Here is a 115,343-nt window from a genome sequence, read left to right as displayed (position 1 = left end):
CGAGGCGGATCTTCATGAGTTTTTCTCTGCTGGCTGGGCAACGAGGACGGGACGCGCGGCGGGCTTGGCACTGCTGGAGCGACGGCCGGCCCCCTGGCGCTCGAGCGCCACCTTGGCGATAATGGTGAAGATGGCGATGACCGCCAGGATCGAGGCGGCTGCGAAGGCGCCGGTTGCCTGATAATCGTGATAAAGCAGCTCGATGTGTAGCGGCAGCGTATTCGTCTGGCCGCGAATATTGCCCGAGACCACAGACACGGCGCCGAATTCGCCCATCACGCGCGCATTGCAAAGCACGACACCATAGAGCATCGCCCACTTGATGTTCGGCAGTGTGACCGAGAAGAACGTGCGCCAGCCGGAAGCGCCGAGCGACGTCGCCGCTTCTTCGAGATCGCGCCCTTGCGCCTGCATCAGCGGGATGAGTTCGCGCGCGACGAAGGGTGCGGTCACGAACATTGAGGCAAGCACGATGCCTGGAATGGCGAACAGGATCTTGATGTCGTAGGCCTCGAGCGTCGGCCCGAAGATGCCTTGCAGCCCATAGACGAAGAGATAGGCAACGCCGGCGACGATGGGCGATACGGAGAACGGCACCTCGATCAGCACGAGCAGGAAGCGCTTGCCCCAGAAGTCGAACTTGGTGATCGACCATGCGGCCGCGACGCCGAAGGCGGTGTTGATGGGTACCGCGACCAGCGCGGTCAGCACCGTCAGCATGATCGCATGCAGCGTATCAGGATGACTGATTGTGGCGCTGTAGACCTGCCAACCCTTGGCGAAGGCTTCAACCCCGATGATGACGAGCGGCGCCAGGATGAGGAAAGCGCCGATGATCAGCACAAGGCTGATCAAGGTGCACCGGACGATCGGCTGGTCGCCGACGCGCGGCGGTTTTCGGCGGGTGGGAATGCTGCTCATGATCAGTTCCTCACCGTGTATCGCAGCGCCCGCGCCTGCATCCAGTTGGTCAGCGCCAGCATGAGGAAGGCTGTGAGCAGCAGGACAGAGGCGATCGCGGCGGCCGCCTGGTAGTCGTACTCCTCAAGCCGGATGAAGACGAGAAGTGCGGTGATCTCCGTCGACATCGGCTGATTGCCGGCGATGAAGATGATGGCGCCGAACTCGCCAAGCGAGCGGGCGAAGGACAGCGACACGCCGGCAAGCAGCGCTGGCGTCAGCAACGGCAGCATGACCTTTCGGAAAATCGTCCAGTCCGAACCACCCAGCGACTGCGCGGCCTCTTCGTAAGCGGGATCGAGATCCTCGAGAACCGGCTGAACGGTGCGGACGATGAAAGGAAGGCTGGTGAAGCACATGGCGACCATGATGCCGATCGGCGTATAGGCGACCTTGATGCCAATACCTTCAAGCACCGAGCCGAACCAGCCATTCGCCGCAAACAGCGTCGTCAGCGCGATACCGGCCACCGCTGTCGGCAACGCGAATGGCAGATCGACCATCGCATCCACGAGCCGCCAGCCGGGAAAACGATAGCGCGTCAGCACCCAGGCGAGCGCGAAGCCGAAAAACAGGTTGAAGATCGTGGCGCCGAGCGCCGAGAGCACCGTGACCCGATAGCTGGCGAGCGCGCGCGCGGATGACACGATACGCCAGTAGTCCTCTGGCCCAAGGCTTGCGGCCTTGAACACCAGGGCAGCCAGAGGAAGGACGACGATAAGGCCGACATAGAGAAGGGTCACACCCAGCGACAGGCGTAATCCGGGCAGGACATTGCGTCTCAAGCGGTCATTCCCTGTTTCATAAGTCCTGCTCTACAAGCACGATGACGAAAGCAGCCCGGGGGGCAAACGCCAGCCGAGCCAAGCGATATAATATCCGGTTAGGGCTTACCGGCTGCCATAAAGCTTGTCGAGAATGCCGTCGGAGGCGAAATGCTCCTTCTGGATCTTTTCCCAGCCGCCGAACGTATCGTCGACATTGACGAGGCGGATCGCCGGAAAATGGTCCTTGAACTCGCCGATCACGTTCTCATCGCGAACGCGATGGCCGAACTGCGCGGCAATCCGCTGACCTTCCTCGGTGTAGAGGAAGTCGAGATAGGACTTGGCGAGCGCTTCTGAGCCATGCTTGGCGGCGACCTTGTCGACCACAGCGACGGGGAATTCGGCAAGCAGGCTGACCGACGGGATCACGCCTTGAACCTTGTCGGAACCGTACTGCTTCTCGATGCCGCGCGTCTCGGCTTCGAAGGTGATCAGCACATCGCCGGTCTCGCGCTCGACGAAGGTCGTCGTGGAGGCGCGGCCGCCGGTGTCGAAGACCGGCACGTTGTCGAAGATCTTGGTGATGTAGGCTTCGATCTTACCCTCGTCGCCCTTGTAGGCTTCCTTGGCCCAAGCATAGGCGGCGAGATAGGTGTAGCGCGCATTGCCCGATGTTTTCGGGTTGGGGAAGACCGCATGCACGTCGTCACGCGCGAGATCACCCCAGTCCTTGATGTTCTTCGGGTTGCCGGCGCGCACCAGGAAGGATGGGAAGGAGTAGAACGGCGACGCGTTGTTCGGGAAGGCCTTGGCCCAATCCTTGGAGACGAAGCCGTTCTTCGCGAGGAAATCGATATCCGTCGACTGGTTGAACGTCACGACGTCTGCCTCGAGACCTTCGATGATCGAGCGTGCCTGCTTGGAGGTGCCGGCGTGCGACTGGTCGATCGTGACGCCCGGATGCTGCTTGATGAAGGCTTCGTTCTCCGAGGCGAAAAGCTCGCGCGAAACGTCATAGGACGCATTGAGAAGCTTTGTCGGCTCTGCGGCATGGGCCTGAACGGAGAAGAGGGCGGCAAGTGCTGTGCCGAGAATCAGAAGGCGGTTCATCTATCGCTCCGGTGTTTCACTGTGCGGTGAAACTAATCGGACCGCCTCCAGATCGCGAGGAACCACCGCCCCCGGTTGCGGACAGGCTTAGAAATTCTGTCCCTTTTTCGCCATATTTCGCGGCGGTTTTGCTTCATGCGGCGCGGGAGCATACTTACCGAGCGTTCCTAAGCCTCTGCTAACAAAATGCTTTCTTCACATCGCAAAATTGAGAGGGCCGAATAGAAATTACTGCGAAGTCTCGGCTCCTCAGTCCACGACATGGCCCTTGCGCTCGTCCAGGCTTTGGCGTATCACCCCGACATCACAGGGGTGCTCCGTAATGCCGGGGCTGAGATACGGTCGCATGATCGTGGACCCTCAAGCTGATCTGGATAATGCCAGCGGAGCGAGGTAGAGCGATGTTTTCCGGCGCGCAGATTTCACTGTATCCCATGACCGACAATTTCGTCGGTGTCATCACCCAGGCGCTTTCCGCGCTCGATCCCCATCGTGACAGGTTGCGGATCGAGACGGACGATATTTCGACGCTGATCATCGGCACGCCCGACGTGGTCTTCGCCGCCATGCGCGACCTGTTCGCGGCGGCCGCCAGCAGCGGCAAGCATTGCGTGCTGCACGCGACCATCTCGCGCGGCTGCCCCGGCGAGCCTGACGACCCGATCTGCCAGACGCCCGAACTGACCGGCCCCATGGCGCCGCTCGACGAGCGCAAGGCCCGCGCGCACCAGGCGGTCAAGGACGCGCCTGTCATCGGCCAGGAAACGGCCGCGCAGTTCTCGCTTTATACGCTCGGGATCGACGGCCACATGGACGAGATCTACGGCTGCATCGACTTCCTGAAGAATTCGGGCGTCTTTGAGAAATCGAAGAATTTCTGCACGAAGCTGCGCGGCGACACCGGTGCGGTGTTCTCGACCGTGCACGAGGCGCTGGTGCGCTTCGGCCCGCCGGCAGGCCATGTGACGATCGACCTTACCGTCTCGGCAAACAGCCCGTCCAAGCGCTAAGCGCCGATCCACGCTCGCGTTCAAAACGGTTCTATCATGTCGACATCACGCCCGCCTTCCCGGCAGGTCGTTTCCGGCCTGCACCATCACATCCGCACCGGTCTAAGCCGGGCTCTGCCGGCAATCGCGGCCGTCTGCCTTCTGGTGGCGACTTGGGAGGCCTATGTCCGCCTGTCCGGCATCTCGCCCACGACCTTGCCCTCGCCGTCCCGCGTTCTCGCGCAGACCTTTCAGGCCCGGCAGGCGCTGTTCGACAACACGCTTCCGACATTGCGGGCGACGCTTGCCGGTTTCGGCTGCTCGCTTGCGGCCGCATTCACCCTGTCGGTCCTGATCGATTTCTGCCAGCCGCTCCGTCGGGCGCTGTTTCCGCTCTTCATCATCAGCCAGACGCTGCCGCTGGTCGCCATCGCGCCGCTGATCGTTCTGTGGTTCGGCTTCGGCCTGATGCCCAAGATCCTGCTGGTCGCACTCGTCACCTTCTTCCCGATGCTGGTGGCGCTTTGCCAGGGCTATCAATCGACCGAAGACGAACTGCAGCAACTCGTGGCTTCGATGGGAGCGCCACGCTGGAAGCAGTTTCTGCTCGCCCGCCTGCCATCCGCCCTGCCCTTCTTCTTCGCCGGGCTGCGTATATCCATCACCTATGCCGTCGTCGGCGCGATCTTCGCGGAATATGCGGGTGCTGCCAAAGGGCTCGGCATCTACATGCTGAACGCCAAGAACAATTTTCGGCCTGATCTGGTGCTGGCCGCCGTGTTCGTCAGCGCCGTGCTGACCCTCACTCTGTTCGGCCTCACCGTCATCGCCGAACATCTGGCCATGCCATGGGCGAGACGCGGAAAGGGGAGCGCCCGATGACCGCGCCACGCCTGGAACTCAACCACATCACCTGCCGCTATGGCGAAACCCCTGTTTTGTCAGACATCTCGCTGACAGTGAAGCCCGGCGAATTCGTCTCCATCCTCGGGCCGTCAGGCTCGGGCAAGTCCACGCTCTTCAAGCTGCTGACCGGCGCGCGCAGGCCTGAGGGCGGCAACATGCGCTTCGACGGCCAACCGCTTGACGGAACGATCCACCCCTTCGCCTTCATGCCGCAGCGCGATGCGCTGATGCCGTGGCGGCGCATAATCGACAACACCACGCTTGGCCTCGAGGTTCAGGGCATGCGCCGCGCCGAGGCCCGCCGGCGGGTGCTGCCGCTGTTTTCCGAGTTCGGTCTCGACGGCTTCGAACAGCATTATCCGGCGGAATTGTCTGGCGGCATGCGGCAACGCGCGGCACTGCTGCGCACCGTGGTGCAGTACAAGCCGATGCTCTTGCTCGACGAACCCTTCGGCGCGCTCGACGCCCTGACGCGCGCGGGCATGCAGCGCTGGCTGGAGGAGATGTGGTCGCAGCACGACTGGACCGCGATGCTCGTCACCCATGACGTGCGCGAGGCGGTCTATCTATCCGACCGCATCTATATCTTCTCGCCCCGCCCTGCCCGCGTCATCCGCGAGATCACCGTCGATCTTCCACGCCCGCGCATATTGGACGGATCGGCGCGTGCGCGCGTAGCCGAGATCGAGGCCGACATTCTCGACACGCTTTTCAATGCCCCGAACGACGCCACAACGACCAACCTGGAGGAACCACGATGAAAACCCCGATGCTGACCCGCCGCGCAGCCCTGGCTTCGGCCGCAGGACTTACCCTGACGCTGCCGATGTCGCCGCTTCTGTCGAAGCCGGCCCGCAGCCAGGAGAAGCGCCCCGTCAAGGTCGCGCTGGACTGGACGCCCAATACCAACCACATCGGCCTCTTCGTGGCACGCGACAAGGGATTTTACCGCGATGCGGGCCTCGACGTGGAGATCCTGCCCTATACGGACACCTCGGCCGGCACGCTCGTCGCCAATCATGTCGCTGATTTCGGCATTGACGGCGCCATCGGCCTCATGACCCAGCGGACAGCCGGCGCCGATCTCGTGGCGACCTACGCCATCGTCCAGACCGAGACCGGCCGTCTCGTCTTCAATGCCGATCGCGATGACATCCGCAGCCCGAGGGATCTCGACGGCAAGACCTATGGCGGCTTCGGCAGTGCCTGGGAAAACGCGCTGATCGGCTCGCTGATCCGCCATGATGGCGGCAAGGGCGAATTCGAGACCGTGACGCTCGGCACCTCCGCCTATCAGGCGCTGGCCAACGGCAGCGTCGATTTCACGCTCGAAGTCTACACCTGGGAAGGCGTGCAGGCGGAACTCGAGGGCGTGAAGCAACGCGCCTTCCGCTACGCCGATTATGGCGTTCCGGACGAGCACACGACGCTGCTCGCCTCCAGCCAGGCATTTCTGGATGAGAAGCCGGATCTCGCGCGCGCCTTCCTGCAGGCAACCCGCAAGGGCTACGACTTCGCCGTCGATCACCCTGGCGACGCGGTCGATCTGATGATCGCGGCCAATAGCGACGCACTGACCAATCGCGCGCTTGTAGAGGCATCACTGAAGGCGCTGATCGCGGGGCACTACTTCCGCACGCAGGATGGCATTACCGGTCGCATCGACCCGGCCAAGATGACAGCGATCGGCGACTATCTGTTCCAGGCGAAAATCCTGAAGGATGCCGACGGCAAGACACTGACAGCCGCGCCTGACTTTTCGCGCTACTTCAGCAATACGCCGCTCAATGCCGCCTGACGGGCGTGCATGCCAGCCTCTGCCATCCAATACGTTTCCTCCAGCCGATATTCGGTTGGAGGAAGTGCTATCAATACCGATAGCCGACCGGCTGATGACACTACCGCGCGGTTCCGAACCAGTAACCTAGCGTGCAGTTTGAATAAAGTTTTACTGAAAATTCATGGTGTAACGCTGATTATTAGCAAGCGAATATTTTTCACCATTCTGGCGTTCTAGCCAAATTAATTTTCGGAGCTTAGATCTTGGCAAACCTAAGGATTTCGCGGCAACTCTTCTTGCTTGTCGGCCTGCTGCTCGTGATATTCTCGGGCATTGTCTACATGCAAATCCGCACGTTGCGGGAGGCCATCTACACCGAGCGTTTCGAAATGATGCGCTCACAGGTCGAAAGCGCCATCAGCGTGCTCGACACGTTTTACCAGCAGGAAAAAGCCGGAGCGCTGACGCACGAAGCCGCGCAAACGGCCGCCTTCAAGGTTGTCGAGAAAATGAAATACGAGCCTTCGGGCTATTTCGTCGGTTTCGACTACAATGTCGTCCAGATATTCAAGGACGGTTCCAAGAGTATTGGCCAGAACCAATCCGGCACACAGGACAAGACCGGAAAATATATCTCGAAGGAGCAGGTTGATCGCGGCATCGCGGGCGGCGGCCGCACGATCTTCTACTGGCAGAAGCCCGGCCAGCCGGCTGATCAGCTCTTCCTCAAGGGCAATTATTCGAAAGCCTTCGAGCCTTGGAAAGTCGTCGTTGCCACTGGCGTCTACATGGATGATGTCGAGACGCAGATCTGGGATGCCACGATGGCAGTCATCGGTCTCTGTCTCGTCGCACTGGCGATCGCCGTCGCCATGGCCTTCTACATCATTCGCGGCATCTCGCGTCCGCTGTCCGCGATCCATGATGCATTGGGCGCGGTTGCCAATGAAGACGTGAGCAAAGCCATTCCGCATACGGACCTGCGCAACGAGGTCGGCATGATGGCGAAGGCCACCAAGTCGCTCCAGGAAAAGGTGCGCGATCGTCAGCAAATGACCGTCCGGCAGGAAGAGCAGCAGCGTGAGCTCAATGCCGAGCGCCAGCGCAGCGTCGATGCACAGCTGCTCGACGCCGAACAGCAGGCGCATGTGGTTTCGACCATCGGAAACTCGCTTGAGCGACTGGCGAACGGTGATCTCACGGTCCGCTGCGATGATCTTGGCACCAAGTATGCCGGCCTGCGCGACAACTTCAACGATGCGCTCGCACGGCTTGAGCAGGCGATGTCGCGTGTCAGCCTTAAGGGCAACGATATCGCCGTCAGTAAGGAAGAAATTCGCCGCGCCTCCAACGAGCTCGCGCAGCGCACGGAACGCCAGGCCGCCAACCTCGAAGAAACCTCGGCGGCGCTCGACGAACTGACGGTTGCCGTCCGGCAGACCGCCGATGGCGCCCGCGAAGCGGCGCGGCGCGTCTCCAGCGTCAGCAGCGAAGCGCAGCAAAGCGACGCCGTCGTCAGCGAAGCGATCAACGCCATGAACGGGATCGAACAGTCCTCCGCCGAGATCACCAAGATCATTGGTGTCATCGACGAAATCGCCTTCCAGACGAACCTTCTGGCTCTCAACGCGGGCGTTGAAGCGGCGCGTGCTGGCGAAAGCGGCAAGGGTTTTGCGGTTGTCGCGCAAGAGGTTCGCGAACTTGCGCAGCGGTCCGCCGCGGCGGCGAAGGAAATCAAGAGCCAGATCTCCAGCTCCTCGACGCAAGTCGAGCAGGGTGTGGACCTGGTCGGACGTGCCGGCGAGGCGCTGAAGAGGATTTCAAGCCAGATCGAAAGCGCCAACGAGATCGTGTCGAAGATCTCCCACAGCGCTCAAGAGCAGGACACGACCTTGCGTTCGATCTCGCAGTCGATGAACCAGCTGGATACGGCAACGCAGCAGAATGCCGCCATGGCGGAAGAGACGACCGCGTCCGCCGAGGTGCTCGCCAACGACACCGGCGATCTGCTCGATTTGATCCGAGGCTTCCGCATCGGCCAATCGGGTGGCGCGACGTCGCTTCACGACATGGGCCAGAAGATGCGGCTCGCGAGCTAGGTCTCAGACAACACGATCGAGTCGGCTCGATTTTCGGAACAGATGTGGCGGCGCCTCCCGAGGCGTCGCCACATTTCGTTGTGCTCATAACCTTTGCCGGGCAGGATGTCTGCAAGCAGGCCGTGAGGAAAATCGCGCACACCCTCGAGTCAAACTTGACTCCAATGATCAAGATAAGTAAGCAATGCTGACGTAATCAAAGGTCAGCCATCAGCGGCCGTTACGCGGGTCTATTTCGACGATGACAGCACGCGCCCACAGCAAAGTGACGGTTTTCACGGCAGCGATTGCGCAGCCGGCCGCCACGCGTGCGTCCACGCATACCGCCAATAAAAAACGCCTTTAAATCGCCAGCGGAGGAGCGTGCCAGGTCACCTGCGGCTCCGCCTGCGGGACTGAAACGACACGCGCCAAGGCGCGACCAAGGAGACGGGCAGATGAGCGCACAAGATCGGGTCACGGGCCTCTACGACATCAGCGAAGACAAGAGCAGCTGTGGTGTCGGCTTCATCACCCGCAAGGACGGCGTTCAGACCCACGACGTGCTGAAGAGGGGCCATGAGGCGCTCTGCGCCGTCCCGCATCGCGGCGGCATGTCGGCGGAAGGCGTCGGCGATGGCGCCGGCATCTCTGTTGATCTCTCCCTGTCCTTCTTCCGCGGCCTCACCGGCAAGCCGGATCTCGCGGCAGGTCGTTTCGGCGTCGGCAATTTCTTCCTGCCGAACAACCCGAATGAGCACCAGCGCGCGGCTGATATCATCGAGGCGACGCTGGCCGATGAGGGCTTGCCCGTGCTTCTCGTGCGAGACGTGCCTGTCGACAATGACGCGATCCGCCCGATCGCCGTGCGTTACCAACTGCCGATCCGCCAGTGGGTGTTTGCCGCTCCCGAGGCCGCGAAGACGCCGGCCGAATTCGACTGGCGCATCCACAAGGCGCTGCTTACGATCGAAGCCGTTGCCTATACCGATCGCGCCTTGGCCGGCTTCTATCCGCTGTCGCTCAGCGCCCGCACGCAGGTCTTCAAGGGTCGGCTGAACTCCAACGAAGTCCTGCCCTACTTCCGCGACCTCGTGGACCCCGCGCACGAAATCCACACCATGTATTTCCACACGCGCTTTTCCACCAACACCGACCCGCACCCCTCCATGGCCCAGCCCTTCCGGCTGATGGCGCACAATGGCGAACTGAACACCGACAAGAAGAACCGCCTCTCCGAAGCCGCGATCGCGCTTGCCCGCAATTCCGCGATCATCCGTCCGAAGGGCCAGTCCGACAGCTGCCGTCTCGACCAGACCCTACAGAGCCGGGTGATGGAAGATGGCCTCGATCTCGTCACCGCCGTCGTCTCGATGATGCCGCCGGCCTGGGAGAACGACGAGACGCTGTCCGACGACGTCAGGGCGATGTTCGAATATTTCTCGCTCTACGAGGAGAAGAACGACGGCCCGGCCGCGTTGATCTTCGGCAACGGCACCATCGTCGGCGCGAGACTCGATCGGCTCGGCCTGCGGCCGCTGCGCACGGTTGAGACCTCCGATTATCTCTGCGTCATGTCGGAAGCAGGCCAGATCGCCTTCCCGCCCGAGAGCGTTCTCCGGCGCGGCCGGATCGAGGCCGGCGGCATGCTCTACTTCGACCATGCGGCCGGCCGATCCTTCTCGACATCGGAAGCGCTCGATATGCTGGCGGCACAGCGCGACTACCAGACGCTGCTCGCCGACGCCCGCATCCGCCTTGAGGACCTGCCCGACGTGCCGGCCGACCAGCAGGGCTCCCCGCTCCGCTACAATGGCGATCTCGAGCGTCATCAACGCTACGTCGCCTATTCGCACAATCAAGAAAGCTTCAAGTTCCTGATGGATCCGATGCTGGCGACGGGCGCCGAGAAGATCTCGGCAATGGGCTACGGCAATGCGATCAACGCCCTGTCCGACCAGGAAGGCGGCGTCGCCAAGTATTTCTCGCAGCGCTTCGCTCAGGTGACCAACCCGCCGCTCGACAGCATCCGTGAAGCCGACGGCATGACCCTTCGCGTCGCGCTTGGCGCCAAGCCGAACATCGGCGCGAAGGCCGCCCGACAGATCGTCGTGCGCTCGCCGATCCTCACCCATCTCGACATGCTGAAGATCCGTGAGCAGTCCGAGACGCCGCTGCGCCGCTTCGAGATGCTATACACGCCCGCTGCCGGCGATCCCAAGGCCAACGAGCAGGCGCTGGAAGCCGCGATCTCCAGGCTTTGCGACGCGGTGGAAGCCTTCGCCGCCGAAGAAGGCGGGATCGCTGTCGTCACCGATCGCCATGTGGCGCGCAACCGCGCGGCCCTGCCGATGATCATCGTCATCTCCGCCCTCAACCAGCGCCTGATCGAGACCGGCCTGCGTCTGCGCGTCTCCATCATCGCCGAGAGCGGCCAGATTTCCTCGTCGCATCACATCGCTGCAGCCCTCGGCTTCGGCGCCTCGGCGGTCTATCCCCTCGGCGTCCAGTTCCGGGCCGAGGAGAAGTTCGGCGCCGATGCCGACAAGGCGTTCAAGCGCTTCGCCAAGGCGGCGGAGAAATCGCTGATGAAGACCATGGGCAAGGTCGGTCTCTGCACCGCCGAAAGCTATATCGCCGGCGAGTTCTTCGAGCCCAACTTCCTCGACACCAACGATCCCGTGCTGCGCCGCTATTTCCCGAATGTGAAGACGCCTGTTGGCGGCGTGAACTTCGCCGTCATCGCCCAGGCGGTGTGCGACTGGCACATGCGGGCGCTGACCGTTGCCGGTGAAAATGAGATTCCGCTGCTTGGCCTTTTCAAGGAGCGCGCCGAAGGCGCCGGTCACTCCTACGGCACCACTGCTGTGCGTGGCTTCGTCGACATGACCGAGGAGAAGATCGATTTCGAGCGGATGGCCGGCGACACCGACCAGTCCGAATTCTTCCGGCTCTTGCCGCTCAACCGGCTGGAAGATGCCTTCGGCCTCAACGATGCCGCCTATTACAGCACCAGCTTCGAAAAGCTGACGCCCGAGGCGATCGACCGCTTCGAGATCACGCCCGGCTACCGCGCCTTCGCGCGCATGATGATGGAAGAGCGCATGCGGCGTCCCGCGGCCTTGCGCGATGTGCTGGATCTGCCCGCCGATGTCAGCTTCTGCGGCAATGCCGAGGATTTCAGGCGCGAGATGGGACGGTTTTCCCGCAAGGGAAACAACGCCTTCATGGTGCGCGGCCTTGCCTGCGAGCGCGTTGGCGACGATGAGTTCCGGCTGCGGCTGACGACCTCCGGTGGCAGCCAGCTGACGCTGCTTTCGGCACTTGCGCAGTCGCTGGTGATGCGCTTCGACACCGACATCGTCGGCCACTGGCTGGAAGCAGGCAGCCTCGCCGTGCAGGGGAAGGGCGAGGCGCGCGACTATCTCTCGCTGCTGCGCACGGCACCTGCGAGCATTCCGCTTTCCGAGGTTCAAAACGCGAGCGAAATTACGCCTCTGCTTGCCTCCGGCGCCATGAGCCACGGCGCGCTTGTGGCCGCCGCCCATGAAGCGGTCGCCCATGGCACCAACATGGCGGGCGGCATGTCGAACTCCGGCGAGGGCGGTGAGCATCTGTCGCGCTACGGCACCATCCGCGCGTCCAAAATCAAGCAGTTCGCCTCAGGGCGCTTCGGCATCTGGGCGGGTTATCTCGCCGATCCGATGCTGGAGGAGATCGAGATCAAGATCGGCCAGGGCGCCAAGCCCGGCGAAGGTGGCCAGCTCCCCTCCCCCAAGGTGACCGTCGAGATCGCGGCTGCCCGTGGCGGCACGCCCGGCGTCGAGCTCGTCTCACCGCCCCCTCATCACGACACCTATTCTATCGAGGATCTGGCGCAGCTCATCCACGACGCCAAGGCGGCACGCGTGCGTGTTGTCGTCAAGCTCGTCTCATCCGAAGGGATCGGAACGATCGCCGTCGGCGTCGCCAAGGCAGGCGCCGACGTGATCAATGTCGCCGGCAATACCGGCGGCACGGGTGCGGCCGCCGTCACCAGCCTGAAATACACCGGGCGCGCCGCCGAGATCGGCATCGCCGAGGTTCACCAGGCGCTTTGCGCCAACGGCTTGCGCGAAAAGGTCACGCTCCGTTGCTCGGGCGCACACCAGACGGCAAGCGACGTCATCAAGTCGGCTCTGCTCGGCGGCGACAGTTTCGAATTCGGCACCACCGCGCTGATGATGCTGAAGTGCGTCATGGCGAAGAACTGCAACATCAAGTGCCCGGCCGGGCTGACCACCAACCAGGAGGTCTTCAACGGCGATCCGAGGGCGCTTGCGCAATATCTGCTCAACATCGCCCACGAGACCCGCGAGCTCCTGGCACAGCTCGGCCTGCCCTCGTTGCGCAAGGCGCGCGGGCGCTCCGACCTCCTTCATCTCCTCGATCACCCCTCAAGCGTCGGGCAGCTTGACCTCCGCGCAATGCTTGCGGTGGTCGAGGAGGTGAAGATTACCGACCCCGTCTACATGGAGAAGGACTACGCCGTCGATGACGGCTTCCTCGATCTCGTGCAGTCGGCGCTGATCGAGAATGGCAAGGAAACCGTCGAACTCGGCGGCAATCGCTTCCTCAACAATTGCAACAAGAGTGTCGGCGGACAGCTGGCGGTCGATATCGAGCGTATGCTGAACTACGAGATCGACGCCGCCGCGGCCGCCACCCTGCCGGCTGTTCGCCAGGACGAGCGCGGCCGCCGCTTCCTCGAGCCCGGATCGGTCAATATCGCGACCTCGGGTTCGGCCGGGCAATCCTACGGCGCGTTCTGCAATGATGGCATGGTGCTCACCCATACCGGCACCTGCAATGACGGCGTCGGCAAGAGCGCCTGCGGTGGCACCGTCGTCGTCAAGTCGCCGGGCGGGGGCTCCGACGAGGCGGGCGGCAACGTGCTGATCGGCAACTTCGCGCTCTTCGGCGCCACCGGTGGCCGCACTTTCGTGGAAGGCCAGGCCGGCGACCGCTTCGCTGTCCGCAATTCCGGCGCGACATCAGTTGTCGAGGGGGTCGGTGACTTCTGCTGCGAGTACATGACGAATGGCGCGGTTCTCAATCTCGGCAGCTTCGGCAAGGGCTTCGGCAACGGCATGAGCGGCGGCTTCGTCTATCAATACGACCCCTATGGCGATCTGCCGAAGAAGGTCAGTCACGACTCGATCCTGCTCGGCTCGATCTCCGACGACGGCGACGGAGCAACGATCCACGGCCAAGCCGTGCACATGCTGCTCACCTGGCATCTCGCCGCGACCGGCTCGGCCAAGGCGCGCTGGCTTCTGGAGAACTGGGAAAGCGAACGGCACAATTTCGTCTACGGCATGCCCCGAGCGCTGCTGTTGTACCAGGATAGCGATGCGATCCTGAAGGCGAAGGCACGCAAGGAGCTGATCGAGGAACTGGCCTCGGCGCTCGCAGCCCATCAGGTCCGCAAGTTCAAGCTTGCCTATCGCGACCGCAAGCCGGTGCTGAACGGTCGTGTGCCCGGCTACGGCGAGACCGATACGGACGAGATGTTCGCGCTGCTCAACAATTACACCGTGCTTTCCATGGCGCAGGGGCTGGCGATGGCACGGGTGCCCAACGCACTCGGCCCATCGGAGCCAGCCATCGAAAAGGCTGTGCGCAACCTCATCCTGACGGAGGATTTCGCGCTGATGAGCAAGCTAATGCGGCACGCGCGCGACGCCGTCGACGGTCACAGCGACGAGCAACTGGCGGTGATGATCGCCGCAAAGCGGCTCGCCGACTACAAGGAAGCGCTGGCGCGCCGCAACATCCTGTCGATGGATAGCCCCGGCACCTATGGCTGGATCATCCACCAGCACGCCCGCAACATCGACAGGATCGGCCGTCTGCCGAGCTTCGAGGAGCTGTTCGCCAAGCGCGCCGTCTCCGACCTGACGACATCTGCCAGAACCAGCCGAGTGTAACGATGAAAGTGCCCTATATCCCCGCAGACGCCCCCTTCAATGGCGACCAGCGCGCCTGGCTTTCCGGCTTCCTGGCTGGCCTCCACTCCCGCCTGGCAATGGATGATGACGGCAGCAACGCCGTAGCGACAGCGCCGCAGCAGCAGGCTTCAAGCCCGCTGCATATCCTCTATGGCACGCAGACCGGCAATGCCGAGGGTGTCGCCATGGATGCGGCAGCGGCCGCCCGCGCTGCCGGGATGCAGCCGGTGGTCGAGGCGCTCGACGATATCGACATGGCTCGCTTCGCTACGATGAAGCGGGTGATCGTTGTTGTTTCCACCTATGGCGAAGGCGAGATGCCTGATAATGCGCAACTCTTCTGGGAGGCGCTTTCGGCGGACAGCGCGCCAAGGCTGGAGGCCATGAACTTCGGCGTGCTGGCACTCGGTGACACAGGCTATGATGGCTTCTGCCAAGCAGGAAAGCTGATCGATACGCGGCTGGAACAGCTCGGCGCCCAGCGGATGGCGAACCGCCTCGATTGCGACGTGGACTATGAGGACGCCGCATCGGCCTGGGTGGGTGAGACCCTGCCGGTCGCTGCGGCGGTCGAAGGCGGAGCCGCAGAGCCGGCCGCACCGACGGCCCTGCCTGCCCGCGAGAAATCGCAATGGAACCGCAAGTCGCCTTATCCCTCTACGCTTGCCGTCAACCGGCTGCTCTCGGGCGCCCGATCCGCCAAGGAAATCCGGCATTTCGAGTTCGATCTCGGCAATAGCGGACTGACCTATGAAGCGGGTGATGCCTTGGGTGTCATGCCAGTAAACAATCCGGCCCTGGTTTCGGCCATTCTGGAGCGACTGGGCGCCGACGCGGAAGCGGCCGTTTCCGGCCTCGCCCGGCCCCTGAGCCAGGAATTGACAACCGGCTTCGAGATTTCCACCCCGTCGCGCGAATTCATCGCGGAGATCGAACGGCGCGCCGGCCACGAAGAGCTCAGCCATATCCTGCGCCATGGCGACAAGGAAGCGCTGGAGAGCTGGCTGTGGGGCAAGGACAGTCTCGACCTCCTGCAATTGCTGCCGGAACGCGCCATGAGCGCCGCCGATTTCGTCGGCCTGCTGAAGCCGCTGCAGCACCGCGCCTATTCGATTTCCTCGAGCCCGCTTGCGGCCGACGGGCGCGTGCACCTGACCATCGCCAGCGTGCGCTACACCACCAACGGGCGCGAGCATGGCGGCGTTTGCTCGACCTATCTGGCGGATCGGGCGGAGGGTGACATAGCCGGCATCTTCGTGTCGCAGAACAAGGCATTCCGCGTGCCCTCGGATGATGCGACCCCTGTCATCATGGTCGGCCCGGGCACCGGCATCGCGCCTTTCCGCGCCTTTCTGCAGGAGCGGCGTGCGCGCGGCGCGACGGGTCGGAACTGGCTGTTCTTCGGCGACCAGCACCGGGCCGACGATTTCATCTATGAAGAGGAGTTGGCTGCGATGAGCAACGCCGGGCTGCTGACGCGGCTCGATCTGGCATTTTCCCGCGACCAGCAAGAAAAGATCTACGTGCAGACCCGCATGCGCGAGAACGGCAAGGCGCTTTACGCCTGGCTGGAAGAAGGCGGGCATTTCTATGTTTGCGGCGACGCGACACGAATGGCGCGCGACGTGGATCAGGCGCTGCACGACATCATCGCTGTCCACGGCGGCCATTCCGCTGATGCCGCGAGCGCCTACGTCAACGAACTGAAGCGCCAGAAGCGCTACGTTCGCGACGTCTACTAGGGCCGGGTCCAGCCTCGGCCCTCCACGATCAAACAGCTGCGTCGAGCGGTCGAGACATTCGGCCGCACGAACGCGTTTATCAACCCGGACCATGTGCCGGGTAGGAAAGCGCGCGCGTTCGTGCTCTCTTGGCGCTATCAGGTGTCATTTCGGGACGCTAACGGCTATAGTTTATTGGATATTAAGAACGTTGAACGAGACTCGCCTAGCCGTGACAGCGAAGCATGTAAATCGATGCAAGCAAGAATCGCTTGCATGAATGGCATGGCGGAAAACATGGAACATGAAGGTTTCGATTTACCGTTCCTCCTCAAGGAGATTGATATCCTTGCGGATGAGCTCAGCAAGCTGCCCCCGTCGATGGACAGGACAGCGCTGGAACTTAGGCTGGCACAGATGCGCCAGATCGTTGAACTGCGGCATACGCGCCGCGGCATGAAGAACCTCGATCCAAACTAACGGTTCGACTGTTATCATGTGGCACACTCGCCTGCCGCGGCTGCGGCAAGCGTAGGCCCAGCCACCCACTCATGCATTGAGCGAGTTGTGGCCGCGTCGAGGATTGTGCTTCGATATTCCCGGTAAAGGGGCTAATAAGCGCGCAAGCGAATGAGAGGAATTGGCCATGGAACCGGAAACCGTAACGATCGACAACCGCAACGACTTCTCGCTTTGGGCGATCGAACGCGCCAAGCTGATCGTCAGCGAACAGGGCACGGCGCTTGCGCTTGCTGCGCGTGACATGGACGACACGGAGATCGGCCAGGCCGGCAACGCGCTTGGCCAGGCGATCGCCGACGCCATGCTCGAAGTGTTCGACGGACTGATGAACGGCGTGGCCGAGGAATAACGGGCCTGCCGTTGCTTCGTTGACCTGGTGATCAGCAAGAATTGCGCTCGAAATTCTTTGGGAACCTTTTCGCAGCGGAAGGGTTTTATCTGCGCAACGTATTGAAATCCGCGTTGCTGGATCAGCAAGCCCAATGCAGTCCAACCAAAAGCCCGGTGCAGCCCCTCGCACCGGGTTTTTTCATGCGCGTTGCAGCGAGCACCCACGCTTGATGCATAAAGAACATACTATATGTTAAGGGCGCGGTGGCAGCTTTGCACGGCTGCCGCCAATCAAATGCGCTTCGAGGGGGTATAAAGCGTTGGACACGAGACCATGGATGATCCCTGTTCTGATCGCCTGCCGGCGCAGTGGCGCCGTTTATACGGTCACGAGTACCCGTGAAGCGCTCAAACTGCTTTTCACCGCATGGCCGGTCGCTGAAGGCAAGGCCTACTTTTCCGCCCTGGAAGTGTGCGACGGCGTGGCAATCGGCAAGGCTTCGCCGGAAGACGCGCGCATCGCCTTTATCGCCGCGGCAGATGAAGCCAAGGTGCCGTATGACGTGGTGCCCGCCGCACCGGTTCCGCTTTAGGCAGCGTCGCCGCGCTCACTCCTCGACGCCTTCCTCGAACGTGTAGGACGCGCACATTTCGTCGGAGCTTTTCGGCGCATGCCGACCGTTGAATACCGCAATCGCGGACAAGCCATCGCCGGCGGACCAATTTGCGACATAGGTGACGGGCCCTGATCCGCAGAGACGATTGCCGTTCAGCAGTTCGGGGTCCGAAGGATCGTCCACGCGATAGACGGAAGCCGGTACGCGCTCGCCATCGACCATGAAGTGATCGGCGACCAGATTGGAAAACGAAAGCTCGTCACCCGTTTCAAAGGTGATGCTGAAGTCGTCCATCGAAATGTCGCCGGTGACCGACATGGCGGTGTTGCTGACGGCCTTGTACGCGTCGGCCCATGAGGGGCTCGCGGCCGAGAGCACGGAAAGCGATAGTAGAATACAGGATTTGAAGAAGCGCACGGTGACCTCGGGGGGCAAAGGCAGGCACGGCAGAGCCGTGCCCGCGCGATATTATTCGGCTGCAGGTTTCAGGGAGCTGATGATCGCCTGGAGTTCAGGCCCATGCGCCTCCTGTGTTCCCTGCGATCCCCAATAGGTGATGACCAGCAGCTTGCCTGGTTTCGGCGAGAGCAGCGAGAGGCCGATGTTGACGGCGCCGTCATTGTCAGTGCCGGTCCAGTCGAAGTTGGTCATGTCCATGCCGTTGATCGGCTCATCGGACTTCTTCTGCGTCGAGCCGTCGACCTTCACGCCGTTCTTTTGAAGAAAGGCGATGGCGTCGTCGATGACCTTGTCCGTGCTCTTCTCGTCGGCGACGTCGATCGAGAGATAGATGGCCGAGTCATCGGACGTCGCCTGGATGCCGGTTTCGGTTTCCTCGGGTTCCCAGCTGTCGGGAATGGCGATCTGCGCGATGGGCGCGTCACTCGGGAATGCAAGCGTCTTGGCCTGGCTGATGCCGGGTATGAGGGCGGCGAGGAGCGCCCCGACGATAATCGTCTTCATGTAAGGTCCCTGGGGGTTAGAGAACATGTGTGCGGGCGCATATTAGCGTTGCGACGTTAAAAAGATCCGCACACCCCAGTCGCATGTTCGCTCCACCCCAGAAATGGTTCAGGCCCAGAAACAATTCGGGCCGGCGTGGACATCATGTCCGCGCTGGCCCGTTGTTCGAAAGACCGATTTTACTCGCCAGGAACGATCGCCGGGTTGTTGCCGTGAGCCGCCTGTGGGCTATCCGCAGGCTTCGGCGCCTTCCAGGCGATCAGGCGGTAGAACATCGGGATGAAGAAGGTCGCGATGAACGTCGCCGCGAGCATGCCGCCGATAACACCCGTACCGATGGCGTGGCGGCTGGCCGAGCCCGCACCCGTGCTGATGGCCAGCGGCACTACACCCAGGATGAATGCCAGCGACGTCATGACGATCGGACGGAAACGCAGTCGGGCGGCTTCGATCGCAGCCTCGCCGGCCGTCAGTCCCTCTTGGCGCTTCAGAACGGCAAACTCGACGATGAGAATGGCGTTCTTGGCGGCCAGACCGATCAGCGTGACCATGCCGATCTGGAAGTAGACGTCGTTTGTCAGCCCACGCAGCATCGTTGCGAGCAACGCACCGAACAGCGCGAACGGGATGGCGGTGATGACCGCCAACGGCAGCGTCCACTTCTCGTACTGCGCAGCAAGGATCAGGAACACCATGATGATGCCGAAGAGCATCGCCTGCGTTCCCGCGCCACCCGTTGCCAGTTCCTGGTAGGCCGAGCCTGTCCAGGCGATCTGGTAGCTTGCCGGCAAGGTCTCGTTGGCAACCTCCTGCAAGGCGCGGATGGCATCGCCCGACGTGTAGCCAGGAGCCGGGTTACCGGTGACCTTGGCCGAGTTGAACGCGTTGAAGCGCTCGACCTGGTCGGGGCCGATGATGCGGGTGACCTTCACCAGCGCATCCAGCGGGATCATGCTGCCGTTGTTCGAGCGGACGAACACCTGGCGGAGATCGTCGGGCGATTGGCGGAAAGCCGATTCCGACTGCAGATTGACCTGGTAGTTGCGGCCGTAGAGCGTGAAGTCGTTGACATAGAGGCTACCGAACGTGGCCTGCATGGCATCGAACACGGTGTCGATCGGCACGTCGAGCGCCTTTGCCTTCTCGCGATCGAGATCCGCGTGGTATTGCGGAACGCTGGCATCGAAGGTGGTGCGCACGGCGGTCAGCTCGGGGCGCTTGGAAGCCGCGGCCACGAGAGCATTCGCCTGTTCGGCGAGATTCGCGATGCCGTTGCCGCCACGGTCCTGAACGTAGGCTTCGAAGCCACCCGTGGTGCTCAAGCCCTGGATCGGCGGCGGGTTAAAGGCCAGAACCATCCCGTCCTTGATTCCGCTGTTGGCGCCGATGATCGGTCCCGACATGTTGCGTGCATCAAGGGCCTCGGTCGTGCGTTCCTTCCAATCATCGAGAACGATGAAAGATACACCGGCGCTGCTCTTGATGCCGCCGGCGAGGATATCGTAGCCGGAGACCGCGAAGATGTCGTGGACGCCGTCGAGCTTGGACGTGTTTTCAACCACCTGGCTCATCACCGCTTCCGTACGCGGAAGCGATGCCGCAGGCGGAAGAACGGCGACCTGCAGCACCCAGCCCTGGTCTTCGTTGGGAACGAGCGATCCCGGAATGGTATAGAAGAGGTAGCCTGTCGCACCAAGCAGGGCACCAACCAGCACGAGGCCGATGGCAAAGCGCTTGACGAAGAAGCGTACGCCTGCCGTGTAACCCGACGTCAGACGCTCGAAGGCGCGGTTGAAGACACGGAACGGCAGTGCCGGTTCGTGGTGTCCAGGCTTCAGGATGAGGCCACAGAGCGCTGGCGTCAGCGTGAGGGCCACGATACCCGACAGGATCACGGAGATCGCGATCGTGACGGCGAACTGCTTGTACATCTGGCCCGCAAGCCCGCCCATGAAGGAGACAGGGATAAAGACCGAGCAGAGCACGAGCACGATCGCAACGACCGGTCCAGTGACTTCGCCCATTGCCTTGATGGCCGCGTCCTTGGGCGACAGCTTGTCCACCGTCATCAGGCGTTCAACGTTCTCAAGGACCACGATCGCATCGTCCACGACGATACCGATCGCCAGCACCAGACCGAACAATGTCAGCAGGTTGATGGAGAAGCCCAGCAGATACATACCGGCGAAGGTGCCGATGATCGAGATCGGAACCGCGATTACAGGGATAAGCGTTGCTCTCCAGTTCTGTAGGAACAGGAACACCACGATGACGACGAGGGCGATCGCCTCGAAGAAGGTGTGAATGACTTCCTCGATCGAGACCTGGATGAACTTCGTCGTATCGTAGGGGATACGATAGTCGATACCATCAGGGAACGACTTCTTCAGTTCCGCCAGGCGCGTCGAGAGCTCGTGCATGGTGTTAAGCGCGTTGGCGCCCGGCTGCAGATAGATCGCGATCGGAACCGCCGGCGTGCCATTGAGGCTGCTCTGCACCGCGTAGCTCTTGGTGCCGAGCTCGATGCGCGCGACATCCTTCAGCCGCAGCGTCGCCGCGTTGCTGGTCGAACGCAGGATAATGTTTCCAAAGGCTTCCGGATCCGTCAGACGGCCCTGCGTCGAGACGCTGTAGGTGAAGGGCTGCCCGGTTGCGCTTGGCTGATCGCCGAAGCGGCCGGCCGCGAACTGCGAGTTCTGCTCTTGGATGGCCGTCGACACATCGCTCGGTGTCAGGCCGTACTGGGCCATCTTGTCCGGCCGGAGCCAGACACGCATCGAATAGTCGATATCGCCGAGCACGTTGACGTCGCCGATACCGGGAAGGCGCTTGAGATCGTCGATGACGTTCAAGAGCGCGTAGTTGCCGACATAGGCGCGGTCGTACTGGGTGTTGTTGGAGAACATCGCCACGAACGCCAGAATGGAGTTCGATCGCTTCGCGACAACGACGCCCTGGCGGGTGACTTCCTGCGGCAGGGTGGAGGTCGCACGCTGGACACGGTTGTTGACGTTGATCGCGGCCTGGTCCGGGTCGGTGCCAAGCGCGAACGTCACCGTGATCTGCATGGTGCCGCTGTTGGAGTTCGTCGATTGCATGTAGAGCATGTTCTCGACGCCGTTGATCTGCTGCTCCAGCGGAGCGGCGACGGTCTGCGCGACCGTCTCGGCGCTGGCGCCGGGATAATTCGCGGTCACGACGACCTGCGGCGGCACAAGCTCGGGATACTGCGCGATCGGCAGCGCCCGCAGGGCCAAAAGACCCGCCAGAACGATGACAATGGAAATGACCGCCGCGAAGACCGGGCGGTCGATAAAGAACCTGTTACCCATCAGTTTGAAGCCGTCTCTTTCGTATCCTTGCCGGCATCGGCCGCAGCCGCTTCAGCCGTTGCGTTGACGGCCGAGCCCGGGCGCACCTTGATGACGCCCTCGGTGATCAGCTGGTCACCCGCCTCAAGGCCCGAATTGACGATCCAGTTGCTGCCGACCTTCTGGCCAAGCGTGACCGCATTGATCTTCGCCTTCCCATCCTTGCCGACGGTGTAAACGAACTGCCCCTGCGGCCCCTGCAACAGGGCCACCTCAGGGATGACGATCGCGTCATCGGCAGTCACACCGCTTACCGTCGCGCGCACGAACTGACCGGGGATGAGCTGGCGATCCGGATTATCGATGATCGCACGCGCCTGAATGGTGCCCGTGTTGACGTCGACAGTCGCCGAGGTGAAATCGACGACGCCTTCATGATCGTAGGTGGAACCGTCGCCGAATGTCAGCTTGACGCGCAGCTTCTGCTCCTGGCCCTTCGCCTTCATCAAATCGATGAGATGGCGGACTTCTCGCGCCTCGGAATCCGAAAAGGAGAAGTTGACGTAAACAGGGTCCAGCTGGGTAATGTTGGTCAGCAGGCTTGAATCGGTGCTGATCAGGCTGCCTTCGGAAACCTGCTCAAGGCTCGTGATGCCGCTGATCGGCGCGGTCACCTTGGTATAGCCAAGATTGAGCTCCGCGGTCTTGACCTGAGCTTCTGCGGAAGCGACGGCCGCTTCGGCGAGTTCGCGCGCCGAAATCGCATCGTCGCGGCTTTTCTGGCTGCCGACATTCTGGTCGAAGAGGCTGATGTTGCGCTTCTCTTCGCGGATGCCCTGGCTGAGTTGCGCTTGCGCCTGCTTCAAGCCGGCCTGCGCCTGCATCAGCGTTGCTTCATATGGTGCTGGATCGAGGAGAAACAGGACATCGCCAGCCTTGACCTGAGCGCCTTCCACGAAATTGCGCTTCAACAGGATGCCGCTGACGCGGGCGCGTACTTCGGTCTGGCGAAACGCCGAGATACGAGCGGCGTATTCATAGCTCAGAGGAACCGAACTCGCGGCAACATTGACGGTTGTGACGGATGGAGGCGGTGGGGCTGCGGCTTGCTGAGCCATTGCCACGGAGGACATGAATATCGAAACAGCCGCTACAAGCACGCCGCTGCGAACAGTGGAAAAATGCCGCTGGTTTTTATTTTGCACTATATTCGCCTTTACTTGGGCTCGATTCAACCGAGCAACCCTGGTTCCCTCCTCCCCCTGGCCCTCCGCCAGACTGTATTCCATTGTGAAAAGTGGCCTTAGAGACCCCACCCGCAAGCGGCCAAAGCGATGTTCGCTTGCCGCTCGCCTGTCTCGAAGAACCTGCGCACGTCCATGAGGAAACAGCCGCGCATTTCGCCTCTGCTTCCAGTTTTTTGTTTTATATCCCGTATTTAACACCAGACCGGAGCCTGCGCCCCGTCTTGGCATTTAGGTAACAGTTCGACCGAACCATGTTAAGATGCCGAAATCCGCATAAGGCAATGAAGGACGTTCATGAATGACCGTCGTTTGACTATCACGACGCCTCTGTCGGCTGCTTTCTCACAGACCGGAAGACGCATTTTGGGCACCGAACTCTCCATCTAAAGCATTTCTTCAACTTTCTTATTAGCCCCATCTAATTCCTCACCGCGAAGACTTAGAACGCCTGAACATCATCACCGAGATGGCGACGTATCGACGCAAGCAACTTTTTGTGTTCACGAACCCAACCGCCACCACTTCAATGACCCGCAAATTAACGATTGGTTAACCATATCCGTCGTTTAGAATGATTAACGGCCGTCAGGTCGTTGATTCGAAGTCCAGGCGCCAAAATTGCGCCGGATACGGGGAAATACGATTGCGGCGATCGGAAACATGGGTTTGCTAAGATTGATGGCCCTTGCTGGGTTGGCTGGTCTTGCTGCCAGCTGCACATCGACCGGAAATATCAGACAGCCGAGCGCCGCTGAAACAATCGCGAGCGAGAAAGCGCTTGTCCTGCCGCCACCCGGTGGCCCCTCCATCGTGAGCGTCGTCGAGCAGAAGCGCGGCAATGGCGTCGATCAGTCGATTTCGCTGTTCACCTCGTCCTCGGTCCCCGGCCAGAACTTCCTCAAGGTGCAGTTTCTCGGGGGTCGCGGCGAAAACCCGGGCGCCGGCAATTCCACCTACAAGATGGTCAATGAAAGCACCATTTCGCGGGAGATGGCTGTGTCTGTCCCCGGCGTGCGGATGGCGCGCTCCGCGACATTCCTGCAAAACAGCTATGGCCCCTTCGGCTATGCCTCTGGCACGAGCCGCAGCGGCGATACCTGCGTCTACGGATGGCAACAGATCCGTTCCAGCCGCTCGGACCAGACGCACGCCCGCAATTTCGGCATGATTCAGGTTCGCCTGCGCCTGTGTGATGCGCGCGCAACCGAGCGCCAATTGCTGGGCGTGATGTACGGCTACACCGTGATCGGCACCTTCAACGGCGAAATCTGGAATCCCTACGGCACGATGCAGGGCGGGGACCCGACCGTTGGACGTCCCGGAAACCCGATCTATCCCGACGAAGGCGGCTACCGCTCGACGCCGATGCCGATCGGCTACGAACCGGCCCCGACGCAGACATTTTCGCGTCCCACGCCGGTGCGCCGCGCAGCTATTCGTCCGGCCGCCACGGCACCGGTAGCCCCGGCGCTGCCGCAAGCGATAGGCCCTCGCGTGCCGGGCCCCGACCTTTCCGAAAACCTGCCGCAGGCGCCGATGAACGCACCCGCGATACCGGGCACGTCGGCGCGCCAACAAACCCCACAGCAGACGATGACAGCGAGCGGCGTGAACGTGCCGTCGCCCGACTGCATCGGCAACACGGTGGCAAGTGCCGCCTGCCAGAGATGACGATAAGCTAGGCCGGCACCGGTGACGGTGACCGGCACAATGCCTTTGAAGGAACGCCGATGCATAAGGCCCGCAGCATCTTGATCTGGGCAGTGGTTGCGATCTGTGTGGTCGCGCTGGTGACCCTGCCGGTGAATTTGCAGGCGCAGCTGATCGCCAGCATCACCGTGGTTGCCGTCATGGCGATCATCAAGGGCTTGAAGGGTGAAGGCACATGGCGCCTGATCGCACTTGCCTTCGGTACCGCGATCGTCATGCGCTATGTCTATTGGCGAACGACCAACACCTTGCCACCGGTCAATCAGCCGGAAAATTTCATTCCCGGCCTGCTGCTATATCTCGCTGAAATGTACAGCGTGGCGATGCTGGCGCTCAGCCTCTTCATCGTCGCAACGCCTCTTCCGCCACGCCCGTCGCGCGTAGGCAAACTCCAGCGGTTCCCGCATGTCGACGTCTTCGTGCCGACCTATAACGAGGACTCCCACCTTCTCGCCAACACGCTCTCGGCCGCCAAGGCGATGGACTATCCAGCGGACAAGCTGACCGTCTGGCTGCTTGACGACGGCGGGACGGTGCAGAAGCGCAACTCGAACAAGCTGCTCGAGGCGCAGGCAGCCGTCGCGCGCCACAACGAGCTCAGGCAGCTCTGCGAGGAGATCGGCGTCCGCTACCTCACGCGCGAACGCAACGAGCATGCGAAGGCCGGCAACCTCAACAACGGCATGCAGCATTCGACCGGCGAGCTGATCGCGGTTTTCGATGCCGATCACGCGCCGGCGCGCGACTTCCTGCTCGAGACCGTCGGCTATTTCGACGACGATCCGAAGCTTTTCCTGGTGCAGACGCCGCACTTCTTCATCAATCCCGATCCGCTGGAGCGCAATCTGCGCACCTTCGACAACATGCCGAGCGAGAACGAGATGTTCTACGGTATCATTCAGCGCGGGCTCGACAAGTGGAACGCGGCCTTCTTCTGCGGCTCGGCGGCGGTTCTGAGCCGCAAGGCGCTGGAATCGCAGAACGGTTTCAGTGGTATCAGCATCACCGAGGACTGCGAGACGGCGCTGGCACTTCACGGAAGCGGCTGGAACAGCATCTATGTCGACAAGCCGCTGATCGCCGGCCTGCAGCCGGCAACGTTCGCGAGCTTCATCGGCCAGCGCAGCCGTTGGGCGCAGGGCATGATGCAGATCCTCAGGTTCCGCTTCCCGCTCCTCAAGCGCGGCCTGACGATCCCGCAGCGCTTCTGCTACATGTCGTCGACGCTCTTCTGGCTGTTCCCCTTCCCGCGCACGGTCTTCCTGTTCGCGCCGCTATGCTACCTGTTCTTCGACCTCGAGATCTTCACCGCCTCCGGCGGCGAGTTCCTGGCCTATACGCTCGCCTACATGCTCGTGAACCTGATCATGCAGAACTACCTCTATGGTTCGTTCCGCTGGCCATGGATTTCCGAGCTCTACGAGTATGTGCAGACTGTGCATCTGCTGCCGGCGGTAATCTCCGTCATGCTGAACCCGAGGAAGCCGACCTTCAAGGTGACCGCCAAGGACGAGTCGATCGCCGTCAGCCGCCTGTCGGAAATCAGCCGTCCCTTCTTCGTCATCTTCGCCGTGCAAATCATCGCGCTGATCGTCACCATCTATCGCATCTATACCGAGCCCTATAAGGCCGACGTCACGCTCGTCGTCGGCGGCTGGAACCTGATCAACCTGATCATGGCAGGCTGCGCGCTGGGCGTCGTGTCTGAACGCGGCGAACGCGCCTCCTCTCGCCGCGTGCGCGTCAACCGCCGGGCGGAGTTCGGCATCAATGGCAAGTGGTACACGGCGTCCATCGAGGACGTGTCGGTGCATGGCGCTCGCCTGCACGTGTTCGACAAGCAGCTGGAGCAGTCGCTGGTCGGCGTGGAAGGCGAAGTTCGCTTCCGTCCGTTCAGCGGTGCCGATCTCGAAACGCTGCCGCTCGTGGTGCGCAACATTCAGCCGACGGACGGGCTGCTTGCAGTGGGCTGCCAGTATGTTCCGAAGAGCGCGCTGGATCACCGCCTGATCGCCGACCTGATGTTTGCGAATTCGGCGCAGTGGACGCAATTCCAGGAGGGCCGCCGCCGTAACCCCGGCCTGATCCGCGGAACGATCTGGTTCGTCGGCCTTGCGTTTTACCAAACGAGCCGCGGCCTAGTCTATTTCTTCCGCAGCATGCGGCCGGAGCGTGAAGAGCAGCGGCAAGTCTCGAAGGTGAATGGCTGATGCGGAAGATCGCCACATCCCTCGGCTTCCTGCTTGCCGCCACGGCGTTGGCCTACGCGCAGACGTCGCCATTCGACATGTCGGGTGAACGTCCCCCGGAGGCAATTCCCGCCGTGCCGCGCTTGACGCTTCCGGCGACGCCCCCTGCTTCCGCTCCGACAACAACGCCGGCGCCGACGATCGCAACACAGCCGCCCGCGACACCCGCACCCGCCGTCCCGCCGGCAGCCGTGACACCTCTGCAGCCTTTCGCCGTCACTCCCGCGACACCAACCGCGCAACAGCCGGCATCTCCGCCAGCGCAGGCGGATGCACCCGCCATGCAGACAGGGCCAGCATCGCCGCCAGCACCAGTAGCGCAGACTGCAACGCCAGCAGCACAGCCGCCACAGAAACCGGCAACCGCAACGGCGTCCGCTCCACTGCCTCCCGGCACATCGCGCCGCTACGTCGTTCCTTTCGCAAAGCTTGGGCTGGACGGCGAATATGACCGCAAGTCGTGGTCTGTCTACCTGACGCCCGAGCAGGCGGCGGCACAGGCAACCTTCAACTTCACCTACCAGAACGCCATCGTCGTCGCGCCGGAGAGCTCGCAATTCACGATCCTGATCAACAACAGGGTCATTGGAGAGCAGCCCGTCGGCTCGTCGGATGGAGCGTCGACCGTTTCCCTCAGCATCCCGCCGCGCCTGCTGCAGCCGGGGGCTAACCTGCTCACAATCGAAGCAAAGCAACGCCACCGCACCGATTGCACCGTGCAATCGACGTACGAGCTCTGGTCGGATATCGACCCCTCGCAGACCTATCTCACTTTTGTTGGCGAAGAGGCCGCGAAGTTTTCCAGCACGGATGCCATCCGCGCGATCGGCGTCGACGGCGCCGGCCAGACCGCGTTCAACTTCGTCGTGCCCGCGCTCGAGCAGCCGGGAACCACGAAGCCGCTCCTGAGGCTGGTGCAGGGTCTCTCGATCCTGAGCGGCATGCCAAACCAGACCATGTCGTTTACGAGCGGCTCCCTGCCCGCTTCGTCTCCGGGGCGGATGACGGTCGTGGTTGGCACGCCTAGCGAATTGCAGCCGCTGTTTGCCGTACCGGTCGCCGCGCAGACGGCGCCGCTTGCAACCTTCGCAACCGATCCCCGCTCCGGCCAGACCGTGCTTCTGATCACCGGACCATCCTGGCCGGCGATCGCGACAGCCATCGAGACGATCGTCTCGACCACCGACCGCGCCGTCACAGTGCGTCGCGACGCACTTGCAACGCAGCGGTGGACCGCGCCCGATGCGCCGTTGATATTCTCGGACAGGACGATCGCCTTCTCGCAATTGGGTGTCAAATCGACCGAGTTCTCGGGACGGCGCTTCCGCACGACCTTCAACATCGCCGTACCGGCCGACTTCTACGCCAACGCCTACGGCGAGGCGACGGTCTTGCTCGATGCCGCCTATACGCAGAATGTGCTGCCAGGCAGCCATATCGATGTCTACGTCAACGGCAACATCGCCTCGACGCTGCCGATCACCACGAAAGGCGGCGGCATCTATCGCCATCTGCCGATCCGCGTGACAATGCGACACTTCAAGCCCGGCTTGAACTCGGTATCGATCGAAACGATCCTGCAGACGGATGAGGACAATGTGTGCGTGCCGGGAACGGCGGCCGGCGCGGGACCGCGCTTCGCGCTGTTCGACACCAGCGAGTTTCACATGCCCGACTTCGCACGGGTCGGCCAACGCCCCAATCTGGCAGCACTCGCTGGTACCGGCTACCCCTACAGCCGCGCTGCATCTCCGACTCCGCTCTTCATTGACCGCGTAGACCCCGACACGCTCTCCGCCACGGCAACCGTACTCGGACAGATGGCCTTGATGGCAGGTCGGCCGATCGACGTCGAACCCGCTGCCTCGCCGGGCGCGATCGGCGACCGCGACGCCATGTTCGTCGGCTCCATCTCGCAGATGCCGCAGGCGGTTCTCTCGCAGCTCAACATCGCGACGACCAGCCAGGCAACATGGCGGCCGCTCGCCGCGACACAGACGACGCCGAGCGAGACCAACGTCATGTTCGACGAATGGCGTTCCAAGGTGAGCGGCGGCGTCTGGCAGGGCCAGATCACCTCGTTTCAGGAATGGCTGCGTCGCAACTTCGATATTTCGCTGAGCACGCTGCAGTTCATACCCGGCGCCGAGCAGGTGTTTACGCCCTCCAACACGAACAGCTTCCTGATCGCGCAAGGCGCGAATACGGCCGGCAACGGCACCTGGACGATCGTGACCGCGCCATCCGCCAAAGATCTCAGGGAAGGTGCTGATGCCATGACGTCACAGCTGAACTGGCCCGAGATCGAGGGCCACGTGACGACCTATTCGGCCGCGACCGGCAAGATCGATACGGTGCCGGTCAGCCGTTTCGATTTCATCGCGACGGAGACCTGGACCTTCGCCAACTATCGTCTGATCGCGGCGAACTGGCTCTCGACCAACGTCTTGTCCTACGCGGTGCTGCTCGTCGTCTTGTCGCTGCTGATCGGCGTTGCGACGGCTGGCATGCTTGGAAGACTGGGCCGCCGCCAATGAGGGGGTGGCTGACGATAATGGTGGCGGTGGCGCTCGCATCGCTGCTTGGCTTGCAGCAGCCCTTGTTCGCTCAGACGGCGAAGATCGATGCCGCGTCGTGGAGTGCCTACAAGGCGAAGTTCCTCGACCCCACCGGTCGCATCATCGACAATGCCAACGGCAATATCAGCCATAGCGAGGGCCAGGGCTACGGCATGTGGCTCGCCTATCTTGCAAACGACCAGGCCGATTTCGAGCAGATCTGGTACTTTACCCGGACCGAATTGCTGCTGCGCGACGACGGACTTGCCGTCTGGAAATGGGATCCATCGGCCAAGCCGCATGTCACCGACGCCAACAATGCATCCGATGGCGACATGCTGATCGCCTATGCGCTGGCGCTGGCAGGCTCTGCCTGGAAAAACAACGATTACCTCGAAGCTGCCGCCAAGATCGCCAACGCGCTTCTGGCCAACGCCGTCGTCAAATCGGGCGGGCGGACAATTCTGCTACCCGGTGTCGAGGGCTTCAACGCTCCCGGCCGCAAGGACGGCCCGGTCATCAACCCGTCCTACTGGATTTATGAGGCCATTCCCGTCATGGCACTGCTCGCCCCGTCCGACGCATGGGGTGCGCTGACCGAGGACGGTTTGGCATTGCTGCGCACCATGCAATTCGGACCACGCAAGCTGCCAGCCGACTGGGTGAGCCTTCACCGTCAGCCGCAACCGGCCGAGGGTTTCGATGCGGAGTTCGGCTACAACGCCATCCGCATCCCGCTTTACCTCGCCCGGGCGGGAGTTTCGGACAAGGAACTGCTCTTACGATTATCGTCGGGAATGACCGCCGGCAATGGTGCGCCGGCAACGATCAACTTGAAAGACGGCCAGCCGAAACAATCACTTGATGATGCTGGTTATCGAATTGTTAACGATGTTGTGGCCTGTGTAGCAAAAGGAACGAAGCTGCCCGCGTCGTCCCGGCAGTTCGCGCCATCGCTCTACTATCCATCGACCCTTCAACTCCTGGGGTTGGCCTTCGTCGCGGAGAAACATCCAGAGTGCCTTTGAAATCCTCGCTTGTTGCAGTGTCGGTCGCAGTGGTGGTGGCAGGTCTTGTCACCGCGCTGAAGGATCGCGCCGCCATTCAGGATATGCTAGGCCTCAACCAGCCCGCCGCAGCGCCTCAGCTGATGCTGATGGGGCGGATCAGTGGCCCCGACGGCGCACCCAAGCAGCCGGCGGATATGCAGTCGATCGCCGAGCAGATACAGGCAACAGCAGGCGCACAGGCCCCGATCAACGCACAGCCGCAAGGCGAACCCGCCGCCCCACAACCAGACGCCGTCGCCCAAGCACAGCCGCAGCCGCAGTCACAACAACCAGCAGCGCAGAGACCAGCCTCCGCGCCTACGAACGCCCAGCCTGCGGCGCCAAAGGTCGACGAAAGCGCGCTTCGCTATTTCGCGAGCCGCGGCGACAAGGCGAGACTACAGGCCGAGATATCGCGACTTCAGGCGCTCTATCCGAACTGGGTGCCCCCGGCGGATCCGCTCGCCGTTCCCCAGAGCGGGGACAAACAGCTTGAGGCCATGTGGCAGCTCTATTCCGAGGGCCGCTACGCCGAACTTCGCAAGTCGATCGCCGACCGGCAGGCCGCCGAAGCCGGCTGGCAGCCGCCGGCCGACCTGCTTGACCGCCTGGACGTCGCGGAAGCGCGTGCACGCCTGGTGAACGCCTCTGACCTGAAACAATATGCGACCGTCGTGCAGATTGGCGCGGCGACGCCGAGCCTGCTCACCTGCGCCGATATCGACGTGCTGTGGCGTGTGGCGGAAGCCTTCGCCCGCACCGACCGCACGCAGCGGGCGCAGGATGCCTATACCTATATTCTAAAGGCCTGCACCAATCCGCAGGAGCGTCTGGCGACCATGCAAAAGGCGTCCGGCCTGTTGCCATATGCGCCGATGCAGGTTCTCCTCGGGCTTGAGCGACCGGATGGAAACGGCGGTCGTGAATTCGACAGCATTCGCAACGACCTCGCGCGCAATTTCGTCGCCGCCGGCAATGCCAATCCCGACCTCGCCGTATCGCCCGACTACCTGACGCTGGTGCAGCGACTGGCCGAAACACAGGGGCTCGCTTCCGACAATCTCCTGCTCGGCTGGTATCATCTGCGCCGCGAGAATTACGCTGACGCGGAAAAGTGGTTCCGTGCAGCGCGCGCGAAGGAAGATTCCGCCAGCGCTTCGCAAGGCCTCGCCTTGGCGCTGATCGCTGAGAAGAAGGAGCAGGAAGCCGAAGACGTCATGTACAAGTGGCGCGGCGATTCCAAGGACGCGACCGCGACCTATCTCGCCGCCACAGCCAACCTCATGGCACTACAGCCGCCGGCGAATATTCCTGAGGAGGTGCTGAGCCGCATCGCCACCGAGATCATCGCGCAGAAATACGTGCCGACAGCGCAGCAATTCGGCTGGTACGCACGCTCGCTCAATCAGCCCCAGACGGCTGCGCGCTGGTTTGAAACGGCGCTGCGCTGGAAACCGGATGACGAACCGTCTGCCTACGGCCTGGTGATCACGCGCGAGCAACTGAACGACCACCGAGGCGTCGCGGAAGTGCAGCGCCTGTGGGCGGGGCGCTCGGCGCGCATCGCGCAACTCGGCGAGACCTCGGCCCTGACGCCGCAAGTGCGCGCGCCCCTTCCCGGACCCGGTCAGGCTCCGCAGCTTCGGCAAGTTCAGCCGCAACAGGTCCAGGCGCCGCAGACGCAGACCTACCAGCCGCAGGTGATCGCCGAGCCCGCTCCCGTCGTGGCCGCGGCTGCGCCCGCCGAACGCCCGATGCCGCGACAGGCGGAGCCGATACAGCAGGCATCGCGACCCGCCCCTGCCACGCGTGGCGCGCGCCAGATCCGTGGATGCTCGACGACGGTCGATGCGCGGCTGCTCGATCCCCAAAGCGCGCTGAACCGCGGCTGGTGCCTGATGGACCTGAACCGTCCGATGGAGGCCGTTGAGGCTTTCGAGGCGGCGCTCGCCAGCCCCACCCGCAAGGTCCGCGAGGACGCGGCCTATGGACAGAGCCTCGCCTATCTGCGCGCCGGGCTCTCCAACAATGCCGCCGTCGCGGCAACCAAAGCGCCGCAGACCCGCCAGCGGGCCGCAGAACTCCAGGTCTCCATCCTCGCCGATCGTGCCCTTGCCGCTTTCACGGCGAAACGCTACCGCGAAGCGCTTGTCTATCTCGACCAGCGCGCACAACTGCAGCAGGAACGCATCGATCTGATGGTCCTCAGGGGCTACAGCTACCTGAACCTGCAGATGTATGGAGACGCCGAGCGCATCTTCAATGCCGCCGCATCCGTCGGCAGCAAGGATGGATATCGTGGGCTGGCGGACCTGAAGGCCGCAACGCACCCGGACGCCAAGGAATAATTCGACTTCATTTCAACGACGCGCCTGCGCGATCAGTCCCTCGCAAAACGGGCTTGAGCTGACCGCTCTTGACGTTCTTCTAAAAACAGAACATAACAAGAACAAATAGCGAGGTAAGCGTATGACAAGAACTGAGGAAGTCATAGCAAACGCATTGGCGGTCGTGGCCGCGTCGCGGGCGGAGCGAGAGCGCGATGCCGAACGACGCCGCCGCGTTTTCGGTAAGATCGAAATCGGACTGCCGCTGCCCAAGATCAAGGGCCAGCAGCTCAGCCTGGATCTACACTGATCCGGGCCTGGAGCTCGGGTTTTCTCCTTCTGGGCGGTTTCAATGTCGGGGCGGATCAGGTATCCCCGCTGGCGAGAAAACGAAGACGGGCGAGCACGTTTGTCCGTCACAGATGAGAAAGCTCGTCCATTGTCGGATACCACGCCTTCCTGCTTCGACCGCCCCTACTCCGCCTTCCTTTTCGACATGGACGGCACGATCCTGAGCTCCCTTCTCGCCGCCGAGCGCGTCTGGGGCGCATGGGCCGCACGGCAGGGGCTTGATGTCGAGGCGTTTCTTCCGACCATGCACGGCGCGCGCGGCGTCGATACGATCGCCAAGCTGAACCTGCCGGGTGTTGATCCGGTTGCGGAAGCCGCCGCCATCACGGAAGCCGAGATCAATGACGTCGAAGGCGTTTTCGCGCTACCTGGCGCTGCCGCATTCCTAGCTGCGCTGCCGACAGACCGCTGGGCGATCGTCACCTCGTCGCCGCTTCGGCTTGCGCACAAGCGCCTGGAAGCCGCCGGCCTGCCGATCCCGAAATTCATCGTGACCGCCGAGGATGTCGAGATCGGCAAGCCCAATCCACAATGCTACATCCTGGGCGCCGAGCGTCTGGGCTTCAGCCCGAGCGAATGCCTGGTGTTCGAAGACGTGCAGGCGGGTATCCTGGCAGGCGAAGCCGCCGGCTCCGATGTCCTGGTCATCACGGCGACCCAGCACCACGACCTCGAAACCTCGCACCCGACGCTCCACTCCTACGAGGACGTCAAGGTTCGGATTTACGAGGACGGCAAAGTCGGCCTCGGCAAGTAAGCAAAATGAAAATGCCCGCCGCGAGACCTGCGGCGGGCATCTGCTCTTCGGCTCGGGAGAGAGTGAGCCTTAGATGTTGGCAAGCAACTCGTTGATGCGCGACTCCATGTCGGTAAGGGCGGCATCGACGTCCTTCTGACCGGTGATCGCGGCGCTCATTTCCTGGCCGATGATGTCCTGGATCGCGAACTGGCGCTGGACGGTCGAGGGCAAGGCGGTGCCGAGCGTCGCGATCGAGGCGATCGTGTCGCGATGCGGCAGCGCCTTGAACTCCTTGGAGTCGAGCACAGCCTTGACCGCCGGCAGGTGTCCGGTACGCGACCAGTCGAAATCATTGTCGTGGAAGAACTTCAGGAACTTGCCGATCGCGGCATTTTCCTCGTCGGAACGATCCTTGGTCGACACGGCCCAGCTGTGGCCATCCGCATACTGCGCCTTCTTGCCGGCGAAGAGCTGCGGATACGGGTAGACGGCGTAACCGCCCTTGTTGAGCGCGGTGCCTGCCGTCTCGGACGAGGCATTGTAATCGCCGATCACCCAGGTTCCGTTCAGATGCACGCCGCCTTCTCCGGCGAGAAAGGCATTGATGCTGGCGGCGTAGTCGAGATCCTTGACCGTATCGCCATTGTCATAGATCGCCTTGTACATCTCGAGGACCTTCTTGGCCTCGGGCGTGTTGATCTTCCCCTGCTTCGGATCGGCGAAGAAGGCGGAATCCTGCTGGAAGAGATAGGTGTAGAGGTTGCGCGTATAGAGCGCGACTTCGTTGGCGAGGTTCTGCACGAAATAGGGCTTGCCCGTCTTCTCCTTGAACTGCTTGGCCTGAGCGAGCAGCTCTTCCGGGCTGGTCGGCAGCTTCGGCGTGCCATCGGCGTTGACCAGTTCCGCCTTTTTGAAGAGGTCCATGTTGATGTGGTAGAGCATGGTCCAGTTGTCGATCGGCAGGCCGTAGATTTTGCCGTCCTTGGTCACGCCGCCGAGGCTGGCGTCGGTGAAATCGGTCGGGGCGACGCCGACGGACTTCAGCACGTCGTCGAGTGGCATGATCAGGCCCTTGCTCTGGTAGTCCGCGAGAACCGACTGATGGATGGTGACGATATCGGGCGGATCGCCGGCGGCGAACTGCGCGGTCAGCTGGTCATAGCCCGGCCATTCGACGGTGGTCACGGTGACGTGCACATCGGGGTTGTCGGCGTTGAACTTGTTGATCAGCGAGGTGATGATGCCGCACTCGCCGACGGCCTTGCTGACATCGGTGTTCTTGCCCCAATCGGCATCGCAGGCGCCGAAAAAGCGCTGCACTGTGAGCTCGGTTGCGGCGAATGCCGGCGACGCGCCGACGAGCGCGATCACAGACGCCGCCGCCAGCATGTATTTCCTCAAATGATGTGTCATGCCCTTCTCCTCCTCTTTGGGGCTTTGCCCCTTTGGCTGGCCTCCTCCCCGGAAGCCGGTTGCGACGTCATCGCGTAAAGCCTCAGCGCACGGCGGCGCCGGAGACTGCCGTCACGATGTATTTCTGGAAAAACAGGTAGAGAACGAGGATCGGCGCGCTGGCAAAGACCGCCTGCGACATCAGGAAGCCGAGGCCTTCCGACTGCGCGAAGTTGGTCTGTGTCGAGGCGATGCCGACCGTCAGCGTATACATTTCCTTCTTTGTGCCCGAGATCAGCGGCCAGAAGTAATCGTTCCAGGCGCCCAGGAAGGTGAAGATGCCGAGCGTCGCCTGCGCCGGAACCGTCAGCGGCAAAAGCACCTTCCAGAAGATCTTGAAGCGGCTGGCGTTGTCGAGTAGTGCGGCTTCGTCGAGTTCCTTGGGGATGGCGCGGAAATACTGCGTCATCAGGAACACGCCGAAGGGTGCCGACAGGCCGGGCAGGATCAGCCCGTGATAGGTGTTGTGGAACTTCAGCCAGCTGAACAGCTGGTGGCGGGCGATCAGCACCGCCTGTTCCGGAACAGCCAACCCCAGGAGCACGATGATGAACAGCGTGTTGCGATAGGGGAAGTTCAGCCGCGCGAAGCCGTACCCGGCAAGCGATGACAGCACCAGCGTGCCGATAGTGAGCCCGCCAGCGACGATCACGCTGTTCAGCACCCAGCGGAATACCGATGAGGTCGCCAGGATGTTGATATAGTTGTTGATCGTATAGGGCGCGTTGAAGACGGAGTTCATGTCCGCCATCAGTTCCTTGTTGTCCTTCAACGACAGGCCGATCACCCACAGCACCGGCGCAAGCATCACCAGCGCGCAGAGGATGGCGAGGAAGAGGATCACGCGGTCGCCCAGCGAACGGCCGACCATATTGCCACCTGTTGCGACACTCATCCTTCTTCTCCCTTCCGGCGCGAAATGACGTACTGCGCCATGGCAGCGATGAGGATCAGCATGAAGAGGATTTCGGAAGCCGCAGCACCCAGCCCTAGATCCCATTTGGTGAAGGCCGCTTCGTAGATGTAGAAAACGATCGGCTTGGAGACGTTGTTCGGGCCGCCCATGGTCATCAGCTTGGCCTGGCCGAACAGCTGGAACTGCAGGACGATCTGGATGATCACGACCAGCGCGAAGGTGCGGCGGATCGAGGGCAGCGTGATGTACCAGAGCGTGCGCCAGCGGCTGGCATTGTCGAGCGCCGCGGCCTCGTAGACATCGCCCGGAATCTGCTGCAACGCGGAGAGAAACAGCATCATCGGCAGGCCGATGCACCACCAGATGGTCGCGATCGCGATACCGATCATCGCCAGCTTCGGATCGGAGAGAAACGCCGGCGGCGTGGCGCCGAACCAGCCGTAGATGGTGGCGAGCAAGCCGAAATTGCCGATGAAGACGATGCGCCAGATAAGCGTGACGATAGTGACCGACAGGACCGATGAGGAGAAATAGATCGTGCGCAGTGCTGCTGCCGTCCGCGTCTTGCGATTCAAGGCGAGTGCCAGCATCAAGCCGATGATGGCGAGCGCCGGAACCGTGAGCAGCACGAAGTAGAAGGTGTTGCCGATCGCCTGGATGAAGATCTTGTCGCGAAACAGCCGGAAGTAATTGTCGATGCCGACGAAGCGGCCGACGCCGAAGGCATCCGCCTTGTGCAGGCTGAGCCAGATGCCCCAGAACAGCGGCACGACCAGCAATGTGACGAAGAAGAAGAGATAGGGCAGAACGAAGACCGCATTGCGCCAGAGCGGCGCATTGATGTTCTGCACCTTCAGGCGCGTGGCAGCCTTGGCGAGCGTGGCGGTGCCCGAGAGGGTGGTCTCAGCCATGGCCCGGCTCCTCATTGTGCCAGGCGCGGCCCTCGGCGTCGAAGAGATGCGTTCTGCTGCCATCGAGCGTCAGCCCCACCTCGTCGCCGATCGCGACGCGGCTGTTGCCGATATCCTCGGCGACAATGACACTTCCGTCCGTGAGCCTGGTATAGAGCAGTGTGCGGTCGCCCAGGCGCTCAAGCACATCGACCTTGCCCGTCGTCGTGGCCGGAACGCCGTTGGCGAGCTTCACCGCCTCGGCACGGATGCCAAGCGCATGGCTGCCGCCATTCAGGCCGGCGGCGCGGATGGCGGTCTTGAGCTGCGTGCCGTCAGGCAGCTTGGCGCTGACGAAGCCGTTTTCTTCGGAGATAGCAACATCAAGGAAGTTCATCGTCGGTGAGCCAACGAAGGTGGCGACGAAGCGGCTGGCCGGGCGGGAGTAGATCTCCATCGGTGAGCCGATCTGCTCGATCTTGCGGTTGTTCATGACGACGATGCGATCGGCGAGCGTCATCGCCTCGATCTGGTCGTGGGTGACGAAGATCATCGTCGACTTCACGCGGTTGCGGAGCTGTGCGAGCTCGACGCGGGTGCGCACGCGCAGCGCCGCATCAAGGTTCGACAGTGGCTCGTCGAAGAGGAATGCCTTCGGCTCCTTGACAATGGCGCGGCCGATGGCGACACGCTGGCGCTGGCCGCCGGAGAGCTGGCCGGGCTTGCGCTCCAAGAGATGGCCGATCTCCAGCATGCGGGCGGCTTCCGCCACACGTGCCGAAATCACGTCGGCCGGCACGGCGATGTTGCGCAGGCCGAAGGCCATGTTGTCGGCGACCGTCATGTGCGGATAGAGCGCGTAGCTCTGGAACACCATGGCGATGTCGCGCTGGCCGGGTGGCAGCGTATCGATACGCTCGCCGTTGATCGAGATCGTGCCTTCATCGACACTTTCGAGCCCTGCGATCATCCTCAGAAGCGTGGATTTCCCGCAGCCGGAGGGGCCGAGGAAAACCATAAACTCGTTGGCCTTGATCGATAGCGACAGGCCGTCGAGCACGGTCATCGAGCCGTAGCGCTTGCTGACATTGCTGATTTCGATATTCGCCGTCATCCGGCTGCTCCCACACTGCAGTCAGAATCCGAAAATCCGATATGAACACATGGCTGGCACGAAACGGCGCGAATGGCGCCTGCTTCGACAAGCAGGCCGCCTTCCGTCCATGATGGTGCCAAAACAGAAGCTGTTGCTCCCATCTTCTCCTCCCAGTGGCACGTCAAATCTGGTGCGCTGACGTTAAATCATACAATTACGATGTCAACATATCTTCGATATGTATCAGCTATCGTGATTTGATGGATCAGGCCTGCAGCCGGATCACGCGGTAGGACAATGGCGCGATCTTCGCCGTCAGCTTTCCATCGGCGAAGACGGAGCCGCTGGCCTTCACCGGCACCACATTGTCGGGCTTTTCGGCCGTGTTGGTGATCGTGAGATCCGAATGGGCGACGACCTGGTCGTCGATGACCTTGAGGTTGCCGAATTCAAGCAGGCTGGCGTCGAGATCGAGCGCTTCCGTGCCGTGGCGGTTGACGATGAAGAAGGTGACGGTCTTGGCGTCCTTATCGTGGACGGCCGAGACGTCGAGATAGGGGACGCTGCCGACATCCTCGACCTCGTAGGCCGGGCTGTCGACCATCAGCTTCAGCGCCGTGCCGCGGCCATAGACCGAAGCGAAATAGTAGGGATAGAAGATCGTCTGGCGCCATGCGGCACCACCAGGCGTCGTCATGATCGGAGCGATGACGTTGACCAGTTGCGCCAGGCAGGCGATCTTCACGACATCGGCGCGGTTGATGAAGGTGTTCAGGATGCAGCCGACCTGCAGCACATCCTCGAAATTGTAGTCGTCCTCGAGCAGCGCCGGGGCATGCGGCCAGCCATTGGCGCCGGCGAGCGTCGCCTTATCCCGCTCCTTGGAATGGTACCAGACGTTCCACTCGTCGAAGGAGATGTAGACGTCCTTGGTCGAGCGCTTTTTCGCCTTGATGTAGTCGATGACGCCGGCAACCGTACCGATGTAGTTGTCGAGCTCGATGCTGCGGGCTAGATAGTTGGCCGTGTTCTTGGCGCGGTTCTCGAAATACATGTGCAGCGAGATGTAATCGACCTCGTTGTAGGTGTGGTCGAGAACGGTCGCTTCCCATTCGGGATAGGTCGGCATGTGGGCGTTGGACGAGCCGCAGACGACCAGCTCCAGCGTGCTGTCGAAGGCGCGCATGGCCTTGGCGGTCTCATGCGCCAGGCGGCCATATTCGTCGGCCGTCTTGTGGCCGATCTGCCAGGGGCCGTCCATCTCGTTGCCCAGGCACCAGAGCTTCACATCCCAAGGCTCGGAGCGGCCATTGGCGATGCGCTTGTCGCTCCACTCGCTGCCGCCGGGATGGTTGACGTATTCGAGGAAGTTGCGGGCTTCATCGAGCCCGCGCGAGCCGAGGTTGACGGCCAGCATCATCTCGGTCTTGGCCGAGACGCACCATTCGGCGAATTCGTGCATGCCGACCTGGTTGCTCTCGGAGGTGTGCCAGGCGAGGTCGAGGCGCGTCGGGCGGCTTTCCTTGGGGCCGACGCCGTCTTCCCAGTTATAGGCTGAGACGAAGTTGCCACCGGGATAGCGCACGATCGGAACGTTGAGTTCCTTGACGAGATCGATCACGTCCTTGCGCATGCCGTTTTCGTCGGCGGTCGCATGGTCAGGTTCGTAGATGCCGGTATAGACAGCGCGGCCCAGATGCTCGATGAACGAGCCGTACAGGCGCGGGTCGATGTCCGAGATCGTGTATTTGCTGTGCGCGGTGACCGCAGCCTTCATGATATCCTCCACTATATCATTCTTTGTGATCTATATCACAATTTAAGGTGAATAAAGCGGAAGCCTCGGACGGGGTCAAGGGCAAAATTCAGAAAATCGGGTACAGTCTAGCGTGTTCTGATACGCAGCAGGATGTCCTGGTCGTAATTGCCGAAGCCGCGGCCGAAAATATTGATGCCGCCAGGATGCTTGGCGTCGTCGCGCACGCCGATCCGCAGGCGAATCGAGTGATGCTCGTCGAGCTTCAGGTCCGAAAGCGCCACGTCGGAAATGCGCAATCCATCGACGAAGGCGCCCTCGTCGTTGATGCGAAAGCTCTTCAGCTTGCCGTATTGCGAACCCTTCAGTTTCCACCAATCCGGCGTAAAAACCCCGCGTTTGTCGCCGAAATCGCCGGGAGACGTCCAGGTACCGATGTCGATGCCATTGACCGTGAGCGTGATATCGGAGGGCCAGTCGGCACTGGTGCCGGGCACTTCCGAGCTCAGCTCCATGACGAACTCGATCTCGCGGATGCGGGTGTTGGTCAGTCTGGCGTTGTTGGGAAACTGGTATTCGACATGCCCGCGCGTGAACCAGATCAGCGCCGTCTTCATGCGATCCGGATCAAGGAAAGTGTTGGGCACGTCGAGCAGGCCGATGATGCCATCCACCGAACAGAGACCGCAGGGCGCGGTCACATCGTAGCTGGTGTAGAGACCAAGCGGCATCGCCACCTCGATCGCATCTGGTTCGGTTTCCTTGATTTCATTCTTGAAGACGACGAGGATCTCGTCATAGACGCTGTGACAGACCTTCTGGTTGCCCTTGCGCGCCTTCTGGGTCTCGGTGCGGATCAACCCCGCCTCCTCCAGCATCTGCACGTTGGTCGAGACGCTGGACTGCGGCAGCTCAAGGATATCAGCGATTTCGTTGACGTTGAGCGGCCCCTTTTCATGCAGGAGCTTCAAAACGGAAACCCTTGCCGGCGATGCCAGTCCCTTCAGAATGGGCATGCCCTCTGCGGGATCGACGACAAGAAAGTTGCGGCTCATTTGGATCCCGTTCGTGGAAGATGAAATGCGTATTGCTGTTGTATATCGAATATTTTGATTTATTCAATTGCCCGAATTGAAATCGCCTGCTTGTTCATGCGTTTCCATTCCCGGCTAATTTTACCGGCTGCGTTTCCGTCGTGGTCATGATCCCATGCTAAGAGTGGATCATCGCAACATGGGGTCGCCGATCTTGAGAGCCACGTTCCGCACGACATTCCTGCTTCTGACCGCGCTGGCGCCGACGCTGGTGGCAGCCCAAGGCTGGCAGAACGACGGCCGGGGAACCTCCATCTGGAGCGTGGCGCCGTCCGAGGGGCAGTGCAATGTCAGCCAGGCGAAGAACCTCGCGCGGCGCGCCGGTATCATCCGCACCAATGTCGTCTATCAGGACAACGACACGCTAACGCTCCGAGGGCTGACGGAATGGGGCGAACGGCGCGACATCATCTTCGCCAATGTTCGCGGCTGCCCCGAGATCGGTTTCCAGGATGTGCTGCCGTTGAACCAACGTCAGCAACAGCCCCAGCCACAATCGCCGCCAGTTCAGAGACGCTGAAAAAGCCCCGCGGCTGAGCCGCGGGACTTCTTGAGGCCGTGACCGGGAGAGAGTTGGTCAGGCGGCCTGAACCTTGCGGGCGGTGCGCGCCCATGCCGGCAGCCAATCGCCATGCGCGGCCAGCAGTTCGTCCGTCATCGCCCAGATCTGGTCGAGGTCGAGTTCGGCCGCCGTATGCGGGTCCATCATCGCGGCGTGGTAGATATGCTCGCGATTTTCCGTCATCAGCGCCTGAACCGTCAGTTCCTGGACGTTGATGTTCGTGCGCATCAGCGCGGTGAGCTGCGGCGGCAGATCGCCCACGAAGGTCGGCTGGATGCCGGATGCATCGACCAGGCACGGCACTTCAGCGGCGCAATTCTCCGGCAGCGAGGTGATGCAGCCGTTGTTGCGGACGTTGCCGTAGATCACGGAGGGTTCGCCGGTCCAGACCGAGTTGATGATCGAGGAGGCATATTCCTTCGACTGCTTGACCTCGATCTTGTCGGCCGAGCGATAGGCTTCCGCCTGGCCCTTCCAACGCTCGATCTGCTCGATGCAGCGCTTCGGATATTCGTCGAGCGGGATGCCGAACTTCTCGATCAGGTCCTCGCGGCCTTCCTTGATGAAGTAGGGCGTGTACTCGGCGAAATGCTCGGAGCTTTCGGTGACGAAATAGCCGAGGCGGGTCAGCATCTCGTAGCGCACTTTGTTCGGGCAACGCGGGTTCCAGCCCGGCTTCGGCGCACGTCCCTCGCGATAGGCGCGGACGAGATCCGGATAGAGATCCTTGTAGGAGCCGTCTGGCTGGCGATGCTCGAACTTCAGGTAGAAGGCCATGTGGTTGATGCCGGCCGAGCGGTAGCGGATGTCCTCGTAGGGGATATCCAGATCGTGGGCGAGTTCCATTGCCGTGCCCTGCACCGAGTGGCAGAGGCCGACCTGCTTGATCGTCGGATACTTCTCGGCGATCGCCCAGGTGTTGATCGCCATCGGGTTGACGTACTGCAGCATGATCGCTTCCGGGCAGACGGCGAGCATGTCCTCGCAGATCTTCCACAGGTGCGGTACCGTGCGCAGGCCGCGCATGATGCCGCCGACGCCGAGCGTATCGGCGATCGTCTGGCGCAGGCCGAACTTCTTCGGGATGTCGAAGTCGGTCACCGTGCAGGGCTCATAGCCACCGATCTGGAAGGCGACGACGACGAAGTCGGCACCTGTCAACGCCTTGCGCTGGTCGGAATAGGTCTCGGCCTTAGCCTTGACGCCCAGCGTCGAGATCAGCTTGTTGACGACGATGGCGCTTTCTTCCAAGCGCTGCGGATTGATGTCCATCAGGGCGATGGTTGCTCCCGACAGCGCGGGTCGCTGCAGCACGTCGCCGATGATGTTCTTCATGAAGACGGTGGAACCAGCTCCGATGAAGGTGATCTTGGGGTTTCTTGCCATAATATCCTCCGGCATTGGCAATCAGGCTACCTCGAAAGCGGCTTTGACGAGCCGTTCGGTGTAGGCGGTCTTGGGATTGGTGAGAACTTCGTTGACGTGTCCCTCTTCCATGATCTTGCCATGCTGCATGACAATCACCCGGTGGCAGAGGGCACGCACGACTTTGAGATCGTGCGAAATGAAGAGGTAGCTCAGGCCGCGCTCGTCTTGCAGCTTGCGCAGCAATTCGATGATCTGCGCCTGAACCGAGAGGTCGAGCGCCGAGGTGGGCTCGTCGAGCAGGATGAACTCCGGCTCGAGCGCGATGGCTCGGGCAATGGCGATACGCTGGCGCTGGCCGCCCGAGAACTCATGCGGAAAGCGCGACAGGATATTGCCCGGCATGCCCGCCGCGATCAGCGCCTCGCGTACGCGGTCCAGCCGCTCGGCCTTGGTCGCGCCGAGCTTGTTGACCACAAGCCCTTCCTCGATGATCTGGCCGATCGTCATGCGCGGATTGAGCGATGAGAACGGGTCCTGGAAGACGATCTGCATCCGTGAGCGCAGCGGCCGCATCTCGGTACGAGACTTGCCGTGGATCGGCTGGCGGTCGAAATAAATCTCGCCATTATCGGCGTCATTCAACCGCAGCAGCGCCTGTCCGAAGGTCGTCTTGCCGGAGCCGGACTCGCCGACGAGGCCGAGCGTTTCGTGTTTGCGCAGCGTCAGCCCTAGGCTGTCGACCGCCACGAGTTCCTTCAGCTCCGGCTTGAAGAAGCTACCGTGGCGCATCATGAAGGAAACGCGCACGCCCTTGGCGTCGAGGATGACCTCGGAGCCCTCCGGCAGCGGGTTCGCCTGCCCGCGCGGCTCGGAACTCAGCAGATGCTTGGTGTAGCTGTGCTGCGGATTGGCGAAGAGCTTTTCCGTCGTGTTGTGCTCGCGCATCTCGCCGTGCTGCATCACGTAGACGTAGTCGGAGAACTGCCGGACGACGGTCAGGTCGTGGGTGATCAGGATCACCGCCATCCGCATTTCCTTCTGCAGCTTGCGGATGAGGTTGAGGATCTGCGCCTGCACCGTCACGTCGAGCGCGGTCGTCGGCTCGTCGGCGATCAGAACGTCGGGTTCGTTGGAGAGCGCCATGGCGATCATCACGCGCTGACGCTGGCCGCCGGACAGCTGGTGCGGATACTGCTTCAGGCGCGCTTCGGGATCGGGGATCTGCACCTGCTTCAGCAGTTCGAGCGCACGCGCTTCCGCCTGCTTCTTGCTCACCTTGCGGTGCACGCGGATCGCTTCGACGATCTGGCTGCCGATCGTGTAGATCGGGTTCAGCGAGCTCATCGGCTCCTGGAAGATCATCGAGATCCGGTCGCCGCGCAGCTTGCGGCGCTCGCGTTCGGGATATTTCAGGATGTTGGCGCCGTCATAGTCTACGGTGGATTTCGGCGCGACGACGGCGCGCTTCGACAAGAGCCCCATGACGGTGCGGGCCGTCACGGACTTGCCGGAGCCGGATTCGCCGACGATGGCGATGGTTTCCCCGCGGTAGAGCTGGAAGGAAATGTCCTTCACCGCTTCCACGGTACCGTGCTCGACCTTGAAGTTGACGCCGATGTTGCGGGCGTCGATGACGGGGCTTTCCTTGTGCGCATCGTGATCGAAACGGACGGGCGGGGCAAACGAGTTGACGAGTGCGAGAGCCATGTTCTTCACCTCAATCAATAGGGATCGACCGCGTCGCGCAGACCGTCGCCGAGCGCGTTGAACGCGAAGACGGTGACGAGCACGAAGCCGACGGGGGCGAGAATCCAGGGATAGGTGCCGATCACCGAATAGTTCGCGGTGTCCTGCAGCATCAGCCCCCAGGAGATCAGCGGCGGCTTCACGGCGAAGCCGAGGAAGCCGAGGAAGGATTCGAGCAGCACGACGCTCGGGATATGCAACGTGACGGCGACGATGACGTGGCTCATCACGTTCGGAAAGATGTGCTGGAAGATGATGCGCCGGTCGGTGGCGCCGACGGCCATCGCCGCGCGGACGTAATCGATACGGGCAAGCGCCAGCGTCTTGCCGCGCACCTCACGCGACATCTGCGCCCAGCCGAGCGCCGACATGACGACGATAACGAAGGCGAGGAAGACATTGGTCGGCGCCGTCACCGGGATCAGCGAGGTCAGCGCCAGATAGAGCGGCAGCTGCGGAAAGGCGAGCACGATCTCCACGAAGCGCTGTACCCAGGCGTCGAACGAGCCACCGAAATAGCCGGAGACCATGCCGACGGTGGTGCCGATGACGGTGACGATGAAGACGACGGTCAGTGCGATGGTGAGCGAGATGCGCGAGCCGATGATGGCGCGAGAGAGAACGTCACGGCCGAACTTGTCGGTGCCCAGGAAATGTACCGGCTGCCCATCGACGGAGCCGAAGAAGTGGCGGTCGGTCGGGATCAGGCCGAGAAGGTTGTACTCCGAGCCCTTGACGAAGAAGCCGAGCAGGCGTGGATTGTCGTAGTCGGGGCCGACGATCGGCTGGAAGGTGACGGGATCGAGCTCCTCGGATTCGCCTAACGCATAGACGCGCGGCGGATAGGTGAGATTGCCGTCCTTGTCGTGGAAGCTCACCATCTGCGGCGGCGCGAAGCCGGTATCGGTGGCCTTGGGGTCCATCGGCGCGAAGAAATCGGCGAACACGGCCATCAAGAGGAGCAGGCCGACGAGGACGAGGCCCATCATGCCGGTCCAGGAACGGCGCAGGCGACGCCAGACCAGCGACAGATAGCTTTCATTGCCGTTCTGCAGGCCCTTGACGGTCTCTTCGTGCGGCGGCGGGGGAGCGGAATCGAAGGCGAGCATATCAGGCTCCTCCGTACTGGCGGACGCGCGGGTCCAGCATGGCAAGCAGCATGTCAGCGATGATGTTGCCGACGATCAGCGTCGCCGAAAGAACCATCATGAAGGTGGCGGTGACATAGACGTCGCCGATCGCCATGGAGCCGACGATGGCAGGGCCGACTGTCGGCAGCGAGAAGATGATCGCCGTCTCGATTTCGCCGGTCAGCATGTAGGGAAGCACGACGCCCTGGTACATGACGAGCGGGTGCAGCGCATTGGGCACCGCATGGCGCATCACGACGGCGCTGCCCGACAGGCCCTTGGCGCGGGCCGTCTCGACATATTGCGCGTTCAGCGTATCGAGCAGATTACCGCGCATGACGCGCATGTTGTAGGCGAGCCCGCCGAAGGTGGCGATGGCGACAACAGGCCAGACGTGACTGAGGAGGTCGACGAATTTCGCCCAGGACCACGGCGCTCCGCCATATTGCGGCGAGAAGAAGCTGCCGATCTCCGAGACGTTGAACTGGAAGACGAGGAGGTAGACGATGATCAGCGCCATCAGGAAGCGCGGCACCGTCATGCCGAGGAAGGAAACGCCGGAGAGCAGGCTGTCGATCCAGCTGTACTGGCGGGTGGCCGCCCAGATGCCGAAGCCGATGCCGAGAACCGATGCGAAGATGTGACAGACGAGCGCGAGCAGCAGCGTGCGCGGCAGGCGCTCGGCCACGACGTCGGCGACCGGCTTGTTGTAGAACATGCTGTAGCCGAAATCGCCCTGGGTGACGATGCCCTTGATCCAGGCGAAATACTGGATGACCATCGGCTGGTCGAGGCCATGGGCAACGCGGTAGGCCTGGGCCTGGGCGTCGGCGGCTTCGAAGGACGCGCCGCTCTGGTTGATCAGCTGCGATCGGATGTAGTCGGCATAGTCGCCCGGCGGAGCCTGGATGATCGCGAAGGTCACGATGCTCAGGATGATCAGGACGGGGATGGCGGACGCTATGCGCACGAGCAGGAAGCGTAACATCGGGCTCGTTTCTCCTTGCTGCCAGTCGCGCCTTTCGGTGCGGCCGGCTTGTTGATCTTGCCCGGCCGCGCATCACGCGCGACCGGTCCGTTTCTTCGGGAGGAGAACTTAGTTGATCGGACCCTTTTCGCCGGGCTTGCCGGGCAGCTGCTCGGGGAACAGCTCGTACTTGCCCTGCTTGTCGGCGGCCACCCACAGGCGTTCGCGGATGACGGAGTCTTCAGCCCAGTTGAACATGAAGATCGGAGTTCCGGCAGGCACGTTCGAGAAGCGCTTGTTGATGATCAGCGCACCCGGATATTCCGTGAGCCCGACGGTATCGACGTTTTCGGTCGCGACCTTCTGGTACTGCTTCATCAGCTCGACGCGCTCGTTGTTGTCCTGGCTCGTCTGGAACTTGGTGACGATATCCACGAGCTTTTCCTCGTAGGGCATCAGGTCGACCTTGCCGTCCTTGCCGGCGCGGTGCTGCCAGCTGGTGCGGGGGCCAACAGGAGCAAGCTGCTCCGTGTTCTGCACCACGGAAGCCAGTTCCGGCGAGCTGCGCTGGATCAACCAGTCGAAGCGGCCGCCGTAATGCGCGTCGTCACGCTTCGGGCCGTCGAGGGCGTTCAGAATGACCTTGATGCCCAGCTTCTCCATCTGGCCGACAACGCCTTCGGCAAGGCTCTTGTCGGTGGCGTAGCCGTTGTTGACCAGAAGCACGATCTCGACGTTCTTGCCGCCTTCGGTTGATGCGGGGAAGTTCACGAAGCCGTCGCCGTCGGTATCCTTGAGTCCGACCTTTTCAAGCAGCGCCTTGGCGCCCTTGAGGTCGAAGGGATAGTAGACAACGGAGTTGCGGTCGTAGAAGCTCGTGCCGGAGGAAAGGCCACCGGGATAGATCGCCGTGAACGGACCCTTGACGAGAGAGTCGCCGATCGCCTTGCGGTCGAGACCCATGGTGATCGCCTTGCGGAAGTCCTCGTTGCGGTTCAGCTCGCGGACTGCCTGGCTGCGCGCATCCGGTTCACCCCAGCCGTTGCCGGAGAGGTTCATGCGCATGTTGTAGCCGATCAGGCGCGGGCCGAAGGCGAGACGGGCGGGTGCCGTCTTTTCGGCGGCGCGCTTCAGCGACGCCACGAAGTTTTCCGGCTGCTCGAGGTTCGAGATGTCGCCCGAGCCGGCAACGGCCTGCACGTCGCGGTCAGCCCAGGTCGAGAGCTTGTAGTGCAGCTCGTTGAGGTAAGGCAGTTGGTTGCCCTTCTCGTCGACCTTCCAGTAGTAGGGGTTGCGGCGCATCACGATGATATCGTCGGGACGATACTCGACCGGCACCCAGCCGCCCATGACAGGCATGTTCATGTATTCGGGCGGGAAGGCGTTCTTGAACTGGTCGTAGGTGTTCTTCGAATATTTCGGATGCTGGGGCTTCAGGATATGCGACGGGCCCGGGCAGAAGCTCGGATAGGCCATCGTGTAGAGATACTGCTTCGGGAAGGCTTCCTTGAAGGTCCACTCGACGGTGTAGTCGTCGATCTTCTTCAGCGTGGTTCCCTCGCCGAAGGCCTCGGGCGAGGCACCGCCGCCGAGCGGCGAGACGTTGGGATCGATGACTTCGTCTTCCCAGTAGAACATGATGTCATCGGCGTTGAAGGCGACGCCGTCAGACCACTTGGCGCCTTCGATCAAGTGCATGGTCAGCTTGTGGCCGTCCTGCGACCATTCCCAGCCCTTGGCGAGGTTCGGAAGCGGCTCGGTGTCCTTGGCTTCGACCTGGAAGAGCGGTGCGGTGCGCGTCAGGCATTCGGAAAGGCCGATATCGATGCCGCCCCAGCCTTGAGTCTGGCCGGCGCCGTAGTTCCAGCCTTCCGGCCGGCCGCCGATGACGTGGCGCAGCGTGTCGCCATAGACGCCGACGCCGTCGACCATGTTTTCGGTCTTGAAGACCAGCGGCTCTTTGGGGAGACGGTCCTTGACGGGCGGAAGCTTGCCGGTATCGACGAAGTTCTTCTTCACCCACTCCGGCTCGTTATACGAGGGAAGCGCCTTGAACTCCTCGATGGAGTCTCTCGATACGTATTTGATCTTGCCTTCCGCCGGGAACTGCGGCGGAACGGGCGGTGTCGTCGGCTCGGAGGCGTAGGCGCTCAAAGCCGAAACGGACACGCTCAGCGCCAGTCCGGCCAGAACGCCAAGGTTGCGGTAATGTCTCATCGTCTCTCCCTTTTGTATCGGGACGCTTGTCGGCTGCCCCGGTTCTCCTCAACGATCCGGAAACGGGCTTGCGGCGATGGCGTCCCCTCCTTGGAACGCCATCGCCACCCGTCCTCCGGGGAACTTACACGGCCTGCTTGAGCGCCGCCTTCTCGGCGCGGAGCTCGTCGATCGAGCGGACGTTGCGGCGTGCCGCACCCGCCCATTCGCGGGTTTTCACTGTCGATTTCGCCAGACGCTCCTTGGCGGCCGGAACCGCATCCGCATATTGCGGCAACCAGCGCGCCTGGGCGACGACCATTTCATCGACCATCTGCCAGACCTCTTCCGGCGTCGCCACCGCGCCGACCAGCGGGTCGTGGAGGACGGCGAGCTTCAGGAGATCGATGTCGCCGCTGATGGCGGCATGAACCGACATGCGCTGGACGTTGATCGAGGCCATGCAGGTCGCGGCACAGGCTTCCGGAATGGTGATGCCGGAGACCATGTTGATGCCGAAGCGATCGACGAAGCCAGGCGATTCAATGATCGCATCCGATGGCAGGTTGGTGATCACGCCGTTGTTCTTGAGGTTGAAGTGACCGCGATAGACCCGGCCCGTTTCGAGCGCCTCGAGAATGTGGCTGGCGTGCTCGTTGGAGCGCTTGGCCGGATCGATCGGCTTTTCGGCCGAAGCGAGGAACTGCGGGAACTCGGTCTCGAACCAGTTGCGGGTCTCGGTGGAGTGGCGGAGATATCCGCCGGTCTCGCCATGAATCCAGTCGGACATGTCGATCCACTTGGTGATTTCATCCGGCCGCTTGCGGTACCAGGGCAGGTATTCCGACAGGTGGCCGTTGCTCTCCGTCGAATAGACGCCGAAGCGCTTCAGAACGTCGATGCGCAGCTTCTCCTGCTGCGAGAACACCGGATGCGCCTCGAAGGCGGCAACCAGCTCGTCCTTGCCGATCTTGCGACCGTTGAGCTTCAGATCGACGAACCAGGTCTGGTGATTGATGCCCGAGCAGATGTAGTCGAGCTCGGAGACCGACTTGGCGCCGAGCACTTCGGCGATCTGTTCGGCGCCGTGTTGGACACCGTGGCAGAGGCCGACGGTATCGACCTTGCCGTATTCGATCGCGGCCCAGGTGTTCATCGCCATAGGGTTTGCGTAGTTCAGGAACTTGGCGCCCGGCTCGGCGACTTCGCGGATATCCTTGCAGAAGTCGAGAATGACGGGGATGTTGCGCTGGCCGTAGAGAATGCCGCCGGCGCAGATCGTGTCACCGACGCACTGGTCGATGCCGTATTTCAGCGGAATCCGGATATCGTCGGCATAGGCTTCGAGACCGCCGACGCGCACGCAGCTGATGATATAGCGGGCGCCGGTCAGAGCCTCGCGGCGGTTGGTCGTCGCCGTCACCTTGGTCGGCAGCTTGTTTGCCGAGACGATCGTGTCGAGGATCTGCTTGATCATCTGCAGATTGTGCTCGCTCATGTCGGTGAGCGCGAACTCGATGTCCCGGAACTCCGGAACGCACAGAATGTCGGTGAACAGCTTTTTCGTGAAGCCGACGCTGCCTGCGCCGATGATAGCGATTTTGAAACTCATGATCCTAGCCTCGATGCGATTAAAATGCAGGGATTGGATAACAGGAAGAAGAATAGGCCGCGGGCTTGCGTCCGACGCCGAAAAAGGCCAGAAATCCGGCTTATTCTCCTCCCCGCCGCTCCTCAAGCCCGGCGGTGTTCTCTCTCTTGGGGCGGATTATGCGTAAAATCTTCGGGGCCGCCAGAGAAGGATTATGCTTTCATGGGTAATTCTGTGCTGCAAGATTTGATTGATCGAGGACCGTCCATGCGCACCGTTTCGCTGCCGCGCGGCCGACAATCCCTGCATACCATGCCGACAAGCACCGGTTACGAGCTACGCGAGAATGCTACCTATGACTGGGACGGCCGCAAGCGCGGGCAGACACCTTTTACCGTATTGCAGCATACGATCAGCGGTGCGGGCAATCTGCGCTACGAGAATCGCGAGCTGCGGGTGAAGGAGGGCGAGACACTGCTGGTGTTGGTACCCCACAATCACCGCTACTGGCTGGAGGATGGCGATCGCTGGGAGTTTTTCTGGATCTCGATGAACGGCGAGGAAGCGCTGCGCATTCACCGGTCCATCCTCGCGGTCACCGGTCCGATCTTGAAGCTACAGCCGCAGACGGTTGAGCATCTTGCCGATTGCAGCCTGCGGCTCATCACCGGCGGCGAGACGCCGGGGCTGGCATCCTCCATCGCCTATGAGGCGGCGATGGCGCTTTATGACGACGTTTTCGGTTCGCATCCGGTGTTCAGCGAGGAATACAGGACGATGCAGCACGTCATCGACTACATCACCGACAACCTGGAAAAGCCGCTGCCGGTGGAAGACCTCGCAAAGGTAGCGGGCCTCAGCCGCGCGCACTTCTCGCGCATGTTCGCCGCCAACGAAGGCCTGCCGCCGGCGGAATACGTGCTGCAGAAGCGGCTGAAACGGGCAGTGAAGCTGCTGACGAAGACCGCCCACATGCCGGTCAAGGAAGTGGCGATCCGCTCCGGCTTCGAGGATGCCAACTACTTCTCCAAGGTGTTCCGTCGCGTCTACGGCACGAACCCCACAGAGTTCCGCACCACGGGCATGTATGCCAGCGTCGGCAAACCGCGCTCATAGCAATAGGGCAAGATCAGTCCGCGGGTTTTTCCGGCGCGGCGGCACGATCGGCATCCGAAGGCGCAGGTGCGGATGGCAGTGGCCGCGACCCGACATAGTAAGCACAGCCCCCGATCACCAAGCCGACGAACAGCGCTAGCCATATGCCCGGGCTTGCGGCGAGATAGAACACCACATAACCGCCGGCCATGCCGCTCAGCGCCATCGCCTTGGCGCGCATCGATATCGCGCCTTGGTCGCGCCACGCCCGCAATGTCGGACCGAATGTCGGATGATTCAGCACCCAGGTTTCGAGGCGCGGCGACGAGCGGGTGAAGCACCAGACGGCAAGGATGAGGAAGATCGTCGTCGGCATGAGCGGCAGCAGCGCGCCGATAAAGGCGAGGACCAGCATCAATATGCCAAGGACGAAATATCCTGCACGCAAAGTGTAGGCGGTGACGCGGCCGGGTTTCACAGACATCTTCCGGTTTATAGAGGGCTGAATATCCCTTTCACGACACTGTCGCGGAATGCAAGGGCATAGCCGGTTTTCCGGTGGCCGACGCTATTCCGCCGCCTCGCGCAACGCCAACGGCTCTAAATCCTGCAACTGATCGGCATCGGGGAACAGATTGTGCCTCAGACCGACCAGCGCCATCAGGATTTTCCGCACCGCCGACGACCTGACGGGGTCGCGAACGGCATCGATCGCGGTATCAACCGCCTGCAGCAGCGACTGGGCTGGCTGCGCCTCGGGCCGGCGCCGTCTTTCCCCGTAGAAGGACGCGACCGCATCGAGAACCTTGTCCACTGTTGCACGCTGATCGGCGAGAAGCAGACCCTTGTAAGCCTGCAAATCGGCGACGCTGGTACCGACGCGCATGTCCTTCAGCATATCCGCCTGGATGACGGCGGAACCTTCCGCGATCGAACCGAGACGCGGCACCATCAGCGAGAGCCGATCCAGCATTGTATAGAGCAGAGCCTCGGGATCGCGCTTCTGCGACTTGCGCGCCACCATGGCGATGTCTGTCCACGCCGCCTTCAAGAGCCTGCGCGCACTCCACTCCGCACCAACCGAGCGAACCACGGCGGCAATGCCGATCGCCATCAGCGTTCCGAGGATGGTCGAGAGATTGGTGTTCAGGAAGGATGCGAGATCGAAGCTGGGCCGCGATTGCAGCGTCAGCATGGTCGGGATGTTGGCGGACAAGGCCATGCCGAGCAGGAAGGTCGATGGCCGGGCGATCAGCACGCCAAGCGGCAGGAAAAGGAAGCTCAGCGCCAGCACCAGTGAGGAAAACCCGGTTAGAACAGGCATGAGCGCGAAGACGAAGATGAAACTCAAGACGATCGCGATCATGCTGAAGATCGTGAACTTCCGGATCATCGGCGTCGGATTGTCCATGGCGGCGAAGAAGCAGATCAAGATGCCGGCGATCACAGGCGCGCCGGCACCGCTGCTCCAGCCCGTCATGATCCAGAAAACCGTTCCAAGCACGATAGCCAACGCCGCCGAGAAGCCGGAGAAAAGCGCCATGCCGTAGTCTTTGTGACTAGGGCGCGCTGTCGCCTGCGCAAAACCGGACGACTGCACTCTTCGGGCGTTTCGTGATCCCGAGGCAATATCCTGTCGGAGCGCGACGCACTCGTTCCATATCTCCAGGAGATCGCGCAGCCGGGCGGCGAAGTCGAGCACGAGGAGGTCCTGCCAACGGCTTGAGGATTTTGCTTCGACCTCGAGATGCTCAAGCGGAGCAAGGAGTTCACGGTAGCGCTCCTCCGAGATCGGCTCTTTCGTCCGCATCCACTCCCCGGCATCGGCGATGAGCGCCTTGACGGCGGGTGCGTGCTCATAGCCCGTACTTGCGAGTGCGGCATCCACATCCACGAGGCCAGAAACCACCGGCAGGAGTGTGATCATCAGCCCCTGCAACTCGCGCGAAGCGCCGACGAGATCGCTGTGGCTTGAGGTGTCGTAGGACACGTGGGTCGTGAACATTCTGATATCGGCGGCCTCTGCCGCAAGGCGGCGAGAGGTCCGCACCAGTGCGGGATCCTCGGGGCGCCTGTCGAGCGCTGCCGAGATCAGAACGCAAGCATCGCCCAGCCAGGCATCGATGCGCGCCGTCAGCACCGGCCCGGCGTGGCGCGGGAAAACCACTCTGTTGATGACTGCGGCGCAGATGATGGCCACGAAAATCTCGATGACGCGCGAGGTGGTGTAGGTGAAGACCGTCTCCGGGTTATTCACCAGCGGAAAGCTAGTGAGCGCGGTCGTATAGCCGGCCAGCATGAACCCGTAGCTGCGCGGCGTGCGGTCGAGCAGGCTGATTGCGAGACAGAAGGCGACCCAGAGCGCGATCGCCAAGGTCAGCAATTCCGGCGCATTCACGAGATTGGGCACGAGCACGATACTCATCGCCCCACCCACCGCCGTGCCGACCAAGCGATAGACCGCCTTGGACGTGCTTGCGCCGGATAGCGGATGCGCGACGATATAGACGGTCGTGACAGCCCAATAGGGGTTAGGCAGGTCAAAGCACAGAGCAATGAACAGCGCCAGCATGGCTGCCATGAACGTCTTTATCGAAAAGACCATGTCCCACGTATCGGGGAGCCAGGTGAGCTTCTTGCTTGCCATGAAAAACCGGAGGGAGCGCAGCCGCTCGCCATGAATTAGATCGCTTGCGTACTATTCGCATACGAATTAAAATAAAACAATATGCTTTACTGCGCGACCGCGCGCCTTTAGCGCTCTTCCAACGAAGATCGGCGCGGGGAGGACAGGCAGGATGACGAGGCACACAAAAACCTTGAGCCGCAGGGCGGCGATCACATCCAGCCTGCTGCAGGCAGGAAGCATCTGGAAACGGATGGCGGAGAAGGCGTTGGTCGAAGACGGAATTTCCGCGTCGCGCGCCAATCTCCTCATTCTCGTCAACCGCTCCGGCGGCGGCGTGCGCCAAGTGCAGCTTGCAGACAGCCTGGGGCTGGCCAGCCAATCTCTGGTCCGCCTGCTGGATGAGTTGACAGCCAGTGGCCATATCGAGCGCAGGGACGACCCCGCCGACAGGCGCGCCAAAACCATATGGCTCACCCGAGAGGGACAGGAGCTGGCCGATCGCATCGAGCTCGTCGTGACGTCATTGCGAGAAAAGGTGCTTCGGAACATCGACGACGCTGACATCGAGGCGGCCTACCGCGTTCTCGATGCCATCGTACGGGCGAGCGACGAAAATTCTAATACAGATTGATCTCAAGAAGAAATGATATAAAACCGTCACAAATAATGAGAACAAAGCGACCAATATCGAATACGTTCTTCAACTATTGCTGTCATTAATGCAACAGCAAGCGAATCAAATAGAAAATTTCAGTCAATACATCATTTTGACTGCACACATTTTATTTGCCTGAATATTTGGACTGCTATAAAAGAGATTACAAATAAAAAACACCACCCCGGAAACGCCCTTCAAGTTACCTGCAGCATGATGATGTCAGGATTGAAGAAGATGAAGGCCGCAACCACGAGTATCGATCCGAGGGACCGTAAGATACTGTCTGTATCGCGTATCCTGGGTTATGCGTTCGCATTTATGCTGATCTTCATCATCGCGATGGCGATGATACCGAACCAGTTCTTCATCGTCTCGACACGGGCGGTGATCAACGCACCGGTGCAGATGATCGCCTCGCCCATCTACGGCAGGGTCGATAAGATTTCGCTACAGGTCGGCCAAGTGGTCAATCTCGGCGACGTCATGGCGACGGTTTCGAACCCCAACCAGGACCAGACATCGCTGACCGGACTGAGGCTCGAGAAGCTGGATCTGACCGAAAAGCTCAACAACACGACGAGCGTGGCTGCCGAGCGCACAGAACAGCTGAACAAGGTCAAGACACAGATCGACAGCGTAAAGGCCGGCGTTTTGAGCGAGCTGTCGGCGGTGATCGTCAACTCCGAATTCAATGTGCAGAACTATCAGGCCCGCCTCGCCGAGCAGGACGCGCTGCTGCAGCGCCAGCAGACACTGCTGAAAAAGGGCCTGATCTCGGACACGAGCCTCGAGCCGCAGCGCCAGAAGCGCAATGCAGCCCAGGCCGAGCTTGATTCCGCCAAGGGCGAGCTGCGCCGCAACGAGATTGTACAATCGCTCGTCGGCCGCGATATCTATACCGGCGGTACCGTTGCCGCGAACCTGCTGACGCTCGAGATGCAGCGCACGAAACTCGCCGGCGACATCGCCGAGGACAATATCGAAATCAACCAGATGACGGAGCGCAAGCAGCAGGTCGAAAACCTGATCTCGCGCGAAGAAGGTCGCCTCGGAAAGACCGGCGCGGCCGAAGTGACCGCCGAACGCCACGGCCAGATCGTCAGCGTCGATGCATCCTTCGGCGACTTCGTCATGCAGGGCCAGCCAGTCGCCAAGTCGCTCGACTGCACCGAGGCCTTCGCCGCCGCCGTCTATCGAAGCCGTGACGTGACCGCGCTCGAGATCGGCACGCCCGCGATGGTCAACTTCCGCAGCCTGGGCGTGAAGCGCAGCGGGCACATCTACAAGATCGTCCGATACTTCAACTCCGGCCCCGAGAACCGCTATTTCGCGAAATTCCCCGAGGCCGAAGGACATGAGGTCTATGTCCTCGTCAAGATCGACGAGCCGACGGCCCAGGATGGCAGCGTGGCCCAGCAGAACAACGACAAGTTCTTCGGATGCCACGTCGGTGAGGATGTTATCGTCTCTCTCGGCGAGACCATCACCTCGCGTATCGCGCGATACTCGATGGCCGTCGTTGCCGGGCTGACATCGCCGGCGAGCATTCTCTCGGCATCCACATCGCTGGACAAGGGCACCGGTCCGCGACTGCCGACCAACAAGACTGCGACACCCTGAAGAGCCAAGCTGAACGTTTATCTGCGTATCGCGAGGGGCGAAAATGAAGGGCATGATCTCGTCAATGGGTGAGGTTTGGCGCGCGGTGGTCGCATCACTCCTGGCCACCTTACTGGTTGCAGCGGCGATCGGCACCGCGCGGGCCGATGACACAGGCAACAAGCAGCTCGCCTGCTCGATGTGCGACGCGCTGGCCGCGAAGATGACGGGCGAGCCCGAGCAGCCATTCGTCTTTCGCAGTTTCGAGCCGGCCAATGGCGGCTCGGCGTTGCATCCGTCGCTGGAGAACACCGGCTTCACCTACGACAATGCGCTTGCGATGATGGCGCTTTACGGCTGCCAGCGCACGGCCGAAGCCCGCCGCGTTGCCGATGCGCTGGTGGTCGCCCTTGAGACCGACCGCCACTACCACGACGGACGCCTGCGCAACGCCTATCGCTCCGGGGCAGTCGTTCCGGGCAAGGAAGGCATGCTGCTTCCCGGCTATTGGAGCACGGCCAGCAACTCCTGGATCGAGGACGGCTATCAGGTCGGCACGGCGACCGGCAGCACTGCCTGGGGCGCGCTCGCCCTGCTGATGGCCTATGAGGAGACCAATCAGCAGGCCTATCTCGACTCCGCCCGCAAGATCATGGACTGGATTCACCGCAACACGGCCGACCCGAAGAATGCCGGCTATTTCGGCGGCTTCTTCGGCCACGAGCCGACGCCGGAGCGGATGACGTGGAAATCGACGGAGCATAATCTCGACGTCTACGCCGCCGACAATTGGCTCGCCCGGCTGGATGCGGGTGGCGACTGGACGCACCAGGGCGACAGCGCGTTGCAGTTTCTCAAAGCCATGTGGAACGAGCCGGAAGGCCGCTTCTATATCGGCAGCGTGCCTGACAGCAACGCACCGAATGTCGGCATGTCGGGCCTTGATGCCGAACTCTGGCCGCTGATCGCGGTTCCGGACTTCAAGTCCAAGGCCGATCGCGTGATGGAATGGACCGACCTGAACCACGGCGTGGAAGGCGGCTACGATTTCAACAACGACCGCGATGGCGTCTGGCTGGAAGGCACGGCGCAGGCCGCGCTCGTGCTTCGCCAGACCGGCCACCCCGAGAAGGCCGAGCCGCTTTTTGCCACCATCGCCAAGCAGCGCGAACCCGGCGGCCTCGTCTACGCCACGGAAAACGAACAGCTGACAACCGGCCTGCAGGTCGGCCCGAACTCGGCGCCCGGCGACTTCAACTACTACCGACTGCCGCATATCGGCGCGACCGGCTGGGCCGTTCTTGCCGCTCTCGATATCAACCCCTTCGTTGGCCTGAAAGGCCAGGCGAAGGCCAGCAGCAAGGATAGTCCATGTCCCCCGAAGTAGTCACATTGTCGGACTCAATACTATTCTCACTGCTGGCGATCGCCCTGATCGTGGGCTGCGCCTGGCTGCTGGACGCCAATCGCGGCAAGGACCGCGTCATCTTCGGCACGATCCTGGTCGTCATGCTGCTGAACTACCTGTATTTCCGCATCACCAAGACCCTGCCCGATTTCGAGTGGAGCCCCTACGCCATCTGGCCGCGCTTCTATCTCGGCTTCGAAGTGGTCGTCATCTTCTACACAGTGCTGTCGATCGTCTTCTTCTTCAAGCGGACCGACCACAGCGGCGCGGCCGACGCCAGCGAGGCGCTCATCGCGCAACATTCGCGCCACCCGGCCGTCGATGTCTTCATCTGCACCTACAACGAAGAGCTCTCCATTCTTGAGCGCACCATCCTTGCCGCCAAGGCGATCGACTACAGCAATTTCACCGTCTGGGTGCTTGATGATGGGCGCCGCGATTGGCTGGAGGATTACTGCAACGAGGTCGGCGTGCGCTATCTGCGCCGCAACGACAATATCGGCGCCAAGGGCGGCAACATCAACAATGCGGTGAGACGCTCGGCCGAGGACACCAACGCGCCTTTCATCCTCATTCTCGATGCAGACTTCGCGCCGCAGCGCGGCATTCTGAAACGAACGGTGGGCCAGTTCATCGATACCGAAATCGGCCTCATCCAGACGCCGCAGTTCTATTACAACGCCGACCCCGTGCAGCATAATCTGCTGGCTTCAAAGGCGTGGGTCGACGACCAGCGCATCTTCTTCGACGTCATGCAGCCCTCCAAGGACGGATGGGGCGCGGCCTTTTGCGTCGGCACGTCCTGTATCGTGCGCCGTGATGCGCTCGATCTGATCGGCGGCATGCCGCAGGAAACGGTGACGGAAGATATCCATCTCACCTATCGCTTGATGCAGAAGGGCCTGAAAACCCGCTGGCTCAATGAACGCCTAAGCGTTGGCCTCTCCGCAGAAAGCCTCTCCGGCTACATTACTCAGCGCTGCCGCTGGTGCCTGGGGACGATCCAGGTCGCGCTCCTGAAGGATGGCCCATTTCTCGGTCGTGGCTACACGCTGATGCAGCGGCTGCACTATTTCCACGGCCTGCTCTTCTGGTTCTGCCGACCCTTCATCCTGCTCCTCATGGCCGCCCCCCTTCTCTTCTACTTCCTCGGCCTGCCCGCCATTCTGATGGAGCCGGAGGCGTTCTTCCTCTACGCGCTGCCGATGGTTGCCGGCATGTGGACGTTCCATTCCTGGGTTTCCGGGCGGCGCAGCCTGCCGCTATTCACCGAAGTGTCGCAGATGGTGTCGGCCATTCCGATCACCATCGCTCTCATCCACGCCCTCTTCCATCCCTTCGGCCGTCCCTTCAAGGTCACCGCCAAGGGCGAGGATCGCGGGCGCGTGGAGGTGCTTTATCCGATCGCCGCGACGTTCTTCGCCATCATCGTGCTGACTTTCGTCGGCATGCTCAACGGGCCATTGCTCAGCACCTATAACGATCTCGACGGCTTCAGCGTCGCCTGGGGCATGGTCGTCATGGTCTACGCCTTCGTGTCGATGCTCGTCTGTATCGAACTCCCCCGCCCGCCCCTCGAAAAGCTTGAGCTTGCGCTTGCCCGCGAGGGCCAGGTCGCAAGCGGCGGGAGGGCAGCTCTTTGCATGATCGATACGATCTCGGTCGATACGGCCAAGATCACGATGCGCGAGGAGAGCGCGCTCAGCCAGATGCGGCTAGGCGACATCCTGATCTTCGCGCCCTTCGACAACTTCGACGTCGCCGGGCAGATCACCAGCATGGACCGAGCGAATTCGGGCCTGTCGCTCGCGATCGTCGCCATCAGGGACCGGCGCGACGATTACGAGATCAAGAAGGGCGCGGAGGATATCAGACGCAAGATGGTGCAGCGCATGTTCAGCGAGATGCCGGAAGTGATGCCGGCGCGCGCCTACCCTGTTCTCGCCGTTCAGGGGCTGATGCAGCGCATGTTCGCACGGCCGGCCGTTCTGGTCGGCGACATAGAGCCCTATACGCTGAATGGGCGCCAAGCACCGCGCAAGTTCCACAAGCCGCGTTTCTTCTCGCCGAAGGTTCCGCTGCTGCAACTTGGCGGTGGCGCCACTCCGCCGGCGGCGGCCGAGTAATCCGGCCTTATTGACGCAAAGAAAAATGCCGGGCCTCCTGGAGGTCCGGCATCTCTGCTAGCGGGTAGCCGTCGGGCCGAAGCGGTTCAGCGCCAACCCAGGGCGGGCGCGACGTGCTTCAAGATCTGCTCGACCACGTGCGCGTTGTAGTCGACGCCCAGCTGATTGGGCACGGTCAGCAGCAAGGTGTCGGCCTCGGCGATCGCTTCGTCCTTGGCCAGCTGCTTCACGAGCGCATCGGGCTCAGCGGCATAGCTGCGGCCAAAGATCGCCCGCGTCTTCTCGTCGATAAAGCCGATCTTGTCGTCGCCTTCCCCGCTGCGGCCGAAATAGGCCCGGTCGCGATCGTCCACCAGCGCGAAGATGCTGCGGCTCACCGATACGCGCGGCGTGCGCGTGTGACCGGCTTCCTTCCATGCTTCGCGGTAAGCACGGATCTGCGCGGCCTGCTGCACATGGAAAGGCTCGCCGGTCTCGTCGTCCTTCAGCGTCGAGCTCTGCAGGTTCATCCCGAGCTTGGCCGCCCAGACGGCGGTCGCATTCGAGCCGGAGCCCCACCAGATGCGCTCGCGCAGCCCCTCGGAGTGCGGCTCCAGACGCAGCATGCCGGGCGGATTGGGGAACATCGGGCGCGGGTTCGGCTGAGCGAAACCTTCGCCGCGCAGAACATCGAGCAGCACTTCTGCATGGCGACGGCCGATATCGGCGTCAGACCCGCCCTCCGGTGGCTGATAGCCGAAGTAGCGCCAGCCGTCGATCACCTGCTCCGGCGAGCCGCGGCTGATGCCAAGCTGCAAACGCCCACCTGAGATCAGGTCGGCGGCGCCTGCGTCCTCCGCCATGTAGAGCGGATTCTCATAGCGCATGTCGATGACGCCAGTGCCGATCTCGATACGGCTGGTCCTCGCGCCGACTGCAGCAAGCAGGGGGAACGGCGATGCGAGCTGGCGGGCAAAGTGGTGAGCGCGGAAATAGGCGCCGTCGGCCCCAAGCTCTTCGACAGCGACCGCAAGATCGATGGACTGGAGAAGCGCGTCGCCCGCCGAGCGTGTCCCGGATTGCGGCGACGGTGTCCAATGTCCGAAGGAGAGGAAACCGATTTTCTTCATGATATGGCACCGTGGAAGCGTGATTGACGAATTCATGCTTCATCGCACAGTTCCGCGACGGGATACAGCGGTCCGGGTGTGACCACAGTGTCAACGCATCATCGCGTTGAACGTCAGTTTCACGTCGATAAGTATGGCCCAGAATCGAAAAAGCCTGCCGCGGGAGGAGGTGCGGCAGGCTTTCGAAAAGAACCGAACAACAGCTGGGAGGAGGAGTGCTGTTGTTCCTCAGACGACCCTGGGAGGAGGAGTGGGGCGCCTGAACCACGAAGCTTTGCGGGAGGAGGTGCATCGCTTCGTTGAAAATGACTATATCCAATTCCTGTTCATTTTCTAGGCATCATTGTGCAGTGCAGCTATGCACAGAATGCATGGAATAAAAATCGACGCGCATGTGAGGTGTTTCGCGGGGCAAAACGCGGAAACGCCCGCTGCGATCGAACGGGCGTTTCCAGATTTAAATGTCTTTTCGAAAAGCTTAGAGCGCTACCGAAGCGCGAGCTACGGCGCGAATGTCGCCGCGGTCGATGCCGAGGTCGTTCAGTTCGCGGTTGCTCATACGGCCAAGTTCGGTGACGGTCTGACGGTACTTGCGCCAGTTGTTCAGGCTGCGTGCTACGTTCATGATGATCCCCTTTCCTGAGGTTCGCTTGACGTCAGCAACCGTGATTGGCTCCGGCGTCGTTTGATGTCGCTAATATAGGTGCTTCTTTTTGAGCAAAACAGCGACAATGCATCACGCCACCCATGCATGAAATGCAGAGGTCAACCTATCGGCGATATCTAAGAGTTACGCCCTGAAGCGATCAAAGGCCGTCAGGCGCCGGGTCGGCGGATCGGCGTCCGGCCAGCGGTAGATATCCGACCGGAGAAAGGCGAGCTCATCCTCAAGCGCTTGCTCATCCACCTCGACCCACCAGGACTTCGGACGGCCATCGCTGCCGTCTGACCAGCGATAGCCGCGCGCCTTCAGATGATCCTTCATGTCGAAGGGGCTGTTTTCGGCATAGATGCGGATGCGCGCGTGTTGGCTGGCCGCATAGAGTTCGGAAAACGCGGTGCCGGCGCCCGCATTCTGGCAAAGCACTTCTAGCAATGCGAAGCAATCGTCGACCGCGCGATGGCCATCGTGGAAATAGCCCGCCTGCCCTACGAGATAGCCAAGCTTCGTCCCCTCGAAGCCACGGGCCGACCAATCGATCTCCGCGTTGGAGCATGCCCAGGCCTTGCCGGCGAAAATTTGCGAGAAGGCCTCGCAGAACGGCCGGTCGAAGCCGGCATTGTGGGCGATGATCAGATCGGCCGGCTCGATCAGGACCTTCAGCGCCCCGAGATCGATTTCCTGGCCGGCGACCATCGCATCGGTAATGCCCGTCAGCTTGGTAATCTCTGAAGGTATCGTCACCGTCGGCTGCTGCATGCCGCCGTAAACGCCGGTGACGTCGCCGATATTGCCATCGTGGTCGAAGCTGAAAGCAACGACGCCGATCTCGATGATCTCATCCTTGCGATGGCTGAGACCGGTGGTTTCGGTATCGAGGATGACGCCACGCAGAGGAAAGCCGGGTCGCGGTGTTGCTGCGACCGCGCGCGGCTCGAGCTTCTTCAGAATCCGGTAGCGGCCTGTTTCAAGCAGGCAATCGACCATGCCCTGCTCGCTGACATCGCTTGGAGGTTGCCTCTTCAGCGATACCTTGCGCGCCGTTTGTCCGGAGGACTGGCTTGCGCCGCCCGTGAACATGTCGAACTGTTCTGCCATTATCCTGATCTCTGCCGTCGTCCCCGTTCCGCCGCCACAGCGAGCGAATCGAGTGGATATACCCATAAAAACAATGGGGAAATCGAGCCGATCGGCAAGGATAATCGGCAGGCAAAGGCGGCATGTGCTGGCAGAAACCATATCCGCTGTGGACAAGACGAGGGGATCGCCTGCTCCCTCAGGGTCGACAAAGAAGCTGGAAACTACTCCGCGACGAGCCCGCTTCGCCTGAGAAGCGATAGCAGAACCAGCGGGATCAGCGTGGTCAGCACGACAGTAACGAAGGCCATCGCCATGCCGAGACCAATCGATCCCTGCTCGAACTGCCGCCAAATGAAGACCGAAATCGTCTGCATGCCAACGGGCGCGACCAGGATCGACGCGACGAGCTCGCGGGTGGCGACCGCGAAGACGAGCAGCATCGCCGTGACAAGGCTCGGCGCGATCAGCGGCAGCAGGATGCGGCGAAACGCCGTGAAGGCGCCGGCGCCGCAGACGCGCGCAGCGGCTTCGAGATTGTCGCCGATCTGGTGCAGCGCTGCGGTGGTGTAGCGCATCGGCTGCGGAAGCAGGATGCAGCAATAGGCGAGAAGCAGGATAAGCGGCGTGTTATAGGGCGTGATCGGCAGCACGGGCTGATTCCATGCCAGGATGAGCCCCACGGCGACCACCACGCCGGGCAAGGCGTTCGGCAAGGCCGTGAGAAGATCGAGCATCATGCGGCCGCGGAACCGGGTTTTCGCCACCGCATAGGCCGAGACGGCGCCGAGGATGCCGGTCAGCAGGGCCGTGCCCAAACCGAGCGCGAAGCTGTTGCCGAGCGCCCGGAGCGCGCCCGCGCTGTTATCGGCGATCGCAGCGAAATTGGAGAGGCCGAGGTTGCTAACAGCAAGGCCGCCGGAGATCGTGTTCGACAGCGCGGTCGCCAGGATCGCCAGAAGCGGGATGACGGTGGCAAGCGTCGTTACGAGGCCGAATAGCAGGAGAACCGGAATAGTCAGTACCCCAAGCGGGCGCTTGTCCTTGGCCTGCGGCTTGCCGCCCGTGGTCACATAGGAGCGGCGAGCGAGGATCCAGCGCTGCGCCATAAAGGCGGCGAGCGACAGGATCACCAGCATCAGCGAGAAGACAGCGGCACCGGCAAGGTCAATGGGCCAGTCGGAAATGCGAAGATCGATCTCGGTCACGAGCACATCAAAACCGGAACGCCGCCCAAGGGCTGCCGGCGTACCATATTCCTCGATCGCGGCGGCGAAGACAAGAAGCAAACTGGCGGCGAGCCCCGGGGTCGATAGCGGCAGCGTGATGCGCCAGAAGGCGCGCCAGGAAGAGGCGCCGAACACGCGACCTACATCGGCATAGCGTGCTCCGACCGCTTCGATCGTGCGCGAGACCGCGAAATAGACCAGCGGAAACGTGTTGAGCGCCATCACCGTCGTCATCCCCGCCAGGGAAAACAGGAAGGGAGCAAGGTGAATGCCGGTCAACTGTTGTAAGTAGCCGCGCGGCTGCAGCGTCATGATCCAGCCGAGCGTCGCGATATAGGGCGGGATCATGAACGGAACGAGCAGCGCCACGTCCCAGAAGATTGCAAAGGGGACCTTGAACAAGGCGCGAAAGACGGCAAGCGGCACGGCCAGCAATGCGGCCGCCAACATGACGCAGATGCCGAGAATGACGGAATTGCCACCCATCCGCAAAAGCTTGGGATCGGACAGCATCTCGGGAAGATGCAGGAACGGGGCGGCGAGAGAACTCCGCCCCAGTTCAGGGAAAATCGCCTGGAGGACGATGAAGACGAACGGCACGGCCACGACGACAATCAAACCCGATGTCGCCACCCATGCTATCGGCCCGGTGCCGGCTGCGCCGTTCGCTCTCATGCTCTTCAGTCTCGATTATTCTTCAGTCTCAGTTGCCGGCGGCGAAGATCTTGCCGAATTCCTTCAGCGTCTCGTCACGCTTGCCGTAAACGGCAGTGGCGTCGATCTGCAGAACCTTGAGATCGGCAACCAGCGGGCGGTTTGCCGGGATGTCGCTGCGGGCAGGCATCAGGTAGGTGGCGGCGACCAGCTTCTGGCCTTCGTCGGACAGCATGTAGTCGATGAACTGCTTGGCTTCATCCTGATGCTTCGACCAGTTGAGGATCATCGCCGGGCGCGGCGCGACAACGGTGCCGGAAGCCGGGAAGATGACATCGATCGACTCGCCCTTTGCCTTGCCGGCGAGCGAGATGTAATCGACCGCGCCGAATACGGCGGCCTTCGCACCCTGGAGAACCGGGTTCAGCGCTTCGGCATTGGCGCCGGCGACAACGGCGCCGTTGGCATCGAGCTTGGTGAAGAGGTCCCAGCCCTGGCTGCCGGCGAGAGCGGCCACCAGTTCGAAGCTTGCACCCGACTGAGCGGGATCCGGCAGGTTGACGAGGTCCTTGTATTCAGGCTTTGCGAGGTCGGCCCATTCGGTCGGCTTCGGCGTGTTGCTTGCCGGGTTCCAGGCGATGCCGAGCGCGGAAACGCCCTGGGCAACAGCGGTCTCGGACTTGAGGAAATCAGGAACCTTGGCGGCGTTCGGGCTCGTGTAGGACACCAGCCAGCCACGCTTGGTGAAATCGGTCGCCGTATCCCAAGAGGCCGAAATCAGCACGTCGACGACAGGATTGGCGGCTTCGGCTTCGATGCGCGCCATGATCTTGCCGGTCGTTGCCTGGAACACCTCGACCTTGTGGCCGGTCTGCTTGGTGTAGCCGGCGGCAAGCTTCTCGATCAGGCTGCCGGGGCCGGCGGAGTAGACGGTGATGTCAGCGTGGGCGACGCCTGCCGCAAGTACGCCAGCGATGAGGGCGAAGCCCGCACCAAGAAATGATCTGCTCATATGTGCCTCCATAAGTGTTTGATATGCTTCAGTTACGCGTGAACCAGCGCATGTCTCCGCTATCGATGACGAGGTTGACCACCTCACCCGCGACAGCGCGGTGACGCGCCAGGAATGTGAGTTCGCTTGCAGCCGGCCGGGCGCCGAGCGCAACCGTGGTCAGATAGCCATCACCACGAAACTGGGAGTGGACGACCTCGGCGGGAAAGCCCTCTCCCGATGTCAGGCGCACGGCCTGAGACGGCAGCAACACATGGGTCGCGCCAGCGGGGGCATTGTCGTCTTTGAGGACGATACCGGTTTGGTTGAGACGCAGACCGCCCTCATCGCGGGCGACGGGAACGACACAGCCGAGGCGCAGGAATTCCGCGACCTCAGGCGTTGCCGGCGCGCTTACCAGCGTCTCGGGCGCCGCCATCTGCTCGATGACGCCGCCGCGCATCACGGCAACCTGATCGGCCAGCGAAAACGCCTCGCTCTGATCATGGGTGACATAGATGGCAGTGAGGCCGAGATCCGACATCAAGGCGCCGATCTCACGCACCATGGTCTCGCGAAGCTCGCGGTCGAGGTTCGACATGGGTTCGTCGAAGAGGACGATTGCCGGCTCGGCAACGATGGCGCGGGCGATTGCAACGCGCTGCTGCTGACCGCCGGACATGTCGCTGATGCGTCGGGCCCCGAAACCGCCAAGGCCGACCCGCTCAAGTGCTGCCGCAACACGCCGCTCGCAATCCTTGCGGCCGACGCCGCGCATCTCCAGCGGAAAGGCGATATTGTCCGCGACGCTCAAATGCGGCCAGAGCGCATAGTCCTGAAACACCATGCCGAGGCCGCGCTTTTCCGGCGGCACGAAGAGGCTACCGGCGGCATCGGCCACCACGCTTCCGTTAATCTTTACGCTGCCCTTGGTCGGCGCCAGCAGGCCGGCCACCAGACGCAGAAGCGTGGTCTTGCCGCAACCGGACGGGCCGAGCAGTGCAAGAACCTTGCCCTTTTCAAGCGCGAGATCGACGTTATCAAGAACCGTGTTTGAGCCAAAATGCAGGCTGAGACCCGACACCGACACGGCGGCTGGTTGTGCAGAAAAATTGGTTATCATGACTATCAACGGAAAGAAATTTAGCCGCTTATAGTCAGACGGAATGACACTTTCGTGACACAATTGTTAACGTGGGATGTATGACATCACAGAGTTGTGGCCCGGCAAACCTCCCGCATTCCAGCGGGCGGCCGCGATCCGCGCCGCTGTGTTTCCAATGGCGGATGGTTCCACAAAGCTTGAGGAAAACCCTCTATCGACCGCGATAGACGAACTCGCCAGGGATAGCCGCCGCATCCGTGTCGGCCTGCAATGTCAGCGCGTCGCGCAACGGCGAGCGAATGCAGACGGGATCGGTTGCGCTGGCATCGCCGGCGAGCGCCATTGCCTGACAGCGGCAGCCGCCGAAGTCGATCGCCTTGCGGTCGCAGCTGCGGCAAAGCTCCGGCATCCAGTCTTCGCCGCGATAAGCGTTGAAGGCGGAGCCGTGATACCAGATGTCGGACAGCGACTTCTCACGAACATTGTCAAAGGTCAGCGAGGGGATCGTCTCCGCCGCATGGCACGGCAGGACCCCGCCCGACGGCGTGACGTTCAGACCGATCCGTCCCCAACCGCCCATGCATGCCTTGGGGTAGGACGAGTGGTGGTCGGCCGGCACGTAGTCGATGACCAGAATGCCTTCCAGCCGCTTGCGGGCTTCGATGACGGTCTTGTTTGCCAGCTCAACCTGCCCTCGCGTCGGCATCAGCGCGGCGCGGTTTCTTTCGGCCCAGCCGTGAAACTGCACGGTGGCGATCTCGATACGCCGGGCACCGAGCTTCACCGCCAGATCGAGCATATCGTCCAGCTGATCCATGTTCTGCTTGTGGCAGACGGCATTGACCGTCAGCGGCATGCCGCTTGCCTTAACCCAGGCGGCGACGGCCATCTTACGATCGTAGCCGCCCTGGTACCCGCCGACGCGGTCGGCGCTTGCGGGGTTCGTCCCCTGCAGCGAGAGCTGAACATGGTCGAGGCCGGCATCGGCGAGCTCAAGAAGCCGCTTTTCGGTGAGGCCGACGCCCGAGGTAATGAGATTGGTATAGAGACCGGCGGCTGCACCCGCTGCCGTCAGCTCGACCAGATCGCGCCGCGAGGCCGGTTCGCCGCCAGACAGATGAAGGTGGAGCACGCCCATCTTGGCGGCTTGCTGAAAGACGCGGATCCACTCCTCGGTCGACAGCTCTTCCTTGACGCCCGTGAGTTCCAGCGGATTGGAGCAATAGGGGCAGGCAAGCGGACAGCGATGCGTTAGCTCTGCGAGCAGTGCCATCGGCGGCGGCGCGACTGAAGACAGCGGAGCGACCGTTTGCTTGACGACCCTTGCCTCGACGCCCATCACAGCACCTGCAGCATGCGACGATTGGCGAGTTCGCGGATGAATGCCAGGACATCGGTCGCGATCTGCTCGCGCGGCGCCTGGAATTCGGCGGCGAAGTCGTCGGCGATTGTGTCGAGATCGCGCTTGCCATCGAGCGCTTCGACGATTTTCACGGCGATCTCGTCGACCGCCATCGCGAGTTCGGGTGCGAGCAGAACGGTCTGCCCGCGCACCGGATCGTGGCGCAAACGCACGCCACGGGCCAGCTTGACGACCATGCTGCCGGTTATCGCGACCGTGTCTTCGCTCATCACGCGATCTCCTCGAGCTCGCCGATCACGCCCTCGCGACCGTCCCAGCCCCCCGGCGGGATCAGGCCCGGCGTAACATAGGCGAAATGCAGCGCATCGAGCTGCGCCCACAACACCTCGGTCTTGAACGTCAATGCGGCCGCCGCCGCATCCTGCTTTTCCACCGTGTTCGCGTTGTCGAGCACATAGGCAAGGCCGAAGGCAACATCGACGGGTGCCTCGTTCAGACGCTGGCGGAAATAGGAGAGCGCCTGATCGTCGGCGAAGGCATAGTGCTGCAACAGCCCGGCGATACGATCGGCATGGATCTTCGGCGCGAAAAGCTCAGTCAACGATGACGCAACGGCCTCGAGCAGCGGCTTTTCGCGGACGAAGTGAACATAGGCTTCGACGGCAAAGCGCGTGGCGGGCAGGATGCCGCGACCGGAAGCCACATAATCAGGATCGAGACCGACGGCTTCGGCGAGCTTCAGCCAGCGGCGGATGCCGCCACCTTCGGTGAGCCCGCCATCGTGATCCTCGATGCGCGAGCGCCAAGCGCGCCGCATGTCGGCATCGGTGAGGCGCGACATGAAGGCGGCGTCCTTCATGGGGATATGGCTCTGGTAGCAGTAGCGGTTGATCACCCAGGCACGGACCTGCGTCATGGTGCATTGGCCGCCGTGCAGCATTTTGTGAAACGGGTGCTTGTCGTGGTAGCGATCCGCGCCGATCGCCATCAGCCGCGCTTCGAATGCCTGCCGGTCAGGTGTTTGCGTCAAAGTCGATCTCCATGCCGTCATGGCCAATCTGGAAGCCGCTCGCCTCGAGCATGTCGCGCTCGGGCCCGGCCCGCCAGATCGGATTGGTGTTGTTGATGTGGACGTAGATTTTCTTGGCTATATCGAGCTTCGACAGAGTGGCGAAGCTGCCATCCGGCCCGCTGATCGCCATATGGCCCATGCGCTGCCCGGTCTTTTGGCCGACGCCGAGCGTGATCATCTCATCGTCGGTGAACACGGTGCCATCGAAGAACAAGGCGTCGGCGCCGTCGATCCGCTCGAAGAGGCGATCGTTGATATGGGCGCAGCCCGGAATGTAATAGACGCGCTTGCCCTCGGCGATCAACTCGACGCCGACGGTCTGCTCGCCTTCCAGCTGAAGCTCGGGTTCGCCATTTTCCATGAACAGCGGCACCTTGCCGGGGACAGCGAACAACCGGGCCTCGACGCCCGGGAGCAGCGAAAACGGCTGCTCGAGCGTTATTGCGTGGCGCTTTACAAAGGCGGGATCAAGGGCGCGGAAGACGGGGTTGTCGTCGACGATCTCGGCAATCGCCGCCGTCACGAAGATTTCCAGCGGCTGCTTTTCGCGCAGGATCAACAGGCCGGCCAGATGGTCGATATCGCCATTGGTGATCAGCACGCTCTTGATCGGACTGTCGCGCAGCGCCTTGGGATGCAGCGCGCTGTTGTCGATGATCTGCTGCCTGATATCGGGAGAAGCGTTTAAAACCGCCCAGCTGTGGTTATCGAGACTGACGGCGAGCGATGATTGCGATTGTGGCCTGACACCGGATGCCGGATCGCGCGCAAGGCGGCAATTCTGGCAACCGCAATTCCATTGCGGAAGGCCGCCGCCCGCGGCGGCCCCAAGAACCAGACCGCGAAAGCCAGATGAATCTGTCACGCGCGGACCTCAAATATTACACGTCAAATTGGGTTTGGCCGACCTTAGAAAAGGATCGGTTCGTTGCCATCGGCAGGAGCGTAACGGTTGATTTCCATACCGCAACTGACTTCGATGAACTTAGGTGCGTGCCAAGACATATGCGTCTCCATTCATGCTGGTTTTCTTAACAAGGGTTCACGTATGCCCACTCATGCTGCACTGCAATAGCGTTTTCAGCATGGCTGCCCGCCCAATGTCGCAAGGCCATCACAATCGCGAGATCGGGCGGGCAAAGCGGCCAGATTAGGCTGCCGGGTCCCATTCAGGCGCCAGACCATCGGGGCTGACGATGCGGCCGCCGGACTGAGCGAGCGCATGGATGCGCGCCATGTCCTCATTGCTCAGGGTGAAATCGAAGATCGCGGCGTTCTCGGCTGCGCGGGTCTCCGAGACGGTCTTAGACAGCGTGACGAAGCCCTGCTGAACGATCCAGCGAAGCACGATCTGCGCGATCGAGCGGCCATGCGCGGAGGCGATGTCGCTGAGGACGGAATCGCTCAAAACCTTGCCATCGGCCATCGCGTAATAGGCGGTGAGCGACATGCCCATCTCGCGCGCCGCCTCGATGACCGGGCGCTGATCGAGATAGGGATGATACTCGACCTGATTGTTGGCGAGCGGCCGTTCGCTGAGACGCGCGGCATCTTTCATCAGCGTCGTGTTGAAATTGGAGACGCCGATGTGGCGTGCCTTGCCTGCCTTGGCGACTTCGTTCAGCGAGGCGATCTGCTCTTCCAGGCTGACGGCGGTGTTCGGCCAATGCAGCAGCAAGAGATCGACGTAGTCGGTCTTGAGCTTCGCGAGGCTTTCATCGACGGAGGCCAGGAAGGCGCTTCGCTCGTAGTTCGCGACCCAGACCTTGGTGGTGAGAAAGACGTCGGCGCGGGCCACGCCGGACGAGACGATCCCCTGCCCTACGGCAGCTTCGTTGCCATAGATCTGCGCGGTATCGACGTGACGGTAGCCGGTCTTCAGCACATGAGCGACCATCCGTTCGGTATCGGCGGCTTCCATGCGGAAAGTGCCGAACCCGAGCGCCGGAATGGAGGCGCCATTGGCGTTGACGAGTTTCATGAGGATTTTCCTTTCGATCATATCAGGCCGCGGAAGCGGCGGTCTTGGTTGAAGCAAGCGTGCGACGGTCGAGCGAGCCGCTCCAGAGCGTGAGAACAAGCGCGCCGACGACGAAGATGGCGCCGACCCATGGCGTGGCTCCGAGGCCGAGCGACGAGGCGACCACGAGGCCGCCGACCCAGGCGCCCGCCGCTATGCCGAGATTGAAGGCGGCGATGTTCAAGGCCGAGGCGACATCGACCGCTGCCGGGCGAACCACGCCGGCAAGCTGGACGACATAAATCTGCAGGCCGGGCACGTTGGCGAAGGACAGGAAGCCAAGGGCCGCCAGCGTCGGGATCGTCAGCCACGGCGACACAGCGGTGAAGCTGAAGATCGCGAGAACGATGGCCTGCGCGGTGAAGAGCCAGGCCAGAGCCTTGATCGGATCGCGGTTGGCGAGGCGTCCGCCGGCGATGTTGCCGATGGCGATCGCGATGCCATAGAGCACCAGGATCAGGCTGACGGCCGAGGCTTGGAAGCCGGTGACCTGCTCAAGAATGGATGCCAGGAAGGTGAAGGTGACGAAGGTGCCGCCGTAACCGAGAGCGGTCATCGCGAAAACGATCAGCAGGCGGCCGCTGCCGAGAACCTTGACCTGCTCGCCGATCGTCGCCGCCGGCGCTTTCTTGAGGTTTGTCGGCAGTAGGATCCAGAGACCCGCGAAGGCGATGACGCCGAGACCGGCGACAGCCGCGAACGTCGCGCGCCAGCCGAAGGTCTGGCCGATGAGCGTGCCGAGGGGAACGCCGGTGACGATCGCGACCGTCAAGCCCATAAACATCATGGCGATCGCCGAGGCGCGCTGGTTTTCGGGAACGAGGTCGGCCGCGATGGTCGAGCCCACCGAGAAGAAGACGCCGTGCGCGAAGGCGGAGAGAACGCGGGCGACGAGCAGGGGCGCGTAGCCCGGGCTGAGGGCGGCCATCGTATTGCCGAGAATGAACAGCGCCATGAGGCCGAGAAGCAGCAGCTTGCGATCGAGGCGACCGGTGAGCGCGGTCAGAACAGGCGCACCGAAGGTAACGCCGAGCGCGTAAACGCTGACGATCAGGCCGGCGAGCGGCAGATCGATGTTGAGATCATTGGCGACGGTGGGCAGGAGCCCGACGATGACGAACTCCGTCGTGCCGATCGCGTAGGCAGCGACCGTTAAGGCAAACAGGGCAAGGGGCATTGTGAATCCATCCAGTGACGATGCCGGACAAGCGGCGATTTGGGATGGCTGGAATATGGACCACTGACATTATCGCGATAAGCAGCTATATTGCCTCAATAGTTATGAATTAAATTCACAGGAGCGAGCAGTGGATAACACCGTCGGCGAGATGGAGGTCTTCGTGCATACGGCGAGGCTGCAGAGCTTTTCGGCGGCCGGACGCCTGCTGCGCATGTCGCCTTCGGCGGTCAGCAAGCTGGTGAGCCGGCTGGAAGAACGCTTGAAGACGCGCCTTGTCGTCAGAACCACGCGCAGTCTGCAGCTGACGCCGGAGGGTGAGGTCTATCTGGAGCGCGCGCAGCGTATTCTCGAAGACATCAAGGACGCCGAGCAGATCGTCTCGACAGGCGGCGAAGCTGCGCCGCGCGGGCGGCTGCGGGTGAGCGCCTCGGTCGCCTTCGGCGTTCGCCATGTCGTCCCGCTGGTGCCAGAGTTTCTGGCCCGCTATCCAAACGTCCAGCTCGACCTTTCGCTGACCGACGGGATGATCGACATCGTCGAGGAGCGTGCCGATGTCGCGATCCGCTCCGGCAATCTCAGGGATACGTCGCTGAAGGCGCGCAAGCTGATGGACAGCCGGCGCGTGGTCGTGGCGGCTCCGAGCTATCTTGAGCGCATGGGAATTCCCGAGAAGCCCGCCGATCTCGACCGGCACAACTGCATGACGTTCAATTTCCGGCAGACATGGGAAGAGTGGCCGTTTCGGGATCCCGCAACCGGGCAGACCTTCTCGAAAGCGGTTCACGGCAATGTCGAAGTGAACAACGGGCCGACCATTCGCAATCTATGTCTCGCGGGCGTCGGGCTGATCCGGGTGGGCGCTTTTCACGTGCAGGAGCATATCGACGAAGGTCGTCTTGTGCCGGTGCTGGAAGCGTTCAATCCCCAGGATATCGAGCATATCCACGCCGTCTATCCCGGCCACCCGCATCTCGCGAGCCGGATACGGGCCCTGATCGACTTTCTCGCCGAACGGATCTAGCTGCGAGCGTCAGCCAACCATGCGAAAACGGCGCACCCGAAGCGCGCCGTTTCCAAGTTCCGATTCCGGGCTCGTAACTTAGAGACCGGTCGTCTTCATCAACTGCTCCGGATAACGCTCGCCCTCGACCTGGATGGCGGCTGCCGCCGTCTCCATCTGCGCGAGATCGTCGGCGCTCAGTGCCACGTCGGCCGCGCCGAGGTTTTCTTCGAGGCGATGCAGCTTCGTCGTGCCGGGGATCGGCACGATCCAGGGCTTCCGGGCCAGCAGCCAGGCCAGTGCGATCTGCGCCGGCGTCGCCTTCTTGTCCTCGGCGATGCGCTTCAGGAGATCGATCAGCGCTTGGTTCTTCTCCATCGCCTCCGGCGTGAAGCGCGGCAGCAACTTGCGGAAATCGCCTTCGCCGAGCTTCGTGTCCTTGTTCATGGCTCCGGTCAAGAAGCCCTTGCCGAGCGGGCTATAGGCGACCAGCGCGATGCCAAGCTCTTCGCAGGCTTCGAGAATGCCATTGGTCTCCGGCCCGCGCGTCCACAGCGAATATTCGTTCTGCAGCGCGGCGACCGGCTGCACCGCGTGCGCGCGCCGTACGGTCTGTGCGCCCGGCTCGGACATGCCGAAGTGCTTCACCTTGCCTTCCGCAATCAGATCCTTGACCGTGCCGGCCACGTCCTCAATCGGCACGTTGGGGTCGACGCGGTGCTGGTAGAGCAGGTCGATGACATCGACACCGAGGCGCTTCAGTGAACCTTCGGCTGCCTTGCGGATCTGCTCGGGGCGGCTGTTGACGCCGGCCATCTTGCCATCGACGATATTGAAGCCGAACTTCGTGGCGATCACCACCCGGTCACGCATCGGCCGGAGCGCCTCGCCGACGATCTCTTCGTTGGTGTAGGGTCCATAGACCTCGGCGGTGTCGAAGAACATCACGCCGCGCTCGACGGCCTGGCGCACCAGCGTCACGCTCTCCTGGTTGCTCAGCGCATGGCCATAGCTGAAGTTCAGACCCATGCAGCCAAAGCCGAGGGTAGAGACTTCCAGTCCGCTTTTTCCAAGTATCCGCTTTTGCATTCTACGCTCCTTCCGGACGGCATTCGCCGTCTCACGTCGGTATAAAACAGGAGTGCCTCTGGTGCTTCCGAGCGAGCGCTGAGATGCATTCTCACGACCCAAGCACGCAGATACCCCTGAGCCGTTAAGGTAGCACCGGACCTTGCAGTGCATTAGATCATGATCTCGGCATGGACTTATATTTTTGGATCATAAGTAAGCGGGCAACAACCGATAATGACGCAAGCCCCAAACCGCGGCAGTCCGATCGGAGCCGACCCGCGCGAGGAGAAACAGGGGTGCATTGATGAACCGGCGATTGCGCCTACATCAAGCAGTATTGGCTGCTCCTACCGCACGCCTTTCAGAAGAGAGGGTCATCAATCATGAAGGGATCAAAGACGATTGTGCAAATGAGTGTCCGCGAGCGGCAGGACATACTGGCCGCAGTCGCCGATGCGCTGGAGACCAGTGCCCAAGAGGCATTGATCGAAGGCAACGCGAGTTTCGCCGCAAGCTCAGGTAACCTGGCGCTGACAATCCGCGGCAGCGTGCATGGCCTCGCCAATACTGACCTCAAGGCCGCCGAGTTCCTGTTGCAGCAAGCCATGACATTGATAGAGCAGTTCCGGTTCCGCGACCCGCGCCGGCCCGAGACGCTGACGCTTCATTAAACCCACCACGATGTTCAGCGGCCATCGTCAAACGTCTGCACGTACTGCTTCAGATGCGCCAGCAACATCCTTGCATAGCCCGGGAGCTGCATCTCGCTCCTGACGCAAACGTAGAGTTCGCGGTCCGCCCAGGGCTCCGCGATCGGTACGACCTTGAAATCCATGAAGCGCGCGTAACGTCGCGCAGCACTTTCCGGAATCATCGATACGCCAGCACCCTGCTCCACAACCCGGCACGTTGCTTCAAATCCCGCGATCAGCATCCGAAAGTGCGGCGTGCGACCAAGCTCGTTGGCGTGGCGGCCGATGAACTGCATCAAGGCCGGATTGCCTTGCTGGCCAATCAGCTTGAAATCCAAGATGCGCGGAAACGTGACGCTATCGGACGGCACGTCCAAGTCGCGCGGCGCGATCAGAACCAGACGATCGGGAACGAAACGAAAGCGCTCAAGGCCCGTCATATCGGCTGAAGAGGCGACGATGGCGATATCTGCCTGCCCCTGCTTCAGCAGGTTCACGGCCTCGAGGCTCGGCTTGTCTTCGACGCTGACACTGATATCTGGGCTTGCGGCAAGAAAGGCGCCGAGCGCCTGCGGCAAATGCTCGGCCAGCATGTTGGTGTTCGACAGCAACCGGACATGGCCGCTGCGACCATCCGCGAAAGCGTCGAGATCGGCCTCGATCCTGCGGGCATCGTCCAGGATCTGGCGGGCATGGCTCGCCAGCATCTCGCCCGCCAAGGTCGGCTTGATTCCCCGCCCCGTGCGCTCGAAAAGATCGAGGTCAAAAGCATCTTCAAGCCGCCTGAGGCGCGCGCTGACGGCCGCCACGACGACGTTGTTTTGTCGAGCGGCAGAGGTCAGGCTTCCACCGTCAACGGCGGCCAGGAACATACGCAAATCGATTAGATCGAATTTCACTATCAAGCTTTCATTTTCTGTGAAAACTGTTTGTATGACAAATTGATTTTCAAAGGCAGTATAGCGCGGCTATGACGATTGCCAAGTCGCGAACGTGACACTTCGACGCATAAAGCCATACCCTCATTTAGAGTGAATTTGTAAAGCGATATCAGTAATTTGCTTTGCTAACATTGGCTTTGATCGGCGCGTGTTGCAATTAGCCCTCGCGACGACGTGGATTGGCTACGCTCGTGGGAGGTGATGCAAAGCCTGTTGTCGTTTATTCATGCTTGATGAAAGCACGTCGATAATGCACTTGCACACCGCACCCTCTCGGCTTCCCCTCAAACGTCTGCGCTCAATCGCACTCTGTCTGTCCGCGCTGGTGTCGATCACCGGCGCAGCCTCGGCGCAAGATCAAACCGCGCAAAGCGACCTGATCACCAGGGGGCGTTATCTGGCGACGGCGGCCGATTGCGCCGCTTGCCATACCGCGCCGAACTCCGGGCAGCCCTTTGCCGGCGGCTATGCGATCGAATCGCCGCTCGGCAAGATTTTCTCGACCAACATCACGCCATCCAAGACCGACGGCATCGGCAACTACAGCGAAGAAGACTTCGCGCGCGCCGTTCGCGACGGCGTCTCCAAGGATGGCAGCCATCTCTATCCGGCGATGCCTTATACGGCGTACGCAAAGCTCTCCGACCAGGACATCTCGGCGCTCTACGCCTATTTCATGCAGGACGTGAAGCCGATCGACCACGCGCCGGAAAAGACGCAGCTGCCATTCCCGTTCAGCATCCGCGCCTCGATGTCCGCGTGGAACCTGCTCTTCCTCGACAAGGACCGCTTCCAGCCGGATGCATCGAAGTCCGCTGAATGGAACCGCGGTGCCTATCTGGCCGAGGCTCTGGAGCACTGCAGCACATGCCACACGCCGCGCAATCTCTTCATGGCGGAGAGCGGAAGCCAGGCGCTTTCGGGCGCTTCCATCGGCTCCTGGTTCGCGCCGAACATCACCTCCGACAAGGTTGATGGCATCGGCGGGTGGTCCGACGAGGAACTCGTGCAGTATCTGCGCACCGGCCATGTCGCCGGCAAGGCGCAAGCGGCCGGCCCGATGGCGGAAGCCATCGAGCACAGCATGCAGCACCTCACCGAAGCGGACCTCAAGTCGCTCGTCGTCTATCTGAAGGACACGAAGCCGATCACCACGGGCGAAGCCACGCCGCGCTACGATGTCGGCCAGGCCTCCACGGCCGAGCTCGATCTGCGCGGCCTGCCTGGTCAGGCCGTGACCGAGACGGGTTTTCATATCTTCAGCGGCTCCTGCGCCGCCTGCCATCAAGTCGATGGCGAGGGCAACGACCACTATCCTTCGCTCTTCCACAACACCGCGACCGGCGGCAACAACCCGGACAATCTGATCGCAACGATCCTGTTCGGCCTGTCGCGTACGATCGACGGCGTACCGACATTCATGCCGGCCTTCGGCGAGAACGCCGCCTACACGGACCGCCTCTCCGACAAGGACGTCGCCGATGTCAGCAACTATGTGCTTGGTCATTTCGGCAACGGCAAGGTGACCGTCACCGCAGCGGATGTCCTGCGTGTCCGCGAGGGTGGAGAGAAGCCTGTATTGGCCGCGGTTGCACCGTTCATCGTTCCGGCAGTCGCCGTGGCGCTGATCCTCGCCGCGCTCGTCATCGCGCTGCTCGTTGCTCGCCGCAGGCGGCAGCCGGCCCACGCCTGATCGTTTCACCCTTTCTCCCAGTTCTGACTGCCTCATCGAGGATATCAGCGATGCCAATCGACCCGAACAATGCGGGCTCTCTCATGAGCCGGCCCCTCCACCGCCGAGACCTCCTGCGCGCCACCGTGGCCGTCGGGGGACTGGCCGTCCTCTCCTCCTTCGCGGCGCCCGTATCGGCGTTCGCGGCCGACGATGACGTCCAGGGCTTTACCAAGCTTTCCGAATTCCTGACCGGCTACGAGCTCGACCCCGTGCTCGGCGCACGCTTCCTTGCGGCACTCTCCAAGCGTAGCAAGACGCTGAAGGCCGACATCGCCGCCCTGCAGCAGGCGGTGAGCCAGTCCGGCGCCAAGGACATGGATGGCTTTCTCGCGTCCAAGCCCGCCGAGCCTGAGATGAAGACTTCCGCGAAGATCGTCTCCGCCTGGTATCTCGGCGTGGTCGGCGAGCCACAGGACGCGGAACTCATCACCTACGAGAAATCGCTCATGTACCGCCCGACCAAGGGCCTCCTTCCCATTCCGACCTACGGTCCCGGCCCGAACGCCTGGGGACCGAAGCCCGGCAGCAAGATCTGACAGGATATAGACAATGGCAAACGACGCATATGATGCGGACCTGATCGTCATCGGATCGGGTGTCATGGGCGGCATCGTCGCCGCACAGCTCGCCAAGGCCGGCAAGAAGGTCATCATTCTCGAAGCCGGTCCGCGTGTCGATCGTCGCGAGATCGTCGAGACCTTCCGCAACGCTCCGGTCAAGCTTTCGCTGGCAAACGCCAAGCTGCAGGGCGCCGGCTCCCCCTTCCCGAGCATGCCCTGGGCGCCGTCCACCTATGGCGACTATCTGCAGTATGAAGGCCCGGTGAAATACAACACCTCCTACCTGCGCGTCGTCGGCGGCACGACCTGGCACTTCGGCTCGGCGCTCTGGCGCATGATCCCCAACGACTTCAAGATCCAGTCGCTCTACGGCCGCGGCCGCGACTGGCCAATCGGCTATGACGATCTGGAGGAGTATTACAACAAGGCGGAGCTGGAGCTCGGCGTCACCGGCACCGACGGCCAGGACGAAAGCGGCCAGGGCGGCGGTCCGATGCCGCCGCGTTCCATGCCCTTCCCGATGAAGCAGCTGAATTCCAGCTACATGTTCACGACGCTCGCCGAGAAGCTTGCGGTTGGCGGGTTCAACCCCGTGCTTGAGCCACACGGCCGCGCCTCGCGCCCCTATGGCAATCGCCCGGTCTGCGCCGGCAACAACAACTGCAACCCGGTCTGTCCGATCGGCGCCAAGTATGACGGCTCGATGCACATCGACGAAGCCGAACGCCATGGTGCCAAGCTGCTGGACAACTCGCCCGTCTACAAGGTGGAAGCCGGCGACGACGGCAAGATCACCGCGGTCTGGTACAAGAAGCCCGACAATTCCGAGCATCGCCTGACGGCGCGCTATTTCGTGCTTGCCGCCTATGGCATCGAGTCCGCCAAGCTGCTGCTCATCTCGACCTCGGACAAGTATCCGAACGGCATTGCCAATTCGTCGGATCAGGTCGGCCGCAATCTCATGGACCACACCGGCATCAGCATGAACATGCTGACCAAGGAGGACATGTGGCCGGGCGAAGGCCCGACCGAACTGCTGGTCTATCTCAACCAGCGCGACGGCGCCTTCCGCAAGGATTACCCGAGCTACAAGATCAAGGTGCGCAACACGGTACCGACAGCCCAGATGACCGAAGGCTTCATCAAGAAGGGCATCCTGGGCTCCAAGCTCGACGAACAGATCCGCAAATACTCGGCCCGCTCGCTGAACTGGGCGATCGATTTCGAACCGCTGCCGCTCGCCGAAAACCGCGTCACGCCGTCGAAGACCAAGTTCGACGCGCTCGGCATCCCGGTTCCGGTGCTCTACTATTCGGTCACCGACTACTGGAACGCCGGCCGCGACAAGGGGCTGGAAGATCTGAACAAGATCGCGCAGCTGCTCGACGCGGAGGTTCTGTCGACCGACGTGAAGTGGCAAAACCGCCAGCACGTCATGGGCACGACCCGGATGGGCGACGATCCGAAGGACTCGGTCGTCGACCGCGATTGCCGCACGCATGATCACCCGAACATGTTCATTGCAGGCACCAGCGTCATGCCGTCGGCATCCTGCATGAACCCGACACTGACGGGTGCGGCACTCAGCGTGCGTATTGCCGAGCAGCTGATCAAGGAGATCTGATTTCAGCGCTCACGAAGGTCCCGGCCGTACTGGTCGAGACCTTCCCGATCTCAAAAACGAAAACAGCGACCGCCTCGCAGGCCGGTCGCTGTTTTCGTATTCGCCGATGAAAGCGACGTCAGTCGCGATTGGTATAGAGCGCACTGGAGCGCTCGAGGTGTTTCAAGATCGCGGCTTCCGCACCGTTCGCATCGTTGGCGGCGAGACAGTCAAGGATATGTTCATGCTCCACCAGCGTGAACTTCTCCTTGCCGGTCCAGATCAGCATGTCCGTGTGATAGGCCTTCAGCCATGCCAGCATGGCCTCGCTGACGGCGACGAAGATCGGGTTGCCGGAGATCTGCGCGATCCGCGTATGGAACTGCATGTCGGCGGCGATGAAGTCTTCCGCGTTGCCAAGCGAGCGGCGCTGCTCTTCGATGATATCGCGAAGATCGGTGATGTCGGCGGGGGTGGCCTTCACTGCCGCCTCGCGCGCCATGCCGCGTTCGAAGAAGATGCGTGAGCTCTTGAGGTGATCGAGCGAGTCGGCCGATTGCGCGAGCATGATCTTCGCCGTCAGGTCCACCTGGCGGAAAATCGATCTTGCGGTCAGCTGCAGAACCTTGGCGCGCTCCCCGTGCGATATGTTGACCAAGCCCATGTTGGCCAGCGACTGCATCGCCTCGCGGATAGCCGGCCTCCCAACCCCGAAGCGCTCCATCAGCACCCGCTCCGAAGGCATCTCGTCGCCCGGGCGAAGCTCACCCGAGGTGATCATTCTCTCCAGCCGATCGAAAACCTCATCGGATAGTTTGCGACGCACGATCTGTTCGATTGGCTGATTCATGGTGTCTCGCTGGCTCACAATATCCCTCCTTTATGCATGCTAGCGTCCCGGCACGAAAGGCCGTCGTCTGAAATCGGTCTGTGCTCTTTCAAAAAATTTTCATTGCAGAAATTGGAATACTCATTATACCAGTTCACGAGTTGACGCCATGGCAAACTTTCGACCTAGGCAGGAGGAGCAACGAAACCTCATGATGATCACAGTTACCTACCGCATCGAAACGACCGGCAGCGTCGAGGCCATGGCCGCCAAGATCGCCAGCGATCAGTCGACCGGCACGTTCGTCCCCGTTCCCGGCGAGACGGAAGAGCTGAAGGCGCGCGTCGCGGCACGCGTTATCGCCATCCGTCACCTGCCCGATGCGGAATACCCGACCTGGCCGGAAGTAGCACCCGGCAGCGGCCCCATTCACTGCGCCGATGCCGATATCGCCTTCCCAATGGACGCGATCGGCACGGATCTCTCCGCCCTGATGACCATCGCGATTGGTGGCGTATTCTCGATCAAGGGCATGAGCGGCATTCGCATCGTCGATATGAAGCTGCCGGAAGCCTTCGCCACCGCGCATCCCGGCCCACAGTTCGGCCTGCCCGGCAGCCGCAAGCTCACCGGCGTCGAAGGGCGGCCGATCATCGGCACGATCGTCAAGCCGGCGCTCGGCCTGCGCCCGCATGAGACCGCGGAGCTGGTCGGCGAACTGATCGAGTCCGGCGTCGACTTCATCAAGGACGACGAAAAGCTGATGAGCCCGGCCTATTCGCCGCTCAAGGAGCGCGTAGCGGCCATCATGCCGAAGATCCTCGATCACGAGCAGAAGACCGGCAAGAAGGTCATGTACGCTTTCGGCATCTCGCATGCCGATCCGGACGAGATGATGCGCAATCACGATCTCGTCCTGAAGGCCGGCGGCAACTGCGCCGTCGTCAACATCAATTCGATTGGCTTCGGCGGTATGAGCTTCCTGCGCAAGCGCTCGGGCCTTGTTCTGCATGCCCACCGCAACGGTTGGGACATCCTCACCCGCGATCCGGGCGCCGGTCTCGATTTCAAGGTCTACCAGCAGTTCTGGCGCCTGCTCGGCGTTGACCAATTCCAGATCAACGGCATCCGCATCAAGTATTGGGAGCCGGACGACAGCTTCGTCGAATCCTTCAAGGCCGTCAGCACGCCGCTGTTCAGCAAGGCGGACTGCCCGTTGCCGGTCGCTGGCTCCGGCCAGTGGGGTGGCCAGGCGCCGGACACCTATAACCGCACCGGCCGCACTACCGACCTGCTCTATCTATGCGGCGGCGGCATCGTCAGCCATCCGGGCGGCCCGGCGGCCGGCGTACGCGCCGTGCAGCAGGCCTGGCAGGCGGCGGTCGCCGACATCCCGCTCGACGAATACGCCAAGGATCATCCGGAACTCGCGGCCTCGATCGCGAAGTTCGGCGACGGCAAGGCAGCTTGAGACCATGACCAAACCTCTGCTTACCTATTACGGTGACGATTTCACCGGTTCAGCCGACGTCATGGAAGCGCTCGCTTCCAACGGCGTGCCGACCGTGCTGTTTCTCGGCATCCCCAGCGCCGAGACCGCAAAGCGTTTCGCCGATTACCGCGCCTTCGGCATTGCCGGCACCAGCCGCAGCGAAACGCCGGAGTGGATGGAGAAGCATCTGCCGGCGATCTTTGAATGGCTGAAGGCGCTCGATGCCGACATCTGCCATTACAAGGTCTGCTCGACCTTCGATTCCAGCCCTGCGGTCGGCAACATCGGCAAGGCGATCGAAATCGGCAAGGCGCTCTATGGCCAACCGGTCGTGCCCGTTGTCGTCGGCGCACCGCAGCTGAAGCGCTTCACGGCGTTCGGCAATCTCTTCGCCGCCTACCAGGATCGCTACTACCGTATCGATCGCCATCCCGTCATGAGCCGCCATCCGGTGACACCGATGGCCGAAGCCGACCTGACGCTGCATCTCGCAAAGCAGACGGCTCTGCCCGTAGCGCTCGCCGATCTCGTCACCACCGCAGCCGCCGATGCCGACCAGCGCATCGACAAGACGATCGCGGACCTCGATGGCATCCTGCTGATCGACGTGGATAGCGCCCAGTCGCAGGCTCTGGCCGGCCGTCAGGTCTGGCGGGCCAAGCGCGACGGCGGCCTCTTCACGGCCGGCTCGTCGGGCGTCGAATACGCGCTGTTGCAGGCGTGGAAGGCTGAAGGCCTGCTTGGCGAACCGACGACCTTCGCCGAGCCCGGCAAGGTCGACCGCCTCGCCGTCGTCTCGGGAAGCGTCTCGCCCACCACGGAACGGCAGATCCGCAACGCAACTGAAAACGGTTTTGACGGCATTCCCGTCGATCCGCTCGATCTTGTCGGCGAAAGCGGCGATCGCGCCATCGAAACGGCTGTCGCCGAAGGCATCAAGCGCCTGAAGGATGGCCGCAGCGTCATCCTGCATACGGCGCTCGGCTCATCGTCGGACAAGGGAACCGATATCGATCGTATTCCTGGCTCCCGCCACCGCCTCGGCTCCGCTCTCGGCACGATTCTGCGCCGGCTGATCGAAACCGAAAACTTGCCCCGCGCTGTCATCGCCGGCGGCGACACGTCGAGCCACGCGCTGCAGCAGTTGCGTGTGGACGCTCTGACGACCCTGCTGCCGCTGCCGCAGACACCAGGCTCGCCACTCTGCACCGCGCACGGCAACTACGCGCCGACCAACGGGCTGCAGATCGCGCTCAAGGGCGGCCAGGTCGGAACCGACGGCTATTTCGCACAGATTCGCGACGGACGGAGGGCTTGAACATGCGCTACTGGGTTGGCACCAGCTTCAAGATGAACAAGACGCTTGGCGAAGCTCTGTCCTTCGCCGAAAAGCTGGCAGTCGCCGACGGCGATCGCCACGCCGATATCCAGCGTTTCGTCATCCCGCCCTTCACGGCGGTGCGCGAAGTCAAGAAGGCTCTCGCCGATGGCTCGGTGAAGGTCGGCGCGCAGAACATGCACTGGGACGCAGCCGGCGCGTGGACCGGCGAGATCTCGGCCCCGATGCTGAAGGATTGCAACCTCGACATCGTCGAGCTCGGCCACTCGGAGCGTCGCGAGCACTTCGGCGAGACCGACGAAACCGTCGGCCTGAAGGTCGAAAGCGCCGTCAACCACGGCCTGATCCCGCTGATCTGCATCGGTGAGACTCTTGCCGAACGCAATGCCGGTGATGCCGACGCGGTACTGAAGCGCCAAGTTGAGGGCGCGCTGGCGCGCGTCCCCACATCCGGCAAGGACGCGGAAATTCTACTTGCCTACGAACCGGTCTGGGCGATCGGCGTCAACGGCATTCCGGCGACCGCCGACTATGCCGACGAACGCCACGCGCGCATCGCCGACGTCGCCGCCAAGGCGCTCGGTCGCGCGGTTCCGGTTCTCTACGGCGGCAGCGTCAATCCAGGCAATTGCGAGGAGCTGATCACGCAGCCGCACATCGACGGCTTGTTCATCGGCCGCTCTGCCTGGGCTGTCGAAGGCTATCTCGACATTCTGAAGCGCGTTGCCGCGGTCATCTGATCACAGCCACCAATTCTACTCATCCAGCCCCCGAATGATTGAAAGGACACGGACCATGAAAATCGCCATCGGAGCGGATAGCGCCGGCAAGCCCTTGCTTGACGTGATCGCCGCCCACCTCGCCACCAAGGCGGGCCTCGAAGTGCACGATCTCAGCCAGGCTGGCTTCTACGCCGACCTGTCGCAGAACCTCGCGCAGACCATCGTCGACGGCCAGCATGAGCGCGGCATCCTAATCTGCGGCACCGGCATCGGCGTTTCGATCTCGGCCAACAAGGTTCCCGGCATCCGCGCCGCGCTGACGCACGACACATACTCTGCCGAGCGCGCCGCGAAATCCAACAACGCACAGATCATCACCATGGGCGCACGCGTGATCGGTCCGGAACTTGCCAAGTCGATCGTCGACACCTGGCTCGCCTCCGAATTCGATCCGAAGGGCGCTTCGGCAGGCAACGTCGACGCCATCAACCGGCTCGACGCGGTTAAGTAATACTTATTCTGGGGTGGTGATTGACTCATCATACCAGCAACGTTAACAATTCCAGCAAAACACGAAGTGAGGAAACATGACTTCCATTGCTCTGTTCGGCGCCGGCGGCAAAATGGGCTACCGGCTTGCAAAGAACCTCAAGGGTTCGCGCTACGACGTTCGCCACGTCGAAATCAGCGATATCGGCAAGGCACGCCTGAAGGACGATCTCGGCCTTTCGACCGTGGACGTGGACGTTGCGCTTGACGGCGTCGACGTCGTCATCCTGGCCGTTCCGGATACGCATATCGGCAAGGTTGCCGCCGGCATCAACGACAAGCTCAAGGCCGGCACCATGGTTGTCGCGCTCGACGCTGCTGCGCCGTTCGCTGGCCACTTCCCGGAGCGCCCTGACCTGACGTACTTCGTCACGCATCCGTGCCACCCGCCGATCTTCAACGACGAAACGGACATGCAGGCCAAGAAGGACCACTTCGGCGGCCTCTTCGCCAAGCAGCACATCGTTTCGGCGCTGATGCAGGGTCCGGAAGAAGCCTACGCCGTCGGCGAAGAAATCGCCAAGACGATCTGGGCACCGGTCATGCGCTCGCACCGCGTCACCGTCGAACAGATGGCGATGCTGGAGCCGGGTCTCTCCGAGACCGTTGCCGCTTCGCTGCTCGTCGTCATGAAGCAGGCCATGGATGAGTGCGTCGCACGCGGCGTTCCGGAAGAAGCTGCCCGCGACTTCCTGCTCGGCCACCTGAACGTACTCGGCGCCGTCATCTTCGGCGAAGTCCAGGGCGTGTTCTCGGACGCTTGCAACAAGGCTATCGAATTCGGCATTCCCGCCCTGATGAAGGACGATTGGAAGCGCGTCTTCGAACCTCAGGAGATCGCTGACAGCATCAAGCGTATCACCTGATACCGGTCCCGGGAGGGGGCAACCCCTCCCCTTTCACCGCCCTGCTGGGAACAGGGCTTCTTTTGGGAGGAAACCAATGAGACTGACACGTAGACTGACCGTCGCTGCCTTTGCCAGCGCGCTTGCTTTCGGCGTTGCCATGCCTGCCTTTTCGGCGGACCTGATCGCCATCATCACCCCCGCACACGACAACCCGTTCTTCAAGGCTGAAGCCGTAGGTGCTGAAGCCAAGGCGAAGGAATTGGGCTATGAAGCGCTCGTCATGACCCATGACGACGACGCCAACAAGCAATCCCAGATGATCGACACCGCCATCGGCCGCGGTGCGAAGGCCATCATTCTCGACAACGCCGGCGCTGATGCGACCGTTGCCGCTGTCAAGAAGGCCAAGGACGCGGGCATTCCGTCCTTCCTCATCGACCGCGAAATCAACGCCACGGGCGTTGCCGCCGCACAGATCGTTTCCAACAACTACCAGGGTGCCCAGCTGGGCGCGCAGGAATTCGTCAAGCTGATGGGCGAGAAGGGCAACTATGTCGAGCTCGTCGGCAAAGAATCCGACACCAATGCCGGCATCCGCTCGCAGGGCTATCATGACGTCATCGACGACTATCCGGACCTGAAGTCGGTTGCCAAGCAGTCGGCCAACTGGAGCCAGACGGAAGCCTACGCCAAGATGGAAACCATCCTGCAGGCAAACCCGGATATCCAGGGCGTCATCTCCGGCAACGACACGATGGCCATGGGCGCGATCGCCGCTCTCCAGGCCGCCGGCCGCAAGGACGTGATCGTCGTCGGCTTCGACGGCTCCAACGACGTCCGCGACTCCATCAAGTCCGGCGGCATCAAGGCCACCGTTCTGCAGCCCGCCTACGCGCAGGCACAGATGGCTGTCGAGCAGGCCGACGCCTACATCAAGAACAAGACTCTTCCCAAGGAAGAGAAGCAGCTGATGGATTGCATTCTCATCAACGCCGACAACGCCTCCAAGCTCGAAACCTTCGCGATCGCGAAGTAACGACAGCTTGAGACCAATGGCGAAGAGCGCACTCATCGGCGCTCTTCGTTCTTTATCCTATTCCATAAGATTGGAGTTTCGTGGATGGCGAGGGTCAGAAGCGTGGTTGTGATCGCATTGCTTGCGATGGCACTGCCGGGCTGCAAAATCATCAAAACGCCGACGGCGGAAGAAAAGGCGGCGGAAACCGCCAAGAGCGCCTTTGACCCAGCGGCAAAGGTCGACGCCATCTGGCAGTCGCAGGCAATTCCCTATCTGCAAAAGCGGGCTGGTGAGCTGAAGGACGTCGTGGCGCTTGCCGCGTCGAGCCCGGATCAGGCCGGCGAGAAATACGGCAATCCCCGCAAGCAGGCGAGCGCCCCCTGGACCTATGCGGTCAAGCTGAGCGGCAAGATCGTCGCGGCCGATACCGCATCGCGGGCGGCGACGATCGACGTGGATGCCGATGGAGACGGCAAGGCCGACGCCAAGGTGCAGATCGGTCCCGCCGTGCGCGGAACGGCGCTGCGCGATACGCTTGAATTCGTCAATTTCAACGAGTTCAAGAACCAGATCGAGTGGGCGCAATTCGGCAAGGCGTTCAACGAGAAGATCAACACCGCCCTCTTGGCGCCGCTACCGCGCGACGGTCTGACCGGCAAGACCGTCACGGTCACCGGCGCCTTCCCGCTGCCGGCATCCGGCCAATTGCCGCTGGTGACGCCGGCCGAATTGACGGTGGGGCCGTAGCGATGAGCGAAACGATCGAACACGACGTTATCCTTCGCCTTGAAGAGGTGTCCAAAGTCTATTCCGGCATCGTCGCCGTCAAGCGCGCCGATCTCGAGCTCAGACGCGGCGCGGTCAATGTGCTGGTCGGCGAGAACGGCGCTGGAAAGTCGACGCTGATGAAGATGATCGCCGGCGTAGAGCGGCCAACGCTTGGACGCATCGTCCTCGATGGCGAAACTGTCTCCTTCGACAGTCCGGCCGACGCCCAGGCGCACGGCATTGGCATGATCTTCCAGGAGCTCAACCTCTTCGCCAACATGACGGTGGCCGAAAACATCTTCACAACCCGCGAGATCACCCGCGGCATTCGCGGCATCGATCACAAGGCGCAGATCGAAAAGGCAAACGCGTTTCTGAAACGCCTGGATGCCGGCATTCATGCCGAGACCATGGTCGAGGACCTGCCGATCGGTCAGCAGCAGCTGGTCGAGATCGCCAAGGCGATGTCGCTCAACGCCCGCATCCTGATCATGGACGAGCCGACATCGGCGCTATCAGCGGCCGAGGTCGAAATCCTCTTCAAGGTTATCGCCGAACTGAAGGCGCAGGGTGTGGCCATCGTCTATATCTCGCACCGGCTGGAAGAGCTGATGCGGATCGGTGATTACATCACCGTGCTGCGCGACGGCCAGATCACCGGCCATGCGATGGTCCGCGACATCGACACCAAGTGGATCGTCCGCTCGATGATCGGCTCGGACGCAAAGGATTTCGCCAAGGCGGCCGACCATGAGCTCGGACCGGAAGCCTTTCGCGCCGAGGAGATCAGCCTGCCGCGCAGAACCGGCGGGCTGGCCGTCGACCACGTCTCGCTCTCAGTGCGAGCTGGAGAAATCCTCGGCATCTACGGCCTGATGGGCGCTGGACGCAGCGAGTTCTTCGAATGCGTGATCGGCCGCCACAAGCACTCGACCGGCAAGATCTTCATCGATGGCCAGGAAGTGCGCGCGCAAGATACGACGGGCCGGATCAGGAAGGGGCTTGCCCTCATCCCCGAGGACCGGCAGCGCGAAGGATTGGTGCAGGTGCTCTCCATCGCCAGCAATCTGACGCTCGCCAGCCTCGATCATTTCACGCGGATCTTTCACATCAAGGCCGGCGCCGAAAGGCAGGGCATCAACGACATGATCCGCGATCTCTCCATCAAGGCGCCGAACCCGGAATTCGAGGTTACCTCGATGTCCGGCGGCAACCAGCAGAAGGTGGTCATCGGTAAGGCGCTGATGACCAATCCGAAGGTGCTGCTGATGGACGAGCCCAGCCGCGGCATTGACGTCGGCGCCAAGGCGGACGTGTTCCGCACCATGCGCAGACTGGCCGCCAAGGGCCTTGCAATATTGTTTTCAACCTCAGACCTTGAAGAGGTCATGGCCCTTTCCGACCGCATCGCCGTGCTTAGCAACGGCAAGCTGGTCGCCGTCTTCGACAGAAGCGAAGCAACGGAAGAGGCTATCATCGCGGCATCTGCCAAAGGTCACGGACACCAGGGAAAGCTCGCGTCATGACGGCGGACACCTCATCCACATTCGGGGCAAAGCGTTCGAGCGGCTCCATTCTCCTCACCCTGATGAAGCTCAGAACCTTCATCGCCCTTTTTGCCGTGATCATCTTCTTCGCGATCTTCGCGCCGAATTTCACATCCACGGCCAACATGATCCTGATGTCGAAACACGTTGCGCTCAACGCGTTCCTCGCCATGGGCATGACCTTCGTCATCATCACCGGCGGCATCGACCTCTCGGTCGGCTCGATCGTCGGCCTGTGCGGCATGGTCGCCGGCGCCTTGATCCTCAACGGCGTGGAACTGCCGATCGGCTACACGATCTTCTTCAACATCTATGAGATCGTGCTGATCACACTGGCCGTCGGCCTGGCGATCGGCCTGATCAACGGCTTGTTGATCACCAAGCTCAACGTCGCGCCGTTTATCGCCACGCTCGGCACGCTTTACATCGCACGCGGCCTGGCACTGCTCTCCTCCGACGGCCAGACCTTCCCCAATCTCGTCGGCAAGCCGGAATACATGACGACGGGCTTCGACGTCTTCGGCGCCGGCCGCATGCTGGGCCTGCCGGTTTCGATCTGGATTCTGATCGTGCTAGCCCTAATTGCCGCCTACGTGGCGCGCTCGACGCCGATCGGCCGGCATATCTTCGCCGTCGGTGGCAACGAACGTGCGGCGCGCATGTCCGGTATCCGGGTCGATGTGGTGAAGATCTTCGTCTACATGTTCTCGGGCCTGTGCGCGGCCATCGTCGGGCTCATCATCTCGTCCGAACTGATGGCCTCGCATCCGGCCACCGGCGAAAGCTTCGAGCTCAACGCGATCGCCGCGGCGGTGCTCGGCGGGACTTCGATGTCAGGCGGGCGCGGCACGATCGGCGGCACGATCATCGGCGCCTTCGTCATCGGCATCCTGTCGGACGGGCTGGTCATGATGGGCGTATCGTCCTTCTGGCAGATGGTCATCAAGGGGCTTGTGATTATTATCGCGGTTGTGGTGGATCAGGCCCAGCGCCGTCTGCAACAGCGCGTGACTCTCATGCAAATGGCAAAGGCAGGATAAGCAATGACGGAATTGAATGGCGCACTCATCGGCTGCGGCTTTTTCGCGGTCAACCAGATGCATGCGTGGCAGGACGTGGCCGGGGCTTCGATCGTGGCGATCTGCGATCGCGACCCCGAGCGGCTGAAGATCGTCGGCGACCAGTTCGGCATCGACAGGCGCTATAGCGATGCGGCCCAGATGTTCGCCGACGGCGGCTTCGATTTCGTCGATATCGCCACCACCGTCCAGAGCCACCGCGCTTTGGTCGAGATGGCAGCCGCACACAATGTGCCGGCGATCTGCCAGAAGCCATTCGCAAAGACGCTCGACGACGCCAAGGCCATGGTGAAGGTTTGCGCCGATGCCGGGTTGCCCCTGATGGTGCACGAAAACTTCCGTTGGCAGACGCCGATCCAGGCTGTGAAGAAGGTTCTGGAATCGGGCGCGATCGGCCAGCCTTTCTGGGGCCGCTTCTCGTTCCGCTCGGGCTACGACGTTTTCTCGGGCCAGCCCTATCTCGCTGAAGGCGAGCGCTTCATCATCGAAGATCTCGGCATCCATACGCTCGACATTGCCCGCTATATCCTGGGCGACGTTGCAGCGCTCAGCGCCCGCACGAAGCGGGTCAACCCGAAGATCAAGGGCGAGGACGTCGCCACCATCCTGCTCGACCACGAAAACGGCGCGACCTCGATCGTCGATGTCAGCTATGCCTCCAAGCTCTCCACCGAGCCCTTCCCCGAGACGCTGATCGAACTCGACGGCACTGAGGGCAGCATCCGCCTGTCGCAAGGCTACAAGCTCGAAGTGACCGGAAAGAACGGCACCGAGGTCTCGGACGTGTCGCCGATGCTGCTCTCCTGGGCATCGCGCCCCTGGCACAATATCCAGGAAAGCGTCTACGCCATCCAGCAGCATTGGGCCGAGCGGCTGGCCGCCGGCGGCGAGGCCTCGACCTCGGGCGCCGACAATCTCAAGACCTTCGCGCTTGTCGAGGCGGCATATGATAGCGCCGCCAGCGGCCAGACGGTCGATGTCAAGGCGATGCTGCGATGAGCACGTCGTCGGAGAGCTTCCGGATCTACGGAACGCATGCGCTCGAGCAGAAGCCGGTCCGCCTCACCGCGGGCAGGCTGACTGCTGATCTCAGCGACGGCAATCTGCGTACGATCGCCTATGACGGCGTGGAAGTGCTGCGCGCTGTGTCCTATCTCGTGCGCGATCGCGACTGGGGCACCTACGCGCCCGAAATCGCCGACCTGACGGTCGAGCAGGGAGACGATGCCTTTTCGGTCCGCTACACCGCCATTTGCAAGGGGCCGGATGCGACAGGACTCGCGATCGGCGTGCGCATCTCAGCGCAAGCCGGCTCGCCTCTGGTTTTCGAAGCGGATGCGATCTCCGGCACGGGCTTTGAGACGAACCGTTGCGGTTTCTGTATTCTCCACCCGATCGTCGGCGTGGCCGGTATGCCCGTCACCGTCGAGCATGCCGACGGAAAGCGCGTCGAGACCCGGTTCCCTGATCTGATCGAGCCGTGGCAGCCGTTCATGAACATGAGCGCGATCACCCATACCGTCATGACCAACGTGACGGCGCGGTGCGGCATGGAAGGCGACGTGTTCGAGATGGAAGACCAGCGCAACTGGTCGGACGCCTCCTACAAGACCTATGTGCGCCCACTCGCTTTGCCTTGGCCCTACCGGATACCGGCGGGTGAAACGGTCAAACAGCGCATCGTCCTCGATATTGCCGACAGGCGCCCCAAGCCATTGGCCGCGACGACGAATGGGCATTCGCCGCTCACGACGCTGACGCTCGGCGAGCGGCGTGGGCGCATGCCTGCGATCGGCGTGATCGTCACGCCGGAAGAAGCAGGCGCCGTGGTCAAGGCGAGCGCCGTGCTCGACGAGATCAAGCCGCAGGAACTGCTCTTCCATTTCGATCCGACGGCCGGGCATGGAGCGGAAGCCTTCAAGCGCTTCGCCGAGGTGACCAGACTTCATCCCGGCATGTCGACGCTCGAGATCGCGCTGCCGTGCAAACAGCCACTGCTCGACGAGACCACGCTGATCGCAACGCAGATGCGCAATGCCGGCTTCAAGCCAGACGCGATCATCATCTCGCCATCGGTCGATCGCCGATCCACCCCGCCGGGCAGCAAGTGGCCGGAATGCCCGCCGCTCGAAGATGTCTACGAGGTCGCGCATGCGGCATTCCCCGATATCCGCATCGGCGGCGGCATGCTCAGCTATTTCACCGAGCTCAACCGCAAACGCGTTCCTTCAGAGCCGCTTTCTTTCATCAGCCATTGCACCAACCCGATCGTCCATGCCGCTGACGACCTCAGTGTCATGCAGACATTGGAGGCCCTGCCCTTCATCACCCGATCGGTCCGCGCCATCTATGGCGACAAGCCCTATCGCATCGGCCCATCGACCATTCCCATGCGGCAGAATCCCTATGGGAGCCGAACTATGGACAACCCGAAGGGCGGCCGGATACCGATGGCCAACACCGATCCGCGTCACAACGCTCTCTTTGCGGAAGCCTTCGCGATGGGCTATATGGCAAAGGTGCTGGACGCCGAGCTGGAATGCCTGACGCTCTCGGCGGTGACCGGCAGTTTCGGCCTCCTTGCCGGACAGCATGAGCCCTTCACAACAGATGGACGCCGCCCGCTCTTCAACGCGGTCAAGACGCTAGCCGGTCTCGCCGGAACCGAGTGGAGAGAGTGCCTTTCCTCCAACCCCTCGCAGGTTCTCGCTTTCGCAACGAAGGCGGCGACCGGCGCAACACTGTGGATCGTCAACATCAGCGGCCAAGACCAGGAGATTGATCTGGGAGCGCTCAGGCTCTCCGACGCGCTGATGGGCGGCGTGCTCACTCTTTCCCCATATCAGGCGACCTCCGTCGCGCTTTCGGATTGATCTTACGTCTGGAAGGCGTAGCTATAGCCTTCCAGACGCGGCAATCGGGAGGACCAGCGTGAAGACCAAAAAGCTTATCAATGACGGCGGCGCGGCGGTCGACGAAATGCTCGAGGGCATCCTCGCGGCACATCCCGATCATCTCTATGCCATTGACGGATCGCCACGATCGATCGTCGCGAAACACGGGCCCCGCGATGGCAAGGTGGGGCTGGTGATCGGCGGCGGCTCCGGCCATGAGCCGAGTTTCCTCGGCTTCGTCGGCAAGGGACTGGCGGATGCTGCCGCTGTCGGCAATGTCTTTGCCTCGCCTCCGCCCGATCCGATCATCGAATGTGCAAAGGCGGTCGATCACGGCGCAGGCGTTCTCTTCATGTACGGCAACTATGCCGGCGACGTGATGAATTTCGACATGGCGGCGGAAATGCTTGCCATGGACGATATCGACGTACGCACCGTGGTGACCACCGACGACGTCGCCTCCGCACCGCGCGACCAGCGAGAAAAGCGCCGTGGTGTCGCGGGCAATGTCTTCGTCTTCAAGGCGGCCGGTGCTGCCTGTGATCTGATGTACTCGTTTGACGAGGTCGAGCGTATCGCGCGCAAGGCCAACGACCACACCTTCACAATGGGCGTCGCGCTATCCCCCTGCTCGCTGCCTCAGACGTTGCGGCCGAATTTCGAGATCGGCGGCGACGAAATGGAAGTCGGCATGGGCATCCACGGCGAGCCTGGCGTTTCGCGCGAAAAGCTGAGACCGGCCGATGCTGTCACCGACGAACTGCTCGATGCGATCCTGAAAGACGCCAACATCGCGCCGGGCACGCGCGTCGCCGTGCTCATCAATTCGCTCGGCTCCACACCGCTGATGGAACTCTACATCATCATGCGCCGGGTGAAGGCGCAGCTGGACGAGGCTGGCCTTATCATCCACACCTCGCTCGTCGGCAATTATTGCACTTCTCTCGAGATGGCCGGCGCATCGGTCACGCTTATGGTGCTCGATGACGAGTTGCAGACTCTGATCGATCATCCGTGCGACTGCGCGATGTTTCGCAGCGGAAAGGCGATCTGATGGGTGATGTGACGACGAAGGATCTTCAGCGCCTCTTCCTGGACATCGCCGACGTGATGACCGCCGAGCGGGACAATCTGTGCCAACTGGACGGCATCATTGGCGACGCTGACCACGGGATCGCGATGGAGCTCGGCTTTACCGCTGCAGCCAAAGCGACCGACGCGCTTGACCCTACCGCCACTGACCCCACGACGGTGTTCAACACCGCTGCCAAGGCGTTCCTGAATGCTGTCGGCGCCTCGTCCGGCCCGCTTTACGCGACCGCCTTCATGCGCGCCGGCGCAGCGGTGAAGGGCAAGGCTACTCTCAGCGATGATGATCTGCTCGACGTCTTCACCGCGCTGGCGAGAGGTATTCAGGACCGCGGCAAGGCCGAGATCGGCGAGAAGACGATGGTGGACGCCTGGGCACCAGCCGCGGCGGCTTGCGAGGAGGCCAGAAAACGCGGCGACAGCTTGCGGCAATGCCTTTCGCAGGCGTTGCAAGCGGCCGAACAGGGACGCGATGCGACCAAGGACATGGTTGCCAGCAAAGGGCGCTCGGCGCGGCTCGGCGAGCGGTCGCTCGGCCATATAGACCCAGGAGCAGCGTCCGCCACCATGGTCATATCGAGCATCCGAAACGCCCTGTCGGCGGAATAGGCGTCCGACAAACCGCCGTTTGGGCAATCAGGAAACGGGCGACGTTTCGTTGGCGATCCGCCCGTGTTGCCTCAGCACGAGCGCCACCGCGCCCATGACAGTGTCGTCATTGCCCCGGAACGTGCCGACGACGAAGCGAGGCCTGCGCTTTTCCGGCGAATGCGCGGGCGGGGCGACAGAGTGGCGGGCGAAACTTCGCTCGAGGCCATCGATGAAGCTCTCGCCCACCTCCGCCAGCTTGCCGGCGATGATGAACAAGGGTGGATTGAGGATGGTGAAGGCAATCCCCATGCCCCAGCCCGCCATCTCGGCCGCGTCATCGACAAGCCGCGCATATCCTGGATCGCCATTGCGCGCGCGTTCGACGAATTGCTCGATGCTGACGGGCGCGCCGAAGGACTGCTCGGCATATCTCAGCAGTTGGAACCCGCCGGCGAAGGTCTCCAGACAGCCACGATTGCCGCAGCGACATAGCGGTCCGCGCGGATCGAGCGACATGTGGCCGAACTCGGCGGCATATCCATGAGCGCCGCGCTGCACCGTGCTGTCGATGACGATGGCGCCGCCGATGCCCAGGTCGAACTTGAAGAGGACGAAATTCGTCTCCCCCACGGCGGCTCCCCACGTCATTTCGGCGAGCGCGCCGCAATGGCTCTCGTTCTCGACGTGGATCGGGCAACCGAGCTGCTCGGAAAACACATCGGCGATGTTGGTGCCGCACCATGTCGGCAGGATGGAGCCGTTGAGAATTTCACCGTCATAGGAGACGGGCGCTGAAATCGCCAACCCCACGCCCAGCAGCTCGGACATATCAATGCCGAGCAAGGCGCATTGCTCCTCCAGACTGGCCCGCACGCGTCTGGCGGCGTCCTCGGGCGTATAGTCTGTATCCATCGCGAACCAGATGTCCGACAATACGGTGTGTGCGAGATCGCAGATCGCGATCCGAATTTCGCCAAGTCCGAGGAGCACGCCAGCGCATCGGCCCGCTGCCGGGTTCAACGACAGCAGCTGCGATGGTCGCCCGAAGCCATTGCTCTTCGTGTCAACGTCCAGAACGACGCCACCGTCCTTCAACTCGGTGAGAAGCGTGGATACGGTCGATCGAGCCAAGCCTGTCGACTTAACCAACTGTGTCGCGGTCGCGGATCCGATCGCCGCGATGGCACGCACGATGCGCCCTGCCGGCGAGGCCTGATCCTCGAAAAGTTCCCTGATGCCAACCATTCATAGCTCCTCCCCATGAGACTAGCCCTGACTCGCCGCTAGGTCGCAACATATTTCTAAGCAGAAATTATTGCAGCCTATTCCGTGAGCATAATCGGTCAACCCACCTTATTAAGCCCAAATATTCGCTAATATGCAATCGACTTTGTTCGGTTACGAAATAAGTGTTGACACAAGTCGTAATTTTCGAGAGTGTGAACACTAGCGGAGAGGACCGCACAAGGGAGGGTTTAATGACGATCAAGACTACACTCATGGTCACGCTATCCGTGCTCGCGATCACTGCGACGAGCCTGAAGGCGGAAGACCTGACGCTCTGGACACTGAACTTCGACAACAACGCCGCCAACGTCGCGCTCAAGAAGGTCGCAACCGACTTCGAAGCTGCAAATCCCGGCACCAAGGTTGAAATCGTTCAGCGCGCCATCGACGAGCACAAGACCGCGCTGCGCGTCGCGGCCGGCTCGAACAAGGGCCCCGACATCTACTTCAGCTGGGCAGGCCTTGGCCTGGGCGGCGAATATGTGAAGGCAGGCCTTTCGGCGCCGCTCGACAAGTATTACACCGAATACAAATGGAACGATGAGCTGCTGCCCGCAGCCGCCGCATTCGCCGACCTCTATCCGGGTGGCAAGCATGGCGTTCCCTTCACCTTCAAGGGCGAAGCCGTCTATTACAACAAGAAGCTGTTCCAGCAGGCCGGCATCACCGAAGAGCCGAAGACCTATGAAGAGTTTCTGGCCGACGCCGAAAAACTGAAAGCTGCCGGCATTCCCGCCTTCACCTTCGGCGGATCGGTCAACTGGCACGTCATGCGCCTGATGGACGTCATCCTGGAAACGAAGTGCGGTGCCGAAAAGCACGACGCGCTGAAGGCCATGAAGGCGGATTGGTCCACGGAGCCTTGCGCCACCGACGCCTTTACCGAATTTGCCAAGTGGACGAAGGATTATACGCTGCAGCCTTTCATGGGCATCGACAACAAGCAGTCCTACAGCCTGTTCACGGCAGGACGCGCGGCGATGATGCTTGAAGGCGACTGGCTGGTCAGCCAGCTGGAAACCAGCGGCGCCAACCTCGACGACTATGGCATGTTCCCGTTCCCGACCAACACGCAGCGTCTCTACGGTTTTGCCGAGTACAACTACATCAGCACCAAGAGCCCGCATCCGGATCTTGCCGCGAAGTTCCTCGACTACTTCCTGTCGACCAAGGTCCAGCAGGATCTCGTTGGTCAAATTAGCTCGACATCGGTCAACAAGAACGTCCAGTATGCGAACCAGAAGCCGCTGGAAGCCGAATGGCTGGATGTCTTCAAGACCTACGGCAAGGTCTACATGAACGGCGACCAGGCCTTCCCGCTTGACGTCACGACCGAGTATTTCCGCGTGATCAACGACGTCGCCGCCGGCAACACCGAACCGGCCGATGCAGCAAAGCAGCTGCAGACGTTCATCGCCGGTCGCACCTAAGTCCTCCCAGGACATCGGTCGGTCCCGCACCCCGCTGGGACCGACCACCGCTCAATCCAATGCCACTCGCCAGACACACGTCGCGCGGAGCAGATACCCATGTCATTGAAAAACCGAACACACGACCCGCGCTTCCAGGCGCTCCTGTTGCTCGCGCCCGCCATGGCGATCTACGCGGTCTTCGCGCTCTACCCGATGCTGAACGTCGTGGTCTTGAGCTTCCAGAAATGGAACGGCCTCGACCCACAGCGCCCCTTCGTCGGCCTGGCGAATTACCAGTACATCTTCACGCGTGATCCGGTGTTCTGGGTCGCCTTCAAGAACACGGTTATCTGGACCATCATGTCGGTGGCCTTCCCGCCGATGGTCGGCCTGCTTCTCGCGCTAACGCTCAATCAGAAGATCTTCGGCCGCAACACGTTTCGCGCTATCTTCTATCTCCCCGTCATCATCGCGCCGATCGCGGTCGCAACGATGTGGAAATGGATGTACGACCCCTTCTTCGGCCTGTTCAGCCAGCTCATGACCAATATGGGTCTGCAGATGTGGATCAAGGACTGGCTCGGCGACAAGAACATCGCGCTCTACTCGGTCTTCGTCGCCTATCTCTGGCAGTCCGTCGGCTTCTCGATGGTGCTGTTCCTCGCCGGCCTTCAGAACGTATCACAGACCTTGGTCGAGGCCGCCCGCATCGATGGCGCCGGCCGCTGGGCGATCTTCAAGCATGTGACCTTCCCGGCGCTGCGCACCACCATGACCATCGTGCTCGTTCTCTCGATCATCTCGTCGCTGAAGGCATTCGATATCGTCTACGGCCTTACCGGCGGCGGACCAGCACAATCCACGCAGATGCTGGCGCTCTGGGCCTTCACGCAGGCGATGCAGATCTTCGACTTCGGTCGCGGCGCCGCCATCTCGGTCGTCCTGCTGCTGATCACCATCGCGATCGTCGTGCCGTACCTGCGCTGGACGCAGAAGCATGAGGACACCGAATAATGACGATGACATCATCAGGACCGATATCCGTGTCTGAAACCATCACCACCACGAACAAGCCCGGCCGTGACCCCGTCCTGATCGGCCTGTGGATCGCGCTGATCATCGTCGCGCTCGTCTGGTTCGCACCTTTTGTCTTCATCGTTTTCACATCGCTGAAGACGAAGGCTGCGGTGACAAGCACCGGCGCGTTCATGCCGCCGGTCGAGTTCGCCTTCGAGAACTACGCCAGTGCATGGAGCCGCGGCAACTTCGCCGAGTCGTTCATGAACAGCGTGATCATCACCGTCTTCAAGGTGCCGCTCGGCCTCGCCATGTCGGCGATGGCGGCCTACGCGCTGGCGAAGATCAAGATGAAAGTAAGCAAGCTCCTGCTGCTCATCGTCGTCTTCGGAACGATGATCCCCTTCCAGGTGATGCTGGCGCCGCTTTTCACGCTCGTCAATTCGTTCGGCCTGATCGATACCTATCCCGGTGTCATCCTGCCCTACATCGCCTTCGGTGTTCCCTACCAGGTCTTCATCCTGCACGGCTTCTTCAAGGGCCTGCCGAAAGAGCTGTCCGAGGCAGCACTCATCGACGGCGCCACTCACTTCACCATCTTCCGGCGCATCTTCCTGCCGGTCTGCCTGCCGGTTCTGGCCGCGCTCCTCATCCTCGACTTCGTCTCCACCTGGAACGAATTCGCGATGGCGCTGGTGCTTCTTCAGGACCAGCACATGTGGACGCTACCGCTCGGGCTGATGTCCTTCCAGGGCCAGTTCTCCAGCGATTACGGCCAGTTGAACGCCGCCATCGTCATGACGGTCCTGCCCGCCACGCTCGTCTATCTCATTTTCCAACGGTACTTCGTCTCCGGCCTCACCTCTGGTGCGGTCAAAGGCTGAGCGACCGAAATTTAAAGTCTTTCGAGGAGATCTTTCATGTCCACAGCAACAGTCGAAAAATGGGGTGTGTTCGAAGCGGCCTTCAACGGCCCGTCTAGCGGCAATCCCTATATCGACGTGAGCCTCGACGCCGTCTTCACCCACAAGAGCCGCGAAGTCCGCGTGCCGGGTTTTTATGATGGCGATGGCGTTTATCGCGTGCGCTTCATGCCTGATGTCGAAGGCGAGTGGTCGTTTAAGACGCGTTCGCAGACCGCTGAGCTCAATGGCAAGACCGGCGCATTCGTCGCGACCGCACCGTCTGCGGGCAATCATGGTCCGGTTCGGGTGCGCAACAAATTCCATTTCGCCTATGCCGACGGCAAGCCGTTCCTCTCCTTCGGCACGACCTGCTACGCCTGGACGCATCAGCCGCTCGATATGCAGGCGCAGACGCTTGAGACGCTGAAGACCGCAGGCTTCAACAAGATCCGCATGGGCGTATTCCCAAAGGACTACCCCTATAACACCAACGAGCCGCTCTACCCCTCCTTCGAAAACGGCGCCGACGGCAAGGAAGATTTCGATCGTCCGAACCCGGTCATGTTCCGCCATTTCGAACAGCAGGTCGCGGCCCTTTGCGAACTCGGCATCGAAGCCGACATCATCATGTTCCACCCCTACGATCGCTGGGGCTATGCCGACATGTCGGCCGAGCAGGACTTCCGCTATGTCGCCTATCTCGCGGCACGCCTCGCCGCCTATCGTAACGTCTGGTGGGCGCTCGCCAACGAATACGACTTCCTGCTCGACACCAAGCCGGTGGAGCAATGGGACCGCTATTTCCACATCCTGGAAGAGAACGATCCCTACCAGCACCTGAAGTCTATCCACAACGGCGAAGTGTCGATGAACTTCGATCACCGTAAGCCATGGGTTACGCATACCTGCATTCAGAACCCCGACGTCAAGCTGACGCAGACCTGGCGCGACGCTTACGGCAAGCCCGTCGTCAACGACGAGCCGGAGTATGAAGGCAACATCGTGCAGTGCTGGGGCAACCTGACGGCGCAGGAACTGGTGCACCGCTTCTGGATCACCGTGACGCGCGGCGGCTATGCTGGCCATGGCGAGACCTACTCGCATCCCGACGATCTGATCTGGTGGGCCAAGGGCGGCGAATTGCACGGCGAAGCCTGGAAGCGCATCGGCTTCTTCCGCGACATCCTGGAACAGGACGTGACGCACGGCCTGGACCCCATGGGCGCTGTCGGCGAATGGCCCTGGACCCGCGTTTCCGGCGTGCGCGATGGCAGCACCGACCTGCGCTACATCTATCTCGGCGAGCATCAGCCCGTTGTCTGGTCCTCGGGCTTCCCTAAGGACAGCGACAACTACGACGTCGACATCATCGACACGTGGAACATGACGATCACGCCCGCCAAGAAGGTGGAAGCGCCGATCCCGCATCCGACACGCCACGGCGCGATCGTGCGCGGCGGCAAGGCCGATGCCGCCTTCGGTGTCGAGCTGCCGGGCAAGCCATATCTGGCACTTCGCGTGCGCAGCAAGCGTTGAGCAGGTCTCACAGGGAGGAATTCTATGTCCGGATTGGCCATTAGAAACGTCAAGAAATCATACGGTGCCGTCGACATCATTCACGGCGTGGACGTCGACATCGCCGATGGCGAGTTCGTCATTCTCGTTGGCCCGTCCGGATGCGGAAAATCGACCCTGCTCAGAATGATCGCCGGGCTGGAGGAGATCACCGGAGGCGAGATCTCGATCGGCGGCCGCGTCGTCAACAATCTGCAGCCCAAGGATCGCGATATCGCGATGGTGTTCCAGAACTACGCGCTCTATCCGCAGATGACGGTGGCGCAGAACATGGGCTTCGCGCTCGAACTGGCCGGCGCGAAGAAGGCGGAGATCGACAAGAAGGTCGGCGAGGCCGCCGGGATCCTTGGCCTCCAACCGCTGCTTGGCCGCAAACCGGCGCAGCTCTCCGGCGGCCAGCGCCAGCGCGTCGCCATGGGTCGCGCCATCGTGCGCGATCCGAAGGTATTCCTCTTCGACGAGCCGCTCTCCAACCTCGACGCCAAGCTGCGCGTCAAGATGCGCGCGGAAATCAAGGCCCTGCACCAGCGCCTGAAGACCACGATCGTCTACGTCACACACGACCAGATCGAAGCCATGACCATGGCCGACAAGATCGTCGTGCTGCAGGGCGGCAAGGTCGAGCAGATCGGCACGCCGCTCGAACTCTACGACCGGCCGCAGAACGTGTTCGTCGCGGGCTTCATGGGTTCGCCGGCGATGAACTTCCTTGAAGGCAAGTTGACGGGTGGCGACACACCGCGACTGGTACTGCCATCAGGCCAGCAGGTCGAGCTCTCGCAAGGCGCTGCAAACGCTGATGGCCGCGACGTCATCGTCGGCATTCGCCCTGAGGACCTCGCCTTCGCGCAAGACGGCGGCGTACCGGCCACCGTCAGCGTGGTGGAACCGACCGGGTCTGAAACGCATGTCGCGCTTGAGGTCGAAGGCAAGGAGATCACCTGGGTCATGCGCGAACGCGCCGACCTGACGCCAGGCCAGGTCGTCAAGCTCTCGCTGAAATCGCCGAACGTACATTTCTTCGACAAGGCCACGCAGCGCCGCATCTAAACTGCGATGCGACGAACAAGATCTCGCATCCGTCGTCTCAAGGTGGCGGATGCAGGGCTTTTGCAGGCAGTATTGCGTTCAAGGCATGTATTGTCCCCATCGCGCGGCTGGTAACCTTACCAGCTAACCAAGCAACGTACTTTCAGTTGCATGGTAACACGAAGCAATGCCATCAAACGGACAGCGGTCCCAAACACCGTGGTCCGTGGGGTTACGGATCGGTAAACCCGTCCCTACGGGGCGGGGACGGGTCCATAACTTTCGATTATGCGATGAAATGGCTTTCAACGCCCGAAACCGGGTGTTGACAGACAGTGGCTCAAGACGCCGTCTTGCCCTGTGTTTCAGCCTGTTCGGCACGCATACCGGCGCAAAACGCCGCCGATCCGTTTGCGGAAAAGGCATGCGCACGCTTTTTGGCTGCCGTTTCGAGCAGTTCGGCGAAAACGCCGAGGCTGATCCGATCGGCCCGCAGCATCTGGCGGATCATCGGATCCCTCAAGACTTCCGACATGGTCATGTCCTGCATGGCACACTCCTTTGTTGCAAGGAGGGATACTACGCGCATGTAACACCCAAATGTCGCCAGCGTGGCAGGATCAAGGCAAATGACACGTTGCAGTTGCCGCACGTTCTTCGCAGATGCCCCCGCCACACAGAGCGCGAGGCACCCTTTCAGTTGTCCGAACGTCTCCGTCAGTTGACCGGGGCCGAAGCCTTGAGCGAGGCAATGTATGCACGCCAGCCGCCATGCGACGTCACCTCGACGGCATTGGTGACGGCATGCGCTTCGCAGAGGAAGCCCGAGATGCTGGCGCCATCATCGAGCGCGATCTTGCCGATCCCGAGCGGGGCCGGGATTTTCTGGACGAAGCGGCCAAAGCCGTCGGCGGGCAGCTTCCAGACCTCGACTTCCAGCCCATTTCCTGCGAACCCGGGCTCGCGGATGAGACCGGGCTTCGCCGGCACCGTGCCGCTCAGCGCAAACAGCCTGTAGTCGCCGGCCGTCCGGCAGGTCTTCACCAGCCGCCCGCCCAACGTCGTGAGCTCGTGATTGAGCGGCATGCCGGTCAGATGCGCGCCGACCACCACGATCGGAATGCCCGCGGGCGCGGCTTCGATAGCCGGCGATTGCGGCATCACGGCCGACTTGTCCTTGCCCATGCCGCAGGGCGCTGCACGATGCAGCGCGTCGGCGACGAGTGCCAGCGCATCGTCTGTGAACGCCCGCCCGACGAGCGTTACGCCGGCAGGCAGATGATCCGCGCTGTCGAAGCCGGCAGGAATGGCGATCGCGGCGCAATCGAGCAGGTTGACGAAGTTGGTGTAGCGGCCAAACCGCCCATTCAGCTCCACCGGATTGGCGAGCATCTCCTCGACCTTATAGGTCGTGGGCGATGTGGGAAGCAGCAGGATATCGACCTTCGCCCACTCCTCTTCCGTCGCCCGCTTCAATTCCGCGAGACGATACTGACCGTTGAAGGCATCGACGGCCGTCTTGCCTCGGGCGCCTTCGATGATCGAGCGCACGGTTGGATCGAAATCATCGGCGTTGGTGGCCAGGAACCCTTCGACGGCAGCGAGCCTCTCGGCAACCCATGGCCCGTTGTAGAGCAATTCCGCCGCCTGGCGGAACGGCGCGTAGTCGAAGGTCACGATGTCAGCGCCAAGCGCCTTCGCCCGCTCGATCGCCAGATCATAGAGCCGCTCGACCTCGCGATCGCCGAAGAACTCGCGTTCCGTTTCGCCAAGCACGCCGATCCGCAGACGATCGGTCGGCAGCAACACCTCGCGTGGGTGGCGCGAGAAGGCGTCGCCGCGATCAAAGCCCTGCAGAACCTTGCGAACGGCAACGCCATCGCCGACCGTTGCCGCAAAGACCGTGACGCAATCCACGCTCTTGCAGGCGGGGACGACACCGGTGTTCGGCACCAGCCCCGGCGTCGGCTTGATGCCGACGAGATTGTTGAAGGCTGCCGGTACGCGGCCGGAACCGGCGGTATCCGTCCCAAGACTGAAGGCCGCGAGCCCTGACGCCACGGCCACGGCCGACCCCGAGCTGGAGCCGCCCGACACATAGTCCGCGTCGAAGACCGAGCGCGGCGCACCGTATGGCGAGCGGGTGCCGTTGAGACCCGTCGCGAACTGATCGAGATTGGTTTTGCCGATAAGGATCGCACCGGCTGCAAGCAATCGGGCGATGACGGTGGCGTCTTCATCAGGATCATAGGCATAGGCCGGGCATGCCGCCGTGGTCGGCAAGCCCTTCGCGTCGATATTGTCCTTGGCGGCAAAGGGGATGCCCCAGAGCGGCAGGCTGTTGACTTCCGGCGCCCGCGCCATCAGCGCCTTGGCTGCCTCGCGCAACGCATCGTCTGTGACCTTGGTAATGAAGATCGCCGGATCGGTCGATGCAGCGCGCCGTGCGATTACCTCTTCGATCACATCGAGCGGCGTCGATCCACACGCATAGGCAGCACGCAACGTCGCGATATCGAGAATGGTTGGCAACATGTCAGATCTCCTCCAGCACAACGATAATATCACCCGCCTTTACGTTTCTTCCCGTTCCCGCGCGCAATTCGCGCACGCGGCCGGGGGCGTGGGCCGTGACGTTGATTTCCATTTTCATCGATTCAATGATGGCAAGCGTGTCGCCCACGGCAATCGGCGTGCCGGGTTCAACCAGCACTTTCCAAATGTTGCCGGGTACGGCGCTGGCAACGCCGAAGCAATCGGCGGGGATATCGCCATCCATGCTTTCGGCGGCACCCTCATCGGCCACGAACGTGTCGAGCCCAGCTTCCTTCCAGCGATGGCGTTCGGCGTTGAACGCATCCTGCTGGCCGGCCTTGAAGTTGCCGATCGACGCCGCGTTGGCCTGCAGCTCCCGTTCATAGGCCGCGTAGGAGAATTCCGTCTCCTCGATCCTGATCGGATATCCGCCATGCGGAAAGGCGCTGCGCGCCTCCGTCAGCTCCTTGTGATCGACAGGGAAGAACTTGATCTGATCGAAGAAGTTCAAGAGCCACGGCTTGTCCTTGGCAAAGGCCGGTGTCTGGCGCCAGGTGTTCCACACCTGGATCGTGCGGCCGAACAGCTGATAGCCGCCCGGCCCCTCCATGCCGTAGATGCACATGTAGGCACCGCCGATGCCGACCGCGTTCTCCGGCGTCCATGTCCGGGCCGGGTTGTACTTGGTCGTGACCAGCCTGTGGCGTGGGTCGACCGGTGTGGCCACCGGTGCGCCGAGATAGACGTCCCCGAGGCCGAGCACCAGATAGTTGGCATCGAAGACGACGTCGCGCACCGCCTGCTCATCGGCCAGGCCATTGATCCGGCGGATGAACTCGATGTTATCGGGGCACCACGGCGCATTCGGCCTGACGAGTTCCTGGTATTTCCGCATGGCCAGTTCGGCATCCGGATCGTTCCAGGAGAGCGGCAAATGAACGATGCGGCTCGGCACCTTCACATCCTGGGCGGCGGGCAATGTCTTCTCGATCTCACCGAGCAATCCCAGTAGGCGCTTGCGGGTGATCGTCGTGCCATCATAGTGGATCTGAAGCGACCGGATGCCCGGCGTCAGATCGATGATCCCCGGCAGGCGGGATTGCACGAGGGCCTCCATCAGCAGATGCACGCGGAGGCGAAGCGCGATATCAAGCGTCATCGGCCCGTATTCGACCAGCAGGTTGTCGTCCCCCTGGCGCCGGTAAACCACGGAAACCGGCCCCTCGTCGCTCGCGCCGACAATAGGCGAGCCAGCATCGGCCCGTGGCCGATGAATAGCGGGCGTCGCGATCGGATCATCCGGGCGTGCCACCGGTACGAAGCGAACGCGGTCGCCCGGCTTCAGCTGGCCCATCTTCCATTGTTCGTCGCGCGCGATCACGGCAGGGCAAACGAAGCCGCCGAGGCTGGGGCCATCTGGCCCGAGGATGATCGGCATGTCGCCGGTGAAATCGATCGCGCCGATCGCATAGGCGTTGTCATGCAGGTTCGACGGATGAAGCCCAGCCTCGCCCCCATCGGTGCGCGCCCATTTCGGCGTCGGCCCGATCAGACGAACGCCGGTGCGGGCACTGTTGAAATGCACCTCGTAGGACGCCTGGAAAAGCTCGTCGATATCTCCATCCTGGAAGAAATCAGGCGCGCCATGCGGGCCATAGACCACACCGATCTCCCAATCGCCGGTCAAAACCGGCGCCTCGACCGCGACCGTCGATGAGGTCGTCTGCGCCGCACGCGCCAGGCGCAGCACGTGGCCCGCCTTCAACGTCCCCGTCGCATTGCCGCCGAACTGGCCAAGGCCGAAGGTCGCGCGCGAGCCGAGGACGACGGGAGCGTCAAACCCGCCGGAGACGGCAAGATAAGAGCGCTGCCCCGCCCCCGATATGCTGCCGATCGACAGCACGGCGCCGGCCGGAACCGCAATTGCCTGGCCATGCGGCACCTCAGCGCCATCAAGCATCATCGGCATTCTGGCGCCGGACAGGGCGACGGTGACATCGCGAAAGAATTTCAGCGTCGGGCCGGATACGGTGAGCTCCAATGCAGTGGTCGTCTCGTCATTGCCCACCAGGCGGTTGGCATGGCGGAAGGAGCGCTCGTCCATTGGCCCGCTCGGCGGCACGCCGACATGCCAAAGCCCCAGCCGGCCCGGAAGCTCCTGCATGCTCGACTGCGCCCCGGGCGCGAGCACCTCGACGACATCGGGCACAAATTCGAGCGTGCGCAGCGCGGTCGTCGATACGTTGCCGCTTTCCAGCAACTCGGATTTCGCGATAACGCGGAGATAATCGACATTGGTCTCGATGCCGTAGATCGAGGTCTCGCCGAGCGCCGCTTTCAGCTTTTCGATGGCCGCTGGCCGATCCTCTGCGGCAACGATGATCTTCGCCAGCATCGGATCGTAAAAGGGGCTCACCTCGGTACCGGTCTCGATCCAGCTATCGACGCGCGCCGTCTGCGGGAACTGCACCTGCGTCAGCAGACCTGCGCTCGGGCGGAACCCGGCATGCGGCATCTCGGCGTAGACACGAACCTCAATCGACGCGCCCTGCGGCTTCAGATCGTTCGCGCGCGCCAGGATGTCTTCACCGGCTGCCTGCCGGATCATCCATTCGACAAGATCGATGCCATACACCGTTTCGGTGACCGGATGCTCGACCTGCAGGCGGGTGTTGACCTCGAGGAAGTAGAACTCCTCGCGGGTCGGATCATAGATGAACTCGACAGTTCCAGCTGACGCGTAGGAGACCGACGCCCCAAGCTGGGTCGCCGCGCGATGCAGGCGCTGGCGCACGCTATCGCTCAATCCCGGGGCCGGCGTTTCCTCGAGCACCTTCTGATTGCGCCGCTGTAGCGAGCAATCCCGCTCGCCCAGCGCCACCACCCTACCCTCGCCATCGCCGAAGATCTGTACCTCGACATGGCGGGCATCGGCGACAAAGCGCTCGATATAGACGCGCGCATCGCCGAAGCTCGCAGCAGCGGTGCGCTGCACGCTTTCGAACGATGCCTTGAGGCTCTTAGGATCGGCGCAAAGCTGCATGCCGATGCCGCCGCCGCCGGCAGTACTCTTCAGCATAACAGGATAACCGATCCGTTCGGCCGCCGCCAAGGCCTCGTCAGCGGACTTGAGCAATCCGCTGCCGGGGAGCAGCGGAACGCCGCTTTTCTCCGCGAGTTCGCGCGCCGTATGCTTGAGACCGAAGACGGAGAGATGCTCCGGCCGCGGTCCGATGAACGCGATGCCTTCGGCAGCAAGCCGCTCGGCGAAGCCGATGTTTTCGGAAAGGAAGCCGTAGCCCGGATGCACCGCATCGGCGCCCGTCTCTCTGCAGGCGGCGATCACCGCGTCGACGTTGAGATAGCTCTCGGTGGCCGGCGCCGGACCGAGGCGCACTGCCTCATCAGCCATCAGCGCCGGCATGGCGAAGCGGTCGGCATCGGAATAGACCGCTACCGAGGCAATGCCCATTTTTTGCAATGTGCGGATCACCCGGACGGCGATTTCGCCCCGGTTCGCAATCAGAACTTTATTGAACATGGATCAGCCCTCTGCGTCCCAGATCAAGACCCGGATGGGCGTCGGATCGAAGCCGTTGCATGGGTTGTTGATCTGCGGGCAATTGGAGATAACGCAGAGCACGTCCATCTCGGCGACGAGTTCGACGTAGTCGCCCGGCGAAGAAATGCCGTCGACGATCGTCATCTCGCCATTCGGCTTGATCGGGACATTCATGAAGAAATTGATGTTCGGCACGATGTCGCGCTTGCTCATGCCGTGCTTGGTCACTTCGAGTACGAAATTGTCGCGGCAGGCGTGGAGATACTTGGTTGCGTGTCCGAAGCGAACGGTATTGCTCTCGCACGAGCAAGCGCCGGCGGAGGTGTCGTGGCGGCCGCAGCTGTCGGCGGTCATGCGCAGCATGACATTGCCTTCGCTCGACATCACCTTCGTGCCAACGCCGACATAGGCCGCACCCTGCGCGCGCATCGTATCCTGATTGGAATAGCGTTCCGAGAAATCGTCGGCACGATAAAACAGCGTGTCGATCGCCTGCTGGCCATAGCTGTCCTCAATGCGGATCGTCTGGCCTTTCCTGACGACGCCCGACCAGGGCGCCTCGGCCGGTATGAAATGATCCTGCACGGCGTTATCGAGCGTGCGGGCATTGGATGTCTGAATGAAAATGCTCATGATCGCCCCTCCTTACGCCGATGCCATCGCATTGTTTTCGAAGCCCCTCACGGCCTCCGCCGTCGCCGTGCGCGCCAGATCGTCGGGCGCAGGTGCGGCCGCGCGGAAGCGGGTGATGGTGACCGGTTGCGGCGCATAGATAGGGCTCGGGTCCAGCGGATGCGGGCAGTTGGAGAAGCCGACGAGCATGTCCATCTCGGCGCGCAGCTCTGTATAATCGCCACTATTGGAGCGCTTGGCGCGCCAGTGGAAACCGCCATCCTCATCCAGGCTGACGGGTGCGAAGAGATTGATCATGCCGGGAATGTCACGACGGTCGAGACCGAGCTTGCCCGCTAGCAGTACGAGGTTGTCGCGGGTGTTGCGGGTCTTTTCGCCCGGATATTTCGCGGCGTTGGTGGCTGCCGTGGAGCCGCCCATCAGGCAATCGTGAGCGCCGGAGCTATCTTCAACCAACGAAAACATCACGCGGCCCATATCGGAAAACAGCACGCGGCCTTTGCCAAGCGCCGTTGTCCATTGGACCTTGGCGGTATCGACCAGGTTGAGCCGCTCGCTCGTATCATCGGCGTTCCAGGCAACGACGGCCACCGTCGAGCCGCCCTCGCCCTGATCGACGCGAATGGCCTCGCCGCGCTTCAGCACGGTAGACCAATACCAGCCACCCGGAATGACCTCTTGATGAATGATGGCGCTGCTCTCAAGCGTTGGTGCCGGCAGCGGACTGGGCGCCGGGAGCGCCTTCGGTGCGAATTGCAGTCCTTTTTTCTGATGCTCTTCATAGCGGGCGCGGTTTGCCGCGATTTCTTCCGCAGAGCGGCTTACATGCATCATGCCTTATCTCCAGATGATGCCAGGTCGTCCTGGCGTTGCCCCGGAAATGCGATCGGGTCGTCCCGATCAGGGCTGAAAATGGATGGCGTGCCCGCAAGGCGCGGGGGCCAGATCGAAATGTCGTTGGTGATCGACGCGCCATAGCGCAGTTTCTCTTCCGGCCGGTCGCGCCGCCGCTCGAAGGCAATGACGCGGCTGGCCAGCGTGAAGGCTTCACGCATGTCGTGCGTGACCATGACCACTGTCATCTGTGTCTCGTTCCAGAGCCGCTTCATCAGCGTATGAATTTCGGCGCGGATGCCGGGGTCGAGCGCGCCGAAGGGCTCGTCGAGCAGCAGCACCTTGGGCTTCATGATCAATGCCTGCGCAAGCGCCAGGCGCTGCTGCATGCCGCCGGAGAGCTGTGATGGATACTTGCCCTCGGAGCCCGCCAGACCGACCTGCGCGATCAGGTGGCGAGCCTCCTCCATCGCCTGCCTGCGCGCGGCGCCGAAGAGCTTGGCTCGATATCGGGCGGCGGTGAATTCCTTGCCCAGCATGACGTTGCCGAGCACCGTCAGATGCGGGAACACCGAGTAGCGCTGGAACACGACGCCGCGATCGGGGCCCGGTTCAGCCGGCAGCGGCTCGCCATCGAGCAGGATCGTTCCGCGCGTCGGCTGCTCCTGGCCGAGAAGCATGCGCAGGAAGGTGGTCTTGCCGCAGCCCGACGGGCCAACGAGTGCCACGAAGGCGCGTGACTGCACCGTCAGCGACACATCCTCGAGCACGATCTGGTCGCCATATTCTTTCCAGACCTTTTCAATTCTCAGCTCGCTCATGCCGGCTTCTCCAGGACGGACCAGGGGAAGACGGCGGCCGAGATGCGGTCGAGCACATAGTTCATCGCGACCGCAAGCAACGTGATCCAGATCACATAGGGAAAGATGATATCCATCGAGAGGTAGCGGCGAACGAGGAAGATGCGGTAGCCAAGGCCGGAATCCGACGAGATCGCTTCGGCGGCGATGAGAAACAGCCAGGCCGGACCGAGCTGCAGCCTGAGACAGGTGATCAGCCGTGGGAGCACCTGCGGCAGCACGACCCGCAGGGCGATCTGCCAGGACGAGCCGCCCAAGGTCTCTGCCTTGACGATCTGCTCGCGCGGCAGTTCGAGCGCCTTCAGCGCCAGGTCGCGGATCATCGTCGGCGCGACGCCGATGGCGATCAGCGTGATCTTCGATGTCTCGCCGAGCCCCATGACGATGAAGAGGATCGGCAATAGCGCCAGTGGCGGCACCATCGATATCACCGCCACAAACGGCGCCAGCAGCGCCCTGAGATAGGGCAGCATGCCGATCAGCATGCCGACAACCAGGGCGATGACGGTCGAGATGCCAAGCCCTGACAGCAAGCGGATGAGGCTCGCCGATGTGTCCGACCAGAGCAGATACTCTCCCGTCCTCGGATCGGCGACGAAGGCCATGCGGTTGATCGCATCTCCAAGCACGGAGAGCGTGGGCAGAAGTTTGTCATTGGCGTTTTCCGCCAGCCGCGCCGCCGAGCCGAAGGCATAGGCGATCACCAGCAGCACGAACGGCAACAGCACCAGGGCGAGTTGCGCCCCTTTGCTCGGCCTCGTGTTTATCCAGCGCATGAAGATGCTCCGTTCACGTTAGACAACCAACCGGCGCGAGTTCCCGCGCCGGTATCGGCGTCGCTTAGAGCGCGCCGTCGGCGGCGGCCTTCATGTATGTTTCCGTGAAGCGAAGCTTGACGTTGCCGGCGTCGCCGAGAACCTTGCCATCCGGCATCTCGATGCCGATGACATCGGCGGACGGCGCGCCATTGCCGAGCAGGCCCTTCTCGAACAGGAAGTTGCGCACGAGGTCCATGGTCTTGGGCAGGTTCGGCGAAGCGGTGAAGGCCACGGCATCCGCCGCCTTATCGAACAGGCGGGTGACGGCCAGCTGCGCCTCGTATCCCTTGAGATCGGTACCGGATGCGGAGCCCATCGCCTCGCGCGCCGCCTTGCCTTCGGCGCTGTCGGCGGTCATCAGGGCCGTCGTCTCGTACCAGATGCCGGCGAGCGCCTTGCCGAAATTTGGGTTGTCCTTCAGCACGCCTGTGTTGGCGACCATAAGGTCGATGATTTCGCCTGGGATTTGCGAACTGTCGAACACCTTCTTGGCCGTCGGGTCTTCGAGGATGGTCGATACCAGCGGGTTCCAGGTCACGACAGCCGTCACTTCGGGCGTCTTGTAGGCGGCGACCATATCGGCATCCGACGTATTGACCACCTTAACGTCGCGCTCCGTCAGCTTGATGCTCTCTAGCGCACGCGCCATCAGGTAGTGCGAAACGGAGAACTCGACGAGATTGACGTTCTGTCCCTTGACGTCGGCGAGGCTCGCCTTGTCCTTCAGGATGACGGCGTCATTGCCATTCGAGAAGTCGCCGACGATGACGGCGGTGGTATCGACGCCGCCCGCCGCCGGAATGGACAGGCCGTCCATATTGGTGAGCGTAACCGCATCGAAGGCACCGGCGGTATATTGGTTCATCGACTCGACGTAATCGTTGAACTGCGTGACCTCGATCTTGATGCCGTATTTATCGGCCCATTTCTTGACGATGCCGTGATCGGCGGCGTAGCCCCAAGGCATCCAGCCGACATAGATGGACCAGGCGACCTTGAAATCGGTCTTCTGCTCGGCTCGGGCGCCAGTGCCGAAGCCGAGTGCCAGCGCTGTCGAAAGCGCTGCGACTGAAATGATCTTCGAAAAAGTCTGCATTGAAATTCCCCTTTTGCGTATAGAAAAAGGGATTGGCACAGACCATCGCACCGCCAATCCCTTGGCTTACGAGGTCTCCCGGGCTTTTGTCCCGCCGTGCACCCGGTGGGATTTCTCCCCCATCCGGTGGCAGCTCTCGGACCAGTCACACATTTAAGTGCCGGAACCCTAGCCACCAACTCTGCCCTATCAAATGCAACATGCGTGCCAACTCCAAAAACGCGGCATTTCCGCATGGCTTGCTCGCGCGTGCCAAAAAAAGCAGCGGTAGCGGCGGCGATTTTAGGCAGCTGCACCGAGGCTGGGATTTCTTGAGCGCAGCGGGTTGGCAGTTGAAAAGCTGAAAGCGATTGATAGTTCTGGCGCATGAGCAACGCGCGTACCGATTCAGGCGATGCAGACGGCATCGTCAAGACACTCCGAAAGCAACTGAACTGGCTGCAACGCGGAAGGGATATCCGTTCGCTCCAGTTGCAGGGTCTGCTTGCCTTCGTCGATCTCGCCATACTGGCCTTCTTCCTGTTCGGGCCATATCTGCGGACTGGGCCGTCCTATCTCATCATCGACTATATGATTGCCGTGTGGGTGGCGATCGAGCTGATCGCTCAGGCCATCGTCGCCGGTAGCGTGAAAGCCTTCGTGAAGCGGCCGATGAGTTGGATCGATTTCTTCATCTTGGCGACGCTGTTGCTTCCGGATCTCCTGTTCAACTTCACCTTCCTGCGGGCGATGCGGATCTGGGCGATCGGCAACAGCCCATTCCTGAAGGAGGGATTGCGGCGGCTCGGCTGCGCGCATCTGCTGGATGTCGTGCGCGCCTGCGTCAACCTCGTGGTCTTCCTCTTCATCGTCACCGGCTTCGTCTACACAACGTTCTTCTACGGCCAAGGCGGATGGGAAGGCTTCGTGGACGCCCTCTATTTCACCGTGGCGACGGTAACGACGACAGGCTTCGGCGACATCACCTTGCCCGGCGTCATGGGAAAGCTGACATCGATCGTGACGATGATCGTCGGCATTTCGCTCTTCGTCCGCCTCGCGCAGGCGGTCGTTCGTCCCTACAAGGTAAACTTCCCCTGCCCGCAATGCGGCCTGCAGCGCCATGATGCAGACGCCGTGCATTGCAAGGCGTGCGGACATCTGCTGAACATCCCCGACGAAGGCCAGTGACGGCGGCGCCATCAGCAACGACCGTTATATGTATAGATATGATCGCGGAAAGATGCTTTCCTCGGCGCAACATCGGAGGGATCACATGTCCGGACATTCATTCAATCTGAAGGGGCGGGTCGCCGTCGTGACCGGCGCCAGCCGCGGCCTTGGCCAAGCGATCGCCCTTGCGCTGGCGGACGCGGGCGCGGACCTCTGCATCACGGCGAGAGAGCTGGCGTCGCTGCAGGATACGAAGGCAAAGGTTGAAGGCCGTGGTGTCCGCTGCATCGCCGTCGCGCAGGATGTCAGCGACCTTACCTCGATCGACGCCGCGCTGGAACAGGCCTGCGCTTTGACGGGCGGGATCGACATCCTCGTCAACAATGCCGGCATCGAGCAGGTTGCTCCTTCGCTCGATGTGGACGAAGCGTTGTGGGACCGCATTGTCGGAACCAATCTCAAGGGCGCGTTTTTCTGGTCGCAGGCGGCGGCGAAGCGGATGTCCCAGCAGGAGAGTGGCGGCAGCATCATCAATCTCTGCTCGCTGACGTCCTTTGTCGGCGTTCCGACCGCCGTTCCCTACGGCTCATCCAAATCCGGCTTGCTCGGAATGACGCGCGCGCTCGCCGCCGAATGGGCCGAGGCCGGCATTCGGGTGAACGCGATCGCGCCCGGCTATTTCAGGACGGCGATGACCGACGGCTTCTATGAGGACGAGGACTGGCAGGCGCGCATGCTGACAAGGATCCCGCAGCGCCGCTTTGGCGAAGCAGCCGATCTTGGGGGCGCCGTCGTGTTTCTCGCCAGCGATGCGGCGGGCTATATCACCGGCCATTGCCTACCTGTCGACGGCGGCTTCCTGGCCTCCATCTGACGCATTCCTGTTGTCAGCTGCGGCGCACAATTCGCATCGTAAAGTGCGTTGACATGGCATGTATATACATGTTTCACTCGACCAAAATAAGTAAAGCGGAACATCAATCCTCGACCTGAGCCACTGGTTTGAGTAGACAGCCGATCGAACGGACATCGGCGGCGAAGCTGTGCCCACTGCTGGGTTTTCGCCGGCGCTTGCCCAAGACGCCAACAAGGTTACGTGCACAATGACTGAAGTCTCCTTTTACGAATATTCGAAGCTTTCTTCAGACGAGAAATCGGCTCTGCTTCGCCGGTCGGAGACGGACATCTCCGGCTTTATCGAGAAGGTGGGCCCGATCCTTGAGGCTGTCCGCACCGAAGGTGACCGG

Annotated in this window: 96 protein-coding genes and 2 riboswitches (2 of these 98 only partly in view); of the genes, 49 read left to right on the top strand and 47 right to left on the bottom strand. The window is 61.9% G+C overall.

Features of this window, described 5'->3' with window-relative positions; translation table 11 throughout:
• The 4 genes from ACIQUB_RS13760 to cysP all read right to left on the bottom strand — a co-directional run.
• Positions 1 to 16: the 5' portion of a sulfate/molybdate ABC transporter ATP-binding protein gene (locus tag ACIQUB_RS13760; protein WP_402930259.1), read on the bottom strand. The gene continues 1,019 nt to the left of window position 1, outside the view; 16 of the gene's 1,035 nt are visible here — the first part of the coding sequence; the start codon lies at positions 14 to 16; its stop codon lies off the left edge, out of view.
• On the bottom strand, positions 13 to 921 hold the full coding sequence (gene cysW / locus ACIQUB_RS13755) for a sulfate ABC transporter permease subunit CysW (RefSeq protein ID WP_402930257.1): 909 nt from the start codon (positions 919 to 921) through the stop codon (positions 13 to 15). The genes ACIQUB_RS13760 and cysW overlap by 4 nt, the downstream gene beginning before the upstream one ends.
• A gap of 2 nt (positions 922 to 923) precedes the next feature.
• Positions 924 to 1,745 carry a sulfate ABC transporter permease subunit CysT gene (gene cysT, locus ACIQUB_RS13750; protein WP_402930255.1) on the bottom strand — a complete coding sequence of 274 codons (822 nt, stop codon included), beginning with the start codon at positions 1,743 to 1,745 and terminating at the stop codon, positions 924 to 926.
• A gap of 105 nt (positions 1,746 to 1,850) precedes the next feature.
• Positions 1,851 to 2,837, bottom strand: a complete 987-nt coding sequence (gene cysP / locus ACIQUB_RS13745) for a thiosulfate ABC transporter substrate-binding protein CysP (protein WP_402930253.1) — start codon at positions 2,835 to 2,837, stop codon at positions 1,851 to 1,853.
• A gap of 298 nt (positions 2,838 to 3,135) precedes the next feature.
• A riboswitch (TPP riboswitch) is annotated at positions 3,136 to 3,246 on the top strand.
• Here cysP and ACIQUB_RS13740 point away from each other — a divergent pair.
• The 10 genes from ACIQUB_RS13740 (at position 3,239) to ACIQUB_RS13695 (ending at position 17,746) form a co-directional block, all read left to right on the top strand.
• Entirely contained in the window at positions 3,239 to 3,847 is a 609-nt protein-coding gene (locus ACIQUB_RS13740) for a YkoF family thiamine/hydroxymethylpyrimidine-binding protein (protein WP_402930251.1), read from the top strand. (Overlaps the previous riboswitch by 8 nt.)
• Positions 3,848 to 3,883: 36 nt before the next feature.
• A complete protein-coding gene (locus ACIQUB_RS13735) occupies positions 3,884 to 4,708 on the top strand; it encodes an ABC transporter permease (RefSeq protein WP_402930249.1) in 825 nt (274 codons plus the stop codon).
• Positions 4,705 to 5,493 carry an ABC transporter ATP-binding protein gene (locus ACIQUB_RS13730; RefSeq protein WP_402930247.1) on the top strand — a complete coding sequence of 263 codons (789 nt, stop codon included), beginning with the start codon at positions 4,705 to 4,707 and terminating at the stop codon, positions 5,491 to 5,493. The genes ACIQUB_RS13735 and ACIQUB_RS13730 overlap by 4 nt, the downstream gene beginning before the upstream one ends.
• A complete protein-coding gene (locus tag ACIQUB_RS13725) occupies positions 5,490 to 6,530 on the top strand; it encodes an ABC transporter substrate-binding protein (protein ID WP_402930245.1) in 1,041 nt (346 codons plus the stop codon). The genes ACIQUB_RS13730 and ACIQUB_RS13725 overlap by 4 nt, the downstream gene beginning before the upstream one ends.
• Before the next feature lie 245 nt (positions 6,531 to 6,775).
• The gene (locus tag ACIQUB_RS13720) at positions 6,776 to 8,611 is read left to right on the top strand and encodes a methyl-accepting chemotaxis protein (RefSeq protein ID WP_402930243.1); all 1,836 of its coding nucleotides are present in this window, start codon (positions 6,776 to 6,778) and stop codon (positions 8,609 to 8,611) included.
• Between the two features lie 437 nt (positions 8,612 to 9,048).
• Positions 9,049 to 14,559, top strand: coding sequence for a glutamate synthase-related protein (locus ACIQUB_RS13715; protein ID WP_402930241.1), 5,511 nt, complete (start codon positions 9,049 to 9,051; stop codon positions 14,557 to 14,559).
• 2 nt (positions 14,560 to 14,561) lie between these two features.
• Positions 14,562 to 16,322: a sulfite reductase subunit alpha gene (locus ACIQUB_RS13710; RefSeq protein ID WP_402930239.1), complete on the top strand. Its 1,761-nt coding sequence runs from the start codon at positions 14,562 to 14,564 to the stop codon at positions 16,320 to 16,322.
• Between the two features lie 255 nt (positions 16,323 to 16,577).
• Complete coding sequence (locus ACIQUB_RS13705) at positions 16,578 to 16,781, top strand: hypothetical protein (RefSeq protein ID WP_018898056.1); 204 nt, start codon at positions 16,578 to 16,580, stop codon at positions 16,779 to 16,781.
• Positions 16,782 to 16,947: 166 nt separating this feature from the next.
• The gene (locus ACIQUB_RS13700; RefSeq protein WP_112981293.1) at positions 16,948 to 17,172 is read left to right on the top strand and encodes a hypothetical protein; all 225 of its coding nucleotides are present in this window, start codon (positions 16,948 to 16,950) and stop codon (positions 17,170 to 17,172) included.
• 319 nt (positions 17,173 to 17,491) lie between these two features.
• Positions 17,492 to 17,746, top strand: coding sequence for a DUF982 domain-containing protein (locus ACIQUB_RS13695; protein ID WP_402930236.1), 255 nt, complete (start codon positions 17,492 to 17,494; stop codon positions 17,744 to 17,746).
• 15 nt (positions 17,747 to 17,761) lie between these two features.
• Here the strand turns inward: ACIQUB_RS13695 and ACIQUB_RS13690 are convergent, their stop codons facing one another.
• The 4 genes from ACIQUB_RS13690 to ACIQUB_RS13675 all read right to left on the bottom strand — a co-directional run bounded on the left by ACIQUB_RS13690 (position 17,762) and on the right by ACIQUB_RS13675 (position 23,162).
• Positions 17,762 to 18,187 (bottom strand): hypothetical protein, encoded by a 426-nt coding sequence (locus ACIQUB_RS13690; protein ID WP_402930234.1) that lies wholly within the window; start codon positions 18,185 to 18,187, stop codon positions 17,762 to 17,764.
• A 51-nt stretch (positions 18,188 to 18,238) separates the two neighbouring features.
• Positions 18,239 to 18,733, bottom strand: a complete 495-nt coding sequence (locus ACIQUB_RS13685; protein WP_018898052.1) for a hypothetical protein — start codon at positions 18,731 to 18,733, stop codon at positions 18,239 to 18,241.
• Positions 18,734 to 18,912: 179 nt separating this feature from the next.
• A complete protein-coding gene (locus tag ACIQUB_RS13680; RefSeq protein ID WP_402930232.1) occupies positions 18,913 to 22,065 on the bottom strand; it encodes an efflux RND transporter permease subunit in 3,153 nt (1,050 codons plus the stop codon).
• Positions 22,065 to 23,162, bottom strand: coding sequence for an efflux RND transporter periplasmic adaptor subunit (locus ACIQUB_RS13675; protein WP_402930303.1), 1,098 nt, complete (start codon positions 23,160 to 23,162; stop codon positions 22,065 to 22,067). Before ACIQUB_RS13675 ends, ACIQUB_RS13680 begins: the two co-directional genes overlap by 1 nt.
• 789 nt (positions 23,163 to 23,951) lie before the next feature.
• On the opposite strand from ACIQUB_RS13675, the gene bcsN reads away from it, so the two are divergent.
• From bcsN to ACIQUB_RS13640, 7 genes are all read left to right on the top strand, one after another.
• On the top strand, positions 23,952 to 24,962 hold the full coding sequence (gene bcsN / locus ACIQUB_RS13670) for a cellulose biosynthesis protein BcsN (RefSeq protein WP_402930230.1): 1,011 nt from the start codon (positions 23,952 to 23,954) through the stop codon (positions 24,960 to 24,962).
• A gap of 59 nt (positions 24,963 to 25,021) precedes the next feature.
• Positions 25,022 to 27,211 carry a UDP-forming cellulose synthase catalytic subunit gene (gene bcsA, locus ACIQUB_RS13665; RefSeq protein ID WP_402930228.1) on the top strand — a complete coding sequence of 730 codons (2,190 nt, stop codon included), beginning with the start codon at positions 25,022 to 25,024 and terminating at the stop codon, positions 27,209 to 27,211.
• Positions 27,211 to 29,787 (top strand): cellulose biosynthesis cyclic di-GMP-binding regulatory protein BcsB, encoded by a 2,577-nt coding sequence (locus ACIQUB_RS13660; protein ID WP_402930226.1) that lies wholly within the window; start codon positions 27,211 to 27,213, stop codon positions 29,785 to 29,787. Before bcsA ends, ACIQUB_RS13660 begins: the two co-directional genes overlap by 1 nt.
• Entirely contained in the window at positions 29,784 to 30,836 is a 1,053-nt protein-coding gene (locus ACIQUB_RS13655; RefSeq protein ID WP_402930224.1) for a glycosyl hydrolase family 8, read from the top strand. The genes ACIQUB_RS13660 and ACIQUB_RS13655 overlap by 4 nt, the downstream gene beginning before the upstream one ends.
• A complete protein-coding gene (locus tag ACIQUB_RS13650; protein ID WP_402930301.1) occupies positions 30,833 to 33,205 on the top strand; it encodes a cellulose synthase in 2,373 nt (790 codons plus the stop codon). The genes ACIQUB_RS13655 and ACIQUB_RS13650 overlap by 4 nt, the downstream gene beginning before the upstream one ends.
• Before the next feature lie 121 nt (positions 33,206 to 33,326).
• The gene (locus ACIQUB_RS13645) at positions 33,327 to 33,494 is read left to right on the top strand and encodes a hypothetical protein (RefSeq protein ID WP_165936891.1); all 168 of its coding nucleotides are present in this window, start codon (positions 33,327 to 33,329) and stop codon (positions 33,492 to 33,494) included.
• A gap of 129 nt (positions 33,495 to 33,623) precedes the next feature.
• On the top strand, positions 33,624 to 34,292 hold the full coding sequence (locus ACIQUB_RS13640; RefSeq protein WP_402930221.1) for an HAD-IA family hydrolase: 669 nt from the start codon (positions 33,624 to 33,626) through the stop codon (positions 34,290 to 34,292).
• 69 nt (positions 34,293 to 34,361) lie between these two features.
• Here ACIQUB_RS13640 and ACIQUB_RS13635 read toward each other — a convergent pair whose 3' ends face one another.
• The 6 genes from ACIQUB_RS13635 to ACIQUB_RS13610 all read right to left on the bottom strand — a co-directional run bounded on the left by ACIQUB_RS13635 (position 34,362) and on the right by ACIQUB_RS13610 (position 41,439).
• On the bottom strand, positions 34,362 to 35,687 hold the full coding sequence (locus ACIQUB_RS13635) for an ABC transporter substrate-binding protein (protein WP_402930219.1): 1,326 nt from the start codon (positions 35,685 to 35,687) through the stop codon (positions 34,362 to 34,364).
• An 82-nt stretch (positions 35,688 to 35,769) separates the two neighbouring features.
• The gene (locus tag ACIQUB_RS13630; RefSeq protein ID WP_112949450.1) at positions 35,770 to 36,621 is read right to left on the bottom strand and encodes a carbohydrate ABC transporter permease; all 852 of its coding nucleotides are present in this window, start codon (positions 36,619 to 36,621) and stop codon (positions 35,770 to 35,772) included.
• Positions 36,618 to 37,553, bottom strand: coding sequence for a carbohydrate ABC transporter permease (locus ACIQUB_RS13625; protein ID WP_402930216.1), 936 nt, complete (start codon positions 37,551 to 37,553; stop codon positions 36,618 to 36,620). Before ACIQUB_RS13625 ends, ACIQUB_RS13630 begins: the two co-directional genes overlap by 4 nt.
• Positions 37,546 to 38,646 (bottom strand): ABC transporter ATP-binding protein, encoded by a 1,101-nt coding sequence (locus ACIQUB_RS13620; RefSeq protein ID WP_402930214.1) that lies wholly within the window; start codon positions 38,644 to 38,646, stop codon positions 37,546 to 37,548. Before ACIQUB_RS13620 ends, ACIQUB_RS13625 begins: the two co-directional genes overlap by 8 nt.
• Positions 38,647 to 38,893: 247 nt before the next feature.
• The gene (locus ACIQUB_RS13615) at positions 38,894 to 40,405 is read right to left on the bottom strand and encodes an alpha-N-arabinofuranosidase (RefSeq protein ID WP_402930211.1); all 1,512 of its coding nucleotides are present in this window, start codon (positions 40,403 to 40,405) and stop codon (positions 38,894 to 38,896) included.
• Positions 40,406 to 40,512: 107 nt separating this feature from the next.
• Positions 40,513 to 41,439: an ArsR/SmtB family transcription factor gene (locus tag ACIQUB_RS13610; RefSeq protein ID WP_402930209.1), complete on the bottom strand. Its 927-nt coding sequence runs from the start codon at positions 41,437 to 41,439 to the stop codon at positions 40,513 to 40,515.
• A gap of 178 nt (positions 41,440 to 41,617) precedes the next feature.
• On the opposite strand from ACIQUB_RS13610, the gene ACIQUB_RS13605 reads away from it, so the two are divergent.
• Positions 41,618 to 41,998 (top strand): hypothetical protein, encoded by a 381-nt coding sequence (locus tag ACIQUB_RS13605; protein ID WP_402930207.1) that lies wholly within the window; start codon positions 41,618 to 41,620, stop codon positions 41,996 to 41,998.
• Positions 41,999 to 42,055: 57 nt separating this feature from the next.
• On the opposite strand, the gene ACIQUB_RS13600 is transcribed toward ACIQUB_RS13605, so the two are convergent.
• The 6 genes from ACIQUB_RS13600 to ACIQUB_RS13575 all read right to left on the bottom strand — a co-directional run bounded on the left by ACIQUB_RS13600 (position 42,056) and on the right by ACIQUB_RS13575 (position 51,059).
• On the bottom strand, positions 42,056 to 43,426 hold the full coding sequence (locus ACIQUB_RS13600) for an alpha-glucosidase/alpha-galactosidase (protein WP_402930205.1): 1,371 nt from the start codon (positions 43,424 to 43,426) through the stop codon (positions 42,056 to 42,058).
• A gap of 21 nt (positions 43,427 to 43,447) precedes the next feature.
• Entirely contained in the window at positions 43,448 to 45,115 is a 1,668-nt protein-coding gene (locus tag ACIQUB_RS13595; protein ID WP_402930203.1) for an ABC transporter ATP-binding protein, read from the bottom strand.
• A 14-nt stretch (positions 45,116 to 45,129) separates the two neighbouring features.
• Positions 45,130 to 46,263, bottom strand: a complete 1,134-nt coding sequence (locus tag ACIQUB_RS13590) for an ABC transporter permease (protein WP_402930201.1) — start codon at positions 46,261 to 46,263, stop codon at positions 45,130 to 45,132.
• Between the two features lies 1 nt (position 46,264).
• Positions 46,265 to 47,272, bottom strand: a complete 1,008-nt coding sequence (locus tag ACIQUB_RS13585; RefSeq protein WP_402930199.1) for an ABC transporter permease — start codon at positions 47,270 to 47,272, stop codon at positions 46,265 to 46,267.
• A gap of 108 nt (positions 47,273 to 47,380) precedes the next feature.
• Positions 47,381 to 49,468 carry an ABC transporter substrate-binding protein gene (locus ACIQUB_RS13580; RefSeq protein ID WP_402930197.1) on the bottom strand — a complete coding sequence of 696 codons (2,088 nt, stop codon included), beginning with the start codon at positions 49,466 to 49,468 and terminating at the stop codon, positions 47,381 to 47,383.
• A 124-nt stretch (positions 49,469 to 49,592) separates the two neighbouring features.
• Positions 49,593 to 51,059 carry an alpha-glucosidase/alpha-galactosidase gene (locus ACIQUB_RS13575; protein WP_018896861.1) on the bottom strand — a complete coding sequence of 489 codons (1,467 nt, stop codon included), beginning with the start codon at positions 51,057 to 51,059 and terminating at the stop codon, positions 49,593 to 49,595.
• A 201-nt stretch (positions 51,060 to 51,260) separates the two neighbouring features.
• Here ACIQUB_RS13575 and ACIQUB_RS13570 point away from each other — a divergent pair, with 201 nt between their 5' ends.
• Positions 51,261 to 52,154: an AraC family ligand binding domain-containing protein gene (locus ACIQUB_RS13570; protein WP_402930194.1), complete on the top strand. Its 894-nt coding sequence runs from the start codon at positions 51,261 to 51,263 to the stop codon at positions 52,152 to 52,154.
• A 13-nt stretch (positions 52,155 to 52,167) separates the two neighbouring features.
• Here the strand turns inward: ACIQUB_RS13570 and ACIQUB_RS13565 are convergent, their stop codons facing one another.
• Together ACIQUB_RS13565 and ACIQUB_RS13560 are read right to left on the bottom strand one after the other, a co-directional pair.
• Positions 52,168 to 52,617: a YbaN family protein gene (locus ACIQUB_RS13565; protein WP_402930192.1), complete on the bottom strand. Its 450-nt coding sequence runs from the start codon at positions 52,615 to 52,617 to the stop codon at positions 52,168 to 52,170.
• An 84-nt stretch (positions 52,618 to 52,701) separates the two neighbouring features.
• A complete protein-coding gene (locus ACIQUB_RS13560) occupies positions 52,702 to 54,780 on the bottom strand; it encodes an FUSC family protein (protein ID WP_402930190.1) in 2,079 nt (692 codons plus the stop codon).
• A 232-nt stretch (positions 54,781 to 55,012) separates the two neighbouring features.
• On the opposite strand from ACIQUB_RS13560, the gene ACIQUB_RS13555 reads away from it, so the two are divergent.
• From ACIQUB_RS13555 to ACIQUB_RS13540, 4 genes are all read left to right on the top strand, one after another.
• On the top strand, positions 55,013 to 55,393 hold the full coding sequence (locus tag ACIQUB_RS13555; protein ID WP_402930188.1) for a MarR family winged helix-turn-helix transcriptional regulator: 381 nt from the start codon (positions 55,013 to 55,015) through the stop codon (positions 55,391 to 55,393).
• A gap of 261 nt (positions 55,394 to 55,654) precedes the next feature.
• The gene (locus tag ACIQUB_RS13550; RefSeq protein WP_402930186.1) at positions 55,655 to 57,040 is read left to right on the top strand and encodes an HlyD family secretion protein; all 1,386 of its coding nucleotides are present in this window, start codon (positions 55,655 to 55,657) and stop codon (positions 57,038 to 57,040) included.
• 64 nt (positions 57,041 to 57,104) lie between these two features.
• Positions 57,105 to 58,406 (top strand): hypothetical protein, encoded by a 1,302-nt coding sequence (locus ACIQUB_RS13545; RefSeq protein WP_402930184.1) that lies wholly within the window; start codon positions 57,105 to 57,107, stop codon positions 58,404 to 58,406.
• Positions 58,391 to 60,553, top strand: coding sequence for a glycosyltransferase (locus ACIQUB_RS13540; RefSeq protein WP_402930182.1), 2,163 nt, complete (start codon positions 58,391 to 58,393; stop codon positions 60,551 to 60,553). The genes ACIQUB_RS13545 and ACIQUB_RS13540 overlap by 16 nt, the downstream gene beginning before the upstream one ends.
• A gap of 86 nt (positions 60,554 to 60,639) precedes the next feature.
• Here ACIQUB_RS13540 and ACIQUB_RS13535 read toward each other — a convergent pair whose 3' ends face one another.
• The 13 genes from ACIQUB_RS13535 to ACIQUB_RS13475 all read right to left on the bottom strand — a co-directional run bounded on the left by ACIQUB_RS13535 (position 60,640) and on the right by ACIQUB_RS13475 (position 73,011).
• Positions 60,640 to 61,662 carry an LLM class flavin-dependent oxidoreductase gene (locus ACIQUB_RS13535; RefSeq protein ID WP_112950617.1) on the bottom strand — a complete coding sequence of 341 codons (1,023 nt, stop codon included), beginning with the start codon at positions 61,660 to 61,662 and terminating at the stop codon, positions 60,640 to 60,642.
• A 478-nt stretch (positions 61,663 to 62,140) separates the two neighbouring features.
• Complete coding sequence (locus ACIQUB_RS13530) at positions 62,141 to 62,287, bottom strand: DUF1127 domain-containing protein (protein ID WP_018896851.1); 147 nt, start codon at positions 62,285 to 62,287, stop codon at positions 62,141 to 62,143.
• Positions 62,288 to 62,452: 165 nt separating this feature from the next.
• Positions 62,453 to 63,421, bottom strand: a complete 969-nt coding sequence (locus tag ACIQUB_RS13525; protein ID WP_402930178.1) for a 3'-5' exonuclease — start codon at positions 63,419 to 63,421, stop codon at positions 62,453 to 62,455.
• 203 nt (positions 63,422 to 63,624) lie between these two features.
• Positions 63,625 to 65,304, bottom strand: coding sequence for an ABC transporter permease (locus ACIQUB_RS13520; protein ID WP_402930176.1), 1,680 nt, complete (start codon positions 65,302 to 65,304; stop codon positions 63,625 to 63,627).
• Between the two features lie 28 nt (positions 65,305 to 65,332).
• The gene (locus tag ACIQUB_RS13515; RefSeq protein ID WP_402930174.1) at positions 65,333 to 66,295 is read right to left on the bottom strand and encodes an ABC transporter substrate-binding protein; all 963 of its coding nucleotides are present in this window, start codon (positions 66,293 to 66,295) and stop codon (positions 65,333 to 65,335) included.
• A 28-nt stretch (positions 66,296 to 66,323) separates the two neighbouring features.
• Positions 66,324 to 67,397, bottom strand: coding sequence for an ABC transporter ATP-binding protein (locus ACIQUB_RS13510; RefSeq protein WP_402930172.1), 1,074 nt, complete (start codon positions 67,395 to 67,397; stop codon positions 66,324 to 66,326).
• A gap of 193 nt (positions 67,398 to 67,590) precedes the next feature.
• Positions 67,591 to 68,718, bottom strand: coding sequence for a pyrroloquinoline quinone biosynthesis protein PqqE (gene pqqE / locus ACIQUB_RS13505; protein WP_402930170.1), 1,128 nt, complete (start codon positions 68,716 to 68,718; stop codon positions 67,591 to 67,593).
• Positions 68,718 to 69,011, bottom strand: a complete 294-nt coding sequence (gene pqqD, locus ACIQUB_RS13500; protein ID WP_113177244.1) for a pyrroloquinoline quinone biosynthesis peptide chaperone PqqD — start codon at positions 69,009 to 69,011, stop codon at positions 68,718 to 68,720. Before pqqD ends, pqqE begins: the two co-directional genes overlap by 1 nt.
• Positions 69,011 to 69,793 carry a pyrroloquinoline-quinone synthase PqqC gene (gene pqqC / locus ACIQUB_RS13495; protein WP_402930167.1) on the bottom strand — a complete coding sequence of 261 codons (783 nt, stop codon included), beginning with the start codon at positions 69,791 to 69,793 and terminating at the stop codon, positions 69,011 to 69,013. The genes pqqD and pqqC overlap by 1 nt, the downstream gene beginning before the upstream one ends.
• The gene (gene pqqB, locus ACIQUB_RS13490; protein WP_402930166.1) at positions 69,756 to 70,679 is read right to left on the bottom strand and encodes a pyrroloquinoline quinone biosynthesis protein PqqB; all 924 of its coding nucleotides are present in this window, start codon (positions 70,677 to 70,679) and stop codon (positions 69,756 to 69,758) included. Before pqqB ends, pqqC begins: the two co-directional genes overlap by 38 nt.
• Positions 70,680 to 70,723: 44 nt before the next feature.
• Positions 70,724 to 70,819 (bottom strand): pyrroloquinoline quinone precursor peptide PqqA, encoded by a 96-nt coding sequence (gene pqqA / locus ACIQUB_RS13485; protein ID WP_018896842.1) that lies wholly within the window; start codon positions 70,817 to 70,819, stop codon positions 70,724 to 70,726.
• A 145-nt stretch (positions 70,820 to 70,964) separates the two neighbouring features.
• Entirely contained in the window at positions 70,965 to 71,795 is an 831-nt protein-coding gene (locus ACIQUB_RS13480; RefSeq protein ID WP_402930163.1) for an aldo/keto reductase, read from the bottom strand.
• Between the two features lie 22 nt (positions 71,796 to 71,817).
• Positions 71,818 to 73,011 (bottom strand): MFS transporter, encoded by a 1,194-nt coding sequence (locus ACIQUB_RS13475; RefSeq protein ID WP_402930161.1) that lies wholly within the window; start codon positions 73,009 to 73,011, stop codon positions 71,818 to 71,820.
• A gap of 130 nt (positions 73,012 to 73,141) precedes the next feature.
• On the opposite strand from ACIQUB_RS13475, the gene ACIQUB_RS13470 reads away from it, so the two are divergent.
• Entirely contained in the window at positions 73,142 to 74,035 is an 894-nt protein-coding gene (locus ACIQUB_RS13470) for a LysR family transcriptional regulator (RefSeq protein ID WP_402930159.1), read from the top strand.
• 78 nt (positions 74,036 to 74,113) lie between these two features.
• Here ACIQUB_RS13470 and ACIQUB_RS13465 read toward each other — a convergent pair whose 3' ends face one another.
• Positions 74,114 to 75,103, bottom strand: coding sequence for an aldo/keto reductase (locus ACIQUB_RS13465; protein WP_402930158.1), 990 nt, complete (start codon positions 75,101 to 75,103; stop codon positions 74,114 to 74,116).
• A gap of 365 nt (positions 75,104 to 75,468) precedes the next feature.
• Between ACIQUB_RS13465 and ACIQUB_RS13460 the strand changes: the two genes are divergently transcribed.
• Complete coding sequence (locus ACIQUB_RS13460) at positions 75,469 to 75,756, top strand: hypothetical protein (RefSeq protein WP_113236079.1); 288 nt, start codon at positions 75,469 to 75,471, stop codon at positions 75,754 to 75,756.
• A gap of 14 nt (positions 75,757 to 75,770) precedes the next feature.
• Here ACIQUB_RS13460 and ACIQUB_RS13455 read toward each other — a convergent pair whose 3' ends face one another.
• A complete protein-coding gene (locus ACIQUB_RS13455; RefSeq protein WP_402930156.1) occupies positions 75,771 to 76,676 on the bottom strand; it encodes a LysR family transcriptional regulator in 906 nt (301 codons plus the stop codon).
• Between the two features lie 292 nt (positions 76,677 to 76,968).
• Between ACIQUB_RS13455 and ACIQUB_RS13450 the strand changes: the two genes are divergently transcribed.
• From ACIQUB_RS13450 to ACIQUB_RS13440, 3 genes are read left to right on the top strand one after another with little or no spacing between them, the layout of a single operon-like run.
• Entirely contained in the window at positions 76,969 to 78,411 is a 1,443-nt protein-coding gene (locus ACIQUB_RS13450) for a c-type cytochrome (RefSeq protein ID WP_402930154.1), read from the top strand.
• A 50-nt stretch (positions 78,412 to 78,461) separates the two neighbouring features.
• Positions 78,462 to 78,989 (top strand): sugar dehydrogenase complex small subunit, encoded by a 528-nt coding sequence (locus ACIQUB_RS13445; RefSeq protein ID WP_209193330.1) that lies wholly within the window; start codon positions 78,462 to 78,464, stop codon positions 78,987 to 78,989.
• A 13-nt stretch (positions 78,990 to 79,002) separates the two neighbouring features.
• Positions 79,003 to 80,637, top strand: coding sequence for a GMC family oxidoreductase (locus tag ACIQUB_RS13440; RefSeq protein WP_402930151.1), 1,635 nt, complete (start codon positions 79,003 to 79,005; stop codon positions 80,635 to 80,637).
• A 118-nt stretch (positions 80,638 to 80,755) separates the two neighbouring features.
• On the opposite strand, the gene ACIQUB_RS13435 is transcribed toward ACIQUB_RS13440, so the two are convergent.
• Positions 80,756 to 81,466, bottom strand: coding sequence for a transcriptional regulator NanR (locus ACIQUB_RS13435; protein ID WP_402930149.1), 711 nt, complete (start codon positions 81,464 to 81,466; stop codon positions 80,756 to 80,758).
• A gap of 190 nt (positions 81,467 to 81,656) precedes the next feature.
• On the opposite strand from ACIQUB_RS13435, the gene oiaX reads away from it, so the two are divergent.
• The 13 genes from oiaX (at position 81,657) to dhaL (ending at position 95,399) form a co-directional block, all read left to right on the top strand.
• Positions 81,657 to 82,916, top strand: coding sequence for a 3-oxo-isoapionate-4-phosphate decarboxylase OiaX (gene oiaX / locus ACIQUB_RS13430; protein ID WP_402930147.1), 1,260 nt, complete (start codon positions 81,657 to 81,659; stop codon positions 82,914 to 82,916).
• A gap of 4 nt (positions 82,917 to 82,920) precedes the next feature.
• The gene (locus ACIQUB_RS13425) at positions 82,921 to 84,255 is read left to right on the top strand and encodes a four-carbon acid sugar kinase family protein (RefSeq protein WP_402930145.1); all 1,335 of its coding nucleotides are present in this window, start codon (positions 82,921 to 82,923) and stop codon (positions 84,253 to 84,255) included.
• 2 nt (positions 84,256 to 84,257) lie between these two features.
• Complete coding sequence (locus ACIQUB_RS13420; protein ID WP_402930143.1) at positions 84,258 to 85,016, top strand: triose-phosphate isomerase; 759 nt, start codon at positions 84,258 to 84,260, stop codon at positions 85,014 to 85,016.
• Between the two features lie 55 nt (positions 85,017 to 85,071).
• A complete protein-coding gene (locus tag ACIQUB_RS13415; protein WP_018896827.1) occupies positions 85,072 to 85,509 on the top strand; it encodes an RpiB/LacA/LacB family sugar-phosphate isomerase in 438 nt (145 codons plus the stop codon).
• A gap of 76 nt (positions 85,510 to 85,585) precedes the next feature.
• A complete protein-coding gene (locus tag ACIQUB_RS13410) occupies positions 85,586 to 86,413 on the top strand; it encodes a phosphogluconate dehydrogenase C-terminal domain-containing protein (RefSeq protein WP_018896826.1) in 828 nt (275 codons plus the stop codon).
• A gap of 76 nt (positions 86,414 to 86,489) precedes the next feature.
• Entirely contained in the window at positions 86,490 to 87,431 is a 942-nt protein-coding gene (locus ACIQUB_RS13405; RefSeq protein ID WP_018896825.1) for a D-ribose ABC transporter substrate-binding protein, read from the top strand.
• A gap of 84 nt (positions 87,432 to 87,515) precedes the next feature.
• Positions 87,516 to 88,160: a DUF2291 family protein gene (locus ACIQUB_RS13400; RefSeq protein ID WP_402930140.1), complete on the top strand. Its 645-nt coding sequence runs from the start codon at positions 87,516 to 87,518 to the stop codon at positions 88,158 to 88,160.
• Positions 88,161 to 88,162: 2 nt separating this feature from the next.
• Positions 88,163 to 89,707, top strand: a complete 1,545-nt coding sequence (locus ACIQUB_RS13395) for a sugar ABC transporter ATP-binding protein (RefSeq protein ID WP_402930138.1) — start codon at positions 88,163 to 88,165, stop codon at positions 89,705 to 89,707.
• Positions 89,704 to 90,768, top strand: a complete 1,065-nt coding sequence (locus ACIQUB_RS13390) for an ABC transporter permease (protein WP_018896822.1) — start codon at positions 89,704 to 89,706, stop codon at positions 90,766 to 90,768. The genes ACIQUB_RS13395 and ACIQUB_RS13390 overlap by 4 nt, the downstream gene beginning before the upstream one ends.
• Before the next feature lie 3 nt (positions 90,769 to 90,771).
• On the top strand, positions 90,772 to 91,806 hold the full coding sequence (locus tag ACIQUB_RS13385; protein ID WP_402930135.1) for a Gfo/Idh/MocA family protein: 1,035 nt from the start codon (positions 90,772 to 90,774) through the stop codon (positions 91,804 to 91,806).
• Positions 91,803 to 93,680 carry a hypothetical protein gene (locus tag ACIQUB_RS13380; RefSeq protein WP_402930133.1) on the top strand — a complete coding sequence of 626 codons (1,878 nt, stop codon included), beginning with the start codon at positions 91,803 to 91,805 and terminating at the stop codon, positions 93,678 to 93,680. Before ACIQUB_RS13385 ends, ACIQUB_RS13380 begins: the two co-directional genes overlap by 4 nt.
• A 58-nt stretch (positions 93,681 to 93,738) precedes the next feature.
• Positions 93,739 to 94,755 carry a dihydroxyacetone kinase subunit DhaK gene (locus ACIQUB_RS13375; RefSeq protein ID WP_402930131.1) on the top strand — a complete coding sequence of 339 codons (1,017 nt, stop codon included), beginning with the start codon at positions 93,739 to 93,741 and terminating at the stop codon, positions 94,753 to 94,755.
• Positions 94,755 to 95,399: a dihydroxyacetone kinase subunit DhaL gene (dhaL, locus tag ACIQUB_RS13370; RefSeq protein ID WP_402930129.1), complete on the top strand. Its 645-nt coding sequence runs from the start codon at positions 94,755 to 94,757 to the stop codon at positions 95,397 to 95,399. The genes ACIQUB_RS13375 and dhaL overlap by 1 nt, the downstream gene beginning before the upstream one ends.
• A 27-nt stretch (positions 95,400 to 95,426) precedes the next feature.
• Here dhaL and ACIQUB_RS13365 read toward each other — a convergent pair whose 3' ends face one another.
• Entirely contained in the window at positions 95,427 to 96,626 is a 1,200-nt protein-coding gene (locus ACIQUB_RS13365; RefSeq protein WP_402930127.1) for an ROK family protein, read from the bottom strand.
• 233 nt (positions 96,627 to 96,859) lie between these two features.
• Between ACIQUB_RS13365 and ACIQUB_RS13360 the strand changes: the two genes are divergently transcribed.
• From ACIQUB_RS13360 to ACIQUB_RS13340, 5 genes are all read left to right on the top strand, one after another.
• Positions 96,860 to 98,098, top strand: coding sequence for an ABC transporter substrate-binding protein (locus tag ACIQUB_RS13360; RefSeq protein WP_402930125.1), 1,239 nt, complete (start codon positions 96,860 to 96,862; stop codon positions 98,096 to 98,098).
• 99 nt (positions 98,099 to 98,197) lie between these two features.
• Positions 98,198 to 99,094 (top strand): carbohydrate ABC transporter permease, encoded by an 897-nt coding sequence (locus ACIQUB_RS13355; RefSeq protein WP_132668223.1) that lies wholly within the window; start codon positions 98,198 to 98,200, stop codon positions 99,092 to 99,094.
• Positions 99,095 to 99,099: 5 nt separating this feature from the next.
• Positions 99,100 to 99,981 carry a carbohydrate ABC transporter permease gene (locus ACIQUB_RS13350; RefSeq protein WP_026282700.1) on the top strand — a complete coding sequence of 294 codons (882 nt, stop codon included), beginning with the start codon at positions 99,100 to 99,102 and terminating at the stop codon, positions 99,979 to 99,981.
• Positions 99,982 to 100,017: 36 nt separating this feature from the next.
• Positions 100,018 to 101,538: a DUF5060 domain-containing protein gene (locus ACIQUB_RS13345; RefSeq protein ID WP_402930122.1), complete on the top strand. Its 1,521-nt coding sequence runs from the start codon at positions 100,018 to 100,020 to the stop codon at positions 101,536 to 101,538.
• 24 nt (positions 101,539 to 101,562) lie between these two features.
• Positions 101,563 to 102,627, top strand: a complete 1,065-nt coding sequence (locus ACIQUB_RS13340; protein ID WP_402930120.1) for an ABC transporter ATP-binding protein — start codon at positions 101,563 to 101,565, stop codon at positions 102,625 to 102,627.
• 319 nt (positions 102,628 to 102,946) lie between these two features.
• Here the strand turns inward: ACIQUB_RS13340 and ACIQUB_RS13335 are convergent, their stop codons facing one another.
• The 8 genes from ACIQUB_RS13335 to ACIQUB_RS13300 all read right to left on the bottom strand — a co-directional run bounded on the left by ACIQUB_RS13335 (position 102,947) and on the right by ACIQUB_RS13300 (position 112,944).
• On the bottom strand, positions 102,947 to 103,156 hold the full coding sequence (locus ACIQUB_RS13335; RefSeq protein ID WP_402930118.1) for a hypothetical protein: 210 nt from the start codon (positions 103,154 to 103,156) through the stop codon (positions 102,947 to 102,949).
• A gap of 167 nt (positions 103,157 to 103,323) precedes the next feature.
• The gene (atzF, locus tag ACIQUB_RS13330; RefSeq protein ID WP_402930116.1) at positions 103,324 to 105,141 is read right to left on the bottom strand and encodes an allophanate hydrolase; all 1,818 of its coding nucleotides are present in this window, start codon (positions 105,139 to 105,141) and stop codon (positions 103,324 to 103,326) included.
• A 1-nt stretch (position 105,142) separates the two neighbouring features.
• Positions 105,143 to 108,682, bottom strand: coding sequence for an urea carboxylase (gene uca / locus ACIQUB_RS13325; RefSeq protein WP_402930114.1), 3,540 nt, complete (start codon positions 108,680 to 108,682; stop codon positions 105,143 to 105,145).
• A 3-nt stretch (positions 108,683 to 108,685) separates the two neighbouring features.
• Positions 108,686 to 109,336 carry an urea amidolyase associated protein UAAP2 gene (locus ACIQUB_RS13320; RefSeq protein ID WP_111560668.1) on the bottom strand — a complete coding sequence of 217 codons (651 nt, stop codon included), beginning with the start codon at positions 109,334 to 109,336 and terminating at the stop codon, positions 108,686 to 108,688.
• Positions 109,337 to 109,348: 12 nt separating this feature from the next.
• Entirely contained in the window at positions 109,349 to 110,170 is an 822-nt protein-coding gene (locus ACIQUB_RS13315; RefSeq protein WP_402930111.1) for an urea amidolyase associated protein UAAP1, read from the bottom strand.
• The gene (locus tag ACIQUB_RS13310) at positions 110,167 to 110,991 is read right to left on the bottom strand and encodes an ABC transporter ATP-binding protein (protein WP_402930109.1); all 825 of its coding nucleotides are present in this window, start codon (positions 110,989 to 110,991) and stop codon (positions 110,167 to 110,169) included. The genes ACIQUB_RS13315 and ACIQUB_RS13310 overlap by 4 nt, the downstream gene beginning before the upstream one ends.
• A complete protein-coding gene (locus ACIQUB_RS13305) occupies positions 110,988 to 111,806 on the bottom strand; it encodes an ABC transporter permease (RefSeq protein ID WP_402930107.1) in 819 nt (272 codons plus the stop codon). The genes ACIQUB_RS13310 and ACIQUB_RS13305 overlap by 4 nt, the downstream gene beginning before the upstream one ends.
• A gap of 64 nt (positions 111,807 to 111,870) precedes the next feature.
• The gene (locus ACIQUB_RS13300; RefSeq protein WP_402930105.1) at positions 111,871 to 112,944 is read right to left on the bottom strand and encodes a putative urea ABC transporter substrate-binding protein; all 1,074 of its coding nucleotides are present in this window, start codon (positions 112,942 to 112,944) and stop codon (positions 111,871 to 111,873) included.
• Positions 112,945 to 113,017: 73 nt separating this feature from the next.
• A riboswitch (guanidine-I (ykkC/yxkD leader) is annotated at positions 113,018 to 113,127 on the bottom strand.
• A 183-nt stretch (positions 113,128 to 113,310) separates the two neighbouring features.
• Here ACIQUB_RS13300 and ACIQUB_RS13295 point away from each other — a divergent pair.
• From ACIQUB_RS13295 to hisD, 3 genes are all read left to right on the top strand, one after another.
• On the top strand, positions 113,311 to 114,114 hold the full coding sequence (locus tag ACIQUB_RS13295) for a potassium channel family protein (RefSeq protein ID WP_402930103.1): 804 nt from the start codon (positions 113,311 to 113,313) through the stop codon (positions 114,112 to 114,114).
• An 85-nt stretch (positions 114,115 to 114,199) separates the two neighbouring features.
• Complete coding sequence (locus ACIQUB_RS13290; protein WP_402930101.1) at positions 114,200 to 114,970, top strand: SDR family NAD(P)-dependent oxidoreductase; 771 nt, start codon at positions 114,200 to 114,202, stop codon at positions 114,968 to 114,970.
• A 229-nt stretch (positions 114,971 to 115,199) separates the two neighbouring features.
• Positions 115,200 to 115,343: the beginning of a histidinol dehydrogenase gene (gene hisD, locus ACIQUB_RS13285; protein ID WP_112436544.1), read on the top strand. The gene runs 1,185 nt beyond the window's last position; only the first 144 of its 1,329 coding nucleotides appear in the window; its start codon is at positions 115,200 to 115,202; its stop codon lies off the right edge, out of view.

Source organism: Rhizobium sp. NPDC090275 (genome assembly GCF_044772225.1).
GTDB lineage: Bacteria > Pseudomonadota > Alphaproteobacteria > Rhizobiales > Rhizobiaceae > Rhizobium.
Note: the sequence above shows the minus strand (reverse complement) of the source record. Positions and strands in the feature narration are given on the sequence as shown.

Excerpts from the sequence above, each read along its gene's own strand:
- ACIQUB_RS13550 (WP_402930186.1), top strand. The coding sequence starts at position 55,655 with ATGAAGGCCGCAACCACGAGTATCGATCCGAGGGACCGTAAGATACTG.
- ACIQUB_RS13525 (WP_402930178.1), bottom strand. The coding sequence starts at position 63,421 with ATGGCAGAACAGTTCGACATGTTCACGGGCGGCGCAAGCCAGTCCTCC.
- pqqA (WP_018896842.1), bottom strand. The coding sequence starts at position 70,819 with ATGTCTTGGCACGCACCTAAGTTCATCGAAGTCAGTTGCGGTATGGAA.
- uca (WP_402930114.1), bottom strand. The coding sequence starts at position 108,682 with ATGTTCAATAAAGTTCTGATTGCGAACCGGGGCGAAATCGCCGTCCGG.
- ACIQUB_RS13310 (WP_402930109.1), bottom strand. The coding sequence starts at position 110,991 with ATGAGCGAGCTGAGAATTGAAAAGGTCTGGAAAGAATATGGCGACCAG.
- ACIQUB_RS13385 (WP_402930135.1), top strand. The coding sequence starts at position 90,772 with ATGACGGAATTGAATGGCGCACTCATCGGCTGCGGCTTTTTCGCGGTC.
- ACIQUB_RS13680 (WP_402930232.1), bottom strand. The coding sequence starts at position 22,065 with ATGGGTAACAGGTTCTTTATCGACCGCCCGGTCTTCGCGGCGGTCATT.
- ACIQUB_RS13730 (WP_402930247.1), top strand. The coding sequence starts at position 4,705 with ATGACCGCGCCACGCCTGGAACTCAACCACATCACCTGCCGCTATGGC.
- ACIQUB_RS13300 (WP_402930105.1), bottom strand. The coding sequence starts at position 112,944 with ATGCAGACTTTTTCGAAGATCATTTCAGTCGCAGCGCTTTCGACAGCG.
- ACIQUB_RS13655 (WP_402930224.1), top strand. The coding sequence starts at position 29,784 with ATGAGGGGGTGGCTGACGATAATGGTGGCGGTGGCGCTCGCATCGCTG.
- ACIQUB_RS13555 (WP_402930188.1), top strand. The coding sequence starts at position 55,013 with ATGGCGGAGAAGGCGTTGGTCGAAGACGGAATTTCCGCGTCGCGCGCC.
- ACIQUB_RS13350 (WP_026282700.1), top strand. The coding sequence starts at position 99,100 with ATGACATCATCAGGACCGATATCCGTGTCTGAAACCATCACCACCACG.
- ACIQUB_RS13615 (WP_402930211.1), bottom strand. The coding sequence starts at position 40,405 with ATGAAGGCTGCGGTCACCGCGCACAGCAAATACACGATCTCGGACATC.
- ACIQUB_RS13400 (WP_402930140.1), top strand. The coding sequence starts at position 87,516 with ATGGCGAGGGTCAGAAGCGTGGTTGTGATCGCATTGCTTGCGATGGCA.
- ACIQUB_RS13725 (WP_402930245.1), top strand. The coding sequence starts at position 5,490 with ATGAAAACCCCGATGCTGACCCGCCGCGCAGCCCTGGCTTCGGCCGCA.
- ACIQUB_RS13345 (WP_402930122.1), top strand. The coding sequence starts at position 100,018 with ATGTCCACAGCAACAGTCGAAAAATGGGGTGTGTTCGAAGCGGCCTTC.
- ACIQUB_RS13295 (WP_402930103.1), top strand. The coding sequence starts at position 113,311 with ATGAGCAACGCGCGTACCGATTCAGGCGATGCAGACGGCATCGTCAAG.
- ACIQUB_RS13475 (WP_402930161.1), bottom strand. The coding sequence starts at position 73,011 with ATGCCCCTTGCCCTGTTTGCCTTAACGGTCGCTGCCTACGCGATCGGC.
- ACIQUB_RS13700 (WP_112981293.1), top strand. The coding sequence starts at position 16,948 with ATGGAACCGGAAACCGTAACGATCGACAACCGCAACGACTTCTCGCTT.
- ACIQUB_RS13415 (WP_018896827.1), top strand. The coding sequence starts at position 85,072 with ATGAAAATCGCCATCGGAGCGGATAGCGCCGGCAAGCCCTTGCTTGAC.
- ACIQUB_RS13340 (WP_402930120.1), top strand. The coding sequence starts at position 101,563 with ATGTCCGGATTGGCCATTAGAAACGTCAAGAAATCATACGGTGCCGTC.
- ACIQUB_RS13610 (WP_402930209.1), bottom strand. The coding sequence starts at position 41,439 with ATGAGCCGCAACTTTCTTGTCGTCGATCCCGCAGAGGGCATGCCCATT.
- ACIQUB_RS13520 (WP_402930176.1), bottom strand. The coding sequence starts at position 65,304 with ATGAGAGCGAACGGCGCAGCCGGCACCGGGCCGATAGCATGGGTGGCG.
- bcsA (WP_402930228.1), top strand. The coding sequence starts at position 25,022 with ATGCATAAGGCCCGCAGCATCTTGATCTGGGCAGTGGTTGCGATCTGT.
- ACIQUB_RS13605 (WP_402930207.1), top strand. The coding sequence starts at position 41,618 with ATGGGGTCGCCGATCTTGAGAGCCACGTTCCGCACGACATTCCTGCTT.
- ACIQUB_RS13710 (WP_402930239.1), top strand. The coding sequence starts at position 14,562 with ATGAAAGTGCCCTATATCCCCGCAGACGCCCCCTTCAATGGCGACCAG.
- ACIQUB_RS13425 (WP_402930145.1), top strand. The coding sequence starts at position 82,921 with ATGACCAAACCTCTGCTTACCTATTACGGTGACGATTTCACCGGTTCA.
- cysP (WP_402930253.1), bottom strand. The coding sequence starts at position 2,837 with ATGAACCGCCTTCTGATTCTCGGCACAGCACTTGCCGCCCTCTTCTCC.
- cysW (WP_402930257.1), bottom strand. The coding sequence starts at position 921 with ATGAGCAGCATTCCCACCCGCCGAAAACCGCCGCGCGTCGGCGACCAG.
- ACIQUB_RS13445 (WP_209193330.1), top strand. The coding sequence starts at position 78,462 with ATGCCAATCGACCCGAACAATGCGGGCTCTCTCATGAGCCGGCCCCTC.
- dhaL (WP_402930129.1), top strand. The coding sequence starts at position 94,755 with ATGGGTGATGTGACGACGAAGGATCTTCAGCGCCTCTTCCTGGACATC.
- ACIQUB_RS13290 (WP_402930101.1), top strand. The coding sequence starts at position 114,200 with ATGTCCGGACATTCATTCAATCTGAAGGGGCGGGTCGCCGTCGTGACC.
- ACIQUB_RS13735 (WP_402930249.1), top strand. The coding sequence starts at position 3,884 with ATGTCGACATCACGCCCGCCTTCCCGGCAGGTCGTTTCCGGCCTGCAC.
- ACIQUB_RS13390 (WP_018896822.1), top strand. The coding sequence starts at position 89,704 with ATGACGGCGGACACCTCATCCACATTCGGGGCAAAGCGTTCGAGCGGC.
- ACIQUB_RS13315 (WP_402930111.1), bottom strand. The coding sequence starts at position 110,170 with ATGATGCATGTAAGCCGCTCTGCGGAAGAAATCGCGGCAAACCGCGCC.
- ACIQUB_RS13540 (WP_402930182.1), top strand. The coding sequence starts at position 58,391 with ATGTCCCCCGAAGTAGTCACATTGTCGGACTCAATACTATTCTCACTG.
- pqqC (WP_402930167.1), bottom strand. The coding sequence starts at position 69,793 with ATGACGGCATGGAGATCGACTTTGACGCAAACACCTGACCGGCAGGCA.
- ACIQUB_RS13395 (WP_402930138.1), top strand. The coding sequence starts at position 88,163 with ATGAGCGAAACGATCGAACACGACGTTATCCTTCGCCTTGAAGAGGTG.
- atzF (WP_402930116.1), bottom strand. The coding sequence starts at position 105,141 with ATGTTGCCAACCATTCTCGATATCGCGACGTTGCGTGCTGCCTATGCG.
- ACIQUB_RS13695 (WP_402930236.1), top strand. The coding sequence starts at position 17,492 with ATGATCCCTGTTCTGATCGCCTGCCGGCGCAGTGGCGCCGTTTATACG.
- ACIQUB_RS13410 (WP_018896826.1), top strand. The coding sequence starts at position 85,586 with ATGACTTCCATTGCTCTGTTCGGCGCCGGCGGCAAAATGGGCTACCGG.
- ACIQUB_RS13545 (WP_402930184.1), top strand. The coding sequence starts at position 57,105 with ATGGGTGAGGTTTGGCGCGCGGTGGTCGCATCACTCCTGGCCACCTTA.
- ACIQUB_RS13355 (WP_132668223.1), top strand. The coding sequence starts at position 98,198 with ATGTCATTGAAAAACCGAACACACGACCCGCGCTTCCAGGCGCTCCTG.
- ACIQUB_RS13600 (WP_402930205.1), bottom strand. The coding sequence starts at position 43,426 with ATGGCAAGAAACCCCAAGATCACCTTCATCGGAGCTGGTTCCACCGTC.
- ACIQUB_RS13620 (WP_402930214.1), bottom strand. The coding sequence starts at position 38,646 with ATGACGGCGAATATCGAAATCAGCAATGTCAGCAAGCGCTACGGCTCG.
- ACIQUB_RS13365 (WP_402930127.1), bottom strand. The coding sequence starts at position 96,626 with ATGGTTGGCATCAGGGAACTTTTCGAGGATCAGGCCTCGCCGGCAGGG.
- ACIQUB_RS13465 (WP_402930158.1), bottom strand. The coding sequence starts at position 75,103 with ATGCAAAAGCGGATACTTGGAAAAAGCGGACTGGAAGTCTCTACCCTC.
- ACIQUB_RS13480 (WP_402930163.1), bottom strand. The coding sequence starts at position 71,795 with ATGAAACTCGTCAACGCCAATGGCGCCTCCATTCCGGCGCTCGGGTTC.
- ACIQUB_RS13380 (WP_402930133.1), top strand. The coding sequence starts at position 91,803 with ATGAGCACGTCGTCGGAGAGCTTCCGGATCTACGGAACGCATGCGCTC.
- ACIQUB_RS13685 (WP_018898052.1), bottom strand. The coding sequence starts at position 18,733 with ATGAAGACGATTATCGTCGGGGCGCTCCTCGCCGCCCTCATACCCGGC.
- ACIQUB_RS13405 (WP_018896825.1), top strand. The coding sequence starts at position 86,490 with ATGAGACTGACACGTAGACTGACCGTCGCTGCCTTTGCCAGCGCGCTT.
- ACIQUB_RS13565 (WP_402930192.1), bottom strand. The coding sequence starts at position 52,617 with ATGTCTGTGAAACCCGGCCGCGTCACCGCCTACACTTTGCGTGCAGGA.
- ACIQUB_RS13320 (WP_111560668.1), bottom strand. The coding sequence starts at position 109,336 with ATGAGCATTTTCATTCAGACATCCAATGCCCGCACGCTCGATAACGCC.
- ACIQUB_RS13560 (WP_402930190.1), bottom strand. The coding sequence starts at position 54,780 with ATGGCAAGCAAGAAGCTCACCTGGCTCCCCGATACGTGGGACATGGTC.
- ACIQUB_RS13635 (WP_402930219.1), bottom strand. The coding sequence starts at position 35,687 with ATGACACATCATTTGAGGAAATACATGCTGGCGGCGGCGTCTGTGATC.
- ACIQUB_RS13660 (WP_402930226.1), top strand. The coding sequence starts at position 27,211 with ATGCGGAAGATCGCCACATCCCTCGGCTTCCTGCTTGCCGCCACGGCG.
- ACIQUB_RS13360 (WP_402930125.1), top strand. The coding sequence starts at position 96,860 with ATGACGATCAAGACTACACTCATGGTCACGCTATCCGTGCTCGCGATC.
- ACIQUB_RS13420 (WP_402930143.1), top strand. The coding sequence starts at position 84,258 with ATGCGCTACTGGGTTGGCACCAGCTTCAAGATGAACAAGACGCTTGGC.
- pqqE (WP_402930170.1), bottom strand. The coding sequence starts at position 68,718 with ATGGGCGTCGAGGCAAGGGTCGTCAAGCAAACGGTCGCTCCGCTGTCT.
- ACIQUB_RS13585 (WP_402930199.1), bottom strand. The coding sequence starts at position 47,272 with ATGTTACGCTTCCTGCTCGTGCGCATAGCGTCCGCCATCCCCGTCCTG.
- ACIQUB_RS13740 (WP_402930251.1), top strand. The coding sequence starts at position 3,239 with ATGTTTTCCGGCGCGCAGATTTCACTGTATCCCATGACCGACAATTTC.
- ACIQUB_RS13580 (WP_402930197.1), bottom strand. The coding sequence starts at position 49,468 with ATGAGACATTACCGCAACCTTGGCGTTCTGGCCGGACTGGCGCTGAGC.
- ACIQUB_RS13305 (WP_402930107.1), bottom strand. The coding sequence starts at position 111,806 with ATGCGCTGGATAAACACGAGGCCGAGCAAAGGGGCGCAACTCGCCCTG.
- ACIQUB_RS13595 (WP_402930203.1), bottom strand. The coding sequence starts at position 45,115 with ATGGCTCTCGCACTCGTCAACTCGTTTGCCCCGCCCGTCCGTTTCGAT.
- ACIQUB_RS13570 (WP_402930194.1), top strand. The coding sequence starts at position 51,261 with ATGGGTAATTCTGTGCTGCAAGATTTGATTGATCGAGGACCGTCCATG.
- ACIQUB_RS13630 (WP_112949450.1), bottom strand. The coding sequence starts at position 36,621 with ATGAGTGTCGCAACAGGTGGCAATATGGTCGGCCGTTCGCTGGGCGAC.
- ACIQUB_RS13705 (WP_018898056.1), top strand. The coding sequence starts at position 16,578 with ATGAATGGCATGGCGGAAAACATGGAACATGAAGGTTTCGATTTACCG.
- ACIQUB_RS13530 (WP_018896851.1), bottom strand. The coding sequence starts at position 62,287 with ATGAACGTAGCACGCAGCCTGAACAACTGGCGCAAGTACCGTCAGACC.
- ACIQUB_RS13535 (WP_112950617.1), bottom strand. The coding sequence starts at position 61,662 with ATGAAGAAAATCGGTTTCCTCTCCTTCGGACATTGGACACCGTCGCCG.
- ACIQUB_RS13440 (WP_402930151.1), top strand. The coding sequence starts at position 79,003 with ATGGCAAACGACGCATATGATGCGGACCTGATCGTCATCGGATCGGGT.
- ACIQUB_RS13625 (WP_402930216.1), bottom strand. The coding sequence starts at position 37,553 with ATGGCTGAGACCACCCTCTCGGGCACCGCCACGCTCGCCAAGGCTGCC.
- ACIQUB_RS13575 (WP_018896861.1), bottom strand. The coding sequence starts at position 51,059 with ATGAGTTTCAAAATCGCTATCATCGGCGCAGGCAGCGTCGGCTTCACG.
- pqqD (WP_113177244.1), bottom strand. The coding sequence starts at position 69,011 with ATGAGCGAAGACACGGTCGCGATAACCGGCAGCATGGTCGTCAAGCTG.
- oiaX (WP_402930147.1), top strand. The coding sequence starts at position 81,657 with ATGATGATCACAGTTACCTACCGCATCGAAACGACCGGCAGCGTCGAG.
- bcsN (WP_402930230.1), top strand. The coding sequence starts at position 23,952 with ATGGGTTTGCTAAGATTGATGGCCCTTGCTGGGTTGGCTGGTCTTGCT.
- ACIQUB_RS13675 (WP_402930303.1), bottom strand. The coding sequence starts at position 23,162 with ATGGCTCAGCAAGCCGCAGCCCCACCGCCTCCATCCGTCACAACCGTC.
- ACIQUB_RS13645 (WP_165936891.1), top strand. The coding sequence starts at position 33,327 with ATGACAAGAACTGAGGAAGTCATAGCAAACGCATTGGCGGTCGTGGCC.
- ACIQUB_RS13515 (WP_402930174.1), bottom strand. The coding sequence starts at position 66,295 with ATGAGCAGATCATTTCTTGGTGCGGGCTTCGCCCTCATCGCTGGCGTA.
- ACIQUB_RS13335 (WP_402930118.1), bottom strand. The coding sequence starts at position 103,156 with ATGCAGGACATGACCATGTCGGAAGTCTTGAGGGATCCGATGATCCGC.
- ACIQUB_RS13435 (WP_402930149.1), bottom strand. The coding sequence starts at position 81,466 with ATGAATCAGCCAATCGAACAGATCGTGCGTCGCAAACTATCCGATGAG.
- ACIQUB_RS13450 (WP_402930154.1), top strand. The coding sequence starts at position 76,969 with ATGCACTTGCACACCGCACCCTCTCGGCTTCCCCTCAAACGTCTGCGC.
- ACIQUB_RS13460 (WP_113236079.1), top strand. The coding sequence starts at position 75,469 with ATGAAGGGATCAAAGACGATTGTGCAAATGAGTGTCCGCGAGCGGCAG.
- ACIQUB_RS13510 (WP_402930172.1), bottom strand. The coding sequence starts at position 67,397 with ATGATAACCAATTTTTCTGCACAACCAGCCGCCGTGTCGGTGTCGGGT.
- ACIQUB_RS13590 (WP_402930201.1), bottom strand. The coding sequence starts at position 46,263 with ATGCTCGCCTTCGATTCCGCTCCCCCGCCGCCGCACGAAGAGACCGTC.
- ACIQUB_RS13715 (WP_402930241.1), top strand. The coding sequence starts at position 9,049 with ATGAGCGCACAAGATCGGGTCACGGGCCTCTACGACATCAGCGAAGAC.